A 115,343-nucleotide genomic window follows, 5' to 3' on the forward strand; every position below is an offset into this window, starting at 1 on the left:
ATTAGATAGTTTATTCAAGGATTGCTTTACAGCCTCAACTGAACCCTGTACATCTGCCTTTACAATAATGTTAAGTTCTTTAATTGACCCCTCTTGCATTTGGCTATATAATGCATCAAGAGATATCTTTTGGCTTGCCTTTAGCTGGTCTTCCTTAATCTTGTTGATACGTCCTTCAGCAATATTACGAGCAATCTTATCATCAGCCACTGCAACCATTTGATCTCCAGCCTTAGGTACATCATTTAAGCCAGTAATTTCTACTGCAGTAGATGGATTTGCAGATTTAACTCTTTTACCTTTATCGTTAACCATTGCACGTATTCTACCATAGGTATTACCTATTACAACGGAGTCACCAACATTTAATGTTCCATTTTGTACTAAAACAGTAGCAACAGAGCCTCTGCCTTTATCTAGCTGTGCTTCTATAACTACTCCAACCGCATTTCTATTAGGATTTGCTTTAAACTCTTCTACTTCAGCAACTAATAATATCATTTCCAATAATTCATCAATGTTAGTACCTTCAAGGGCAGAAACTGCTACTGAAATAATGTCTCCACCCCATTCTTCAATAAGAATGCCGTGGTCTGATAATTCCTGTTTAACACGGTCAGGATTTGATCCAGGCTTATCAATTTTATTGATTGCTACAATTATTGGTACATTAGCAGCCTTTGCATGATTTATTGCTTCTATGGTTTGTGGCATAACACCATCATCAGCAGCTACAACAAGAATTGCAATATCTGTAGCTTTAGCTCCCCTTGCCCTCATAGCTGTAAATGCTTCGTGCCCTGGAGTATCAAGGAAAACAATTTTCTTTCCATTAATCTTAACTTCAGATGCACCAATATGCTGTGTTATTCCACCGGCTTCCTTTGCAGTAACCTTTGTTTCTCTAATGGCATCTAGTAAAGATGTTTTACCATGATCAACATGGCCCATTACAGTAACAACTGGTGGCCTAGGCTTAAGGTCCTTAGGATCATCTTCTATAATAGCTATATCTTCTATATCTTCAACAACTACTGCTTCTTTTCTTTTTACCTCAAATCCAAATCCTTCTGCTACTTTTTCAGCAGTTTCAAAATCTATTTCTTGATTCATGGCAGCCATTACTCCAACCTGTATCAGCTTAGTAATAACTTCATTTATTGACTTTTTAACTAGCTCTGCAAAATCCTTTACTATTATCTTGTCATTAATCTCTATAGTCTTAACTTGAACATCACCATCTTCTTTTACAACTTCATTTTCTGTTGTATGTTGTTTTTGTTGCCTATGGTCATTCTTTCTAGGATTATTATTCTTACTGTTATTGCTATTCTTACTGTTATTGTTATTGTTATTGTTATTGTTATTCTTATTATTATGCTTGCTTTGATTCATAGGCTTCTTATTAGGATTTTTCGGTTCTTCTTTTTTAACTTCATTAGCTTTCTCAGAAGAATCCTTTGTTTTGTTAGATTCGCTGTTTTTTACATTATCTGTAAATATTTCCTTAATTAATTTAGCTTCTTCGTCTTCTAATGTACTCATATGATTGTTTACCTCTACTGCCAGCTCTGCTAGCTTTTCTATTAATTCTTTACTACTTATACCTAGTTCCTTTGCCAATTGATATACTCTTAACTTTGACAAGCTAATCACCCCCTATAGCCTTCCTGATCGATAACTTGTATTAGCTTTGCAGCAAAGCCTTTATCTAGAACTGCCACAACTGCTCTTGGAAGCTTTCCGATGGCTTTTCCAAGCTCTTCTTTACTTCCTATTATCCTTAAAGGAATGTTTCGAAAAGTTGTTTTATCCCCAAACAATTTTTTAGTGTTTTGGGAGGCATCTACTGCCAAAATTACCAGATAGGCTGACTTCTTTTTGACCTGACTCATACTTCCAACCTCACCTGATGAAATGGCTCCTGCTTTCATTGCAAATCCTAATATACTTTTAATCTTATCATTCACCTTTATCGATCTCCAATATTAATTTTTCATAAACCTCATCTGTAATGCTACACTCAAATGCTCTATTTAAAGCTTTGGCTTTTTTCGCCTTTTCGAAACATTCTTTTTTTAAACAGATGTAAGCACCTCTTCCATGGGCCTTACCAGTAAGGTCAACTTTTATTTCTCCCTCTTTATCCTTGACCACACGGATTAATTCTTTTTTGGGCTTCATTTCTGAGCATCCTACACATTTTCTCAAAGGGATTTTCCTAGTTTTCATATGATCACCCCTATTCTTCTTTTACCTGACTTTCACTTTTTATATCAATTTTCCAGCCAGTTAGCTTGGCTGCAAGTCTTGCATTTTGCCCTTCTTTACCAATTGCCAATGATAGTTGATAGTCAGGTACAACTACTTTGGCGGTTTTTTCATCTGGATTAACTACTGCAGAAAGAACCTTTGAAGGGCTTAAGGAGCTAGCTATAAACTCGCTTGGGTCTTTGCTATATTTTATAATGTCAATCTTTTCACCTTTTAATTCATCTACAATACTTTGTACCCTTGTACCCTTTGGTCCAACACACGCTCCAACAGGATCAACATTAGGATCCTTAGACTCAACAGCAATTTTTGTTCTTGAGCCTGCTTCTCTAGAGATGCTTTTAATTTCAACAACTCCTTCATGTATTTCTGGCACTTCCAATTCAAATAATCTTTTTATAAGTCCTGGATGAGTTCTAGAAACAACAATCTGTGGTCCCTTAGTAGTTTTTTTAACTTCAACAATATAGGTTTTAATTCTATCTCCATGATTGTAATCTTCATTGGGCATTTGTTCAGTTGGCCCTAATATTGCTTCGGTTTTGCCTAGGTTTATGTAAACCATTCCCTTTGCAACTCTAGCTACACTGCCTGTTATGATATCAGACTCACGGTTTATGAACTCTTCAAACACTACACCCCGTTCAGCCTCTCTAATTCTTTGAACAACAACCTGCTTTGCTGTTTGAGCAGCAATTCTACCAAAATTTCTTGGTGTAACCTCTCTCTCAATAACATCTCCAGCATCATAATTGGAATCAATTGCTTTTGCATCTTCTATTGAAATTTCCAATAAATCGTCTTCAACTTCTTCGACAACCTGTTTTTGTGAGTAGACCCTTACATCGCCAGTATCCCTTTCGATTTCTACCCGAACATTTTGTGAGGTGCCAAAATTTCTTTTGTAGCTGGAAATTAGTGCAGCTTCTATAGCATCTATTAATATTTCCTTAGAGATACCTTTATCTTTTTGAATCTGCTGCAGCGCCTCAATAAACTCCATATTCATTTTTTTTATCCTCCCTTAAAATTTAATAGATAATCTTACAATAGCTGCTTTTTCTTTGGGTATCTCTACCATGCCCACATTTTCTACACTAAGCTTGATAATGTCCTTCTCTAGGCCAAGTAATTCTCCTTCAAAACTTTTTTGACCATTCAAAGGTTCATAAAGCTTAACCTCAACTAATTCACCCTTAAATTTTTCAAAGTCACTATCTTTTTTTAAAGGTCTATCAATTCCAGGGGATGATACCTCAAGGTAATAGTTTTCTGGAATGGGATCCAGCGCATCTAATTTTTCGCTAAGCTCTTCACTTACTTTTTGACAGTCATCAAGAGTAATCCCACCCGGTTTGTCTATATATACCCTTAAAAAACGATGGGGTCCTTCTTTTTTAAATTCGATATCTACTAGTTCATAAGCTTCCTTTTCAATAATGGGTGAAATTAATTCCTCTGTTATTTTTTCTACCTTATTTTGACCCATTTTAAACCCTCCCATATTAAGTTTTTAAATTATATCTCTTATTTTCAGTCAATAAAGCGGTAATTATTCCATATTGACCTAATAACTTGAAAATGTACTACATATTTTATATTAATGTAAAAGTTTGTGTTTATAATATTCGTACATATTAACAAAGAGTGGGGATTTCCCACTCTCGCATAGTAATTTATGTGATTAATTTTAGTATAACACAACAAAAATCACCATGCAAGTTAAAAGAGGCTTAGTTGATTGGTTTTAGGCATGTCACCGATACAACCATGATTAACTAATGTTTCAATTGCCGTCTTTGTTATTTTAGTTCTTCCTCTTAAGTCCTCTAATGAAATAAACTCACCATTTTTTCTTGCTTCAACAATATTTTTTGCTGCATTTTGCCCTACTCCTTGCAATGCCATTAGTGGTGGTAGAAGCTTTCCTTGATCAATTTTAAAGCGTTCTGCTTCTGATTTATAGATATCAACAGGTAATAATATTATATTCCTTAGATACATCTCTAAAGCAACCTCTAATACTGTTAGTAGATTCTTTTCCTTTGCAGTGGTATCATTTCCCATGGCTTCGAATTCTTTAATCCTTCTTAATATAGCATCTTTACCCTTTACAATTAAATCAGCATCAAAGTCATCTGCCTTTGTAGTAAAGTAGGTGGCATAAAAAGCTTCTGGGTAATGAACTTTAAAATATGCTATTCTAAACGACATCATAACGTATGCCGCTGCATGGGCTTTTGGGAACATATACTTAATTTTATTACAGGAGTCTATGTACCATTGGGGAACATTATGCTCCTTCATTAACTCCACGTGTTCATCAGTAAGACCTTTACCCTTCCGTACATTTTCCATAATTTTAAATGCAGTTTTTTTAGGAAGGCCCATTAATATAAGGTAATTCATAATATCATCTCTTGTAGATATTACATCCTTTAATTCTGCAGCTTTATTTCTTACTAATTCCTGAGCATTATTCAACCAGACATCTGTGCCGTGGGATAATCCACTTATTCTTACCAATTCAGCAAAGGTTGTGGGCTTTGTATCAACCAGCATTTGACGTACGAATTTGGTACCAAACTCTGGTATTCCTAAGGTTCCTACATCGCATCCTAATTCTTCACTGCTTATTCCCAATGCCTCTGTGCCAGTAAATATACTTACTGTCTTTTTATCATCTAAGGGAATCAATTGTGCATTTACATTGGTGATATCCTCCAGCATTTTAATGATGGTTGGAACATCGTGACCTAATATATCTAGCTTTAAAAGTCGACCACTGATTGAATGATAGTCAAAGTGTGTGGTTATTACACCAGAACTAGAGTCATTGGCTGGATATTGTATAGGACAGAATTCATGTATGTCTCTATCCTGTGGTACTATCATAACTCCACCTGGATGCTGACCAGAAGTTCTTTTTACACCCGTACATCCCATAGTTAAGCGATTAACTTCTGCTTGAGAGTATTGTAGATTCTTCTCTTCAAGATACTTTTTTACAAAGCCATAGGCGGTTTTATCGGCAATTGTACCTATTGTACCAGCTCTATATACTTTACCTTTTCCAAATAACTCCTCTGTATATTTATGAGCCTCACTCTGATATTCTCCGGCAAAATTTAAGTCTATATCAGGCTCTTTATCTCCTTCAAAGCCTAGAAAAACCTCAAAGGGTATATCATGGCCTTCCTTTATCAGGTTACTGCCACAGGATGGACATTCCTTATCAGGTAAATCTGCCCCTGCTCCATACGAACCATCCAAAATGAATTCTGAGTATTTACAGTCTCCGCATATATAATGGGGTGGTAATGGATTTACCTCTGTAATATCACTCATGGTGGCAGCCAAGGATGAGCCTACAGAACCCCTCGAGCCAACAAGATAGCCATCTGACATAGATTTAGTAACAAGCTTTTGAGCAATTATATACATAACAGCATAGCCGTTACTTATGATGGAGTTTAACTCACGATCAAGTCTAGACTGAACTACTTCTGGTAATGGATTACCATAAATTCCCTCAGCCTTTTCATAGCAGGTTCTTCGTAATTCAACATCCGATCCCTCTATAACGGGTGGAAAGGTTCCACTAGGAATTGGTATAAGCTTTTCAATTTCATCAGCTATTCTGCTTGGATTATTGATTACAACTTCCTCAGCTTTTTCCTTGCCTAGATAACTAAATTCCTTCAACATTTCGGTAGTTGTCTTTAAATATAGTGGTGCTTGATTATCAGCATCACTATACCCCTGACCAGTCATAAGAATTTTTCTAAATATTTCATCTCTTTTCTCAAGAAAATGTACATCTCCAGTTGCGATAACAGGAATATCAAGTTTTTCACCAATACTAACTATTTTTCTATTTATATTTCTAATATCTTCTTCATTGCTTAAAATTCCCTTATCAACTAAAAATAAATTATTATCAATAGGTTGAATTTCTAAATAATCATAATACTTAGCAATGACTTCAATTTCTTCAGATGAAGGATTTGATAATATAGCTTGATAAAGTTCGCCTGCCTCGCAGGCACTTCCGATAATAAGTCCTTCGCGATATCGACTTAATAAGCTTTTAGGTAATCTTGGCTTTTTATAAAAATAATTTAAATGAGATTCTGAAACAAGTTGATATAGATTTTTTAGCCCAATATAATTCTTCACAAGGATAATAACATGAAAAGTATCCAGTTTTGAAATATCAGCTTGCTTTACCAATTGGTTATTCATTTCACCAAAGTTATTTATGCCCTTTGCCTTCATCATCTGTATAAATCTTATGAAGATTTCTGCTGTAGCGGTGGCATCATCCACAGCCCTATGATGATTTTCTAGCTTAATATTCAATTCCCTAGCAATTGTGTCAAGCTTATGTCTTTTCAATTTAGTTAAGAGTAATCTGGAAAGCTTTAATGTATCAATAACTGGGTTTTTAACCTCACACCCTAGTTTTTTTGCATTTTCTCTAATAAATCCAACATCAAAATTGGCATTATGAGCTACAATTGGAATATCCTCAATGAAGCTAAGAAAATTTGACAGTGCCTCATTAATCTTTGGTGAATCCTTAACCATATCATCAGTTATTCCTGTTAATTCAACTATTTTTTCTGGAATTGATGCTTCAGGATTTACTAAGGTTGAAAACCTATCAATAATCTTTTCATTACATATCTTCACAGCACCAATTTCTGTGATTCTATCTTTTTTATTGGAAAGGCCAGTTGTCTCAATATCAAAAATAACATAGGTGTCATCTAATCTATAGCAATCATTTCCCTCAACGAGCTTAGCCTCGTCATTAACTAAGTAGCCTTCCATACCATAAATTACGTCAATACCATGTTGTTTTCCTGCTTCCATTGCCTCTGGAAAAGCCTGTACAACACCATGGTCTGTTATGGCAATTGCTTTGTGGCCCCACTCTGCTGCCCTTTTTATTAAGCTGGAGGTGGTACTCAAGCCGTCCATTGACGACATTTGTGTATGCAAATGAAGCTCAACTCGTTTTTCGGGGTGTGTATCAATAGGCATATTCTTTTTAATTTTAATGATATCATTAGCCATTATAATATATTCTTTTACAAACTTATCAAAAACTACGTCACCCCTAATTTGAATCCAAACACCTTTTTTCAACTCATCTTCAATATTTTCTGTCTGCTTTTTTCTTTCAAATATTTTTACCATTATAGAATTGGTATAGTCAGTAACCTGTAAAATATACAGCTTTTTACCACTATTTAAATCCTTCACCTCAAAGGTTAGTATTTCACCCTCAATAATTACCTTAGCCATCTCCTCTTTTATTATAGAAAGTGGAGTCAACTCTCCACTAAAGCTTCTACCCATAACAATAGGAGAGTTTTCATTGCCTGCATCTCCTTTTTTACTAGTAGCTTTATTCTCATTTAAATTTTGTGGTGGAGATGTAGGGGTATTGCTTATTATCACATCCGCCAATAAATTATTTTCCTTTTCCTTAATCTCTGAATATTCATCCATACAAAAGTGGTTGTCTTCGTCTATATGGATCTTGCATATGATCTTTTTATCAAAGTCTCTGATAAAATATTCCTCGATTAGTTTATGAATTTTTCTTTCTACTGCTTTTTCATAAAGTAATAGAGTATGAATTTTTAAATTAAAAATGTTACCATCAAGTCTCCAATCCAAACCATCTTCAAAGCCTTTTGAAGCTGGAATTGCCTTATTAATAAAATAGACAATATTATTCCAGTTTAGTTCAATTAAATCCTTGAGGTCAGTAGCATTAATATTGTAATTAACCTTTATGATTATTTCCTCTTCCAGCTGTAATTCAGTTGATGCCTTCTTTAGTGGTAGCTCCAGTTGCCGCCAGTCAATAATATCCTCTGATTGGAGAATTATCTCCAGTTTTTTTAATTTCTTATTATATAAAATATTCTCTATTAAGTATTTTGAAAAAATGTTACTATCTTCAATTCCTAAGCTTTCAAAAAAACTACCTAAAGTTATTTTATTCTCAGGTTCCATAATATCCCACCTATTCTAGCTTAACCAGTACTTTACAATGTCCTTATACATTAGAAAACGCCAATGGGTTCCCTTTATTAAACCTAGTTTTTCTTCTTTTGTTACATGACTTATATTACTCAAAATGATTTTTTTTGTAGAAATGTTCTTTTCTCTAATAAGCTTAGTGAGTGCAACCTCCATACTATAACCAGAGGTGTCCATATTTAAAATGTCATTGATCAAGCTTCTGTTAAATGCCCTTTGACCAGAAAGGTTAGGAGCTATTTTTTGGGCCATATCTGTAATAACTCGTCCACCCTTAAATACCCCAATTGTCATTTCAGCCTCTGCAAAAGAAATAGGCATAACTAATTCTACAATATGATTAGCTGTTAAACCAATTAAATCTGCATCTAATAGTACTATAATTTCGCCCTTACACAAAGATAATCCTTTTTTAACAGCAGACGCCTTCCCATTATTTTGGGGTAATGTAATTAATTTTACAGAGTATTTCCTTACAACCTGTGAGGTTTTATCTGTTGAACCATCGTCAACTACAATGATTTCATCTATTATTGGGTTATTATATATAGGGTATAGTACTCCTTCAATACGCTGTTCTTCATTATAGGCTGGAACAACTACAGAAACTTTCAATCTTTTACACCTCATCCGTTACATTTTTTCTATTTCCTGTAATAAAACTTCTATCACTTCATTTTCTTTGATTTTGCTTATTATTTCACCTTTTTTGAATAGAAGGGCTGAATCTATTCCTCCCGCTATTCCAATATCCGCCTCTCTAGCCTCTCCAGGTCCATTAACTGCACAACCCATAATGGCTATCTTAATTGGCTTTTTAAGCTTTCCAACCTTATCTTCAACTTGGTTTGCCAGCTTAATTAAGTCAATTTGGCATCTGCCACAGGTTGGACAGGAAATAATTGTTACTTCATTTTGAATAATTCCTAAAGACTTTAATATTTGTCTACCTACTTTGATCTCCTCCACAGGATCCCCAGTTAAAGAGACTCTTATTGTATCACCAATCCCCTTTAGTAATAAAGCACCTATACCAATTGCTGATTTTATTGTTCCTGACCAAACTGTACCAGCCTCTGTAATACCAAGGTGAAGTGGATAATCGGTCTTTTCAGATATTAATTCATATGCCTTTATAGTCATATGTACATCACTAGCCTTTAAAGAAATTACAGTGTCATAAAAATCAAACTTTTCTAGAATAGCTACATGATTGAGGGCACTTTCTACCATTGCTTCAGCAGTAGGATGACCGTATTTATCCAACAGATGTTTTTCTAAAGAACCTCCATTGACACCAATACGAATAGGAATCTTATTCATGCTGGCTGCTTTAACTACTTCTTGAATTCTCTTCTCTTCCCCAATATTCCCAGGGTTAAGTCTTAATCCATCAATACCATTATATATTGCCTCTAATGCAATTCTATAGTCAAAATGAATATCCGCTACAATTGGAATATTTGTTTGACTCTTTATTTTATTTAAATGATAGGCACTATCCAAATTGGGTACTGCAACTCTTACTATATCGCAACCTGCCTTTTCCAGTTGAAGAATTTCATTAACTGTGTCTTCTACATTTTTAGGATCTGTAGTCGTCATAGATTGTACGGATATTGGATGGTGGCCACCAACAAAGACATTGCCACATTTTATTACTCTGGTTTTTTTTCGCATTTTATCACCCTTTATGAATTAGTCAACATAATATATTTATGTCAACTAGTTAGTGGATTTTTAATACAATTATAAATGCAAATCATAGACGTTGAATGCAAATGATAAATTTATGATGAAATTAACTATATTGATTTCATTTTGCGATTAATCATTTTTAGGCATGCATGGAAACCTACCCTACATTGTATATTTCTCTTAATACCTTATTTCTCTTTCATTCAACATTCAACATTTAACATTCAACATTTAACACTGTACATTCAATATGTTCTATCAGAACAGTCTCATATAATCTTGATAGGTTACAAATATCATTAGTGTTATTAGGATAGCAAAGCCTATCATGTGAATCATTCCTTCTTTTTCAGGATCCACCGGCTTTCCTCGAAGTAATTCAACAAATAAAAAGATGATTCTACTTCCATCTAGGGCTGGTATAGGCAATAGGTTCATAATTCCTAAATTCACACTTATTAATGCAGCTAAAAATACCACATTTAACCAACCTGCTCTTGCTGCCTCACCAACTAAACTAATAATTCCCACTGGCCCAACGACCTCTGCAGGAGTTGCCTGTCGCATTAATAACCCTCTTAAATAACCTAATATTTCCCTCATAATCATAGCAACATTTCTAAAGCTATTTGTAAATGCCTTTATGAATGATTTTTCAAAGCGTGGGGCAATACCTATCATAATCTGACCTGTTTCTTCATCTAGAAAAGGAGTTATGTTTTTTTCTATCATTTGACCATTTCTCATTACATCAACCTTTATTGTATCTCCTTGAGAATCATTAATAGCATCAACTAACTCTTGCCAGTTATTAATTTCTTTACCATCTATATAACGAACCTGATCGCCTGGTAGTAACCCAGCCATCTCAGCTGGTGTATTCTCTATAATTCCATTGATGGTTGTTGTTGGAGCTCCAACCGAATAGAATAGTATAGTGAAAAGAAGGATTCCCAAGACAAAATTCATAAAAGAACCTGCAAATAATACTGCCATACGCACTGGAATAGGCTTATTATTAAAGCTTCTTGCGTCATTAGATGCTTCATCCTCACCCTCCATTCTTACGTAACCTCCTATTGGAAGTACTCTTAAAGAGTAAGTAGTTTCATTTCTAGTATAATTTATAAGCTTTGGTCCCATCCCAATTGCAAATTCATGAACTTTTATTCCAGCTGCCTTTGCAACACAAAAATGCCCAAGCTCGTGAAATGCCACAAGTAAACCAAATACTGCTATTGCAGCAATAGCTGTCTGCATTATCTAACACCTACCTATCAAATTTCTGTCTTTAACCATTCTCTTACCCATTTATCAACCTCTAACACTTCTTCTATTGTATTATATTGAAAGCTCTTATGAGCCTTCATAGCTTTTTCAATATATTTTGGAATATCATAAAATTTTATTTCTTCAGCAAGGTATTTCTCAACCAGCACTTCATTGGCTCCATTAATAACACATGGCATTGTTCCGCCTATACGTAGGGCTTCATATGCCAATTGTAAGCATGGAAACTTTTCCGTATCAGGTTGCATGAAATCGAGTCTAGAAAGCTCCTTAAGATTTAGTTTAGTATTATCCCCAGTTATTCTTTCTGGATATGCTAACGAATATTGAATTGGTAATCTCATATCTGGCGCTCCAAGCTGTGCAATTATTGAACCATCCACAAATTCAACCATTGAATGAATTATACTCTGTGGGTGTATTATTACTTCTATTTTATCCAGATCTACATCAAATAACCACTTAGCTTCTATTACCTCTAGTCCTTTATTCATTAAAGTTGATGAATCAATTGAAATTTTTCTACCCATATCCCAGTTGGGATGCTTAAGAGCCTCATGAAATTTTGCGTTTATTAATGATTCTTTATCCCATTCACGAAAGGGTCCACCAGAAGCTGTTAAAATAATTTTTGATATATTTTTGCTGCTTTCTCCCTGTAAACATTGGAATATAGCTGAATGTTCGCTATCTACTGGGAGTATTTTGACATTATTCTTTCTTGCCTCCTCCATTATAAGACTTCCACCAACAACTAAGGTTTCCTTATTGGCAAGGGCTATTGTCTTGCCACATCTAATTGCGCTTAAAGTAGGTAATAGTCCAATGCTTCCAACTACAGAGTTCACTACTATTTCACATTCTTCCATAGTAGCAATCTCAATTAAGCCCTCCATGCCAGACAATACTCTAATATTGGATGGTATGCGACTTTTAAGTATGTCTGCTTTAACCTTATCATATACTACAACTACTTTAGGTTTATATATATTAATCTGCTCCTGAAGCTCTGCTATATTTCTCATTACAGCTAATCCAACTACCTCAAATGAATCTGATAGATTAGACACAACATCAAGTGCCTGTTTACCAATAGAGCCAGTGGAGCCCAAAATTACAATCTTCTTTTTCATAATTCTTCCTCCTCCAAGCTAGTAAAGTCCATCCATTACTAAAGCATAATAAGCATTGCTATTAGCCATGCTTATTTATAATTAATTGAGAAAAAGCTATTTATCTTTCCTATATTTATAATATGTACAATATGAAATAATAGATTACTGGGGCTGTAAAAAGAATACTATCAAACCGATCTAAAACTCCTCCATGACCAGGTATCAAAGCGCCAAAATCCTTAATTCCAACATATCTTTTTATAACTGAGGCTGTTAAGTCGCCGGTCTGGGAAAGAATGCTCCCAATAAATCCTATCATCATAACCAAAAATACGTTATTATTTAAAAAGAAATAGGCAAACAATCCACTAATTAACATACTGCCCGATATACCGCCTATAGCGCCAACTACTGTTTTTTTTGGACTAATACTGGGACATAGCTTCTTTTTACCGAAAAAAACACCAGTAAAATATGCAAATGTATCTGTTCCCCATGCAGTAATGAAAACTAACCATATTGCTATAGAATTTTCATGATTGCTTATTAAAATGATATGTCCTAAAAGGATGCTTACATAGAAAATACCATATAGAGTGGCTGATGCATCTAAAATATTATATTGGGGCTTTAGTAAAAGTATGATACTAATTAGAATAATTGCAATCACAAGAGAAAAAAGGGTAAATTGACTAATATTAATATCAAAGTAAAATTGGCTTAGTATAGCTATAGTTAGCACATAACCTATCCAACGTACTGGATTAATGCCTTTGTTTTCTACAGCTAAATAGAACTCGTATATTCCTATTAATGATATAGCCATCACTGATATATATATTAAAGGTCCACCATATAATATGATTCCAATTAAAAGTGGTATTCCAACGATGCCACTTACAACTCGTTTTAACATTTTAGCCCTCCTTATATACCACCAAATCGACGTGTTCGATTTTGATAATCTACTATAGCTCCTATAAGATCTTCTCCTCTAAAATCTGGCCAATAGGTTTCAGTAAACCATAATTCAGTATAAGCACTTTGCCAAAGAAGAAAATTACTAAATCGATATTCACCACTGGTACGAATCAATAAGTCTGGGTCTGGAATGTTGGTTGTATCAAGATAACCTGCAAATTCTTCAACCTGCAAATTTTCTATGCTTAACCCATCTTCTACATCTTTATAAAGCTTTTTAATCCCTCTAATTATTTCATCTCTTCCACCATAGTTAAGGGCAATATTAACACACAGGCCACTATTACTCTTGGTTAATGCCTTTGCATTCTTCACTTCGATTTTTGCAATTCTGGGTAAGCCTTCTATATCACCAATTGTATTAATTCTAACGTTATTAGAGTGGAGCTCTCCAACTTCTTTTTTTAGGTAATCAACCAATAATTGCATTAAAGCAGAAACTTCATCCTGTGGTCGGCTCCAGTTTTCTGTTGAAAAAGCATATAATGTTAAATACTTAACTCCAATATTTGAAGCAGTTTTTATAACATCCCTTAAGGCTTCAACACCAGCTTTATGCCCAAAGGTTCTTGGTAGCTGTCTTGCCTTAGCCCATCTTCCATTACCATCCATAATAATAGCAATATGAGATGGAATACGAGTATCATCTATTTTATTGATTTTTCTTTTTTTAGCTGGTTTCTTAAATAGATTTATCAATTTATTCACCTCAATCATTTTTAAACCCCCAATAAAGGGGGCTTAAAAAAATGATATAACAAACTCTACTTCATTTTTGGAATTCATCTTTTGCCGTATTACCCGTTTATGATTGGTTTTAATGGTATTCTTACCATAGCTTTCTAAAACTATGACTTTTATTCCCAAATTTTCAAGCTTTGTAACGGCATCTTCAGCTATAAAACCAGTTAAATCAGGAATTATCTTCAATAATTAAACCTCCAATATTTCCACTTCTTTTTTAGCAACTAACTCATCTATTTTTTTAATATAATTATCAGTAATTTTCTGTACCTCTTCCTGTGCTTTTTTTAAATCATCCTCTGTTAATTCTCCGTCTTTTTGTTGCTTTTTAAAGGCCTCATTTGCTTCGCGCCTTTCATTTCTAATTGCAACCTTTCCATCTTCTGCAGTTCGTTTAACTATTTTTAATAAATCTCTTCTTCGTTCTTCTGTTAACTGTGGTATATTCAATCGTATTACTTTTCCATCATTTGATGGATTTAGACCTAAATCAGATGTCATGATAGCCTTCTCTATACTTTGCATAGCAGATTTATCATAGGGCTGAATGATTATCATCCTTGGCTCTGGAGCAGTTACAGTGGCTATCTGCTTTAAAGGAGTTATGCTACCATAGTAGTCAAGTGATATTTTATCAAGCATAGCTGGGTTTGCTCTACCTGCACGAATGCTGTTTAGCTCATCCTTAATGACATTAATTGTTTTTTGCATTTTTCCTTCTATTTCTTTATGAGTTTCTAAGTACATATAATCTCCTCCTTTATAATAAAATACTATTTAGTAAAAAGCATAATTCAAAAATCAAATAATGAGAATTATGCAATTTCCTCATTTAACTATTTATGTAGGTTCCTATTGAGTCTCCTAAAACAACCCTTGTAATGTTTTGAGGTTCATCTATTCCAAAAACCTTTATTGGAATTCTGTTATCCATACAAAGAGATGTTGCAGTTGAATCCATAACCTTAAGCCCCAGCTTTAAAACATCTAAGTAAGTTAACTGGTTGAATTTTTTAGCTTCTGGATTTGTGTTGGGGTCGGAATCATAAACTCCATCAACTTTCTTAGCAAGCAATATAACCTCCGCCTCAATTTCTGCTGCTCTTAATGCTGCTGTAGTATCAGTTGAAAAATATGGATTTCCTGTTCCTGCTGCAAATATTATAACACGTCCCTTTTCTAAATGCCTTATTGCTCTTCTCCTAATATATGGTTCTGCTATTTGTCTCATTTCAATAGCAGTTTGAACCCTAGTCATTACATCTAGATTTTCTAAGGCATCCTGAAGTGCCAATCCATTAATAACAGTTGCAAGCATTCCCATATAATCTGCTGTTGTACGGTCCATTCCTTCACCACTTCTACCCCGCCAGAAATTTCCTCCACCTACTACCACAGCAACCTCTACCCCCATTGCTCTAACGTCTTTAATCTCTTTAGCAATGTTATTAATAGTATCAGTGTCTAATCCAAAACCCTGCTTTCCAGCTAATGCTTCACCACTTATTTTGAGTAACACTCTCTTATATATGGGCTTAGTCATATTGAAACCCTCCATTTTATTTATTTCTACACCTGAAATGAAAATCCTTTATTTTCCTTTATAATCAATTTATAAAATATCAAATAAATTTTACATTTATTTATTTTCACCCGTAATAATTAAATCGATTCCATTTATATATAAATTTAAAGCTATTTTTATTATAAAGGAGAACACTAAAGTGTTCTCCTCAGACTGTTAAAAATCCTACATCTTCTTCGTTACTGCAAAAACCCAGCACCCTTACGTATTACGTATACGCTGCAGCCGCTGGGTTTTCTTGCGCCTTGAATCTGCAGAATTTTAAACAGTCTGGTTATTGTTGACTTTTTCAACAACCTCGGGAACACAAAAATGTTCTCTTTATTATTGTCCTAGTTGCTTTGCAACTTCTTCTGCAAAATTCTCTTCCTTCTTTTCTAATCCTTCTCCAACTTCAAATCTTACAAATCTTCTTATAGAAATGTTCTCTCCAATTTTAGCTATTTTTTCAGTTAATAAATCACTAATTGAAAGATCAGGGTTCTTAACAAAAGGTTGCTCTAGTAAGCAGACTTCCTTATAGTATTTTTCAATACGTCCTTCAACCATCTTATCTACTATTTTTTCAGGCTTTCCTTCATTTAACGCCTGCTTTCTTAATATTTCTTTTTCCTTTTCTATGTTATCGGTAGGTACTTCTTCTCTTCTTACATATAACGGATTTGAAGCTGCGATTTGCATAGCAACATCCTTAACAAAATCCTTAAATTCTTGATTTTTAGCTACGAAGTCAGTCTCAGAGTTAACTTCAACTAAAACACCAATTCTTCCACCATGTATGTATGACTCTACTAAACCCTCTGCTGCAATTCTTCCAGCTTTTTTAGCAACTGCTGCTAACCCTTTTTCCCTTAAAACCTCCATAGCCTTTTCCATATTTCCATTTGTATCTGTTAAAGCCTTTTTACAGTCCATCATTCCTGCTCCGGTTTTTTCTCTAAGTTCCTTTACCATTCCTGCAGTTATACTCATATATTTTGCCTCCTCATTCAATATAATAAAGGTAAGGGAGCAAGGGACAACCCCTTTCAACCCTTACCTCGTATTTCTTTTATTCTTCAGTTTGCTCCCCTTGTTTACCTTCTAACACAGCATTAGCCATAGTAGCAGTAAGTAGCTTGACCGCTCGAATTGCATCATCATTTCCTGGGATGACATAGTCAACTTCATCGGGATCACAATTAGTATCTACAATTGAGATAACAGGTATACCAATTTTATGGGCTTCCTTGATAGCTATTCTTTCTTTTCTTGGATCTACAACGAAAAGGGCCTCTGGTAATTCTGTCATATTCTTAATTCCACCTAAGAATTTTTCAAGCCTTTCCATTTCATGTCTAAGCTTAATAACTTCCTTCTTTGGTAGGACTTCAAAAGTACCATCCTCTTCCATTTTCTCAAGCTCATGAAGACGATTAATTCTAATTTTGATGGTTTTGTAATTGGTTAGCATACCACCTAACCATCTTTGATTTACAAAGTACATACCGCATCTTTTAGCCTCTTCTTCAATTGCCTCTTGTGCTTGTTTTTTAGTACCAACAAAAAGAATGTTTTTTCCTTCTGCAGCTATTTCCTTCATAATACTGTAGGCTTCTTCTACCTTCTTCACAGTCTTTTGTAGGTCAATAATATAGATACCATTTCTTTCTGTAAAGATATACTCTGCCATTTTAGGATTCCATCTTCTTGTTTGATGTCCAAAATGAACACCTGCTTCTAAAAGTTGTTTCATTGAAATTACTGACATTAATCGACACCTCCTTTAGTTTTTCCTCCATCCTTTTCATTTCTACTCAGAACCATTGGCACTACCGAGTAAATCAAAGGATGTGTGTTTTAATCACCTCTAGTATTTTAACACAGAGTTATTTATGAAGCAACAATTTTTTTTAAAATTTCATAAATAATTGCATTTTAACATCTTTTATTCATCTCTACTAATAGTTGTTAATATGCTAATAATGTCATCATAAGAGCTTCCAACTGGAATTTTTTTATATCCTATTCGGAACTTAGTAGTAACCTTTTTCGTTATAGAATAGTCTATAAAAGCATTAATATCATCTACAGCTCCTGCTTCATTAAGAGACTTGGCAATCTGTTGTGTCGTCATTCCATTGGTGATATATACTTCATAAAAACCTTCATCATTTTCTAGATCCTTCTCATCAATATTATTATTCTCAACAAAATCTTCTTCATTAATACCTTCATCTTCAATTATTTTATTATCCTGTTTCTCAGTAAGCTCCACACTTTTAAGCTGACCAATGCCTTTTTCCATATCATTTTCATCCTGCTGATTTTTTAAAGTGATAGCTGTTTCATGCTGATTGCCTTGAAAAATAATATTAATGGAGGCCGTTATTATCATTCCTATTCCAATTCCAATTATTAAACTAAGTATGCAAAACCTTTTCAAGAGTATCCACCTCATTTCACCAGTTTGATTACCATTTCAACTTCACGAACACTTTTATTAAGCTTTCTGGCTATCACATCTGGTGTGTCTCCCTCTTGATACAGCTGAATAATGTTATTATTTCGTTGAATAAACATGTTATAATTCAACGTCTGATTAAAGGGCTCTTCTTCATCCACCACAATATTACCCAAAGTATTAGTTTTATTATTTTTATTGTAAAGCTCAAAGAGGTTAAGAATATCATTCTTAACCTGTAGAATATCGCTACGCATATTACTTATTTCGTGCATTATCCTTTCCTGATCAAGCGTTTCATGGTCTTGAATCTTATGAAGTCCCATAATAGGAGTATTATATGTAACCTCTGTTTGATCTCTACTACTGGACTTTATTATTGTAATTAAAGCAGCCAAAACTATAATACCACCTATTATTATAATGATTGTATTGTAATCCATAATGCACCTCTTATATCATAATATCTAGTTTTGTTCCAATACCAGTGTTCCTATTACATTCCTTTTCAATTTCTTCCTTTGAGCTCTTTCTTCTTTTTTTATTATCTTCATTTTTCTTACTAGAATTTTTATCTTTTTCTTTATTAGCAATTGCTTTATGCTTGGTTTCCTCTGTATTGGTAGTTCTTTGAAGATTTTTTTTAACTTCAGCTTGTATTTTGTTCTCGATATAATGGTTTGTATCCTTCGGTCGATGAACATCATTTTGCTTATCCTTTGATTCCCTTATGGTATTTGCATAAGTGAGATGAAAATCTATAGGTTTTACTGACATAGTAGTACCCCCTATCTTTCATATGGACCAATAACTACATCGCCTTCTTTTTTATATAAAGTACAATTTGAAAGCTCATCATTAAAGTGCCTTGTTACATTTAAAATTACTACCTTCACTCCAGGGTATAGCTTATCTGAAACATGTATCTTACCCCGGGTAGCGCTTTGAATTTTAGCCTCTAATAAATTATAATCTTCTGTTAATTTTTCATATTTATTTTTTAAGAACTCATAGGTTTTAATTGACTTAACATAAATCTCTTCCTTTGCCTTTGGAAGGGGAGATGTTTTTGCCATTCGTGCTAATAAATCTATGGTTTTTTTCAGATTAGACATGTTTTTTTCTATTTCGGCCATTTCTGTTTTCAGTGATTCAAGGGCAGCTCTTTCCTCTGGGTCGGCACCTACCTCAATTTTAGTAAAGGTGCCCATATGGGAGCCAATAATTTTAGCCCTAAGCTCTTCACCTGCTCTAATATCTCCCCCCACCACAAGGGATTTTTTACCCACCAATAATATCTTTCCTTTTGCTACAATTTCGCTATGTAAAATACAATCTGCTTGTAGATTGCCATAGCATTTTATTTTTGCATTTTCAATATATTTTGCTATAAGGTTACCTTTACTTTCCAAGTAACACTGATAATTTCCTTGTACTCCTCTATTTAGTAATATATCTCCCTTTGCCATAAGGGTTGCACCTTCAACAACACCATGAACTTCTATATTTCCTTCAGCTTTAATTATAAATCCAGATTTAACATTTCCTTTAACTACAACAGACCCATTAAAATCTATATTGCCTGTTGAATTATCCACATTTCCAATGATATTATAGACTTCACTGACAGTTACTTTTCCGTCCTCTATACTAACCTGTCCATCTGTTGAAGCATAAAGTTTTAAGCCATCTTCACCTTCAATAGTATTTTTTCCAGGCTTAAATCGAGCTTCTTTTCCTTTTTTGGGTTTAATCTCTTTTCCAAAAATATCAAAACCTAATACTCCCTCTGTAGGAGGAATCATCTCCGCCAATAAATCTCCCTTATTCACGTTCTTTATAAGGTTAAGATGCTTATGATCAACTGTACCATCTTCTAGAATAACTGGCTTGAATGCTTTACTTATATCGAATTTATATATAACTTTTCCATCAATTCCGTTGACTGCCTCTTTCCCTTTAGCAATAGGTACGAATATTTCCATTAGCTTCTTATCAATTAAGTAAACCAATTGTTCTTCATTTATTCCGTAATTTATGCCATATTCACTTAACTCCTGCTTTAAGGTATCAATAGTAAATAATTTTCCACCTAAAGGCTTAGTTAAAGCAATTCTGGCCTCCATTCGATCTTTGCTAATCTCATATTTTACAGTACTGTCTATTAATTCTTCATTCTGTGGAGGTGCTATTAGGACATTTATTCTTTCCTTTACTGCCATTGTAATTTTAAGCAGATCATGGTCTTTAATGTTCTTAGCTTTAACATAGGCTATAATGTCCTCCACAAGATGCTGTTCACTAGCCTCATTTTTATTAATAACATTAAGATAAACTCCATCTTCACGATATTCAATAAGGTAGGATGAATTACCATCAGAGTCATCTTCAATCACCTTTTTATCAAGTAAGGCTATAATATCATCATTTATAATAGTCTCTACTGTGGAAGCCATTTCATTTATTAAGTTATCTGGATTTTTAGGCGTAAGTTTAAGCTTTACAAATCCTTTTTTAAACAAAAACTGCTTCTTTTCTTCGATAATTTCAATATCAACTTCATCTTTAGTTAAGCTTAGCTGTATCAATCCCTTAGACAATGCATCGTTATAATCCGTGCCTTCTATAAAAATATGTTGATTTTCCACTCCCTTAACCCCCTTACATAACTAAATTAATCATTGTGTTCTTACTATATTAATTTACCTTTAAGCCTTGATATAGCCTTAGAATGTAGCTGTGAAACTCGAGATTCTGAAATATTTAAAACAACACCTATCTCCCTATAGGTTAATTCATCGTAATAATACAATGAAATTACTTGTCTTTCTCTCTCTGGTAGCTGCTCAATAGTGTCTTTTAAAATTTCTTTAATTTCATCTCCACACACAATGTTTTCCGGTAAATTTTCTACCTCATCAGATATACTTTTGAAGTTACCTTCTGATAGCTGCTCTTCTAGAGAAACAATGTTTAAGTTGCTAATTTGCTGAAGGATTGAGTGAAATTCTTTAATAGTCATTCCCAACTCTATGGATACTTCTCTATCAGTAGCACTTCTTCCTAGGGAATTTTCAAGCTTTCTATATGCTGCTTCAACAGCTTTAACTTTTTGTCTTATAGACCTTGGAATCCAATCCAAGTTTCTTAGGTGATCAACAATTGCGCCACGTATTCTTATTTGTGCATAGGTCTCGAACTTAACATTTTTTTCTAACTCAAACTTTTCAATCGCATCTAATAGACCAAAAATACCATAGCTAACTAAGTCTTCGTACTCAACAGTGTTTCCATATGTTGTAGAAAGACGACCAGCAACAATTTTCACTAGTTCGACGTACTCCTCTACTAGGCAATGTTTAGCATTTATATCATTATTTTTTTTATATTTTTGCCATAGGCTGAAGTTATCCATTGTTAACCTCCTGGCTGGTGATTCAACTAAATTGTCTTAACACCATATCCTATTGTTTTTACTAGTAAATCTCCTGTTTCAGAGTAAAACTCTATTGTTCTACCATGGTTTCCACCTGTATCTTCTGCTAAAATTGATATTCTATACTTCTCTAGTATTTCTTTTGTAGCAATGGTATTTCTATAACCAATTTTCATTAAATCGCCACCATTATTGCCAAATGAAAACATTTGGGCTCCTCCAGCTATTTTTGCTGTAAGTCTTCCCATTGATGCGCCTCTTTTTAACATGTCTTTAATCAATACTTCAATGGCTGTATCAGCAAATTTCGCTAGGTTTGAATTGTTTTTGATTTGAGTGCTTGAAGGAAGCATAATATGGGCTAAGCCAGCTATTTTTTTATGCCTATCATATAATGCTATTCCAACACAGGATCCTAAACCAAGGGTTGTTAAAATATCTGGTTCTTCTACTACTTGTAAATCTGCCATTCCAACTTTAATAACTTTTTGCATTTAGCCATACACTCCTAAACTCTGCAATAGTTTATCGAAGGAGTCACTATCAGGAATTAAGAAAAAATTACCCTTAACGTGATTACTGCCTTCCTTCAATATAGTTTCGATAAGCACTACTTTATCACTGGTTTGTGAAAACTGGATTGCAGGAACACTTAGAATAGCACCTGCCATATCAATACATAGTGAAGGAATCGATAACTTCATGGTTAAACCAGTTAGTGCAGACAGCGAAGAAATATACGAACCTGACAAAATATTTCCTACCTCCTGCAGAGCTGAGCGATCCATCTCATCCAATTCTCCTGAAAAATCCTCTCTACCCATGAGAATACTAGTTAATATTTTTGATGAAGCAATATCTAGCAGAAACATTATATTCCCTGATATATCTCCATCAACTTCAAAGTATATGCCTGCTACCACCATCTCTTCTCCACCGAGAATAGCTGCTACATCTTCAAAGGCTAGAATCTGAATAATAGGCACATCCATATCTATACGTTTATTTATCAATTTAGCAAGGGCAGATGCAGCATTTCCAGAGCCGATATTTCCTATTTCACGTAATACATCAAGATGAATATTATTTAAGTCTTCAATAGTAAATGTCATGGTTGGTATCACCTACCTATTCTGATAAATCTATACCTAAAATTTTAAGTATATCTACAATAATAATCATTCGCTCTTCTACCTTACCAATTCCACTAATGTAATCATCTTCAAAGGTATTTACAAAGTTTGATGTGTTATCAATTGTCTCATTTTCTATAGTCAAAACCTCTGATGAGCTGTCAACAAGGAGGCCCAGCATCATTTCTTCAACAGATAGAATGATTATTCTTGTCTCATTAGTAATCGGCTTTTCATTGAAATTAAACCTCTTTCCTAAGTCAACAACTGGTACAACATCACCCCTAAGGTTAATTACGCCATTTACATAGTGGGGTGCATTTGGCACTCTTGTTATTTCTGTTACCTTTTCTATGGTTTCTACATAAGAAATTGGTATACCATAATTTTCGTTTTCTAATTTAAAAATTACATATTGATTATTATTTTCTATATTATTACTCATGCTATCTCACCCCCTAAAAAAAGAATTAGTATCAACAATCAAAGCAACAGATCCATTTCCTAATATTGTTGCTCCTGCAATGGCTTTAACATTTGATAAGTATTTTCCAAGAGATTTTATAACAATCTCTTGCTGACCAATTAAGTGATCTACTATTATTCCTGCTGTCTTTTCACCCTTCTTAACTATAACAACTATATAATCATCTGAATCCTGATGGTTGGCATCAACCTGAAGCAGATTTGATAGTCGTAGAATAGGTAAGGTGTTATTCCTATATAAAACTACTTCATTGTTTTGTACCTTCCTTATAGTATCTGCTGATATAGTAGTTATTTCTTTAATAGTATTAAGAGGTATTGCATACTTCTCTGGGCCAACATTAATCAATAGAGCTTGAATGATTGCAAGGGTTAATGGTAATCTAATAATGAATTTAGTTCCTTCACCTTTTCTATTGTCAACCTCCACGACTCCCCCAAGGGATTCGATTTTGGTCTTAACTACATCCAAACCAACACCTCTCCCGGATATATCTGTAATTTTATTGACTGTACTAAATCCTGGATTGAATAGTAAATTAATTGCCTCAGAATCATCCATAATTTGACTTTGTTGAAGGGTGATTAATCCTCGTTCAATGCCCTTGGCCTTAACCTTCTCGATGTCTATTCCTTTACCGTCATCTTCTACCTCTATTACAACACTGTTACCATCTGGATAGGCAATTAGCTTTACAGTACCATTTTTAGGCTTTCCTGCCATTAACCTTACCTCTGGTTCTTCAACTCCATGATCTATTGAGTTCCTTATTAGATGGATTAGGGGGTCTCCAATTTCATCGATAACTGTACGATCTACCTCTGTTTCTTCCCCTGACATAATTAGTGAAATTTCTTTTCCTAAATCCTTAGCTAAATCACGGACCATTCTTGGGAATCTATTGAATACCCTTTCAATTGGTACCATTCTAACCTTCATAACTGCATCATGTAGACTAGTTGTTATTCTTTCAAGATACTCAATTGCCTCATGCATGCTTTGTCCATTTCCAGAGTCATCTATATCCTCTAGTCTTGTTTTGATAATAATTAGTTCACTTACTAGATTCATAAGGTTGTCCAGTCTATCGATATCGACTCTAACAGTTTTCCCTGTTTTAGCCTTCTTAGATTTACCCTCATCGCTTTTGCTGGCTATTACATTTTCAGTAACGCCATCATCCTCAAGACTGTCATTTATACTTATATCATTATTTTCTACATTTTTAATTGAATAGTTTTCTTCAAGACTTGTAATTTCAATGTTTTCTATTTCTGATATGCTTTTAAGCTCTCTCTCTAATATTTTATTATCTGATTTGGTAATAACAATAAGCTCAAAGCTTAAATCAAATCTTTCATCCTCAATATCCTCTATACTAGGGTTAGAGTGAACGATTTCAGTAAGCTTTTCAAGACTATTAATTATTATATATGCCCTAGCAGATTTCAGCATACACTTGCTATCTAAGGTTATTTTCACAAAATAGGCATTCAACTCTTGCTGTAAAGCCTTTTTTATTACGCTATGTACATATTCATTTAGTTCTATACCTAACTTATTATTCTCTATACTATATTTAGTTTCAACGGTTCTTTCATTAATTCCATTTAATCTTAAGTCTTCTAGCTTCTTAACTATTTCCTGCGATGTATTTTCGCCTTCTGTTCCACTACCTTCAATTTCTGTTATGTATTTATCCAATTCGTCAAAACATAGGAAGAGCAGGTCTATTATTCCTGAACTCATCTTCAACTCCCCACTTCTTACCAAATGAAGGGCGCTTTCCATTTCATGGGTCAATTGAGCAAGATTATTATAACCCATTGTGCTGGACATGCCCTTTAAAGTATGGGCAATTCTGAAAATTTCATTTAACTTGCTGATTTCTTCAGTATCATTTTCCATTTGTAATAATATTTGATTCATGCTTTGCAGGTGTTCCTTTGACTCTTCAATAAAAATATCCAAATACTGATTCATATCCATATTATAGCACCTCCAACCTATTTAATATTGCATTTGCAATTTTATTCAACGGTACAATTTCATCAACAACACCTATTTTAACTGCGCTCTTTGGCATACCATACACAACGCAGCTTTCTTCGTCTTGAGCAATTACAGGAGCATTCTTCCTATCCTTTAGTTCCTTTAAGCCCATTGCGCCGTCAGAGCCCATTCCAGTCATAATAACTGCCAATACCTTTTCCTGCTGTAATTCAGCAACTGAGTTAAACATTACATCAACCGACGGTCTATGACCAGATACAGGATCACTATTACTTAATCGTATATAACACTCATTTACTCTCTTTTCAATCTCTAAATGCTGGTCTCCAGGTGCTACATAGGCTACTCCTGGTAGAATTTTTTCGCCGTTTTCAGCTTCTTTAACTGTTATTTGAGAAATGGTATCTAATCTTTCAGCTAGGGAGCGAGTAAATCCTGGTGGCATATGCTGAACTATTAGTATTGACGCAGGTATATCTGCAGGTAATAACGGAATAACAGCCTGTAATGCTTTAGGTCCACCTGTTGAAGTTCCTATTGTAATAATCCTATTTTTTGATGAAGACTTACGTCTTGTACCTATTTTGTAAATGATGGATTCACTAATAATACCTTCATCTGTGAACTTCTTCAGAATCTTTGCTTTTGCTGCTGCTTTTATTTTATCTGTTAATTCCCACTTCATCTCCTCGGCATTAATATGAAAGACACTGGATGGTTTTTGAATAAAATCTACTGCTCCCAAATCTAAAGCAGTCATTGTGGCTTCCGCTCCATCAGCAGTTAAGCTACTCAACATCACTACTGGCAATGGATTATTCTTCATAATGAATTTTAAAGCCTCAATTCCATTCATGATGGGCATTTCTACATCCATTGTTATAATGTCTGGTTGTAAGCTCTTCCTCTTTTCTATTGCCTCATTTCCATTTCTTGCAAAGCCAACAACCATTAGGTTAGGATCACTATTTATTATGTCTGTCAATATTTTTCTCATAAAGGCTGAATCATCAACTATAAGGACTTTTATTAGGTCTTTACTATGGGTCATCTAAATCAATCCTTTTTTTCTAAGTATTCTCTGTTTTTCAAAAATAAATGATATTATATTATTCCTAACACTTTCGCTAATATCTTGAAATTTTATACCCAGCTCATATTCATTAGTAATTGGATTTTTAATAGACCGAATTACATCACCAACTGTAGTAACATATTCTCCATCCTTAAGATAAATATCACATTCAAGTAAAACCCCTTCAGTGTAACCTGCTTTACTAATTACCTTCATACCCCCACCACTAAGGTCCTTTGCAATACACTCAACCTTCTTATCTTCATCTAGATTACGTATAACCACCTTTAAAATAACATCCAGCCTGAAGAAAAATCTTCTTTGAGTTTTTACAGGTTCTGTGATAGGTTCGACGGCATATATTAAAATTCTACTTTGTTTCTTATGTTTAATTTCGGCAACAAAACTGAATATTCCTTTTTCTTCTCGATAAAAAATAATCTTTATTTGTTGACCCTCTAAAAGGGGATATGGTGTTCCTTTTCTAATAGGATTACTTATATAAATTTTTTTATCTTTAATATCAAGGATTTGACTTACTATAAAATGCTTATTCCTATTTTTAAAATTAGTTAGTTCAACTTCGATTTTTTCTCCTACCTTCAATTCTGTAATTAAATTCAAATCCATCACCCCTATCTAAAAAGACTTATTACCTTATGAAAGAAACCTTTAGTGGTAAATGAAACTTCTTCCTTAACATACTCATTAATTAGTTTAAGTGCAATTACTTCAACATTCTTACTAACCAAGCTATTAGGATACTGTAGTATAAAAGGTTTTTGCATTTTTACAGCTCTAGATACAACGATGTCATCAGCAAGAAACCCTAATTTTTCAATTTGTACATTTAAAAATTTTTCGCATGCATTTTTTAGCTTTTCAAATGCAACCTTTCCTTCATTAACACTTTCTACTCTGTTTATTAGTAGTTTTAGTTTTTTGCCTTCTTCTCTTTTTCCTATTGTTTTAATCATGGCATAAGCATCGGTTATTGCTGTAGGCTCAGGTGTGCAAACTACAACTACTTCTTCAGCTGCCAATGCAAAGGATAAAACACTTGTTGAAAGGCCTGCACCTGTATCAATTAAGATAATATCTGCATAATCGTTAATTCCTTGAAATTTTTCAATTAAATATTGAAGTTTCTCCTGAGTTAAATCTATAAGGGCAGTAATTCCTGAACCACCTGATATTATTTTTATACCATTAGGCCCCGGAATCATTACATCCATCAACTCTTTTTTACCATTAACGACATCAGCTAATGTATATTTAGGTACTGCTCCTAAAACAACATCTATATTGGCTAGTCCTAAATCAGCATCAAAGATAACAACTTTTTTATTCTGCATACTAAGGGCTATGGCTAAGTTAAGGGTAAAATTGGTTTTCCCTACTCCACCCTTTCCACTTGTTATGCATATTATTCGAGCCTGTTTTTCAGCCTGTTTTTCAGCCTCTTTTTCAATTATAGGTTTGCTTTTGTTTTGATAAATCAGTTCTCTTAATCTCGCAGCTTGATCCTTCATTTTATGCCTCCTTAATCAAGAGACTGACAATTTTATCAACACTAATTAGTTCTATATCGTCAGGCACACTTTGTCCTGTGGTAATATAGGAAATAGGTTTTTGAGTCTCAATAGCTGTATTAATAATTGTTCCATATGAAGTTGCTTCGTCTATTTTAGTGAATATAATCCTGTAATTTTCTATAAAATTATAAGTATTTATTATTTCTTTAACATCTTTATTTTTAGAAGTACAGCTAATAACAAGATATGTTTCTTTATCATTTATTTGCTCTAACAGCTTCTTTAATTCATCAACCTGCTTCTCATTCTTATGACTTCTTCCTGCTGTATCAACCATAATAATATCGTAAAACTTTAATTTTTCTATAGCACCATGAATTTCATCTGCTTCATAAATTACTTCAACTGGAATACTCAATATGTCACTATAGGTTTTCAATTGCTCGACAGCAGCAATTCTATAGGTGTCTGCACTTATGAAGGCTACCTTTTTCCCTTCATTCATTGAATAGTGTGCCGCAAGCTTTGCAATCGTTGTTGTTTTACCAACTCCAGTTGGACCAACAAAGAAAATAAACTTAGAAAGCTTACTATTCTTATTGTCTATAATATATTGATCAATTATTTCTTTAAATCTTTCTATTAAAAGCTCTTTACTGCTGGACTCATCCGATTTAATCAAGCTGCCATTCAATTCATTAAGTATTTTTTCCAATATGTGTTCTTCTATTTCATGCTCCTTTAATTGCTGGTATATATCAATAAGGTTCTGATTATCAGTATTCTTAATTATGTCGTTTACATCCTCTTGATTAACCTTTTTCATAACATTGAATAGCATATCTTTAATTTCTGATATTTCTTTATTAATTACCGGCTCATCCTTTATTTGAGGTTGTTTTTGTACTAGTCTCTCCCTTAAAATCTCTTCTGGTCTGATTATTGGGAGCTTTTGCGTTTTCGGCGCTTTATACTCAACCTCTTCAATTGCAGCCACCACTTCTATCATAGGCTTCTTAAAATAGCCAAATAATCCTTTTTGCTTTATTTTTCTCTGGTGAAGTATAACAGCATCTGGTCCTAAGTCAGCTCTTATTTTCATCATAGCCTCATGATTATCAAATGCACAAAATTTCTTTACCTTCATTATATATTCACCATCCCTATTGACTCAATTTCCACCGAAGGATCTATTTCGTTATAGGATAAGACTACTAAGTCAGAGGTCAATTGCTCAGTTAACCTTTTAAAGTATAGTCTTACTATTGGAGCCGTTATCACAATTGGTTGCTCACCCAAGGACATAAGTCTTTGAACTTGATGGGATAGATTTTTTAAGATTAATTGAACCACATCCGGGTCAATTGATACATAATTTCCTCTTTCAGTTTGTTGAATTGAGTCAATTATTTTTTGCTCTAATCCTTGATCCAATGTAATTACCTTAGTAGGCTGACTCATTATAAATTGTTTTGTTATAACTCTTGAAAGGGATTGTCTTACATATTCAGTAAGCATATCTGTATCTCTTGTAATACCAGAATAATCGGCAAGTGTTTCTAAAATAGTAACCATATTCCGTATTGAAACACCTTCCTTTAACAAGTTTTTTAATACTTTTTGTATTTCACCTAAACCTAATTGATTTGGTACTAATTCGTCAACTAAGGCAGGATAAGTTTCACGTACATTATCAATAAGCTTCTTTACCTCTTGTCGCCCCAATAACTCGTGGGAATGTCTCTTAATAATTTCTGTTAAGTGAGTTGCGATTATTGATGGAGGATCTACCACTGTAAAACCTAACATTTCAGCCTTTTCCCTTTCCTGTTCGTCAATCCATTTTGCAGGCAATCCAAAGGCTGGCTCAATAGTGTCAATCCCTTCAACTTCACCTTCAGCTGATCCAGGGTTCATTGCTAAGTAATGATCAAAGATAATTTCGCCACCGCTTATTTCAACCCCTTTTATCTTGATTATATATTGATTAGGCTCAAGCTGAATGTTATCACGAAGTCTAATCATAGGTACAATTATTCCAAGCTCCATGGCACACTGTCTTCTTATCATTACAAAACGATCGAATAAATCTCCCCCTTGATTTGTGTCAGCTAAAGGGATAATACCGTATCCGAATTCCAATTCTATTGGATCAATATTTAATAATGGCAATACATTTTCTGGCCTTCGCTTTTCTTCTGCATCATCTTGAACCTCAACACCCACTTCGTTGAATTCTGCAGCTTTTATTGCTCTACTCAGCTGGAAGCCTAGGAAAAGAAACACAGCTGTTAGTAAGAAAAATGGAAATGTAGGTAATGGTGTAAGTCCAAGGAAAAATAATACTCCAGAAATAATGAACATAACCTTAGGTTGATTAAATAATTGATTAATTAAGTCGCTACCAAGGTTGCCTTCAGATGCTGCTCTAGTAACAACAATACCTGTGGCTGTTGAAATTAACAGGGCAGGAATTTGACTGGCAAGACCATCTCCAACAGTTAATAATGTGTATTTTTGTATGGCTGTTCCAAAATCTAAGCCGCCCATCCAAACACCTATTATTAAACCGGCAATAATATTAATTATAGTTATTACTATTCCAGCTATAGCATCTCCTTTAACGAATTTACTAGCACCATCCATCGAACCATAAAAATCAGATTCCCTTTGAATTTTTATCCTTCGTTCCCTAGCTTCACGTTCATCAATTAAGCCAGCATTTAAATCTGCATCAATAGCCATTTGCTTGCCGGGCATTGCATCTAGAGTAAAACGAGCTGCTACTTCAGCTACACGTTCAGACCCCTTTGTAATTACAAGAAACTGAATAACAATAATAATTAAAAATACAATAAATCCTACAACAGCATTGCCTTGCATTACAAAGTCTCCAAATGTTTCGATAACACTACCTGCATTGCCTTCTGATAGAATATATCTTGTTGTAGTAATATTTAATGCTAGTCGGAACAAGGTTGTTAAAAGCAGCATTGATGGAAAAATAGAAAACTGTAGTGCTTCTTGATTGTACATGGCAATAATAAGAATTAACAACGCCAATGATATATTAAAGCTTAATAAAACATCAAGTGCTCCTAAAGGGATTGGAATAATTATAATAATAACTAACGCAATAACTGCAAGAACAACAATTACATCACCAAATTTCATTAACGGCCCCCCTTAGATTCTGTTATTAATTTGATATACATATGCTAGTACCTCTGCAACAGCTTGGTATAAATCTGGTGGAATAAAAGCTCCTATCTCCACCTGATCATACAGACTGCGTGCTAGAGGTTTATTTTCTACAATTGGAATTTCATGCTCATTTGCAAGCTCTCTAATTCTATGTGCTATTAAATCCTGTCCCTTTGCTAAAACCTTTGGCGCTTCGTCTACAAGGTTATTATATTGAACTGCAATAGCAAAATGTGTTGGGTTTGTAATGATTACATCTGCTTTTGGTATATCCTGCATCATACGACGCATGGACATTTGCCTTTGTTTTTCTTTGATTTTAGATTTGATTTGTGGATTTCCTTCTGTTTGCTTATATTCCTCTTTAAGCTCCTGCTTAGTCATTTTTTGGTTCTTTTCATAATCATATTTTTGATATAGATAATCAAGAATCGCCAAAAAAACAAGAACAATACCAGCTCTGATACCTATATGGAAAGTGGTTGTCACTAGAGTTGCTACAATAGTTTTAATATCCATTGCAATAGTATTAAAAATAATATCTAAATTGTTTCTAGCATATATAAAAACCACATATCCGATAAAAATAATTTTTATAATTGATTTGACTAATTCCACAAGGGACTTTAAGGAAAAAATTCTTTTAAAGCCCTCTATAGGATTCAACTTGCTGAACTTTACTTCTAATGTCTTAGTTGTAAATAAATATCCTACCTGCATATAAGTGGCTATTAAACCTATTAAGAAGCAAACTCCAGCAACCGGTAGGATGATAAGAAGTATATTATACAAAGATAATATTATTAATCTATAAACATTGCTAACTGAAAATGCATAATCAATGTTCAAGTAATTCTCATAAGTGAATACTGTCAGTTTTCCAATGGTGCCACCTATATAATTTGACATCAAACCTATCATAATAAAAGCAGCAATAAGTAAAAATGCTGAATTAACTTCTTTACTATGAAGCACCTGACCCTTTTCTCTTGATTCCTTCATTTTCTTAGGGGTTGGTTTTTCGGTTTTTTCCTCTGAAAAAAGCTGTAAATCAATTAGTATGATATATTCCATAAAATCAACCTCTTGCTAATATTTGCATCATCTCATAGATAGCAGTTATCATTCTATCAAACAACCTATCAGAGAAAGGAATAAAGTATTGTAAAGTAATAATTACTGTTAGCATTCCGATTACTATTTTCAAAGGAAGACCTACTATAAATACATTCATCTGAGGCATTGTTCTAGCCAAAATACCTAAAACCACATTACCTAAAAAGATGGTCAATAAAACTGGTGCACTAAACTTAAATGCCAACATGAAAACCTCACTCATTATGGCGGTTGCTAAATCAATTGCATATATATTTACATTGAATGTAACACCAACTGGCAGTATATTATAGCTATGTACTAATGCTCTTATAAGTAGGTGATGTCCATTAACTATAATAAAAAGTAGAGAAAGCAAGTTATTATAAAAGTTCCCCATTACTGGAATTTGAGTATTTGTTTGGGGATCAAATACATTCACCATACCAAAGCCCATTTGAGTATCAATAATTGTACCTGCTAAGTATAGTACGGAAAAAAATACAAATGCTATAAACCCTATTATTAAACCAATCATAAACTCTGTAATTGTATACACCGATAAGGATAGAATACCATCTATCTCAATGGTGTAATGATCCATCAATATAGGTAATAGTATAAAGGATATGGTAGCAGAAAGACCTATTTTAAGCAGCATTGGAATATTCCCACGGGCAAAAATAGGTGCAGCTACAAAAATACCAGATACTCTTACAGTTATTAAAACAAACAAAATAAAGTTACTTGATATAAAATCCATTAGTTCATTCATTATGATTCACTCATTTACTGTACATAAATACTCAGGTTAGAAAAGAGCATTGTTGTAAAATTTATTATAATTGATAGTAACCATGGACTGAAGATAACAACTGCGGCAAAAATTGCAACTATTTTAGGAATGAAGGCTAATGTAGCCTCCTGTATTTGGGTTGTTGCTTGAAATACACTTACAGCTAGTCCTACCAATAGACCAATCCCCAGCATAGGAGCTGACATAATTAAAATGGTATACATAGTCTGTTGTCCTAATTCGATTACCATTGCTTCATTCATACTATCACCTCTAGTTAAATCCTGTAATTAAAGATCTAATAATTATATTCCATCCATCCACCATAATGAAAAGTAAAAGCTTGAAGGGGAGAGAAATCATAGCCGGCGGAAGCATCATCATCCCCATAGACATTAGTGTACTTGCAACAACCATATCAATAACAATGAATGGTACGAACAATATAAAGCCCAATTGAAATGCTGTTTTTAATTCACTAATAATAAAAGCAGGAATAAGTGTAGAGGTTGGTATGTCATCTAGAGACTCTGGCACATCATTATTGGCTATTTCCATAAAAAGTGCTAAATCCTTTTCTCTAGTCTGCCTAAACATAAATTCTCTTAATGGTTTTAATGCGTTTTCTATTGCCTCACTATCTGAAATTTCTTCTGCAATATATGGTTGAATTGCATTTTCATTTATTTCTGCTGCAATAGGTGCCATTATAAAAAAAGTTAAAAACAATGCCAGTCCAATCAAAACTTGCGTGGGAGGCGTTTGTTGTGTTGCTATAGCGTTTCTCAAAAATGAAAGTACAATAATAATTCTAGTAAATCCTGTCATCATTATAAGAATTGCTGGCGCCAATGATAAAATTGTAAGAAGAAATAGAATTTGAATAGAAGTTGCCACCTGCTGTGGTGTTTGAGCTTCTTCAATATTCAAACCAATTCTTGGAATTGGTATTCCTGGCTGAGCATTTACCTGCCAGCTGGTTGATAAAAATATAGTAGCAACCAATAATACAAGGACTATATTCTTCAAATTTTTATGTTTTATTTTATTTATGTTTATCATTTTCATTGTAGTTATGCTCATCACCTTTTTTGAAGATAGGATTCATTATTAATGACTTTATTTTTTCTGAGTATATATTAGTTAAACCCGTCTTATCTGCATCATCGTTTACTAAAATTGATTTATTGGAGTGCCATTCTTCAGCATCCAACACATCAATAACTTCTACATTTTTGCTCTGCATTGATAAAATATATACTTTTTTTTGGATCTGTATAATCGTTATATTTGCCTGTTGTCCTATAGGAACCCTTTCCAAAACTTTAACTGAAGAACTTTGAAAAAAAGCTCCTGACTTCTTACCGATTAGTACAGTAGTGCCATAGGCCAGCAAAACTACAAATCCTACTGCCGAGATTAATACAAGCATCGTATATATTTGTTTAATCATTATAGCACCATTATCCTATAACCTTTTTCACAGCTTCAATAACACGATCAGCTTGGAATGGCTTTACTATAAAATCCTTTGCCCCAGCTTGAATTGCTTCTATAACCATTGCTTGCTGTCCCATTGCTGAACACATTATTACTTTCGCGTTAGGGTCAATTTTCTTAATTTCTTTAACAGCCTGTATACCATCAACTTCAGGCATGGTAATATCCATTATTGTTAATAGTGGGTCTAATTCTTTAAACTTTTCTATTGCTTTTGCTCCATTTTCTGCTTCTCCAACAACATCAAAGCCATTTTTAGTAAGTACATCCTTAATCATCATTCTCATGAATGCAGCATCATCAACTATTAAAATTCCGTTTGCCATTTATTATTCCTCCCTTAAAAATTGCTTTTTAACATTTTTAGTGGTAATTTGTTAACACCAAAAGACAAAATTAGATACAATCCTCTTAATGGTATTATATAATTACTAAATAGTCAATTCAATGTACTTAAATTGACAAATTTCAAGAAGATTTAGCTAGTATTCTATATTTTGGCAAATCTTTTGGCCGAACTAACAATATCAGTTATTCTAATACCATAGTTTTCATCAATTACAACAACTTCACCCTTTGCCACATATTGACCATTTACCAATATATCTAGAGGCTCACCTACCAGCTTATCTAGCTCTATAATGGTTCCTGGACCAAATTCAAGAATTTCACTTATTCTTTTTACTGTTCTTCCCAGCTCAACAGTTACATTTAATGGTACATCTTGGATCAAGTCGATATTTTCTGGCATCCCTTTAGTAGTAGCTTGATCAAAGGATTGAAACTGCACTGGTTGAACGTTAACTGGCTGCTCACCTCTCGGTTGACTTTGAGGAGCTGTTCTATATGCTGCTTCATTAGTTGTCTGGTTAGGTCTTTCATATATCTTCTCCTCAACCTGAGAAATATTTATTGATATTTCATTAACATCTTCTATTTGATCATCAGCATAGTTATACATCAATTTATTCACCATTTCCTTCGCAAAGTCTAGTGGTATTAACTGCATAATTTCACTGTCAATTAAATCTCCAATTACCATACTAAAGGATATACGTACAAACTTCATTGTAAATTCTGGGAATAGATCAATAAATTTGTCTGTAGACAAATCCATAGGAAATACTCTAGGAGGATATATATCTATTTTTTTAGAAAACATTTCAGATAATGATGTTGATGATGATCCTACCATTTGATTCATTGCTTCTCCAATTGCACTTAAGTGTATATCAGAAAGTGGTTCTTCAGAAGCTTGTCCACTACCGCCCATCATTAAATCTGTTATTATTTTTACATCGCTATCCTTCATAACTAAAACATTTAAACCCTCTAAACCCTCTTTATATTGTACATCGACTGCAACAAAAGGAATAGGATACTCCTCCATCAAATCCTCCAGAGCTAACAATGATACTTTTGGTGTTGTTATATTTACCCGATTACCAAGTAAGGTAGACAGGGTAGTGGCAGCTGTACCCATGCTAATATTGCCTATCTCTCCAATTGTATCTTTTTCATCATCAGTAAAGTCAAATTCATCCTCTTGGAAGCTAACATCGTCACTAGCACCTCTAAGTAGAGCATCAATTTCTTCCTGAGATAGCATATCACTCATCTAGTTCATCTCCTTTCCTGTCAATTCGGGTAACTCGAACTGATAGTTTATTTTTCACAGTTCCAGGTATCCCATAATATTTTTGCTTGTTACTAACACAAATCTCCAATTCATCATTCACTAATGAATCCAGCATTATTACATCGCCTCTTTGAAGCTCAAGGAAGTCCTTTACAGTTATACGTGTTTTTCCTAATAGAACATTAATACCAATTTTACTCTTTTCTACACGTTTCTTTAGGGTTTCCTTATCTTCACCAGTAACAGTTTTACTTATATTTGAAAACCAAAACTTGGTGCTAAGCTTTTCAATTATAGGTTCTATAACAATATGAGGAATACATATGTTCATCATACCTTCAATTTCACCTATTTTAAGGCTTAAGGTAACTAATGCTACAGTTTCATTCGGCGAAACGATTTGAACAAATTGGGAATTATTTTCTATTTTTTCAAGCTTTGGTTCTAGCTCTATTACGTTTTCCCAAGGGTCCACCATTAAATCAAGTATTTGCTTTTGTAATTTTCTAACCAAAGTCATTTCAATTTCTGTGAAATTACGTTTTTCTTCCATTTCTTTACCATTTCCGCCTAAAATTCTATCTATAAAGGTAAAGACTATAGAAGGTGATATCTCCAGTACTATTTGTCCTGAAAGTGGTGCAAAATTAACCACAGAAAGAACAGCAGGATTAACAATAGAGTTGCTAAATTCATAGTATGACAGCTCTTCAACCGACAATACTTCTGCGTGAATATAACTTCTTAAATACCCCGATAAAAAAGTGTTTAATATTCTAGAAAAATTATCGTGTATTATATGCAGAGTCCTTAATTGATCTTTTGCTAGCTTTTTAGGACTTTTAAAATCATAAGGCCTTATCTTTTTTTCCTGTTTTTCTTCCCTGATTTCATCTGCATCAACTTCCCCACTATTTAGTGCTTTTAGAAGGGCATCTATTTCGTTTTGGGACATTACATCTGACACGACTTCACCCCCTATTGGATTATGTAGTCGATAAAATATATGTTAGTTATTTCATCTGCTTCAACTATTTTAGATATAATTACTTTTATCTCAGTACGAAGATTTTCTTGTCCTTCTGCTGTTAATAACTCATCTGGTTTTTTTGTAATTAAGTTTTTAATTATTTGGTCTCTTATTTCGGCATTTTTTTCTTGGAATGTATCTATCAGCTTCTTGTTTGTTGTCTCAACTACAATTGAGCTCTTGAAATATGTTCTGACATTACTTAAATTTGCAGTGAAATCGCCTAATGGATATTCATAGGTCTTAACGCTTTGAACTGCATTTGTATTATTTCTCATAACTAAAAAGTAGAATGCAGAACCAAAAAACACACCGGATAAAAGAAAACCAATAATCCCATATAAAATAATCTTTTTTGTATTCATCTTAGTCCTCCATCATCGATTCTTGTGGTAATGATATTGCCAATTCCGATTTCAAAATAACAATATCTACACGTCGATTCTTAGCTTTATTTTCTAAGGTATCATTAGGTGCAACAGGATGAAATTCGCCATAGCCTGAGGCTGAAAATCGTCTAGGCTCCAAGTCAACTTCTTCTATCAAGTATCTTACGACATTGGCGGCTCTTGCAACGGATAATTCCCAGTTGGTCTCATATCTTGAGCTGGATCTTAGTGGGTCTGTATCTGTATGTCCTTCTACCCTTACATACTTTGTAATCAACTCTGGCTCCACTAAGAAGGTGGCCAAATAATTGAGAATTTCCTTTGAAGTACCCTTTAATTCTGCACTACCAGAATCAAACAACACATTATCTTGGAAGCGTAATACTAAGCCCCTTACCTCCAGAGTAACCAGAACATCTGCCTCCAGATTATTTTCCACTAAAAAGTCCTCTAGCTTTTCCTTAAGCTTTCTGAAATCCTCCAGCTCTTCCTTCTGATCAGTTGTTAAATCATCCTGCAATGCCTCAGAAATATATTCACTTAATTCTATTGTATTCCCATCATCCAGAATGCCTATTGAGCCTTGGAATGATCGAATCATTGCTTCAAACTTTTTAGCATCAATTTCTGAAAAGGAAAACAATAATACAAAGAAGCAAAGTAAAAGTGTTACCATGTCTCCATATGTGGTCATCCACTCGGGAGCACCTTTTTTTCCTCTTCACTTATTCGCCTTCTAGCCATTTGCTTCCACGCCTTCCTCTTTAACTTGGGCTACTTCTCTACTCTTAGGCGGTAAGAATGCTTTTAACTTTTCTTCAATGATCCTTGGATTTTCTCCGGCTTGAATCGAAAGAAGTCCTTCAACCATTATTTCTTTACGCATTATTTCTTCACGGCTTCTTAGCTTTAGCTTATTGGCAATCGGTAAAAATATTAGGTTTGCCAGCAATGACCCGTAAAAGGTTGTAATTAAAGCAACTGCCATACTTGGTCCAATGGTTGATGGGTCATCTAGGCGCTTTAGCATATTTATTAGACCTATTAATGTTCCTATCATCCCAAAGGCTGGAGAAAAGCTTCCCATTGATTCAAATATACTCTGTCCATTTTTATGTCTTTCTTCCACAAAGGCTAGTTCAGTTTCAAGAAGGTTTCTAACCAGATCTGGATCAGTACCATCAACAATTAGCATTATTCCTTTTTGAAGGAAATGGTCATCTATTGCTTCAGATGCTTCTTCAAGGGCAAGCAACCCTTCTTTTCTGGCAACATTAGCTAGTCCTATTATTTTTTGAATTATTTCACTCGGTTCAATTTCTTTATTAGAAAATGCCTTTGAAACAATTCTCATTGCTTCCGTAACCTTAGCAAGTGGATATGCTACAAAGGTTGCTGCTATGGTACCACCAAGTACAATAAAGATAGATGCTAGGTTATAATAAGTAATCAAATCTCCATCCACCAAAATCCCCATAATGATAAAGGCCATACCGATTAAAATACCAATAATAGTTGCTATATCCAAGTCGTCACCTCATTTCTGCGTTCTTTAAATATTTTTTTGAAGACCTAAATAAATTTTTTGTTTATACTCAATAACTAAATCGATAACTTCATCAGCGCTATTTTGAACCACCATCTTTGTTCCATTGGTTAACTTTATAATAGTATCTGGTGTTTCCTCCACCATTTCTATTAGCTCTGCATTAATAACAATTGTTGCCGACTGATTTAATCTTTTTAATTTAATCATATCAATCTTCCTTTTTATTCCCCGGGTACATAAATGCACCCGGGGTAATATTTACTTTTTACTACCTCTTCATATTAACAACTTCTTGAAGCATTTCATCACTTGTTGTTATAATTCTAGAGTTGGCCTGGAATCCACGTTGTGTGGTAATCATATTGGTGAACTCTCTAGAAAGGTCTACATTGGACATTTCTAATGCACCTGCATTTAGACTTCCAAAACCACCTGCCCCTGCAACTCCTACAATGGCTTGTCCTGAGTTGGAGGTTGTTCTGTATAGGTTAGATCCAGTCTTCTCCAAGCCGGCAGGATTTTTAAAATTAGCCAGGGCAAGTTGTCCTAAAGTTCTTCTTTGTCCATTATCGAAAATTCCATAGATTTCGCCTGAATCGGAAATCGTGAAGTCCTCCAGGGTTCCCTGTTTGTAGCCGTCTTGCTTGTTTAAAGATACTGTAGACTTATTGGCGAACATAGTTAGCTTGTTTAAATCAACCTCAAAAGTAAAGCTACCGGCACCATTGGTTATTGTTTGGTCAACTGTTAAATCAATTGTAGAAGGTGAAGTTGATGCTAATTTACCATTAGTATTAAATTCTAATACTGGTGAAGTTCCTCCAAGCTCAGTTGAACCTACAGGGTACATGCTTCCATTTTTGTTAACATAAAAAGATTCAACTTGATACTTATTATCATCTGTTTTAATAAATGCTAGCTTTATGTTATGAATTCCACCCAAATTATCATAAACCTCAAATGTAGTTTCTCTAGCTATTGCCTCTTCAAAGTCTGGATTAACTTCATAAACAACACCTGTTCCACTTGAGTGAGTTTTTTGTATGTAAACGAAATCACTATTATCTCCAGGGGCAGGATTATTATAAATGCCAGTTGCAACTGTACCACCTGCAGTATTTACTTTTGTCTCACTATTTAAATTTCCTTCAAACCAAGAATTCTCTGTTACCTTTGCATCAAAGGTGTTAGCCTTAGAAATTTGAAGTCCCTCAAGGCTAGATTTTAATACTCCATTTTCATCCGCCATATATCCTAATATTCTTAAACCATCGGCTGTAACAAGGTTGCCGGCTTCATCCAGTGCAAACATACCAGCTCTTGTATAGCTTCTATTAAGAAAGTTAGCATCATCTGATACAATAAAGAATCCATCGCCATTTACCATTAAGTCGGTATTATAGTCTGTTCTTTCAACTGCTCCTTGAACATGGAAGGTATCCATAGAAGCAACATTAATACCCAAGCCTATTTGCTGAGGATTTGTACCTCCTCTTCCTCCCTGTGGTGAGCCTGCTCCCCTAACAGTTTGGCTGAAAACCTCCTGAAAGGTTACCCTTGAACCCTTAAAGCCAACTGTATTTACATTGGCTATGTTATTACCGATAACGTCCATACGGGTCTGATGTGCCCTTAAACCCGATACAGCCGAAAACATTGATCTCATCATAACTTATTCGACCTCCTATAATTTTGTGGTACTCCGCCTCATCAATCGGTCAGAAGCGGTAAGCCTCCATAGTTGGTCCGGCTTAGACTATTACAGCACCATCAATATTTGTAAAAACACTTTCCTTTAACTGCTCATCAACTGCTGCAGTAATGACGGTTTTATTTGTTACACTTGCTACAAATACTCTATTATCCATCATTATAAGGGTTTCCTTAATACCTTTTTCAGAAGCTATATCCAAAGCTTGATTAAGCCTTGTCATATCATTTCCACTTAATTGAATATTTCTCTTTTCCAGCCTATCCATTGCATGCTTTGAAAATTTCAATTCCTTACTTTGATGTATTTGCTTCTGCAAAATTGTATCAAAGCTGTGGTTCTTTTGAATTTGATTATTAAGCTGTTGAACTCTTGGTTGCTGCAAGGAGCTTTGTTTAATCTTCATATTGTCATACATTCTACAACACCTCCTATGACAATCCTCAATTGAAACTAGAAATTATTCTTCAGAATTATCCCCATCTACTGGATCACTGCCTTTTTTTTCTTCTTCTTTTTCCTTTTCCCTTTCAGGCACTCCAAAATGCTTTCCTATCCTTTCGATTTCGTCTAAAAGAGCGGTTTGGCTCTTAACCAGATTATTGTTCATCTGTCTAATATGCTCAACAAGAGCGGTTTGTGTGACTGTCATGGTTTCATTTAGGTTCTGCATTTGCTCCAGAGCTGAAAACTGAGCCATTTGAGCTATAAAATCTCTGTCCTCCATTGGATTCAATGGATCTTGATTTTGCATTTGGGTAATTAATATCTTTAAAAAGGTATCTTTACTTAAATCACTGTTTTTATTTTTAGTTGCCTCAGGGTCATATGTACGATAATTATGGTTTACTTCTGAAACATTACTCATTTGAATTCCTCCTTTCCTACACTACTCCATCAAATTTTGATGGAGTTAAATATGGATTTACTGCTACATTGCCTTCAGCATAGGTTATATTTGCTAATCCACCAGCTTGAGGAGTATTCTTCCTAAGCTTCTGTCTTTGATAGAAGGCTGCATTTCCTCTAGCAAATTCTTGTTGGTTTTGTCCCACAGATACCTCTAAGCTACTAACAGAAATCCCCTTTTCACCTAAATTAATTTTTAATTGGTTTAGGTTGTTTTCAATTAGTTCCTTTACTTGAGGATTCTCAGCAAAAACCTTTCCAGTAAGTACCCCTTCTTCTACAGTTATCTTTATTGTTAAACTTCCAAGGTTCTCTGGGCTCAACTGTAGCTTCATTTCACTTTTGTGATTTAATACAAGCACTTCCATCTTATTAACTACCTGGTGAATAATATCTTCTGGATCAACAAAGGCTGTTGATTGTTGAATAGTACTAGTGATTTTTGCTGCAATGGCCTCTTTAGATTGATGAATATCAAAGTTTAATTGATCTGTCTTATCTTCCTCTGAAGAAACTACTTTAATATTTATCTTTCCTTCCTCTGCAATTGGTTTTTGGACTACAGTTTCTTGGAATGCTTCCTTAACAGGTAGATCTGGATCTAATGACCTCATCTCTTCCAGTTGGCTAAATTGTAGCTCTTTGTCTAGGTTTACAGTGTTTACAGGTGTCTCACCAACAACCTCATTAAGTAAAGGTATACTTGTACTAAGGTTATCTTTAAACTCTTCTAAATTAACTATTGCTTTTTCTAAGGGAACTTTTTTCGCATTCTTTTCGTCAAATGAATCAATGCTGATGGTTATTAACTCATCTATTGATTTTATCTCTTCATTTAGTTGATTAACCTTATTTTCCAGCGTGCTAATAATGGTTTCTAGCTGACCATTATCATTATTTAGGGCTAAAATAGCTTCCTTAATGTGGGTTGCATCTTCTTCATTAAGAATCCCTTCTGAAACTAACTCTTCAAGTTGGTTTATTAGTTGAAGTATAACCACATTGTCTGGCAGAATTATTTCGTCCTTTTCTGTTTCAGTATCACATACAGGTGTTTCTTTGTTGGTTTTATTAGTTTCGCCTTTTACCTTTACTTCCTTAGGATCATTTTCAATTGCTTGGGTTTCTTTTGCTGGTGCTTCTTTTGCTGGTGCTTCTTTTGAATCCTTTACCTCTGACTTATAGTTCTTTGCCTCACTTGTACTTTTAACCCTACTTAGTACATTTACAAAGCTGTCCCCTGAATCATTTTTTGTTGATGATTTTGGTTGTTGAGGGACTTCCTTTGAGAAAAGTAAACTTTCTATTTGCATCATCTTTTTCACCTCCCTTCACTAATTTAATATTTTAACGGGTCATAATTTTTTGTGCTAACTCAATAGCCCGTTGTGTACTAAAGTTTTGAATAAGATTTGCAGTTAATGATGGCTTAAATTCCTTCATAACATCTAAAATCAATTGCTGATTAGTAAATACTAGTTGCTCTTGCGGCGTCAACTGATGTCTTAGATATACCTGATTGCTATTTAGCATTTGTTCTGCTATTTTTGCCAGCTCCGCAACAGGCATTTTTTGATATATTTCTACTAGCTCTATTATTTTTTCATCATAATCCCTATATGCTTGTACCGATGCTGCAAGGGCTGTAGACAAACCATCATCGGTTCCATTTAGTTTCTCTAGCTCATTTAGATTCGCATATAGCTCATATATAAGTTCGTTATTACTAATTTTAGAAAGAACCCTGCCACCCTTTTCTAATGATAGCTTAGAGTATATAACTGATAAGTCTTGAATATTATATTTTTCATTATTACCTATAATAGTTATAAGTTCATCAACACTTTTCTTTTCATATATCATAGTGGCTTCTAATAATTGTCCTACCCTCTGCTCAGTAGCTTCTATTTGTCTGTCTATTTCTGCCTTTTTTGCAGATGTTAGGCGAAATCTAATCTTTTGCTGAAGATCAGTGTTAAGATAATAAAGAAAGCTTGCTGCTTCTTCAGTTGTAAATTTATTAAATAGTAATGGTAGCATATCAAGGGTAAGTTCACCGCTTTCAAAGCTTCTTTCAATTTCCATGACCCCGTCGCTTAGCTTTAATGCAGTAAAATAATCTGCAAGGAAATTAACCTTTTCCAACTCATCTGCCTGAATCTCTTCAAATATTCTAGTTAATTGATTGCCTCCTAAATCTATTAATCTGATTCGATCACTAACTCTGCTCATTTTGACAGAATTTTCTCTATTTAATAGCAATAATAAATCTTGATATAGCTTCTTATCTTCACCTCTAACAATTAATAGCTTATCGGTTAATCGATCCTCATCAAGGGTAATATAATACTTAGCTATCTGTTTTTTTATTTGCTCCTGCTCATCCTTTGTAGGAAGATTTTCAAAATATCCACCTAAGCTACCAGGTAAGGTTGATAAAACTTCATTTGTCTTATAGCGAAAGCCTTCATTAGCATAATATGTAATGGCTGCAGTCATAGTAGGTACTAATAAAAAAGCTATTGAAATAATTGCTACTGCCTTTAATGCTCCCTTTTTGCTTTTCTCTTGGCTCATTTTATCCTCCTTATTTAACGGCGGTCTTATAAGAAACCAACTGGTCTAAAAGAGCTTCCTCATTTTTCATCAACTGGTACTGAAACACATCTGAATCCTTTTCCTTTAACTTATTAAATATTTTAGTTTGCTTTGTAGCCTCAATTAATTGTATACGACAGTTATTTACAGTGCTTTCACAGTTTAAAACCTTTTTGCTTTGATTAATTATTACCTCATCTATATATTTCAGCTTAGAAGCATGAATCTGAACTTCTTTAATGGTTATTGCTTCCTTTGTTCGTTCCTTCCATTGATATGACAAGTTATTCTTCTTATTTAAAAGCTGAAATAAATTTTCCTCTTCCTTTTTTAGCTTTTGAGTTGCATTACCCAATTGAGACTTCTTATTATCCTCTTGCATTTCCTTTAAATTCAGTATCGTATCAAAACGAAAAGAAAAATTCTTACCCATATCTTACCTCCCTATTCATTAAGGATTTTAATCATCACTTCAGATGTTTCAATAAAATTAGTTTTATCGTGGGTACCTTGAGTTAAGAACTGATTTATATCTTCTATCTTCTTAATAGCATAGTCAATTTTCTTGTTTGTTCCTTTTACATATGCCCCAATATTAATGAGGTCTTCTGCCTCACTATAGGTGGCTAATATCTCCTTAATTTTTGAAGCAGTAGAAATATGATTTTCGTTGACTATACTTGGCATAACCCTACTTATACTTGACAAAATATCGATTGCAGGATAATGGTTTTTATTTGCCAGCTTTCTTGATAAAACTATATGGCCATCTAAAATACCTCTTACTGCATCAGCAATTGGTTCATTCATGTCATCTCCATCTACTAATACTGTATAAAGTCCAGTAATTGATCCTTTTTCAGAGGTTCCTGATCGTTCTAGTAATCGTGGTAGAACAGCAAATACAGAAGGAGTATATCCTTTTGTTACTGGAGGCTCTCCTATAGCTAGCCCTATTTCTCTTTGAGCCATTGAAAACCTCGTTAGAGAATCCATTAATAGCATTACATTACTTCCTTGGTCTCTAAAATATTCTGCTATTGATGTTGCCAGAAGTGCACCCTTCATCCTAATAAGGGGAGCCTGATCTGAGGTTGCAACAATAACTACAGATCTTTTTAAGCCTTCTTCCTGTAGGTCATTGTCAATAAACTCCTTTACCTCACGACCTCTTTCACCAATTAATGCAATAACATTTACATCAGCCTGTGTATTCCTTGCAATCATACCAAGCATTGTACTTTTTCCAACACCACTTCCCGAAAAAATACCAATACGTTGTCCATTTCCACAGGTTAACATACCATCAATTGCTCGTATTCCAACAGATAAAGGCTCCATAATCCGTTTTCTATCTAATGGATTAGGTGGTATCCCCATTACAGGGTAGGTTTTTGATATAGCAATTGGACCTTTACCATCAATAGGTTCACCAAGCCCATCTAAAACTCTTCCAAGTAATGCATTGCCAACCTTCACCTCTAAAGTTGTTCCGGTAGCTTCAACCTTGCTTCCGGGCCCAATACCCTCCATCTCACCAAGGGGCATTAGTAAGACCTTTTTTTCTCTAAAACCAACAGCCTCTGCCAAAACAGGTTTTTTCCCTTTTAGAGTATGTATTAAACAAACCTCTCCTATTTTAACAGCTGGTCCTATGGACTCTATAGTTAACCCTATAACCTGGGAAACTCGACCTATATATTTTATTGGATCAAAGGAATGTATACCTTCAATATATTTACTGAAATTAAGAACACTCATATTATCACTCACTTATAATGATGTCGGAAAAAAGTTTTTCTATTGCTTTAATTTGAGTATCTACACTTGAATCAACAGTACCAGATAGAGTTTCAATAATGACACTCCCCGATGGGAGGGATGCATCACATTTTATATCCATCCTTTCGATACCTTCTGTCATCATGAAAATCTTGTTCTTTTCAGTATTAACTAAATCATAATCAGACTCAGAAACACGAATTACAATGGATTCTGTAAAGGTACACTTTTCTAAGCCTTCTCTAATAACCTCCATTAGCTTAGAATTATCCTCTTCCAGCTCATGGTTAATGATCTTTTTTACACATTCCATAGTTAAACTAATTAATTCCTTCTCTGCTTCCTTAATAACCTTCTTTTTTTCTTCCATCATATTAGTTTTAATTTCCTTAGCCTCTTCAATAAATGCTTCTACTTCTTTATAACCTTTTTCTTCACCTTGAATTTGTCCATCAGCATAGCCTTCCATTCTTGCATTTTCTCGAATTTGATTACTTTCTCGATGGGCATCTTCAATAATGCAGGCTGCTTCTTTTTTAGCTTCCTCAATTATTTTTTGTGCTTCTTCATTTGCTTCATTCATTATAGCTTCAATCTGCCGACTAGCTTCATCAAATTCCGAATCAAATGAAGAGTCATTTTCAATGTCATCATTTTTATCGTTATGAAGCTTAATAACGTTATTTATTTTAATTTGACTGAAATCAATTTGTTTTTTATCACCTAAAACTACCTCAGCAGATTTAAATACCTTAATCTTAGACAATTATTTCATCTCCTCCACCTCTGGCTATGATGATTTCACCTGCTTCTTCAAGTTTTCTAATGATATTTACAATCTTTTGCTGTGCTTCTTCTACATCTCTTAATCTAACAGGACCCATAAACTCCATATCCTCTTTAATCATTTCAGCCATACGCTTTGACATATTGGCGTAGATAACATCTGAAACTTCTTCTGTTGCTCCCTTTAATGCAATAGCAAGATCTTTATTTTCAATTTCACGAATAAATCGCTGAATTGATGTACTATCAAGATTAATGATATCTTCGAATACAAACATTCTTTTGCGAATCTCTTCAGCAAGCTCTGCATCTTGAATTTCAAGGGTATCCATAATATTTTTCTCTGTACCTCTGTCAACTGAGTTTAGAATATCAACTATTGATTGAATTCCTCCAGCCGATGTATAGTCCTGACTCACCAGTGAAGATAGCTTTCTCTCAAGAACAGACTCAACTTCCTTTATTATTTCAGGAGATGTTCTATCCATAATAGCTATTCTCTGGGCAATTTCAGATTGTTTTGCCTGTGGTAGGGCTGAAAGAATCTGTGCCGATTGATTTGAAGGTAAATATGCTAAAATAAGAGCAATAGTTTGAGGATGCTCATTTTGAATGAAGTTTAATAATTGGGCAGGATCTGCCTTTCTAGCAAAGTCAAAGGGCTTTACTTGTAATGAAGCTGTCAGCTTATTTATTATATCCATTGCTTTTTGTGAGCCTAATGCCTTTTCCAGTACATCCTTGGCATAATTAATACCGCCTTCAGAAATATACTCTTGAGCAACGCATATTTCATAAAATTCTTCTAGAATCTTTTCCTTTTCATCTGGCGGTACTTTTCTCATATTGGCGATTTCTAGAGTAAGCTCTTCAATTTCTTCATCGTTTAAGTGTTTAAATATTTGTGCAGAAAATTCTGGTCCTAAGCTAATTAGTAAAACAGCAGCCTTTTCACGACCAGTCATTTCCCCCTTTCCAGCTTTTCTCATCCCTCAATCACCCCTAATCTTCGCTTAACCAGTTTCTCAGAAGCTGTGCTACTGCATCGGGCTTCTTTGAAACCATTTTTTCTATTTGCTGCTTTGCCATTGATCCAGCTAATTGTAAATCAATTTCTTCTAGCTCTTCTTGAGGAATAATCTCTCTAATAGAATCTATTGGCTCCACTTTCTTCTTTCTAAGCTTAGTTGAAGCGAAATATGCTGACCCTAAGATTAGCGCTGCTACAATTCCCCATAACCATATTGGAATATTTCCCAAACCAGTTTGAACATTTGAACCCTCTAAAGCTGATCTCAATTGATCCTCAAGGGATGAGCTGAATTGTTGAACTCCTACTTGCACAACCCTAGTATCCAGCCCTGCAGCGGCAGAAATTATATTTTGAAGCTCGCGTCTTTCTTCATCCGTTAGCCTACCGCCATTAAGAGAGTTACTATTTATGTATACTGCAATAGTAATATCCTGTACTTGTCCCTGTGCTTTGACAATTTTTTGTCTTAATTCATTAATTTCGTAATTAATAGTCCGGCTTGCTTCGCTATAACGAGAAACATTAGGATCATATTCTGCATATTGGGTAATATCATCTGTATTTGAATCTGTACCGGGAATACCTCCTATAGCTTCGTTTACTACATTTTGTTGAAGCTCCTGCATACTTCTAATAATGCCTGTAGTTTCTCCATCTATTGGTGGTGAAAACTCCATTATTTCCGTTATCTCACTATCAAAATCAAGTTTCACATTGGCCATTACAGCTACATTGCCATAGCCATATACTGTAGATAAGAAATCAGTAATACTATTTTCAAGATCATTCTTTACTGCATGCTGAAGGTTAATTTGATCATTAACACTAAAGGCGGCGTCTCCTGATTCATTTCTTTGATTTAACACTCTACCGTCGGTTCCATGGACTGTTACATTTTCAGGGGAAAGTCCCTGTACTGCGTTAGATACCAATAATACTATTCCACTAATACTATTGTTATCTAAGTTTGCTCTCGTCTCTAAATCAAGAAAAACCGATGCCTTTGACATTCTGTCATCGTTTGCATAAATAAATCCACTTTTTTCTGGGACAGTTAAATGAACTACTGCCTTTCTTATACCAGGTATCTCCTCTATAGTGCTTGCCAGATAATTCTGTTGAGCATATTGAAATCGTTGTGTCCTCTCTTCGCTGGTCATCATAAAGGAATTAGTAAATGCATCTTCGAATGAAAATCTAGCAGTTGGCAATCCTTGAGTTGCAACAACAACCTGTGCTCTTTTCTCGTCCTGCTTTGCTACAAGAATTGTTCCGCTTGAGTCTCCAAATCTTGCCTTAATATTATTTGACTCCAAAGTGTTAAGTACTTCCCCAGCTTGTTTGGCATCTAAATCATAATAGAGTACAACGTATTCAGTTCTAGTAAATAAAAGTATCATAGCAGTTAATGCCAGTAGAATGAAAATGGCAGCTAGAGCAAGCTTTATCATCTGTCTTTTTTCCATTCCCTGGAAATATTCACTTAGCTGGTTCCGCATCGTTTCGACTGCTTCCGTCATTGGTTCACCTCATCTCAGCTATAATTATATCTGCATTCTTGTAATTTCTCGATAAGCGTCCAGCACCTTGTTTCTAATCTGCATTACTAGTTGAAAAGAAATATCTGCTTTTTGTGCAGCTATAGTAGCTTCATGTATATTCTCGATATCTCCTGAAGCTATTTTCACGGAATATTCATCACTTTTCTTAACTAATTGATCTGTGTTTTTTACAGCCTCCATAAATAAAGTAGAAAAGGAGGTTCCGTTATTCTGATCTTTAGCTTCTAATAAACCTAAACTAGTGTTCTTAAGTTGGTTAATTTGCTGAATATTCATTGTCTACTCTCCTTTTCTATCTTCCAATTTGCAATGCCTTCATTGCCATAGACTTTGATGCATTTAGTGCAGTTACATTGGCTTCATATCCCCTTGATGCAGAAATCATATTTGCCATCTCTGTTATAATATCTACGTTGGGCATTGAAACATATCCCTCCTGGTCGGAATCCGGATGCCCAGGATCATAGACCTTTTTAAGTGGTGATTGGTCATCCTTTATGCCAACAACCTCAACCCCATTTTGTTTAATATTGTTTCTTGCGGAGGTTGATAGAAATTGTGAGAATGGCATATTGGAATCTTTAGTTTTAAAAACTACTACTTGTCTTCTATAAGGACTGCCATTAGCAGTACGTGTTGTATTGGCGTTTGCAATGTTTTTGGATATGGTGTCCATTCGAAGTCTTTCAGCTGTAAGGCCAGTAGCACTGACGTTTATTGAATTAAAGAAACTCATTTCTATCACTTCCCTTCATTTATAGCTGACTTTAGTCTGCCGAGATACTGATTTAGTTGAGTAGATAATGTATCGTATAATATCGAATTTTTAGCTAGCTCTGCCATCTCTACATCGATATCAACGTTATTTCCGTCTCTTCGCGTACTATAGTGACCCTCTGTTTGTATTTTATACTCCTGTTGATGAACTGGCTTTAATCCAATTTGATAATGCTTCTTGTGGGTTAAAGTTCCCTGAATCCCTCTACCCCTTAATGATTCTGCCAACATATCTTCAAATAACACCTTTGATTTTTTAAAGTTTGGTGTGTTGGCATTTGCAATATTATTAGAAATTACTTCATTTCGCTTCCATGATGCATTTAAAGCATTATTAAGTAAATTAACATCCTTAAACATGTTCCTGCTCCCTTCACAATAATTTAAGAAAGATATACAATCATTTTAAATTTATATAGTATATCCCTAATTTTTCTACATGTTTCGTATAATATATGTTTCTTTCACTAAATTATAATTAGCCAAATATTTAGTTTTTCCTTCTTTTTTTTTCATATTTCTACATAACAGGACTCAAGGACTATGCCATTTTTTTCTAATAATTCCAGCTACTATTTTTTTATTATAGTAAAAAAAATGGCTAAAGAATATAGGCTCAAAGCCTTATAAAACAGATAACATTTAATTATATAATCCGATTTAGTTACTATATAACATAAAATAAATGCAAAATAATTTCGACAATTTCAGCGTTTCTATGTCCCTATACTTTTTAATATGTATTATGTATTAATTCATTTTTCCTTATAAGTTTTCATTTCTCTTTATTATAATACAAATTTCGATAAATCACCATTAAATTATATTTTTATCAGCAGTCAAATATACCCTTTTTTTATTGAATAAATTCCCAAATGAAGTCCAATAAAAAAACTCCATTTTTTTCAAAATGGAGTGAGATTGTTTATAAACTTATCTTTTAATTTTCCTTAGCTCTTCCAGTAATCGATCATTTAAAATCTTAATATGAGTACCCTTCATACCTAATGATCTCGATTCAATTACACCTGCACTTTCAAATTTTCTTAGTGCATTCACTATTACTGAACGGGTGATACCAACTCTGTCTGCAATTTTACTTGCAACTAGAAGTCCTTCGGTACCATTCAACTCATTAAATATGTGCTCTACAGCTTCTAGCTCAGAATAGGATAGTGTCCCAATTGCCATTTGAACTACTGCTTTCTTTCTAGCTTCTTCTTCAATCTCTTCCGTTTTAGCCCTTAATATTTCTAAGCCTACAACAGTGGAGCTGTACTCAACCATTACTAAATCTTCGTCGACAAACTCATTGTCATGTCTGGCTAACACCAAGGTTCCTAACCGATTACCGCTACCATTAATAGGAACAATAGTAACTAGCTTATTATAGCTTTGAACATCATATTTAAAAATCTTTAATAACTCATCCTTGGTGATATTAGACTTTGTTTCAACAATTCTCAATAGTTGTTCGTTATATTCTTCTGGAAATTTCTTTTCACTGGTTTTTTCATCAACTATAATTGGACAATCTGATGTATCCGTTAAGCTTACACCCAAAACTTTACCCTTTGAGCTTGAAACATAAACATTGGCATCTAATATTTCACTTAGAATTCTACAAAGCTCATTAAATGAAATAGCATGATCGCCACTCTGTTGTAATATTTTATTTATTCTTCTTGTTTTTTCTAATAATGCACTTGCCATCTTATTTCCTCCTTTGTTCTTTAAATAATAAATTTATCTTCACTAATAACTTTTATTGTATGCTTTAATTTTGACTGTACATAAGTAATATCAATAAGAATTTCCTTTTCTTCCATATCTGGTGCCTCAAAAGAGATTTCTTCTAAAAGCTTTTCAACTACATTATGTAGTCTCCTTGCTCCTATGTTGTCACTTTGCTCATTCATCATAAAAGAAACCCTTGCAATCTCATCTATAGCTTCTTCTGCAAATTGGATTTTTATACCTTCTGTTTCTAGCAGTAGCTGGTATTGCATTAATATAGCATTCTTAGGCTGGGTTAGTATAGCTTTAAAATCTTCTACTGTCAAGTTACTTAAGTTTACTCGTATAGGGAATCTACCCTGGAGCTCTGGAATTAGGTCAGATACTTTAGAAATGTGAAATGCCCCCGCAGCTATAAAAAGAATATGATCAGTTTTTACTGGTCCATATTTGGTCATAACTGTACTACCCTCTACTATAGGAAGTATATCTCTTTGCACACCTTCTCTAGAAACGTCTGGCCCCGATGCACCTTCTCTACCTGCTATTTTATCTATTTCATCTATGAAAATTATTCCGCTTTCTTCTACGTTGGTTACAGCTTTATTAATTACATCATCCATATCCACTAGCTTTTGAGCCTCTTGATCAGTCAAAATTTTGCGAGCTTCTGCAATTGTAACCTTCTTCCTTTTAGTTTTCTGAGGTACTATTTCTCCTAAAATATCCTGTATATTAATGTTCATTTCTTCATTTCCCATACCTGTAAAAACACCTAACGAGGAGGGAGTTTGATCGGTTACCTCTACTTCGACTATTTCTTTTTCTAGTAATCCATCTTCTAATTGCCTTTGAATTTGATCTCGCTTTAATCTTTTTTCAGTTTCTAAGTCTTCATCTATGTTATTATCCTCATTGTCTGATTTATTTTTAAACAGCATTTCTAAAGGATTCTTATAGGAAGAATCTTTTTTGGGAGATGGATCAAGGAGTTCTACAAGGCGTTTACTGGCAAGTATTTTTGCCTTCTGGTAATTTTTTTGTATGTATGTATTTTTAGTCATACGGATTGATGCCTCAACTAAATCTCTAATCATAGATTCTACATCCCGGCCTACATAGCCTACCTCTGTAAATTTAGTTGCTTCTATTTTTACAAAGGGTGCATCTACTAGCCTTGCAAGTCTTCTAGCAATTTCAGTCTTTCCTACACCAGTAGGACCAATCATAAGTATATTTTTAGGCTTGATTTCCTCCCTTACCTCTGAAGAAAGTTGGCTCCTTCTATACCTGTTCCTAAGGGCTATTGCAACAGCCTTTTTTGCAAGATTTTGCCCTATAATATACTTATCTAACTCATGTACAATTTCACGTGGTGTATAATCACTCATTTTTTCACCTCACTTAGAAAGCTATTGGCTACAATGTTTCAACACTAATATTACTATTTGTGTAAACACAAATATCTGCTGCAATTTCTAAAGACTTCATAACAATTTCTCTTGCTGGTAAATCAGTATTTCGACTCAAAGCTATTGCTGCAGATAAAGCAAAGGCTCCACCAGAACCAATTGCAATTACATCTTCATCTGGTTCTATGACCTCACCAGTTCCACTTATTACAAGCATTCCATCTTTGTTTAATGCGATAAGCATTGCTTCAAGTTTTGTAAGCATTTTATCTCTACGCCAGCTCTGGGCAAGCTCCATAGCTGCTCTTTTTAAATTACCTCCATGCTTTTCCAGGTAATTTTCGAATCTTTCTGCTAATGTAAAGGCATCTGCTACAGAGCCAGCAAACCCAATTAGCACTTCGTCGTTATATATTTTTCTAACTTTTTTTGCATGATTCTTTATAACAACTTTTTCTCCCAGGGTTACTTGGCCATCTCCTGCAATTGCACAGTCTTGACCGTTTTTTCTTGCGGCGACAATCGTTGTCCCTTTTATCATTACCTCACCCCCCGGTTTATACTATAGACTCAAATGAAATATTACCACATCTTTATACTTAGTTCAACTAATATCTGTGTAAATGAGTAAATATTTCTAATTTTCAATTTTTTCTTGATATCCACAATCTTTATTACTACACTCTATTTTTTCGCTTTTTTTATTTTTCTTGTGTACCATTAATTGATTACATCGAGGACATTTTTTTTCTATTGGCCTATACCATGATACAAATCTACACTTGGGAAAGCTACTACAACCATAGAATAGTCTACCTTTTTTTGATCGTCTTTCTATGACCTCTCCTTCATCACAGGCAGGACACTTAATACCGATTTTATTAACAAAGGGTTCAGTGTAGGTGCATTCTGGATAGCCAGAGCAAGCAAGGAATTTACCATAACGTCCATGCTTAATAAGCATTGTTTTCCCACATTTTTTACATTCCTCATCACTTTCTTCTACTAAATCTATCTCTTCCATGTCCTTTTCTGCAATCTCCAGCATTTTTCCAAATGAATCATAGAAGTTTTTTATTAAAATCTTCCAATCCTGATTTCCATCTTCAATTTTATCTAAGCTTTTTTCTAGTTCTGCAGTAAAATGGACTTCTAGTACTTCAGAAAAATAGTTTACAAGTATATCTGTTACTATAGTACCCAATTCTGTAGGCTTTAAATATCTTCCTTCTTTCTCCACATAGCCTCGAGAAAGTATAGTAGTAATCGTAGGAGAATAGGTACTTGGTCTTCCTATACCAAGCTCTTCCATTGTTTTTACCAATGATGCCTCTGTATACCTGGCTGGCGGTTGTGTAAAGTGCTGTTTAGGGTCTTCTTTAATAACCTTTACCTTTTCACCTTCCTTTATAATAGGAAGATATGTGTCTTCTGATGTAGTAGCAAAAGAGTATACCTTTAAGAATCCATCGAATTTCAACCTTGATCCAGAAGCTCTAAACTGTATCTGCTCCACCTCTAACTCAATGGTAAGAGTCACAAAAACTGCTGGAGCCATCTGACTTGCTACTAATCTTTCCCAAATTAGTTTATATAAATTGAATTGATCTTTTGTTAAAGACGATTTAATCTTACTTGGTGTACGGTCTATGTCTGTTGGTCGGATGGCTTCATGGGCATCCTGTATATCTTTCTTTTCTGATTTTTTTTCTTCTGCTTTATTTAAATATTCCTTTCCAAAGGCTTCGCTAATATATTCATTTGTGCTATCTATAGCTTCCTTTGATATACGAGTTGAATCAGTACGCATATAGGTTATTAACCCAACAGTGCCCTCTTTTTCTATATCAATACCTTCATAAAGCTGTTGTGCTATTGACATGGTTTTTTTTGTAGAGTATCCCAGCTTATTAGATGCCTCCTGCTGTAGTGTACTGGTGATAAATGGCATATATGGGTTACGTTTCTTTTCTCCTTCTTTAACTGATGAAACTGAAAGGGTTTTTCCCTTTATTTTATCAAGTATACGGTTAATTTCTTCACTATTCTTTAAATCCTTATTACCATTTTCATCGCTGAAAAATTTTGCCTCAAATGTTTCACCATTTTTATTTTGCAAATCAAGCCTTAGGCTCCAATACTCTTCCGGTTTAAAATTTTGAATTTCTTCTTCTCTATCCTTTATTATTTTTGTAGCTACCGATTGCACCCTACCTGCACTTAAACCTTTTCTAATGTTACGCCATAATAAAGGACTTATTTTATATCCAACCAATCGATCTAATACTCTTCTAGCCTGCTGTGCATCAACTAATGCTTTATCTATAACCCTCGGCTTCTTTATTGCATTCTTTATTGCATTTTTTGTGATTTCATTAAATTCTATCCTACAGGCTGTTTTCTCATCAATATTAAGGGCATTAGCCAAGTGCCATGAAATTGCTTCACCTTCTCGGTCAGGGTCAGTAGCCAATAGGATGTTTTTTGCTTTTTTGGCTTCCTGTCGAATTTCCTTTAAAACTGGTCCTTTACCTCGGATGGTAATATAGTCTGGTTCAAAGTTATTATCTATATCAACACCTAGCTTACTTTTAGGTAAATCGATAATATGCCCTATAGAAGCTTTAACCACATAATTTCTTCCTAAAAACTTTTTTATTGTTTTTGCCTTTGCAGGCGACTCTACAATTACTAAGGATTTTGTCAATTACCACACCTCCAATGGGATCATTTGTTTTGGAAAAATTAGACAAAATGCAATTCTAAAAATCATAATTATATTACTGTAAATGTTTTACCCCGTAACTGACAAATGAAACCCTTCAATTCCAACACAGTTAAAATGGGATTTAATTCGCTTATTTTCATACCACTACTATGAACTATTAAGTCTATATGGATTGGTTCTTTCTTTATTATATTATATATTTTAGCTTCTTTATCACTAAGTGATACATTTACTCTTATGTTTTCTTTTCGATTCAATAAGCTATAATCTTTCTTTAGCTCATCAAGTAGATCATCAACTTCTAATACAATTTTAGCTCCATCCTTTATTAGACTATTAGTACCTTTACTTTGACTATTGTTTATGTTTCCTGGTAAGGCAAATACTTCCTTCCCTTGTTCCAGGGCAAAATCTACTGTTATTATAGCACCACTTTTTTCTGCAGCCTCAACAATAAAAACTCCGTCGGATAACCCACTAATAATTCTATTCCTAGCGGGGAAATGATGTTTCATTGGTGGTGTCCCTGGTGGATATTCCGATAGGATGCAGCCATTATTGTTTAATATTTCAAGCATTAATTGGCTATTAGAGGCAGGATAACACAGGTCTACACCACAGCCTAATACGGCAATTGTATTCATTTTTTCTGCAAGAGACCCTTTATGAGCTTCAGTGTCAACCCCTAAAGCCATGCCACTTACTGTACCAACACCCCACAAGGCAAGTTCACGAGCAAAATGAAAAGCAGCCCATCTACCATAAGTGCTTGCTTTTCTTGCACCTACTATAGCAATCTTTGGATTATCTAAAATTAATCTACCTTTTATGTATATTACATATGGTGGATCGTATATGCACTTAAGTTTATCTGGGTACTCATGATCATAAATAGTAACAGCCCTAATATCCTTTTCTGTAATCTTATGTATTAACTCATTAAGATAGTTCTTGTTTCTATTTTTAATCAAGCTCTCAGCAATTATTCTATTATTATTCAAAGCCTTTTTGATATGTAATTCATCAGCCTTCCATAATTCCTGTAGGGAACCAAAATATTCTGTTAAATTATTCAATCGCTTTGAACTTATTCCCCCTACATGATTTAACCAAATAAGCAAGTCTCTATCCTTAAGAACCATCGATTCTCCCCCTTTAGAAGATAACCTACTTGACATACAGATTATTGCTAAAATTTTGAATTCGCGCCTACACATTATATAACAAAACTCAAGAATAATAAACAATATTTTCTAACAATACTGTAATATAAATTTATTTATGCAGATTAATGACTTTATTCCTATAGGAAAAACCCAGCATCCTTACGCATTCTGAATACGCGGCGATTACTGAGTTTTAATATTCCTTAATCTAAATAGTTTTAAGTAATCTGGATAAAATTAATATAAATAATTTATATAGCATTCCAATCCTTTAAATTATTTGTTATGAAGTTTACAATTTCTTTATGCTCTTCTCTGCCATTTCCATGAACTTCAAGAGGTTCTCCAAATGCAATATGTATTGGTATATCTCTACATATAGGGCCCAAATCCTTTACTAGGCTACCATTTTGCCAAAAATCAGTTCTGATTGCGATGGGGACTATTTTAACATTAGCCTTTTTTGCTAGCTTAACTCCTAGACTATTAAACTCCTCTGGAACAAAGGATACTGTTCTCGTACTTTGAGGAAATATTATTACTGAAATTCCCTTCTCTAATCTAGCCTGCCCCTCACTCATTACTGTTTTTAAGTCTTCCCGAGGATTATCTCTAAAAACAACTATTGGATTTCTAGATCTCATTATTGACCCTACAACCTTATGCCTTGCCAGACTTTCTTTAATAACGAAGGTTGCCTCCACAAAAGGAGCTATTAAGCAAGGAAAAATCATTGTTTCTAATGTACTCATATGGTTACTTACAAAAACCACTTCTTGGTCTAACTCTGCTAAATGATTAAGTCCTGTTATATGAAAGCGTCCTCCACAACCTTCTATATGCTTAAAGATATCATAGGAGGCTTGAGCCCATGCTTGTGTATCAAACTCACCCCTTGACACTACTTTTCTTGCTTCAAACAATATATTAACATGTCTAGCAACAAAATAAAGTCTACTGTTTAATGAAAGTCTATCTAATAAATGTCGTGGTGTATTAATATCAGTATGATATTCAGGTGGTGTAAAAAATTGAACCAAGGTATTCACATCCTTTAGAAATATATAAGGAAATTATAACAGTATATTACCCTTCATACAATAAAATTAACATAAATACATTATACAATACCTATTGCTCTTATAGGAGACCCATCTGCATCTTTATATTTTAATGGTAAACAATAGATCATAAACTCCATTTCTTTTATCATATTTAAATTGTTAAGATTTTCTATTATAATCATATTCTTTGATAGGAATATGTTATGTATAGGGAAATCCACTGAATTCATATGATCAATGGAGATTGTATCCACTCCTATTCCTTTTAAGTTAAAGTCCTTAAGCCAATTTGCAGCCTCATTACTTAGTACTGGGAAATTATCGAAGTATTTTTGTGTCCCCCAATAATTGCTCCAGCCTGTATATAAAATGAAGAAATCCGATGTTTTAATAAGCTCTCTATACTGCTTAATGTCATCCAGCTGAATAATTGCCGAACCAAGCATAGAAACATCCATTAAAAATGCTTTACCCACAAACTTATTTATATCAAAATCATCCAAAGAAGGACCATTACATATCATATGGGATGGAGCATCTATATGAGTACCTGTATGGGAATAAAAAGTAATCTGATTTTCAGAAAATCCATCCTTTTCGAATGTATTAACTAATTTAAAAATAGGTGGTTCTGTCCCAGGAAATACTGGCATATTAATTTCCAGATTATGTGTTAGATCAACTGTCTTCATAATATCCCTCCAAATTTGATTAGTAAAAAGATATTATAACATAAAAAATCAATAAAAAAAGACCCTTATAAAACTAAGGATCTTCCAACTTTTCTCTTTAAGCTTTAAATTCTTTATAGGCTTCTTTTTTGGCTCCACAAATTGGACATTGATCTGGTAAATGATCTGTTTCTGTATGACCACAAATATTACATACATAGATTGAACCTACATCCATATCCTTTCCATCCCGTGCTACATTCTGAGCCTCTTTAAATAGTTTTGCATGAACTTTTTCAGCTTCTAAAGCATAATGAAAGGCTTTTTCTGCTGCCTTTTCATTTTGAAAGCGTGCTGTTTCTAAATATACTGGGTACATTTGATCTATTTCATGAAGCTCACCATCAATCCCTCCCTGTAGATTATCTACAGTTTTTCCTATTCCGAAAACCGCTCCTGCAGGAACCGTAAAATCTCCCACCTGTCCCTTCAACACTCTAAAATGATTATCTGCATGGGCATATTCTGCATATGCTATTGCTCTAAATAGCCTTCCGATATTAGGCATCTTTTCTGCATCTGCCACATCTGCCCAAATTAGATAACGCATATGTGCCATGCTTTCTCCACCATATGCTGAACGTAAAAAGTCAGCTGTCATAGCATTTACTACTGACATCTTAATAACCTCCTCAAAAATAAGCAAAATAAAATTCCTTTAAATTATTACCCCTATCCCCTTATTTATACATATTTAATATTTCTAATTTTTTTAATAACTAGGTAGAGAAATTTATAATTAGTGACAAATCCTACTATAATATCTCTAGCTCTTGGTGTATAATAATAAGAAAAAGTAGGCATATAATAATGATATTATAATCAAATATAAAAGAGGTGGAAGAATGTTATTAGTAAATAAGTACACTGTAAAGGAAGAGATTTTCAATAGTATAAGTCATGGTATAGGGGCCCTCTTTAGCATTGTTGCTCTTGTTGTTCTTGTTGCTTTTGCAAGTATTCATGGAGATGTTTGGCAAATTGTTAGCTTTAGTATATATGGCTTCACATTATTTTTTCTATATTTATCATCTACACTGTATCACAGTATTTTTCATGAAAAAAGCAAGCAAATACTCAGAGTCTTAGACCACGTTTCGATATATTTACTTATAGCTGGGAGCTATACTCCTATAACCTTGGTTGCTATGCGTGGAGCATGGGGTTGGGCTATTTTTATTACTATTTGGGCTTTAGCTTTAGTAGGTATTCTACTTAAGATTATTAGCTTAAATAAAACAAAGATAATATCAACCTGCCTATATGTTCTTATGGGATGGCTGATTATAGTTGCGATAAAGCCTATGCTGACAATGCTACCTCCGGGGTTATTCATTTGGCTTATAGCTGGTGGTTTGTTTTATACCTTTGGCTTAATCTTTTATATATGTAAAAAAATTCCCTATAACCACGGGATATGGCATTTATTTGTATTAAGCGGAAGTATCCTTCATTATTTTGGTTTTTTACTCCACCTGGCAAGATAGCAACTTTATAAAAGTATATAAATTTAAAAAAAATCCTCATATCGTGAGGATTTTTTTACTTTAATTAAAAATATTTTTTTAATATTGTTGTAATTTTCACTGCTTAAAATTGTTATATTTTTCATAATTTTTACAAATACTGCTTGCATAATTTTACCTATATGATATACTTAATTAAGCTCGATAGTGCCTTTGGATAATAAACCTTCTCTATAGCTTATAGCTTGGAAGCTTTAAAATTTCCTTTGCCACGGGCAAAAAAATAGTTGGAGGGTTTATTATGTATAAAGATAAAAATTTAAATTGTAAGGATTGTGGAGTTGAGTTTGCTTTTACAGCATCAGAGCAAGAGTTCTTTGCTGAAAAAGGATTCACTAACGAGCCAGGTCGATGTCCAAGTTGTAGAGCTGCTAAAAAAGCACAGGGTCGAAATAATAGCGGTAGACAAAATCGTACCCAAAGACAAATGTTTTCTGCAACCTGTGTAACATGTGGTGGTACGGCATCAGTTCCTTTTCAACCTAGTGGTGATAAGCCAATTTACTGTAAAGACTGTTACCAACCTCGTAATAAGAACTGGTAAGATTATATAAACCTTCTCGCTACCCTAGAGAAGGTTTTTTTATTGGAAGCTATTCTCTTCTAACTATTTTAATTGATGATTTTTTTTCAATTTCTTTTATGAAATCTTCTTTATTAATGGGAGAAATTAATGAATAACCAAATTTGCGATATTTTATTTGTATTCTATCCAATGACAGTGCATATGACGATAAAGCATTTCTTGTTTCCTTCATGGATTTAATATCAGCAAACTCAATTCTTTCTCTAAATGGGCCGCATCTAACAATTATATATGTTTCCTTCAAAACATAATAGGTACCAAACCAAATCCAAGCGATAAACGATAAAATTACTGTAAAAACTATAAATGGTGTAATAGCTTCTTTAGTTATAAAAGCAGAGTATACTGACATAAGAAACCCTGAGGTAATAGGAAGCCAAATCAATAGACCCAGCCATAAATCCCGTTTAGAATTATATCTCATTTAATTTACAACCTCCTCAATAAAACAATTCTTGAAAACCATTAAGTTACCTATTAGTTTTATGTAGGGCTATTTTCTCGCTTTACCAGTAATATTTTGAATTTCTATCTTTATTACCTTTGTTTTATCACCAGCATTTTTTATATATGCTTCGCCTTTTTCTAAGTAATCCTTTGAATATTTTTTAAGAAGTTCACGTAGAACTTTAATCTTTTCATCTTCAAAAACCTCAAGGGCTTTGCCGAAGGCAATAACACTTTCATATTTTGTACTGAAATCTTGAGGTAAGATTTCTGTATTGCCAATAACACAGAATGATACCTTATCATTATTTTTTAAGTTATCGAGCTTATAGCCATTAGTAGCACAATGAAAATATATATGGCTATTTAAATATACATAGCTTAATGGAACCCCATAAGGGAATCCATTTTCACCAATTGTCGAAAACACTCCATAGTGTCCATTCATTAGTATTTCAACAATCCTACCGTTATCTATTCTTCTATCTGTTCTTCTCATTTCTCTAAACATTTAATATACCTCCTTTAATATAGAATACTATAAACATCTCAGTTATTATACTAATTTTATAACTATATTAAATTAATTATAGTGTTAATAAATGAAAAAATAAATAAATATCTATTTATAAATAATGAATTAGTTGACATTTTTATAAAAAAGTAGTAAAATTAATTTTGTTGTATAATAAGTGTTTATAATTCACATATTAAATATAATCAATATAGATTGATACTTAATATCTTGGATTTTTGTTCTTGTTATATAACAAAAATCAGAAAAATATTTGGAGGTCTCAAAGAATGAAAACAGGTAAAGTGAAATGGTTTAATGCAGAAAAAGGTTTTGGATTTATTGAAGTAGAAGGTGGAGATGACGTATTCGTTCATTTCTCTGCAATAGGTGGCGAAGGCTTCAAGACTTTAGAAGAAGGACAAATGGTTGAATTTAACGTAGTTCAAGGAAACCGTGGACCTCAAGCTGAGAACGTAGTAAAATTATAAGTAAAATTAACTGCCCTAAAGGGCAGTTTTTTTGTTTATTTTTTAATAGTATCTTCCTACCCATTGTATATTAAACATGGCTGAAACCCTACCACTCTATAAAACATCTTCCACCTATTACATGTTAATACTTACTCCACAACTGTAATTGTTTTGTGCATATTAAACTTATCATTTTTATATACTCTATTGTGTAAATGGGGTTGTATATTTGGATATGTTAGGTTTTGTGGAAGCTTATCAAATAACTTAACCTCAGTTATTTCTAAGCCTGGTAATTGGCCCATTTCTAAAATAACACCCACGTATAATCTTCCATATGTCGTTGACTGTCCTTTTGCTACAGAGTACTCAGAAATAGGTTTTATATCAAATTTTTTAGCTCCTGTCTCTTCAAATAATTCTCTTGCTGCAGTAGTATTTATACTTTCTCCTTCTTCCCTATGACCACCTGGTATTTCCCACGTATCTCTATCCTTATGTTTAACCAGCACTAATTTATCCTGATATGTCACATTTATTACAGCAAATTCTAACTTTGCATCATCTATTTCTCCTAAATCGTAAAATTCTATCTCCATATAATATCCTCCTAACCTCTATTTACTATTTTAGAAACTAAAAATTGCTTTAGGTTGATTCTTTAACACAAATATTGAGTTCTATGAAAATACAGACTGGTCGTTTGCAACACTTCACTGCTGGGCAATGGATCCAGGTTGTGTATAAAGAATATATTTTTGTCACAACAAATTTCTCCAGCAATTCAACATTTAACATTTAACATTCACCACTTTATTTGTTTCAGTATTTAAATAAGTGACTTGCATTCCTATATTGCAGTGCTTCTGAAATATGCTGTTGATTTATTGTTTCACAACCTTCTAAATCTGCTATTGTCCTTGATACCTTAATTATACGATTGTAGCCCCGAGCACTTAGCTTCATTTTATTAAAAGCAGCTTCGAGTATTGCTTGTGCATTTATTTCTATTTTACAATATTTCTTAATGGCTGAGGGTGTAAGCTGAGAATTATTAAATATTTCTGTTCCTAAATATCTCTTCCTCTGTAGCTCTCTTGCCTTTTCAACCCTCTTTCTTATTGTCTTGGAATCTTCAACCTTTCTTCTATTTACAAGATCACTATAGGCTACTGCTGCTGTTTCTACTACAATATCAATTCGATCTAAAAGTGGGCCAGAAATTTTCCCCATGTAGCGTTTGACCTGCTGTGGTGCACAAATACATTGCTGCTCCGTTTTCGTGCCATAAAAGCCGCAGGGACATGGATTCATTGATGCAACAAGCATAAACTTAGATGGAAAGCTATAGGATGCATTGACTCTAGAAATACTTATTTCTCCATCCTCTAAAGGTTGTCTGAGGACCTCAAGAGCAACCTTATTGAATTCTGGCAGCTCATCTAAGAAAAGAACCCCGTAATGACTTAATGAAACTTCACCAGGTCTTGGTATGCGTCCTCCACCTGTAAGTGCGATATTAGAAATGGTATGATGTGGCGACCGAAAAGGTCTCTGCTTAATTAAACCTTCTTTTGTATTTAATAATCCTGCTACACTATAGATTTTGGAAACCTCTATTGCTTCCTTAAAGGTCATCTTTGGTAAAATAGAGGGTAGCCTCCTTGCTGCCATTGTCTTTCCAGAGCCAGGAGGCCCTATCATCAGTAGATTGTGGTTCCCAGCAGCAGTAATTTCCATTGCCCTCTTTAGATTTTCTTGACCACTAATGTCTCTGAAGTCTAAATCTACTATATTATCTTCTTCAATATTTGATTCTTCACCTATTTGAGAATCAATAAAAATACTACCATTAATAAACTCAACTAATTCATGCAGATACTGTACTCCGATGCACTCCATGCCAATTGCATACTTGGATTCAGGAAGATTATCCTTAGGTAAAATTACTTTTTTAGCACCCCTATTATACATTTCTATCAACATAGGTAAAACACCGTTTACTTTGTTTATTTTTCCATCAAGGGATAATTCTCCCAATAATATATACTTCGAAGGGTCAAAATTCTCCTTAAGTTGCCCAGATGCCGCCAATATTCCTAGTGCGATTGGTAAATCGTAATGGGTACCCTCTTTTTTTGTATCAGCTGGAGCAAGATTAACAGTTATTCTCTTTAAAGGAAAGTCGAGATTACTATTATTAATAGCTGCACGTACTCTTTCCTTAGACTCCTTTACCTCAACATCTGCTAGGCCAACAATATTTATAGCTGGCAGTCCATTCGCAAGGTCTACTTCCACTTCAATAGAGCTGGCCTGTAATCCATTTATGGAGCATGATTTTATTTTTGAAAGCATTTAAGTTCACATCCCGTCCTTAATTAAAATCAAATTACTAATTTCGCTAAACTGTATTAAATTTCCTTTTATTATTTTGAAATAATTTGAAATTAATGTCAAAAATAGTTTATTTGTGTATAAAATTTTATAATTTTTTGATTGTTATATTCTTGTCCAATTTGACATAAAAATGAAAATATGATATATTTTATGACTACAGATTCATTTATTATTAGTAATAATTACCCATGTCCTTATCAAATCAATGCTTCCATTTTTCCAAATATATTGTCATAATATTCTGTTGATTAATATTCTAATAATCTAAGTATTTATTTAGCCTTTTCATCAAAAAATAGCTATATTAATAATACTGCTATTGTAAATACAAATTTATAAGGAGGAGATACGAATGGATTGTACAAAATTTGACAGCATCGATAATAGAGAAATATCCATTAATAGAGCAACTGAGTTAAAATCTAGGATTCAAGATTACCTTGACATAAAGGATAAAATTCCAAGGGGACTCTCTCCTGAACAAATAGAAAAAACAGAAGCACAGAAGAAAAAAATTCTTAATTTACTTAATGCTGCGGATGAAGATTGGGACAATTGGAAATGGCAGCTTAAAAATAGGATAAGTGATGTTGACTTTTTAACTAAAGTTATTGATTTAACTGAAAAAGAAATAAAAGCTATAAAACAGGTTCAAAAGAAATATAGATGGTCCATTTCACCATACTATCTATCTTTAATAGATAACAATAACAAGTACTGTCCCATAAAGCTAATGTCGATTCCATCAAATATAGAGATAGAGAAAAAAGCTGGAAAAATAGACCCTATGGGAGAAGAATTTACTAACCCTGCTGGATCAATAACAAGAAGATATCCAGACCGTTTAATTATTAATGTTACTAATGAATGTGCTATGTATTGTAGGCACTGTCAACGACGCAGAAATATTGGTACTGAGGACTTACATCAGTCAAGGGAGGTTTTACAGGAATCCATTGACTACATCAGGGCTAATCCTGAAATTAGAGATGTATTAATTACAGGTGGTGACCCCTTAACCCTTTCAGATGAAATGCTGGATTGGTTGTTGGGTGAGGTCCATGCAATACCATCGGTAGAGTATATTCGTCTAGGTACACGAACCATAGTTACTATGCCCCAAAGAATAAGTGATAATCTGCTTAATATACTAAAGAAGTATCCCCCTCTCTATATCAATACACATTTCAATCATCCTATGGAAATTACTAAGGAATCAAAGGAGGCCTGCGATAAATTAGCTAATATCGGTATTCCTCTAGGTAACCAGGCTGTTTTATTAAATGGAATTAATAACGACAAATTTGTAATGAGATTGATGAATCACGAAATGCTAAAATGTCGAGTTCGCCCATATTATATTTTCCATGCAAAAAAAGTCGTGGGTACTATCCACTTTAACACCTCTGTTGCAGAAGGAATAGAGATAATGGAATATTTAAGGGGATATACTTCTGGAATGGCAATACCGACTTATATTATTAACGCTCCTGGAGGAAAGGGAAAAACCCCTATTTTGCCCCAGTACATTATTTCCCATGGTAAAAATTATGTAAAGATTAGAACCTGGGAGGGTGAAATTATTGACTATCCTAGCTTCCCATCAAAGCCAATAGAGGATATTTTCAAATAAGTAATTAATAGTAATTAAAAACCACCAGCATTGCTGGTGGTTTAAATTTTAGTTATTATAGTACAGCTTCCTTAGCATAAACACTAACTTGCTTCTTGTCTTTGCCTTTTCTTTCAAACTTAACAACTCCGTCTACCAATGCGAAAAGAGTATCATCAGAGCCTTTTCCTACATTGTTTCCTGGATGAATTTTAGTTCCTCTTTGTCTAACTAGAATGTTACCAGAGCTAACAAATTGACCATCTGCTCTTTTAACTCCTAGTCTTTTAGCAATACTATCACGACCGTTTTTGGAGCTACCTACTCCCTTTTTACTAGCAAATAACTGAAGATCCATTACGAATAACATGACTTACACCTCCTTGTCATGAATATCTATATACTCAGAATATCCTAATTTTATATTTTTTAGTCCCATAACCATTGTCTCCAATAGTATATTGGCTTCTTGACGCTGCTTTACTGTTATGTTTTTAGGTATTTTACATTGAAGAAATCCGTTATTTATCTTAAATTCAATGTCTATTTTTAGAATTTCATGTAATCCAATTATAGTAGTTTGACCAAGAACAGAAACAGCAGCACACACAATATCTTCTCCATGGGCAGCAGCCTGTGCATGTCCCGAGATATTAAACTGACAAATTTCATTAATTTCGTTTCTATAAATCGAAATTGAAATCATAATGTCAAATCCTATGCATTGATTTTTTCAATGATTAGCTTTGTGTAAGGTTGTCTGTGTCCTTGCTTTTTTCTAAAGTCTTTTTTACGCTTAAACTTGAATATAACAATCTTTTTAGCTTTACCTTGAGTATCAACCTTAGCTTCAACACTTGCACCTTCTACAACTGGTGAACCGAAAGTTAACTTTCCATCCTTAGAAACTGCTAATACTGTGTCCAGAGTAACTACATCGCCTTCAGCAGCATTTACCTTTTCAACAAAAATAGCATCGCCTTCTTGCACTCTGTATTGCTTTCCACCTGTTTCAACAATTGCGTACATAAATACACCTCCTCATCCCAGTCTCGCCGAATACTAGGTAACATATGTTTTATAACCCGATCCGTGCGGCTACCTACAGAAATATATATTATCATAGTAGTAAGATTCTGTCAACCCTTTACTATTACTTTTCTTCAATGGCTTTCTCAACAATTTCCCGACTTCCCATTAGTTTAAGTTTGATATCGCCGTAGGGGACAAAATCACTTTCAGTGAAATAGGTAGTAATTTGGGTAATAGCTTCCATTTCCTTCAGCAACTCATTTTGTTCTTTTATATCATGTAATGAAAAAGGATGAACTTGAAAAAGCACTGCATTACAGCTGGTATGATGCATCATTCGCTTCAATTGCTTTTCTATTTTTCTAAACAAATGATACTCTGATAATATTTGTCCTGTTCCATTACAATATTTACATTCCTTTTGTAGATGAAAATCCAACCTCTGTCTCACCTTTTTACGTGTTATTTCCACTAGTCCAAGGTTAGTCATCCCTAAAATCTTAGTTTTAGTACGATCCTTTGCTAAAGCCTTCTCAAGAGCCTTTAAGACCTTTTCATCATGGGCTTCATTGGTCATATCTATAAAATCAACAATAATTATACCACCTATGTCTCGAAGCCTTAATTGCTTTGCTATCACTTCTGTTGCTTCTATATTAGTATTATACACAGTATCATCTAAATCTACACTTCCTACATATTTTCCAGTATTGACATCTATAACAGTCAATGCTTCTGTTGTATCTAATACAATATAGCCACCACTTTTCAGCCATATCTTTCTCGCCATACTTTTTTCAATCTGATTCTCTAGGTTATACTGAAGAAAAATATCTTCATCTTCATCCATCAAAACAAGTCTATCCTTCAATGTGGGTGAAATTAGATCAACAAGCTCCTTTGCACCTTTATATACCTCTTGATCATTGATAATAAAACGTTGTATTTCTTTACTAAATATATCTCGAATGGTTCGATTAACTAAATCAAAATCCCTATGAATAAGCCGTGGAGCAAACCCTAATTTTTTTTCCTTTTCAATTCTTTGCCATAGCTTAAGTAAAAATTTGATGTCATCTTTAAAATCTTCCTTGCTTTTTCCTTCAGCTACTGTTCTAATTATTACCCCCATGTTTTTAGGTCTTACTTCATCAATTTCTAACTTTAATCTTTCCCTTTCCTCTTCATTACCAATTCTTCTGGAAATACCAATATAGTCAGTTGACGGCATTAATACCAGGTATCTACCAGGAAGTGTAATATGGGTTGTTACTCTGGCCCCCTTAGTGCCTATAGGCTCCTTAATAACCTGTACCAATATCTCTTGTCCTGCTTTAAGTACTTCTTTAATAGAAAGGTCTTTATAGGCTTCTGTTTCGATATTTAAAATATCTTGTGGAATAGCATCCTTAACATACAAAAAACTGTTTTTCTCCAAGCCAATATCCACAAAAGCTGCCTGCATCCCCGGTAATACATTGGCAACCCTACCTTTATAAATATTACCTGCAATACGCTTATCGTTTTTCCTCTCTATGTACAGTTCAACCAATTCTTTATTCTCAATAAAAGCCATTCTGGTTTCTGTAATCCCTGCATCTACAATAATTTCATTCACTTTCCCAACTCCCAACCTAATTATATGCTCTTTAAATCCTCTAAAGGTGTAACAAAGGTTCCCTCCACCTCTTTAAAAAGCTCTAGTCTATGAATCCTCATTGATTCCAAATTAATTTGCAATTGAGTAAGCTCCATAAGCTTTTCGATTACAATTTCAGGCTTTAGATTACCTACACTTCCAGCAGCCAGATTCATTTTAAAAATAGCTTGCTCTTCCTCCAGCGAAAGGAGTTCTATAGAATAAATATTGGGTCTTATATCTACATGTTGAACAGTTTTTTGGTTTTTCCTGCCCTTTTTCTTTTTTTCCTTTATTAATACAATTTCCTCCAGTCCAGTAAATCTTTCTAGCTCAGTAGTTAATTCTTCTTTACTTATTGGAGTCTGAAGGCTGACCTTAACAAGATATACGGATCTTTTAATTACTGCCATTAAGGATTCTTCCTTTGATGATATATAGGTACATTGAATTATTTTCAGACCATTTGGAAGCACATTATTAAGCCTATCTACGAAGCTTTCTGTTTGTATTTCTTCATCCAGCTGAATATCAATATACTCTGCAGCGCTGCTTATTCCCAAGCCTAGAGCGGTGGCAAAGGCCATAATTGGGTGAGGATTAAAGCCTTGAGTATGAGATATGGGTATGTTGGCTCTTCTCATTGCTCTTTCAAAAACCCTCATTAAGTCAAGATGGGATATAAAAATCAGATCTTCATTCTTCGAAAATCTAGCACGTAGTCTAAACATTAGCATATACCCCCTATAAATCCTTGATTTATTCCACAGCCGGAACAATTGGTACGACAATCCACTGTTAGTTCTCCAGACTTTGCTTTTTCATTCTCTCTTACTAAAAAATCCTTACTAACTCCAACATCTATATGATCCCATGGAAGAATTTCATCGTAGCTACGTCTTCTATTTGCATAAAAGGCTGGATCAATCTCACATTCATCGAATACCTTCATCCATCTGTCAAAATCGAAATGCTCCATCCAACCGTCAAATTTACATCCTACTTCTAATCCTCGTGCCAATACTTTAGACAGTCTCCTATCACCTCTAGCAAATACAGCCTCCAAAAAGCTTGTTTTAGCATCATGATAATTAAAGGTTATTTTTTTACTTCTTAATCCATCAACAAGAAATTTCTGTTTTTCATATATTGCTTCTAATGTATCCAGTGGCTCCCATTGAAATGGTGTAAAGGGTTTTGGTACAAAGGTTGAAGCACTTACAGTAACATTTAAACCCTTACCACGCTTTTCTTTTTCTGTATGATAATAGCTGTCTACAACCTTCAAGGCCAAGTCACGTATACCATCAAGGTCCTCAAAGGATTCCGTCGGAAGACCTATCATAAAATAAAGCTTTACACTACTCCAACCAAGACTAAAGGCCTTTTCAACTGCATTCGTTAGGTCATCTTCTGTTAGTCCTTTATTGATTACATCCCTTAGTCGTTGACTTCCTGCTTCAGGTGCAAATGTAAGTCCAGTTTTTCTAATTTTTTGTATTTCTTGTATAAGCTCAAAGGTAAAATTATCTAACCTTAAGGATGGTAAAGAAATACCTACTTTATCCTTCTCGTATTCATCAATTAAATGTCTTACCAGCTTGTCCAATTTGGAATAGTCACTTGTACTAAGTGATGCTAAAGATATCTCTTCATATCCGGTATTTGCAAGTAATTTCTCTGTTAAATCCTTTAATCGATCAAATCCCTTTTCTCGTACTGGACGATAAATCATGCCGGCTTGACAAAATCGACAACCCCGGGTACATCCTCTAAATACCTCCAGCATAATACGATCGTGCACTGTATTTATGTAGGGTACAATTATTTCTTCTGGGTAGAAAACCTCATCTAAGTTTTCAATTATTCTTTTTGTTATTTTCTCAGGTACCGAATTATTTACTGGACTTACAGCTTTTATAGGTCCCTCCTGATGGTACTCAACATTATATAAACTAGGTATATATACTCCTTGTATAGGTGCAATTTTAAGTAAAAAATCGCTTCTTTTAAAATCATCCTTCTTTTTCATGTTTTCGTAATCCTTTATCACTTCCAGCGTAACTTCTTCTGCTTCCCCAAGAATTACTATATCAACAAAATCTGCAAGAGGCTCTGGGTTATAGGCGCAGGGTCCACCCACCATTATAAGTGGATCTTCTTCTCCTCTTTCACTGGCAAACAATGGTATGCCTGCCAAATTCAGCATGTTCAATATATTAGTATAGCTTAGTTCGTATTGCAGGGTGAAGCCTAAAAAATCAAAATGTTTAATTGGCTGTCTACTCTCAAGACCAAATAAAGGAATCTTATTTTTTCGCATCTCTTCTTCCATATCTATAGCGGGAGAAAAAACCCTTTCACAAAAAATATTATCTTCTTTATTTAATAGGTGGTAAAGTATCTGCATACCAAGGTGACTCATCCCAATTTCATAGATATCTGGAAAGCAAAATCCAAAGCGTATTGTTTCGGTATCTATATTCTTATGATAACTATTTAACTCGTTTCCTAAATATCGGGCAGGTTTCTCTACCCGAAAAAGTATATCATGTATATCTAGCCTATTCATCTATGTACCTCCAATCAGTATTAAAAAACTTACCTTATAAGTATATGATAACATAAAGAGTTTGAAAATATGTTATTGTATACTTTCTTTTCGTTTTATTATTTTTATGTACGCAATCAGCGTAATTTGACCACCATATTTAGATATACCATCAATAATTTGACTTTCCGTAAGTGTTCCAATCAGCATGCCTTCCCTGTCAATTACGGTAACAAAATGGTACTTTCCAGATTTGAAGGAACTAAATATCATGTTCAAATTCACTGCATCTAAAACAGTTAAGTGTTCAGTATTCATGATTCCCTTATTTAATAATGTTTCTTTTTTTCTGATGATCTCCTTCATAAGAAGAAAAACAGCCATCTTTTTTTCTGCATTAGCTTGATAATATAGATACATGGCTAATGGAATTAAGTAGATGTTATCTAATGATAAGTAGGACAAATATATACCTAATACTAGTATCATTATTGAAAATACTTTCCCTATAGCTATAGACAAAAGCGTAGATTTCTGAATGCCATAAAATATAGATATAATAGCTCGTAATACCCTCCCGCCATCCAACGGGAAAATAGGCAATAGGTTAAATGCTCCTATTGCCACATTTGAAAGTTGAAAAAAATATATATACGGGCTTCCTACTATATTATAAAAAATAAGCAATTCAGCAAGAAATAATAATAATAAATTTGAAAATGGACCTGCTGCTGCTATCAAAACTTCATGGGATGGTTTAATTACATAATCATGATCCATCTTGGCTACTCCACCAAAGGGAAACAATTCTATTTTTTCTATTTTAACATTTACCTTTTTGGCTACAAGATAATGGGATATTTCGTGAATAAAAACAACAAGGAAGATAATTAGCATCTCCCTTAAATATCCAAAAACAAAGCTTATTAGAAAAATAGGTAATAAAAGCCTATTAATTTTTAATTTTAAATCTCCCACCTGAAAGGTTTTCATGTCATGCCCACCTTAATTATTATATTTTAATATCATCTTTGAGTACATCTATATACTCAAGTGGGTTTATAGCTTCTTTTCTATACCACATTTCAAACAGTAACTTATCAGAGCTTATTCCAATTAACTCTCCCTTTACAATTCTTTGATTAATTTCTACATTTGTTGACTGAAGATGTTTATATATTGATATAAGTTCACCTCGATGTTTAACAACTAAATAATGCCCTAATGCCTGACTAGAGCTTGCCTCTATAACTACTCCGTCGCCTGTTGCCACCACCTTCTGACCGTCTGATTCCTTAAGCAGTATTCCATTTAATGTCTTGTTGGTATCTGGATCTACTTCATTAAAACTTAGGACAATTTGTCCATCCATAGGAAGTATGAATTCACTTCCTACATCAGTATTAAGATTTAATACTGCCAATAGTTTATCACTCGTGCCTATCATACCCTTGCTCCAATTTAACGCTGTATAGTAAGATTCCTTTAAATCAAACTCCTTATTTACCTGTAGTTGTATACTATCTATTACTTTATAATTAAATCTATTGTCAATTACCTTGATAGTATAAAGAATAGCTATTAATGAAACACAAATAATACTCCTAATCACTGTTTTTTTTACCCATCCATGGAAGTCTATTTTAAAGGATCCATTATCGTCACTAGTAAAGCTATTTTGAAATATTCTTAATGGCTGTTGATTTCTTCTCATTAAGCTCATCTGTAATTCTCACTCCCTTTGCATAGATTACTATAATATATTGTTTAAGTGAGTATTTTATTACAATGGCTAGGTGGATTTTAACCGCAATAAAAAAAGACTATTTTGAAAATAGTCTCTAACAATAATTTTAAATTTAAATAATACCTATTAAATTCTCTATTTTCTTCGTCTCTATTAGCATTACTTATTTAGAGTTTGGGTTCTTCTATGTTTCCGCCACTCCATATCTCCACGTTCAAGTCCACGTATTAACAATTCACCAGTTGCAATATTTGTGGCAACTGGAATCATATGTACATCGCATAAGCGAATAAGGGCTTGAATATCTGGTTCGTGGGGCTGCGATGTCATGGGGTCCCTTAAAAATATCACCATATCCATCCTATTTTCAGCTATTTCAGCACCAATTTGCTGATCGCCTCCCAATGGACCAGATTCAAATCTATGTACATTTAAGCTGGTGGCTTCCATTATTCGCTTTCCAGTGGTGCCTGTAGCAAATAATACATGGGGCTTAAGAATATTCTCATAAGCTGTAACAAAGCTTATCATTAAATCCTTTTTTTTATCATGTGCAATAAGTGCAATATTCATAAATAACCTCCAGAGTTAATCACGATATCTATCCTTCATTTTTCGGATAGGAATGTTTGCTACCAAAGCAGGAATTGAAGTCTCGTCGAATTCTCTCTTGGTTTTTATAATCTTAATTTCCAAGCCTTCTTCATCAATTTCCATGTAATCAGAAATAACTTTAATGATATCCCCCTTCACCATTTCAAGAAAGTGAGGAGAGCAATTGGTTCTGTCATGTACCAGCACCAGTTTCAGCCTTTCCTTTGCAACGTTTTTACTTGTTCCACTATCTCTACTAAAAAATTTAAATAGATCCATCATATCTCCCCCTCCCAATTCTTATTTAAATCCGAAGATTTTTCTTAGTTTAGAAACAAACCCGTCATCAGTCTCCATATTTACAAAAGGTACTTCTTCTCCAATAATTCTCCTTGTGATATTTCTATAGGCTTGACCTGCTAGTGAGTTATTATCCGTTACTACTGGTTCACCCTTGTTAGTGGAAATTACAATTGATTCATCATCTGGTACTACACCAAGTAAATCAATAGCCAAGATATCAATCATGTCTTCGATATTCATCATATCGCCTTTTTTTACCATCTCTATTCTAATTCTATTAATAATTAAGGAAGGATTTCTTAATTCAGCAGCTTCTAATAGGCCAATAATCCTATCAGCATCTCTTACAGCAGATATCTCCGGTGTTGTCACAACAATTGCTCTATCGGCACCAGCTATAGCATTTCTAAAACCCTGCTCAATTCCTGCAGGACAATCGATAATAATATAATCATACATTTCTTTTAACTCTGCAGTTAATTTCTGCATTTGCTCAGGAGTAATCGCATTCTTATCTCTTGTTTGAGCTGCCGGAAGTAGAAATAAGCCTTCATATCGTTTATCTTTAATTAATGCCTGCTTCAAACGACAAACGCCTTCGACAACATCAACAATATCATAAACAATGCGATTCTCAAGACCCATTACAACATCTAAATTTCTTAAGCCAATATCGGCATCTACAACAACAGTTTTATACCCTAATTTTGCAAGTCCTGTCCCTAAATTTGCGGTAGTAGTAGTCTTTCCTACACCGCCTTTTCCCGATGTTACTACGATAACTTGTGACATTTATTTACCCCCTATTCATTTCCTTGATTTTGCTTTTTAATTACAAAAGGCTCTATACAAACCATATTATCCTTGATATATGCTTGCTCTGGTCTTAATGGCTTTTCATATTCTCCATCAGGTGCACGAGTAATTACATCTGCTATTCTGAGCTGTGTTGGATCTAAATAAATAGCTGCTACACGCGCCTCCTTATTTCCGTTACTGCCAGCATGAGCAATCCCCCTTAGGCTACCCATAACAATAATATTACCCAGTGCAATAATCTCTGCTCCAGGGTTAACATCACCTAATATAACCAAATTTCCATCATAATTAATTTTTTGGCCAGAACGAATAGTTCCATGGTGAAACTTAGTTTTGCCTTCATGAATACCTTCAAAGACTTTAGATTCATTGAGGACATCAGCATCTTCTTCCATGTGTATATGCATCTGATATTGATTAGACATTAGATGCTTCAATTCTTCTTTTTCTTCAGTAGTCAGTGACTCACATTGTATGTCAAGAATTTTTGCTCCCGTAAAAAAAGACTTTGTTTCTTCTAATTTATCAGCAAGCTGTTTTTTGATGGCTTGGAACTCAATATCAGGCTTTATTTGTACATATATTCCTTTTTTAGTTCCTTTAAATTCAATTGTATTGTCCTGATGCATTCATTCCTACCTCCATCAAAAGTTATATTAATCTCATACCTTAAATAAATTCTCCATTTACGATTTAAATCCTGCAAGCTTCTCAAAAAAACTTAGGTACTATGGTCCTTAATACAATATGAGTTAAAAATTGAAAATTGAAAATTTAAAATTGAGAATTGAAAGTTGAAAGATAAAAGAAAGAACTGAAAATTGAAAATTGAAAGATAAAAAATAAAAATCAAGAATTAAAAGTTGAAAATTAAAAATTAAGAGTTAAGAGTTAAGAGTTAGGAAAAACATATGACCAAATCTTTGATTTGAGTCAGTCACTTTGCTAGGGATTTGGTATAAAACTTCATTAGCATAATTTAGAGTTTTATGGCAAATTAACTAGCTACCTATGTATTGTTAAATGTTGAATGTTGAATGAAAAACAAATCAAAATAAAGAGTTTAGAGGAGAAAAGAAAACTTAGTCATAACCAAAAAAGATTAGGGGCGACAGAGTCGTCACCCCCTACATATAATCCCATTCATTTGCCGGCATACAGCTTACCCCAAATTTTTAGTTGATTTTTTCATTACTCATTTCACATTACTAATTACTTATTGCTTTTTCCCTCATTTCATTACTCATTACTCATTGCTTTATAGTTATCTCGTCATATAGTTCCCCATAACATTGGTCTTCTCATCACCCTCTAAGTTTAAACCCATATACTCTGCAACAATTTCTCTAAATACTGGAGCTCCGTACCCACCAGAGCCTCCCTGGAAAATAAGAACTGAAATTGCTATTTCTGGGTTTTCATATGGAGCAAAACCAGTAAACCATGCGTAATTTCCATAATCCTCTTTGAATTTGTCTAAGTCAACGTTTTTGATTCGAGGATTTAGCTTTTTAATAGCTTCCCTCATCACAAAGATATCATCCTTATACATAACATCGTTAGGATTTTCTTCCTTCATTTCTTGCATTTTAGCCTCAACAGCAGCTTCATTTACTCCAAAATTGCCAAAGTGCTTTCTAAGATATTCCACCTCATCTAATGGAGGTATTTTTCCTGAACGTTGAGCTGTACCTGTTTTAACAGCTACATCTATAGGAAATCGATTGAAATAGTTTCTAGCAGTTCCAATTCCAGTTGAAACCTCATACATACCTCTATTAATATGTTCTAAGTTTTTATAATCATTCAAGGGTATCCGTTCAATTAATTCAGGTGGAGACTCTAAAATAACTTCTCCATCATTGCTTTGAATTTTATTAAGCAGACTGGTTTGGTAACGATAACCACCATTTGCTAGAATCATCATATAGCTGGTCATTTGTATCGGTGTATAGGAATGCTCCCCTTGTCCGATCGAGAAATTCATTGTATCAGCTGTACTCCATTCGGCTTGAATGAAATAATTGTATTTTACTATATCAGTGTATAAATTTGCTTTATCAGATTTAATCCCTAAGTCTACTATTCTATTATAGAGTACACCCCTAGATGGGTTTTCCTCTGTCCAACCGACAATTTCCTCAATAATTCCATCGATTGTTTCGTTGTTTACCTCCACCTTAGTTTCATCTAGATCATCTAATGTAATAAGTCGCGTCAAATGCCTTCTTAGTAGGGCTTTAATAGTAGTAGTTTTACTCTCAAGGCTCGGCACTCCTCCCGAACGCTCTCGTGGTACATCTATCTCAATACCTGTTCTTTCATCTAACCCAAATCGCAATGTGTAGTCTATCATTTTATCTACATTCATTGGCACTGGTAGATTTCTGTTGGCTCCATAGTCACGGCCTGTCCCTAGAGAATAAAAATAAAAATTATTTGAATCAGCGATGGCCTCATACATATTTTGATATCCAGATGTGGTCCTATACATATTCCATCTCCAGTTTCCAAAGGAGTGTCCACCAATTTGAATAAATCCACGGTCTAATATTCTATAATTGGGGCTTAATCCTTGCTCTAATGCTGCCAAGCCTACAATCATTTTATAGGTGGATCCCGGTTGTATTGCAGTACTTAAGGCAATATTAGTTAAGGGTCTTGGTGCAAGAAGGTCCCTTTCGTTTTCTGGGATTAAGCTTTGCCAGTCGGTCATACTAATTCCTGTTGCAAACAAATTTGGATCGTACGATGGGTAATTAGCTAAAGCTAAAAGCTCACCTGTATGAACATCTGTAACAACAGTTGATGCAGATGTAGCATTTTTCATCGGTCCACTTGTGCCCACCAATCTATTACTTCCCCATTGGGTTTCATATACACCGCCTACTTGAACTGTTTCCAAAACATCCTTCATTGATTCTTCGGTTTTTTTCTGCAAATTAAGGTCAATTGTAAGATACAGAGTATTCCCTGGTATTGGATCTACCTTTTCTAGTACTTCTATAAGCCTTCCCTTAGAATCGACTATTACCTTCTGATAACCATCCTTACCCTTTAAGTACTCCTCAAATTTATGCTCTACTCCAGTTTTTCCAATAATATCTCCAGGTGCATATCCTAGCTCATTAATAAATCTATCAATTTCAGATTGTTGAGAAATTTTACCTAAAGTACCCAGTATATGGGCAGCAGTTTGTCCTTCAGGATAGTATCGAATTGGTTCTACATCAACCCTTATCCCAGGCAGATCCATAATATTCTCTTCAATTTGAACAACCGATTCACGGGAAATATCATATGCTATTCTTACGGGCTGGTATTGAAGATATCCCTGTTTTCTCAATTGTTCTCTAATAACCATTATTTTTCTAGCATCAGCTAATGAATGATCAGCAGGTACTTTATAAATATTATCTCTTACATCAAAAAATGCATCCTCTGCACTTATGTCTAACTCAGTTATTCTGTGGCTTTCTAACCAATTTTCTTTTTTCATTTGTTCAGTAAACTTCCAAGTTCGTATTGAAATTGGAATAGATAAGTGTTGAATTAACTGTTGTTGAACATCATACCCTAAAGTATTTACCTCATCTTGATGATTTTCATCATGTACCCACAGGGCAAAGACTTTTGCCGCCTGCCCTACATCTTGAAGACCATGCAAAATCATCCAATCTTCAATCTCTTTTAATTTGTAGGCCTCTGCTATTATAAAAAACGCTTCAGCTGCTGTTTCTACATCCTGTAATTCATTTGCTCTTTTCCACGCCTCTACTTCTTCATCAAAAATAAATACATATTCCCCTTCTTCATTAATGACAATTGGGAATTCATCATTGTACCTATCTTCATTTAACTCTAAAATATGAATTATATTTAATGCAACCTCATTAATCTTTTCATCTACAATTTCATTTTTCATAATTTGTATAGTATAGCTGGGCCTATTGCCTGCCAGCAATCTACCATATCTATCACGAATTTCTCCCCTAGGAGCACTCAGAGGAATGCTTTTAAAAATTCTATTTTCCGCCAACTCACGATATGTTTCACCTTCAACTATCATTATAGACGCTAATCTAAAAATGATAATAGCAATTATCAAGAAAAAGGTGATTATCGTAATTGTATAGCGATCATTCAATTTTTTCAATAACATAGGCATCATCATTCCTATACTAATATCTTTTTTTCATTACTCTTGATCTAAACAATTTTGATACATAAATGTATATAATTACGGAAAAAATAGAATTATATAGTACTCCTATAAATAACATCTTTTTAAAAACATTAAAGAGTTCAATACGATACCCCAGTAAAAATATTAAAAGCATGTTTATAACTTCGTAAAACCCCGTGGCTAATGCAGTTAAAGTAAAGGGTACAATTAGATTGTCTTTAAATAGATTTCGATTTATAGACCCTACTGTGTAGCCTGTAACCATAAAAATCATAGCATTTAATCCAATAATTCTTCCAAAAATTATGTCCTGTAAAATACCTACAAAAAATCCAATTATTGCACCTTTATTTTTACCACTATATATAGCCAATGATATTACTAAAATTAGGGCTGTATTAGGTAGTACATCATATATTTTAAAATATTGAAGTAAGGTAGATTGGAATATTAAATTTATGACAATAATAACCCCGATTATTAATGCTTTCACTTTTTTTTCCCCTTTTATTCAGCTAAACTATTAGCCCGCATCACTAATACCTTTGTTAATCGTCTAAAATTAACAGCAGGCTCTACTTCAATTGTTTTTAATAGTTGATTGCCAGATTTTTCTACTGCCTTTACCTCTCCTATTAAAATACCTTCAGGATATATACCAATGCCTGTAGTAACCAATTTGTCACCTACCATTACCTCCGACATCGGATCAAACACATAACCTGAAAGTTCATTGGTAATGCTTCCAGATATGATCCCTTGTGTTTTGTTGTCTCTTAATACCTGAAAGCTTACAGAGCTGTCGTTATCAACTATAGCTACTACCTTTGCCCAATTACCACCAACTTCAAATACTCTACCTACTAGTCCATTTGAAGCTAGTACAATGCTATCTTTAGTAATGCCATGCTTTTCTCCTACACTAATTGTAAAGGTGTTAAACCAATTTCCTGGAGTTTTACCAATGATGTTAGCAGTTATTGGTTCATATTTAGCTTCGTCATCTATATATCCTAATGCATATTTTAAGCCCCTTAATTCCTCTAATTCATCCCTATTTAATCTTAGAGAAATCACTTCTTTTTCAAGAGCCTCTGCCTTTATTCGCAATTCATCATTCTCTCTACTAATTTTGCCTATATTAATTATCCGACTAAAATTCTCTCCAACTGCAGTTACTCCACTATTAAACACACCTTGTACAGGTGATATAATGTTCCCTACCCATTTTTCAACAAAAGTAATGTCATCTCTTTGTCCAGTAGTAACACCCATAACAATAATGAGAATGATAGCGCTAATTGCCACTATCATTGCAGTTCTATCCTTTTTAGCTCTTTTGGACATATTTATTCACCAACTTTATCCTAGTTTCTTTGGTGTTATTAATACCCGTTTAAGTGTATCAAGCTCTTCTATTGTCTTACCAGTTCCTAAAACAACACAATCCAAAGGCTCCTCTGCAATACGTACAGGCATTCCAGTTTCTTTTCTAACCAAGTTGTCTAATCCATCAAGTAAAGCGCCACCACCTGTAAGCATAATACCCATTTCCATTATATCCGCCGCCAGTTCAGGAGGTGTTTTTTCTAATGTAAACTTAATAGCATCAATAATTTGACTAACTGGCTCCTTTAATGCCTCCATAATTTCATGAGAGGTTATTTCTAAGGTTTTAGGTAATCCAGTTACTAAGTCTCTACCTCTAATAGGCATTTTTTCTTCCTTTGTTTTTGGAAAGGCTGATCCGATTGTAATTTTTACATCCTCAGCTGTTCGTTCCCCAATCATTAGGTTATATTCTCTTTTTATATAGTGCATGATGGACTCATCTAACTCATCTCCACCTACACGAATAGATTTAGCTGTTACAATACCGCCTAATGAAATAATTGCAACCTCTGTAGTACCCCCACCGATATCAACTACCATACTGCCTGTTGGCTCCTCTACAGGTAAACCTGCACCAATTGCTGCTGCCATTGGTTCTTCTATTAAATAGGCTTCTCGGGCACCAGCTTGATAAGCCGCCTCTTCTACAGCTCTTTTTTCAACCTCTGTTACACCAGAAGGAACACATACTACCACCCTTGGTTGAACCAATGTTTTACGAGCATATGCCTTCCTTATAAAATATTTTAACATACTTTGAGTTACATCAAAATCAGCAATGACTCCATCCTTCATTGGCCTTACTGCAATAATGTTTCCTGGTGTTCTACCTATCATTTTCTTTGCTTCTTCACCAACTGCAAGTACAGTTTTAGTATCGTTTTGTATTGCTACAACTGAAGGCTCCCTCAGTACAATTCCTTTACCATTTACATATACCAGTGTATTAGCTGTTCCTAAGTCTATCCCCATATCTTTAGAGAAAAAATTGAATATTCCCATGTTTATTGCTCCTTCCTATATTCTGCAATTACATCAATGATTTTTCCTTTAAACTAGTAAAAACACCATCACCTATTATTATATGATCTAATACTTTAATACCTAAAATATCGCCAGCATCTATTAATCTTTTAGTAATGCTTATATCCTCACTACTGGGAGAAGGATCTCCACTTGGATGATTGTGTACCAGTATAATTGCTGATGAGCTTCTTTTAATGGCTCTAATAAAAACCTCTCTTGGATGAACAATAGAAGCATTCAAGCTGCCAACCGAAATATTTTCTTCTGCGATTAATTCATTTTTAGTATTAAGAAGTAAAATATTGAAATGCTCCTTTTTGTTATAACGCATTTCCTCCATCAGCAAATCAACGACATCTTCTGGACTCTTTATTTTATAATTATTAACTTTTGTTGCTAATGCTATACGCTTTCCAAGTTCTACTGCTGCAATTAATTGTGACGATTTTGCCAGTCCAATTCCTTTAATAGAGCTAAGTTCTTCAACAGTACAGTCGGTAAGAAATCTCATGCCCTCCTTATTATAGGACAATATGGCTTCTGCAAGTGAAATAGCAGATTGTTCTTTAGATCCCTTTGCCAAAAGAATAGCTAAAAGTTCTGCATTTGATAATTTTCTAGGCCCGTATGCTAAGAGCTTTTCTCTTGGTCGTTCATCAGGTGGCAAGTTTTTTATTGTTGCTTTATATCCATATGAACTCATAAGTATCTCCTATGTTACTTTAATAGGCTAAAATTGAAATTTTTATTCATAGCCTGATTTAGCTTATATAAAGGTAATCCAACTACATTAAAATAATCCCCTTCAATTCTGCTTACAAATAAAGCAGCCTTTCCTTGTATTCCATAGGCACCTGCCTTATCCATAAATTCACCTGTGGAAATATAGGACCAGATTTCTTCATCGGATAACTCTTTAAAGTATACCTTTGTTATTTCATGTTCAACAATCTCAATATTTGAGCTGCTACATAATAATGAGAAGGCTGTTATTACTTTGTGGCATTTGCCTGATAGTTCCCTTAGCATATTATAGGCATCTTTTTCGCTAATTGGTTTTCCCATAAGCTTATCATGAAAAACAATTGTATCTGCCGCAATAATTATAGCATCATCTAAAACATTCCTTCTAACACTTAATGCCTTCTGATAAGCAATTTTTTCTGCCAACTCTATTGGATTGGCACAGTTAATTAAAGACTCATCAAAATTACTGACAACTACTTGGAATTCTAACCCTAGATTTAACAATAGTTCTTTTCTTCTTGGAGAATTGGAGGCTAAAATAATTTTTTTCATTCATTCACCTACAATCTATTAAATATTAAAACAGCCAATAACAATCCAATTAAACTGGCTACATTAATATGAACTAATAGAGTTACATGAAAATATATGATATTCAAATTCACTTCAAGATTTTTCAATCCCATTGGTTCTGGCCCATAAGATAATAGTGGTATTGTTTTACCTAATGCATTTCCAATTAAGGTTCCAAGCACCACACCAGTAATTATCAGTAGAATTAGAATCCATGGATTTTTATAATTTTTCATTTACAATCCTCCAAATCAAACAAATGTTATGTGCCTATACTATCTTTAAAATGAATTAATGCTTTATTTATTGTGAAGTTTGCAGTAATTCCTATAAAAATACCTGTAGCTATACTTACAAGCATCATAACCGGTAAATAACTAAAAATGCGAATATTATTAATTATAAGTGCTGCAACTGTTAGTTGAGCAATATTATGACCTAATGCACCAAATACACTAACCCCTATTAAGCTAAAGTATTTTTTCATATATTTATATACTAGCCACATTAAGAAGGTGCTAACAAGAGCACCTGCCATACTATACATCATGGAAGTAATAGCCCCTGTGGCTAATCCACCAAGCAAGCTTCGCAAAAGATTAATCGATAGTGCATATTTAAACCCAAATAGTACTAGTGTAATTAGTCCAATGATATTTGCAAGTCCAAGCTTTGCCCCAGGTGCAATCCCCATAAAGGGATTTGGTATGAATGTTTCAAGAATATGAAGAGCTAACCCTAAAGCAGTTAACATTGCAAGTTGCACTAGTTTTTTAGTATTCATTTTTATCACGCTTTCTATTTTATATGAATTTTATTGTTGTCATTTTTAAGTAACATTCTACAAAATTTGCTCTAAGAAATATTCTCATACCCTAACAACTTATTTTATCATATTTTCTAGCAAACTTTACTATAAAAATTTATTATTTTCGATATTCATAGTTTCAATCATTAAAAGTTTAACATTAAATATTTCATCTTACAAGTAGTAAATCTTAGCTATTTATATAAACTGAAACCTATTTCGAGTATAATTAAGAGGGCTCCAAGAGCCCTCCATTTAAATTGATTATTACTGCTCTCTTCGCTTTTCTCTTCTTTCAAAGTTCCCTTCTATTGCATTAGTAGGGCACTTTTCTACACAAACAAAGCAATTAGTGCACTTCTCATAGTCTATAAAGGCAAGGTTATTTTCAAAGTCTATAGCATCATATGGACAGGCTTTAACACAAATTTTACAAGCAATACAGCCTACGCTACATTTCTGTCTTACAACCTTACCTGTCTCTTTATTATTACATGCTATTACTACATCCTGCTGATAAGGTACCATATCTATAACGCTTTTAGGACAAACCTCTATACATTTGCCACAGGCTGTACATTTCTCCGGTATAATTCTTACTAAGCGACCATCAATTATTTCAATAGCATCGAATGGACAAGCCCTTACACAGGTACCTAACCCTAAACATCCATATTGGCAGGATTTGCTGCCTCCAGCAATCATAGATGCTGCAACACAATCTTCTATTCCTTCGTACTCAAATTTTTCTTTACATTTAACTGTGTCACCATTACAGATTACTTTAGCAACCTTTTTAACACCTTCTGTTGCTTCGACACCCATAATTTCTGCCACAGCCATTGCACATTCATTTCCACCAACAGGGCAACCTGTAACAGGCGCCTCTCCCTTAGCTACAGCCTTAGCAAAGCTGTCGCATCCTGGATATGCACAACCACCGCAGTTGGCTCCAGGTAAAACATCTCTTATTGCAATAGCCTTAGGATCAACCTCAACAGAAAACTTTTGCGAGGCATAAGCCAGTCCTGCTCCGAAAAGCAGTCCCATACCACCTAAGCCTAATATTGGATAAACAACCGCTTGTATATTCATAATAATCCCTCCTTTACACTAATCCAGCAAATCCCATGAAAGCCAATGACATTAAGCTCGCCGTAATTAATGCTATCGGAAAGCCTTTAAAAACCTCCGGTACATTGTAAAGCTCAAGTCTTTCACGAATGGCTGCAAATAGAACTATTGCCAAAGAGAAACCTATAGCTGCGCCAATTCCGTGAATAACTGCCCCTAGTAGATTTAACTCCATCTGAATGTTTAATATAGCTAACCCCAGCACAGCACAGTTTGTTGTAATCAGTGGTAAAAACACACCCAAAGACTGATATAAGGTAGGACTGATTTTTTCAATAACCATTTCAACAAATTGCACTAATGATGCAATAACCAAAATAAAGGCAATGGTTTGAAGATATTCTAATTCTAATGGAATAAGAATAGCAACTTGAACAATATATGTTATTAATGCTGCCATTGCCATAACAAAAGTTACAGCCATTCCCATTCCAATGGAAGTTTCTACTTGTTTTGAAACACCTAAAAAGGGACATATCCCTAAGAATCTAGATAATACAAAGTTATTAACTAATATCGAACTAACAAGCAATAGAAAAATAGATGTTACTGACAAATCCTACACCTCCTTAAAGTTCATTTAATTCTTTAGACGTAATTCTATTATATAGTGCCGCAAGTAAACCTAACGCCAAAAAGGCACCAGGAGGCATTGTCATTATCCTAGCTGGATGAAAGAATTCGCCCATAACAGCAAAGCCAAAAATAGATCCTGCTCCTGAAAACTCCCTTACTATACCCAAAATAGTTAGAGCAACAGTAAAGCCTAAACCCATACCAATTCCATCAACAATAGAGTTAACTGGTGATGATTTAGAAGCAAAGGATTCTGCTCTAGCTAGAATTAAACAGTTAACAACTATTAGTGGTATAAACAGTCCCAATGATTCGTATATGCCCGGAAAATAAGCATTTAATATCATCCCAACCATCGTAACAAAGGTTGCAATTACAACTATAAAAGCAGGAATTCTTATTTTTGAAGGTATAAAACCCTTTATCAATGAAATTACAAGGTTTGAACCCAATAATACGGCTGTAGTTGCCAGTCCCATAGCCATTCCATTTTCAGCAGAATTAGTTACAGCTAGGGTTGGACACATTCCTAATAATTGTACAAATACAGGATTATCGAAAACTAAACCTCTTGTAAAAATTCTTCCCAATTTCACATCTTTCACCTCCACCAAATTACCGGTTTACTAAGACTTCTTCGAAGAGAGCACCGGCAGCATTTACTCCATCTACAACAGCATCACTTGAAACTGTTGCACCTGTAACCACTTGAATATCACCATCTGTTGTTGGTACATCCTTAGTTGATCCAAACCCTACACTAACAATTTTGTTGAAAAATTGTCCAATATAGGCTGCATCAGCAATTTTCGAACCTAATCCAGGTGTCTCAGCATGCTGACCAATTTTAGCTCCTACTATCTCACCATCTACTGTAATACCAACCAGTACTTCAACTCGTCCATTGTACCCATTGGGGTTAGTTTTTACTGTATAACCAACGACTTCACCATTTTTAATCCCCATATAAGCCTCAACAATTAAGCTTCTGTTGGTTACATTTTCATCCTCAATTAATTCAAATTCTTCGGCTTCTGGCAATAACGCCTTTATCGCTTCAACATTTTGGAGATGTAATCGTTGATCAATAATAGGTTGTGTCACCTCATTGGTGATCCCTAAAACAAAAGCAGCTATTGATGTGATAACTAATAGAATAAGTCCTAACTTAATGACTTCACGCATTTTGTTTTTTCACCTCCCCAAAAACTCTTGGGCTTGTATACTTCTCTATTAAAGGAGCAGCAACATTCATTAGTAGAATGGCAAAGCCCACCCCCTCATTATATGCACCAAATATTCTAATAAGAGCAGTAATGAGACCACATCCAAATGCAAAGTACATTCTTCCTTTTTTCGTTACAGGAGATGAAGCGTAATCAGTAGCCATATAAATAGCACCAATCATAAGACCTCCTGAAAAAATATGAAACAGCATAAATTGAAAATCAAATTGTCCATATAATAGTGTTAATATTGCAACAGTACCAATATATATACCTGGTATCGTTATTGATATAACACCTCTATAAACTAAATATAATCCACCTAAAATCAACAGAATTGCAGAAGTTTCCCCCATGGATCCAGCAACATTACCTATAAAGGTATCTATCAATGCAGGAGCATTTGCTGGTACTGCTGTGGCATCCTTCACATAGCTTAATGGGGTTGCAGATGTAACCAAATCAATAGGTCTTCTCCAGTCTGTCATTTTATCAGTATAGGAAATAGTTAAGAATATTCTTGCTGCTAAAGCTGGATTCATGAAGTTTTGACCTATTCCACCGAAAAGTTGCTTCACAATTCCGATTGCAAAAGCAGAACCTATAACTGGAATCCACCATGGAGCCGAAGCAGGAATATTTAACGCAAGTAGCAAACCTGTTACCACAGCACTAAAATCTGTAATTGAAACCGACTGATTTCTAATTTTTTGAATTCCCCACTCAGTAACTACAGCTGTAACAATAGCTAAAGCAATGAGTACAGCAGCATTCATTCTAAAGAAATAAATTGCACCAACAGTTGCCGGTAGCAATGCTATAACAACATCCAGCATAATTTTAGAGGTTTTATTTTCTGATAAAATATGCGGAGAAGAAGATACTGTTAATCTTTCTACCATTGTTTTCTTTCCCTCCTATCTACTTACCTTGTTTTCTTTTTTTAGCTACAATAAATCTCTTTGAGAGTCTAATAGCATGTAGCAATGGTATTTTTGATGGACATATAAATGAGCATGATCCACATTCTATACAATCTAATGCTCTATACTTTTCTGCATGTTCCATCATGTCTTTTCTTGCGAAATTACTAATATGCAATGGTTGAAGGTATGCTGGGCAAATTTCTACACACTTACCACAACGGATACATGGCATTTCATCTGGTAATTTTGCTTCACCATCAGTAAAAATCAAAAGCCCTGAAGACCCTTTAGTAATGGTTACCTCATCATTATATTGTGCCAAACCCATCATAGGTCCACCCATAATAATTTTACTAGGCTCTTCATTATAGCCACCACACTGCTCTATTACGTCTTTAATTGGCACTCCAATTTTTATTAGCAGATTTTTAGGGTCTTTAATACCCTTTCCAGAAACAGTTGTTATTCTTTCAATTAATGGCATGCCTGTCTTTATTGTTTTAGCGATTTGTGCTGCGGTACCAACATTATTAACAATTACTCCAACTTCCATTGGTAGTCCACCTGAAGGTACTTCCCTTTGTGTACAGGCCCAAATTAATTGTTTTTCAGCACCTTGTGGGTATTTAGTGTATAGCCCTACAACTTCGATATTGGCGTAATCTGCAGCCGCCTTCTTCATTACTTCCAGAGCGTCCGGCTTATTATTCTCTATACCAATAAATGCCTTGTCCACTCCAACAGCCTTCATCATAGCCCTTAGTCCATATACAACATCCTCTGGTGATTCCAGCATCAAGCGATGATCAGCTGTTAAATAAGGTTCACACTCAGCGCCATTAAGTATAATAGTATCTATTTTTTTCTCTGGCGGCGGTGATAGCTTTACATGAGTTGGAAAAGTTGCTCCTCCCATGCCTACAATACCAGCCTCTTTAATTATTTCCATAATCTCTGCTGCTGATAAATTATCTATCGATCCCTTTGGTGCAATAGATGGATCTACTTCATTATGTCCATCCGATTCAATAATTACAGAGAGAACATCCCCTCCACCTGCTGCTGGTTTCTGCTCAATACCCTTCACTTCACCAGACACGCTGGAGTGTACATTTGCAGAAACAAAGCCTTTTGCTTCACCAATCTTTTGTCCTACAGTAACATGATCTCCTACTTTTACAATTGCTTCACAAGGAGCACCAATGTGTTGCTGTAAAGGGATTACAACAATCTTTGGCTCTGTAGCTTTTTCGATTGGTAGATGTGCTGTTGGCTCTTTAAACTCAGGAGGATGAACTCCTCCTTTAAAGGTTAAAAACTTCATATTATATTTTTCACCCCTTACATAATATTTGTAGAAAAGCAATCATAATCTTTTCTACATAAAAATGCATTTTCCTTTATAAAAATTATTATTTAACAATAAAAAAATATTGTATACTGTATAGTTATTAATAGCAATAATAGTATACCATATATCTTTTACTATTCAACATACTTCTAGCGTAAATTAATTACACATTAGTATTAGAAAATAATAATTCTACATTATCACTATAATATTATAAAATTTAATATTTAACAAGCTCTTTTAACCCTTCTTTAAGGTGTTCTTTTATCCATGAAATCACCTCGACATTTGTAATTGGCAACCCTTGTAGGATTTTTTTAATTTCTGTAGTGTCAAAACAAAATTTATTGTTATTATAAATATGTTGATATTTTATATCAATCTTTTCATCTGCCAGTATTAAAGCAATAATAGTATCAGTAATATTTCCCAAGGGAACTCGATCTATATGCATATGCTGGAAAATGGCTCTTACTTTTGTACCTTCCCCCTTTTTAGAGTTTATAGTTAAATCGCCACCACATTGTTGGGCAGCTGCTTTAAATAAGGACAGACCTAATCCAACCTTGCGGGTAGTACGGGTTGTTACGAAGGGATCTAATACCTTGTCCAAAAATTCTCTATCCATACCAATACCATTATCCTCTATGATAATTTCTAGTATATCCACAACAGTGTCTTCTATTATACTAATTTTAATTTCAGTAGCTTCTGCCCTTACTGAGTTTTCTGCAACATCAAGAATATGTAATGCAAGTTCCTTCATATCAACCACCTCTTTGTTATTTTTATGCAAAATTCATGCCATTTCAAACTTAAATATAAAATAAAACTTTGTCAAGTGACAAAGTTTTTATTTCTTAATACATTAATAATCTCTTCACATGATAATTCCTTTACATCTAAAAAAGATTGTCGTTCAAGAATAGCTTCTAAGTTATGGGCATCTGAATTTGCTATTTTTCTATACTTATTAAGATATTTATGTTTAGCTTCAATTGAATTAATATCACATCCTGATGTTATCTCTACAGTTGTCAAGCCTAAAGCAGGGGAGATAAAACCAAGATTTGACAGAATACTAAAGCTATTACGGTCTATATGGGCAGGTATAACTATACCTTTTAATCTATTAACCTCATCTACAACATCTTCTACAGTTAATGATATAGCATTAAATAGTAATCTATCATATTCTCCTATGACTTCATCTTTTTCATTATATAATAGTTGATTACCAAAAACCTTTGCATTATTCTTAGTTTTAGGCAATGCTTGGTCAATTATTCCTTGAAAGACCTTAGCTTCATCTAAGGATCTGAAAAGGCCGATAAGGTGTACTTCTTCCTTTGTTGATACTTCAATACCAGGAATGATAATGAGCTTTTTATCTGAAGCTACCTTAGTAAAAGCTTCTACATTTAAAGTTGAGTTATGGTCAGTTATGGCTATTGCATCTAAGCCTTTTAAAATGGCCATATTAACTACATTATTTGGAGTCATATCATCTTCACTACAGGGAGATAATCCACTATGGATATGAAAATCATATGCAACTTTCATTATATTTTACTCACTTCTTTTATCTTTAGTGCTAGCTCGTAAGCTGTTAATTGACTTCTTAGAAGTGGAATCTTTTCTTCATTTGCTTTTGCAATTGTATTTTCATCTATGTCTGCTCCTTCAGGAATAATCATGCAAGAAGCTTCCCCCAGCAGAGCGACAGCTACTACATTTACATGGGTTTGGATGGTTATCCAGACATTACCTGCCTGTAGCTTTGCCATTACCCAGCTTAATAAATCGCTTATATATACACCTGTAATCTTATTTTCAGTTCCTTCTTCACCAGCTATTAATTCAAGATTTAAGGCTTCAATTAGTTCTTTAACTAACATGAGTTCACCCCTTTTCCTATATTAGCAGTTTAATATTTAATTAATGTAATTATATTTCATATACTTAGAGATATATTACAATTGTTATTATAGTTGGATTACCTACAGATGACTCAATTTTAAACTCATCTGCATACCTCTTCATATTAGGTAACCCCATTCCAGCACCAAATCCTAACTCTCTTATTTCTGGTGTTGCTGTTGAATAACCTTCCTTCATAGCCATATCTATATCTTCAATACCAGGTCCAGTATCTTTTGCATCAATTCTTATCTTATCAACATCAACGGTTACACCTATTATACCGCCTTCAGAGTGGATAATAATATTCATTTCAGCTTCATAGGTTGCTACAGCAACTCTTCTGATTGTACCAGAGTTTATTCCCAATTGTCTTAAGGCCTTCTTAATATTACTTGAAGCTTCGCCGGCCTTTGAAAAATCCTGTCGTTCGATATTGTAACATAATTGTATATTACTCAACCTATCACCTTCCTACCTATGAACAATGTTAGCTCCACATAGTCCATTACTATAAAGAATTCCGCAGCTATTATATAGAATATGCCTAGTTGTTAATATCACTACACCAGTTTCTCTTGCCAGCTTTAATGTTTCTTCATCTGGAGTTTTTCCACGAACAAAAACCACTGCATTTATATCCATCATTTCTGCAGTTCTAATGGTATGGGGGTTTACTAAACCAGTTAATAAAATTGTCTTGTCTTCTACAAAGGCCAGTACATCACTCATTAAGTCACAGGCGAATACAGTTTTGACTTCTCTATCTAATGAATCCTCTCCCACCAATACTTCTGCATCAAGTAACTGTTTTACCTCTTTTAAATTCATTAAATAATCCCCTCCATAAGTACTTATCATTTGATAACTTCAACAATCCTAAAAAGACTATCTAAATAAAGGCTGTGTAACCTATATAGATTTTCCTGATCATCTTCCTCAATAATCTCAAGTGAACGATTTATATTGCTTCTCTGATAGTGAATCATTTTCTCAACATTATTTTTACTTGGAAATGATTGTGGTAGCAGATTTTCATTAATATCTGTCGAAAGGTTATCAAGGGTAGATTGTTGTTTTTTTAACAATTCTACATATATATCCATATCTCCTTCTTTTTCATAATTATTATACCATGCTTCAGATTGTTTTTCCATAATATCAATTAGATCATTAAGATTTTCAATTGTTCCTTTATACAATTTTTCATAATTATTTTTTTCAAACTTAATCTCTTTAATCGGAAAATGAATTTCATTAATATATGCATCCTCAAAAACTTCTCTTACTTCCGAAAGCTTCTCCTCTACATATGGCCTTCTAGTAAAACCATGGGTGTATACTTTAAAGCTATCTTCAATTTGATAAACCAGGTATGATAGTCTTTGCTGGTTAAGGTTGTTTATTAAATTTTCAATATTATCCTTATCAGAAAGACTTGCTACTTGAATAGTAAATATAGACATAGAATTAATTTCACCGACTAACATTTCTACATCCTCTACATCATCATTATCAACGTTTTTTACTTCATCCTCGTCGTTATCATCCACTAAAATGTCCTCTAAATCTATAGAATAGTCATCATCCTCAAATTCCATATTTAATGCTGGCGAAACCCATTTTTCAGTTACTCTTAACCCAATATAAATAGCCATTATTGGTAATATAATACAGAATATAAATACCAAGACAATATTGCTTTTGCGACGCCTTCTATTCATCTTCAAACGACTCTTTTTCATTACCACACCTCCATAAAATATAAAACCCATAACATCGAAATATAATACTTTTATCCCATTTTGTTATCTTTCTATTGAAGACTTGTCTTATTATATATATAATAGTTATTAATAAAATTATTCCTTATAGGAGTGTTTACTTTGATAAAAAATATGGTTAATCAAATTTTTTATGAAAAGGTCCAATCCATAGAAAATAGAATTCCTGTAAAATTAAACATACCTGATCCAAGTAAAATGGATTTCAACCAAATTTTAAGTGAGAAAATTGATGCCCAAGGGTTTAATATTAGAAATTTGGATAGTATGATTAAAAATGCTGCCCAGAGATACCAAATACCTGCTGATTTGATTAAATCTGTAATGAGAGCGGAATCTAATTTCAACCCAACTGCCCTATCACGTGCAGGTGCTCAGGGTCTTATGCAATTAATGCCAGCCACTGCTACCGCCTTAGGAGTTCATAATCCTTGGGACCCCCAAGAAAACATTAATGGTGGTGCTCGCTATTTAAGAGAAATGCTTAATCGTTATGATGGTGATTTAGATCTAGCTCTTGCCGCCTACAATGCTGGCCCGGGAAACGTTGATAAATATGAAGGGATTCCACCATTTCAAGAAACACAAAATTACATAAAAAAGGTCATTTCCTTTTACCAGCAATATTCAAAATCAGAGTAACATATGACAATGCCCTATAACTAACAAAAAAATTAGAAGCCTGTCTCAATCGACAGGCTTTATTATTTTCCATTTTGTATCTCAATTTTAATCACTATGTCCTTCCATAGCTTTGTAACCTTTATATTTTCAAATCCGCTTTTTTGTGCATTTAAGTGGGTATTTCTATTTATATTAGCTCCCATTAAAGACACAACTGCTGGATTCATTAAGTCCATCACTAATCCCAAGATTTTACCTTCACTCCTCACGTGTTCTATCATTATCATCTTCCCTGATGGCTTTAAAACCCTTTTAACCTCTGAAAACCCCTTAATAGGGTCAGGAATAGAGCAAAAAACACAGGTTGTAATTATATAGTCAAAGGTATTATCATTAAACTTCATGTCCTCTGCATCCATTACTAAAAGCTCAACATTCCTATTTAAAATACTAGCTTTTCTTCGCGCTTTATTGAGCATTTTTTCGCTAAAATCTATTGCAGTTACTTCTGCATTCTCCGGATAAAATTCTATATTTTTACCAGTTCCAACCCCTACCTCCAATACTTTACCTGATACTTCTTTAAAAATCTCTTCTCTCAACTTTCCTACCGCCATATTCTCCATTGGCTTCTCTAAAATATCATATATAGATGCTATTCTATTATAACGCTTCATTATTTTTTTTGTGTTATTTACTTCCATAGAATTCACCATTTTCTTTTATAGTATTTTCTCTTTTATTATTACATCGTATGATGCATCCTGTTTTGCAATCTTATCAAATCTGCTTATACCTAAATACACCATTGTTAAAAGAAATAATCCAAATACAATTCCTACCAGTTCTTCATATGGTTCAAATTCAAACTTTACTCCAGCCCACATTCCTACAATAATTCCAATAATTAAGCCTATTAAGGGTAAGATATAAATCAGAAAAGCTGCCTTTAATACTCTTTTTTTCTCCATTTCTAGTATAACAATTTGCCCTACATCTGCTTTTACTTCATTGCGGGCAGTTACTTTTATACCAGTTGGAGTACATCCACTTTTACAAGAACTACACTTTTCTCCACAGCTATTGGCTCGCCCAATTTCTACAACGGCATATTCATTTTTGAGCTCCAACACAGTTCCTATTTTATCCATTCCAATCACACCTTCATAATTTAAACAAATTATTCAACCTTCTTTATTGCTGTCTTTAGTTATCCACATCAATAGATTTTTTAGGTAGAAAACCAATCTCATGTGGCTTTTCTCCTACTGAAATTGTATTTATAGTTTCAAATGTTGAAATGTCAATTACTGTAATGTCTCCCGATTCATAATTAGATACATACATTTTATTACTGTTAGGAACTTGAATTACATAATTCGGTACATTGCCAGCCTTTAGTGTCTTTATTACCTGTTTATTTTCAGTATTAATTATTGTTACATCAGATGAAAAGCGATTTGTTGTCCATACCATTTGATTATCTTCTGTCACTGCTATTCCATGGGTACCTTCTCCTGCTGGTATTTTTTCTATAACTTTATTTGTTTCTAGGTCTACAACTACAACGTTGTTATCCAATAAGGTTGCAACATATAGCTTTTTGTCGTCCATTGCTGGTTTTGTATTATTTGGGACTCGCCCAACAGGAATTGTCCTAATAGTTCTTCCTAAGGCAGTATCAAAAATTGAAACATCACTTGAAACAACATTAGATATAAAGGCGAACCTTCCATCATTACTAAAGCTAATATGGGTTGGACTCTTAGCTGCCGATTCATACTCAACTACCAATTGGTTTTCTTCTGTGTCAAATATCATAATATAGTTATTCTCATGGCCTTCCTCCAGTGATCCACTAGTCAAATATAAGTATCGATCATCTGATGAAATGTCAATCCCATGAATATTTCTTTCTAAATCAATTGAATATAAAAACTCATACCTATACCCATCAAATACCAATAAGCTATCCTGTGAAGCGTTGGTGGTATATATTTTACCTAGCTTTCTATTAGTCGCTAAACCATCGGAAATTTCAATTCCTGCATGAATCTCATTTATTACGGTATCAGTAACTGTATCAATTACAGTAATAGTTCCTTTTCCTGTGTTAACCACATATGCATAATATACAACTGTTTCTTCATCATTAGGAGTTCTATAATCATTGAAAACCGCTAAACTAAAGATAAATAGAATAACAAATACCAGAGATCCAATAAAAAAAGCTTTTATCATCATCATACTAGCTGTCCCCTTTATTATTACCTAAAATGTATTTATAAATATTTAGCAGTTATTCAATAGTCATATTTAACTTTAAGTATTCAAGACTCTTCTTTTCGCTTCTATTTCCTTTTTTACTTCTACTATCCTATTGAGTAGCATCTGTACTAACCACCTTAACCCTTTTTAACACTCCATCAACCGTAGTCAGATTTAAGTATACACCACCATTTGTTTTTCTTACAATTTCCACTAAACAGTTACGACAAAAATATTTAGATTTTCTTAATACCCCCAAATCCTTCGATTGACAATATGGACAAGCTTCTATCTCTTTTCTAGAATTACTATGGACCTTACCATAAATAACTTTACTTAAATTAGGATACATTGCATTTTTCAAAATAACTCCCCCTTATATTTTGTTGATTATCCTACACCATTTGTAGGAAATGCTACAGGCTTAAAGAAACAATATAAACATTTAATTATAATATGTATTCTTAAATAATTGAAATTTCTTTATTTTCCATTCCTTTAAGCTTGTTTTATATACTATGTAATTTATGGTTGCAAATTTAATGCCAAATACGTAAAAAACAAGTGCCTATTTAGGCACTTAGGTTGATGACACTCCAGCTCTACTCCTTATTCCTGTTTCTTATAATATTGTTTAGATATATTGCAAATACTGAAAAGCCTGCAATAATTGCAACTGCGCTAAAAAGCATTATTATATAACTGGTCACATAAACACCTCATATCTATTTTCATGTTATTAAAGTATTTATTATAATTCTTCCCCTTTAAACAAAAAAAAACCGGCATAGGCCGGAATCAAATTAATTATGCATTATTATCATATTATTTATGATTTAACAAACCAAAAATATCCTTGCTTAAATATCGGTCTGCTTGATCGGGGAAAACAACAATAATGTTTCCATTGTACATATTTTCTGGAAGCTTTAATGCTCCATAAAAGGTAGCTCCTGATGCAAAGGCATCAATATTTCCATCTAACTGGTCAACGATTTCTTTACAATGTCTTTACCCACTGTAATTATTTATATATTTCTTCAAGCTTTGCTAAAACTTCCTTTGCATATTCTTTTCCACCAAATAAAGACATATCTCTATAATTTCCACATTGCACAGGGTTTAATGCAGGAATCTCATCCGATACTATTACCTTTTTCAATGTAGCAATTAATCCCTTCGCTATTTCTTCTTCTGTTGACTCTCCAATTTTTATTAAATAGAAGCCTGTTCTACACCCCATAGGTGAGATATCAACTATATCTTCAATTTCTTCCCTTAAATAGCCTGCCATAAGGTGTTCTAATGCATGCACAGCACCCGTTGGCATTGCATCTACATTAGGCTGGGTAAATCTTAAGTCATATTTAGTAATTACATCACCCCTTGGGGTCTGAATATTTCCACACTTCCTAACAAATGGAGCTTTAACCTTTGTATGATCCATGGTAAAGCTTTCAACAATAACCTTCATTATTAATCCCTCCATATCATATTATTAAATTCATACCGTTTTACTTGGTATTAATATATCATTGATTTTATTGTCAGTCAATATGCTTATTTCTATATTTTGATTATAACCTATAAATAAATTTACCCGTAATTATTTTATTAATAATACTATTAGTTATTCTTTTATTTACTTCCATTATATTTGCATAGTTCTATATTAAAAATCATCCTACCATTTAGTAAGGTGATTCAACAACTATTTAAAACCCATCTAAGTAATTTAGATTTTTGGCTTAAATTACTAAATTTTAAATAAGATAGCATAGCTTATTCATGCTAAAGTATGATAAGCACAACATAATACCATGTAATCTTTATCAACTATTTATAAGGAAGTTTTATATACTGTGAATGTAATAATAAAAAACTATCGAAATTATAATCATAGCGATTATAATACCAACGCTTCTCCACTCAATATCCTCTTTTGCTATCGTGTTATTTGCCTCACTTATTAGTGGGGTTTGGTGCACTTTTTTGAAAATAATCATTAAACCAATTGAAGCTATTACTAAAATTACACTGAAAATATGGGCTATTGATATAGGACCAAATATTAAAGGATTAGTTCTAAAAAACTCAACTATAAACCTGTTTATTGAGAATCCAATTAAATAAATAACAAATAATTGACCATCATAGGCTGTGTTCTTTCTTTTCATCCATAGCACACCAAAAAGTAAATAGTTTAGAACTGCTTCGTATATTTGGGCTGGATGTAAAAGCTGTCCTCCTATATTTACACCCCAAAACCATTCCTTTGACATGGCAATCCCAAATACATCACAGCCTACTCTACCAATGGCTTGTCCAATAATTATTGCAGGTGCATATATATCGGCTACCTTACCAACATTCATTCTGTTTTTTCTAATATACCAAAGAGCAAAAATGATTCCTGCAATTAGCCCTCCTTGTATTGAAAGCCCACCATTTTGCAGCATAAATATTTCATGTGGATTTCTCAAAAAATACTGCAAATTGAAAGAAATTATATAATTCAATCTTGCTCCTACAACACCGATAATGAAGCAATATATAGCTAAATTCAACAGCTTATCTTCATCCATCTTTTTTCTTCTAGCTTCTCGAATTACAATATAGAAACCAGCCAGTGCGCCAAGTCCTATCATAAGTCCAAAAAGATGTACATAAAATCCACCTATTGTAAATAAAATTTTCATAGTTATCTCCCTTCGATGTTTAAAATTTTACTCTCCGCTATAACGTTGCAAGTTTAGTGCCAATATTTCGAGTGGTGAGTTTTTTGAAAAGTGTTAGTCAACACAAGAAAAAAGCATTTCTTGCTTTAGAATGTCTTGATTGTTTCCGCACAAATAAAAAAAGCCAGATAGATTCTGGCTTCAGACCGATGACAAAGTATGTTTTTAATGACAAACCTGATTTTTAATAATTAAGTAAATTGTAAGTACATTCGCCCCTGAGAGATAGACCACAGCATAATGCATTGGAGGTTAGAATAAAAAACAACGCAAATATAATCAGATTATCTATATTTCCTTCTGTATTTGATGCTTTTCCATTCTATATATTAGAGTGTGCCTTGTTATTCCAAGTAATTTGGCTGCCTTGGTCTGGTTATGTTCAGTACGTTCTAATGCTTGTATAATCATGTTTTTTTCTATTTCATCCAACTCAATACCATCCTCTGGTAAAGTAAATTGTACATCCTTTAGTTCATCAAATAATATTTCTCTTGGTAAATGCTTACTTGTAATTACATTATTATCAGATAATATAACCATTCTTTCAATAACATTTTCCAGCTCTCTTATATTTCCCTTCCATTGATAGTTAATCATTTTGTTTTTAACTTCTTCATCTAGTTTCATAGACGTTCTACCTAATTCTTTTGTATATTTATCTATAAAATAATCTATTAAAACTGAAATGTCTTCCTTTCTTTCTCTAAGTGGTGGTAGGTGTATGGGTATAACGTTCAGTCTATAGAATAAATCTTCTCTAAAGCTACCTTCCTTTACCATTAAGCTTAAATCTCTATTGGTGGCAGCAATTACACGAAGATCAACTTTAATAGGCTGACCTCCACCAATTCTATCAACCTCTTTTTCCTGTAAAACCCTTAATAGCTTCACCTGAACTGTTTGACTTAGCTCTCCTATTTCATCTAGAAAAACAGTCCCTTTGTCTGCCATTTCAAACTTCCCAATTTTTCTTGCTGCAGCACCCGTAAAAGCTCCCCTCTCATAACCAAAGAGCTCACTTTCAATTAAATTATCAGGTATTGCACCGCAATTAATTTTTACATAGGGTTTTTCCTTTCTATTACTGGAATAATGTATTGCACTGGCGATAAGCTCTTTCCCAGTACCACTTTCACCCATTATTAAAACTGTAGCATTGGTTTCTGCAACCTTTTCAACCAGTTCTAGTACGTGTTTTAGCTCTGAGCTTTTACCTATGATTGGTTTTCCAATACTCTGCTCCAGCTCTTTTCTAAAATAATTTAGTTCATCCTTTAGCTCACCTATTCCTATAGCCTTTGTGATAATTACCTTTAATTCTTCAATATCGAAGGGTTTAGATATATAGTCTAATGCACCTATTTTCATTGCTTCCACAGCCGACTCCATTGTACCATGGGCTGTAATCATAATAATGGGGGTTTCAACAGCTTGTTCCTTTAAATACTTTAGGGTTTCCATACCATCCATTATTGGCATTTTTAGATCTAATAGTACCAAATGGGGGTCAATGTTTTTAAAGCATTCTAATCCTTCTAGGCCATTAGATGCTTCATAAATTGAATAATCTTCCTTTTCTAAAGCTTTTTTTATAGCCCATCTCATATTTTTCTCATCATCAATAATTAAAATTCTTTTACCCAATTTGGTTAACCTCCTTTGCAGTAGGTAAATAAACGGCTACATTTGTTCCATGATCTTTTCGACTGTATATATTAATTTTACCGTGATGCTCTTCAATAATTCGATGAGTAATAGCTAGCCCTAAGCCAGTTCCAGTATCCTTTGTAGTAAAAAAGGGATTGAAAATTTTCTCTTTAATTTCATCTGATATTCCTTCACCCTCATCAAAAAAATGTACTATTGCCCATTCATCATCTCTTGAAGCAATGATTTCCAAAACTCCACCTGTCGGCATTGCTTGTATAGCATTAAAAATAATATTTATAAATCCTTGCTTTAGCTTATCTAGATCTCCTTTAATTTCTGCTGTTCTCTTAATTTGCAATCGAATATTTACACCTTTTTGCTCTCCGTATTTTTTTGTTAAAACCATTAGCTCCTCTAATAATATAGGTAACTGAATAACCTCCAATTTATAGGTATAAGGCTTTGCAAAGTCCAACAACTCCTTAATTACCTTGTTTGCTCTATCTATTTCTTGAGAAATTATGTCCATTGCTTCTTTATTATCACTGTCCATTAACTCGGGCTTAAGGGTTTGACTAATTGTTTTAATGATACCTAGTGGATTTCTTATTTCATGGGCGATTCCAGAAGCCAGCTGTCCAATAGCCGATAGTCGTTCACTTCTTCTCACTTGTTGCTCTAGCTCTTTAAATGAGGTAATATCTTGAATCACAACTACAACACCTTCAATTAAATTAGAAATATTTTTCAACGGGTATACGGATATATATAAGTTCAAATCCTTGTCTTGTCGATTACAATAGATAATCTCCTTATGAAATTCCACTTTCACTCCACTTATAACACCTTCTAATTCTTCTATAAGTTTTTCTTTGTATAAAAGCTTTAATAGCTGATTTTTATCACTAAATAAATCATAGGCCTTATTATTCATTGATGAAACCTGTTGTTTTCTGTCTATAGCAATAACAGAGCTATCTAAACTGTCTAGAATATTTTGTGTATAGTTTTCTAGGTTTGCCATTCTTAAAAGTTGGTTTTCTAGCAATATACGTTTTTTATGGTCTTTTTCTACTAAGTATCCTGTAATCATACCTACCACCATAAACATACCAGCTTCTAAAAACTGATTTATGACCTCAATATTTATTTCACCATAGTAAAAGATTAAATGGGGAGCATATAATAATACAACAGCAAGGGAGGCTAAAAAGCCACCCTTTAATCTAAACTTAAAGGAGGCTAAAATTATCGGAAGATAATATAGCCTTCTATAAAAGTCATGGACTGGCCAGTAAACAGACATAGTAAAGTAGTGAAATCCTGTAATGGCAAGTATTAAAATGATAATAAGTGCTTCTGATCTATATTTGGTTTTCAAATAAATCACCCAATTTCTCTTATACTCCCGCAAAATGGACAATATCTAAAGGTTTTTTTAAAGCTTTTATTACAATTTTCACATTTAATCGATAAGCTTTCCTCTTCATTAAATAGGTCAACTTTCATTAGATCTATATCCTTACTTTGATTCATACTATAAACCAGTAATGCATATATAATTATTGATATAGCAACACATGCTAAAATAGGCATTTTCTTCACCCTTCTATTGTAGCATAAGCTACAGGTTATTATTGCAGTTTTATTTTAATAGCTTACACATTATAATTCATTTTGATCCTTTTCGTTGCAACAATTGCTATTTTCTTTGGTTTTCCTAGAGCTACCACAGCAACCCCCACCTCGTATCATCCTAAAAAGAATAAACACTACAAGAGCAGCAATTATATAATTATCCACAATTATCATCCTTTCTTCATATATTAAATAATATTATCCATTTGAATTTTATCAAATTTACCTTGTTTTTTTAGAAGTATTAAAGAAGAAAATTGAGACATATACCACTTCCTTTGTAGTATATGCTACAATTAGTTTTAAAAAACAAGAGAACCAACCGGCTCTCTCATATTTCTATTTTATCCATTTAACTATTTACTTTGAGGATTCTCCTGATGGCAATCACCTTTTTTGCCTTTAAACATGAAGAACATCATTCCAATATGCATAAGTGGACATATTAAAATCATTGCGAAGGGTGCTAATCTAGTCAAAGGCCCCAGCTCGATTCCAAACCTCGGTATTGCTAATATAAGCAGTAAGGGTATTAAACAACATAAAATCATTAAAATTCCGTGTTTTTTTCCATGTTCATTATGATTCATATCAAAACAGCTCCTTTTTATTTATTTTTTTTGTTTTTACTTTTATTTAGATCACAGCAATCCATCTTTTGATCCCCAAAATTACTCTTATTCGCATTTCCAATTGATTTCAACAGTTTCATAAACCACTTTTTCATACAAACACTCCTTACATCTACTAGTTTTTGATATTATTTAATAACCTCCCTCTTTTCATAACTAAATATTAATGCAAACCTTATGCCAACTTTTATAAAGCTCTGTATTTCTTAAAAATTTAAATTACTAGTAAATAATATGATCCACCAGCTAAGCTGGTGGATCATATTATTGCAATACATTTTTTTTCAATATAACTGAATATCTTATTTTGTTCTTCCTCTGTAAAATCATATCCATGAACAGCCATGCCATTATCGATTAGCTCCATATAGTCTAATTGATTATTTCCATCTTTTCTATAAACAGCCTGCACAACTGGGTCTGTTAACTCCCACCTATTGGCATCGTTACTGTTAATTCGTACCTTTAACAATACGTCAACAAAGCCTGCATCATATCTCACATTCTTAATTCCTTCAATATCCAAAATTATCACCTCAATAATATTGTTGCTTAGTTTTCATATTTTATTTCATGTATTTTGCTATTTTCATTATTAAAGGCTTTTAGAACTTTAGATGTGTAAATTGAATCATTTAGAGCTTTATGAAACTTATTATCCACGTCGATATTAAACATTTCAACCGCTTTTTTTAACCCTATCTGCATTCCTTTTGGTAATTCAAGATATTCCATACACATTCTTTGTATGTCGCAATATCTCTTAATCCAATTCATTTCTATTTTGAAAAATTCACAATTCCTTTTAAGTTCCTTTATATCATCCTGTCCCCAAGAACACAGTATAAAGTCATCATCCTCTATCCATCCTTTAAAGGATTCAATAGCATCCTCCAATGATATCCCATCTAATAAATCTTCTTTAGTAATACCTGTCTTTTGCTTTACTTTAGGATGAACCTTTATATATAATTGTGGTTTAACAAACATTTTGAAGGTATCAATAACATCAAACTCTGAATTTACTTTTACTGCGCCAATTTCAATTATTTCTTGAGGACATAGTGGATTTGTATTTCCTCTCATCAGCTTCTTTGTTCTTCGGTCAATTTTAAATGCTGAATTAAACTCCAAATCAAAAATAATATATTTCATATAATATCACCTGCTCATTCTACGGTTTTTAAAAATAGTTTTTCTTCAAATCCTCCTCTTTTCCCTTTTTTATCTAATCTAATCTTTTCAAAGTCAGAATAACTAACATTCTTATGCTTTAATATAGCATGAATCACCTCTACTAAATCTGCCAACTCATCAACACTGTTGTCTTCTAGGTATTCATTTAATTCTTCCTGTAGCTTTAAATTTAAGCATTTCAAATACTCCTCATCATTTAACTTCTCTATGGTAAATTTTTTCCCACTTTTCTCTATTATCTCAGGTATTCTATCCCTTATTAATTTATTATAAATTATCATAAGAAAAATATCCTCCCAATTTAAATTGTCTACTATATTTTACTATAATATTAAACTATTGCAAAACTTCTTTACTAACAATGGTTAATCATCTGTAATCTTATGAAAGCAATATTTCATCCCAAAACTGTTTGCTTTTATAGGTTTCATGTGTCCTCACCATCATCAACTAATAAAGCGAAAAGCAGCTATTATGTAATAAAATGAAACTAATCTAATAAAGAAAACACCTTCTTATGGAATATTGATAATAAACATTCTCTTAAGAAGGTGTTTAACATTGGTTTTAACAGTTCGGTTCAATGGTTTTGTATATTATTTCGTTTTTACTCCACTTCATTCCAATTATGATGAACCTCTTGAACATCATCATTGTCCTCAAGCATATCTATTAGCTTATTCATTTTTTTAATGTCGTCACCCTGTAGTGCTACCTCTGTTTGAGGGATGTATGCTATGTCGGCACTGAAAAAGCTAAAGCCTTCTGCTTGCAATGTATTTTTTACAGTAATGAAATCCTCTGGAGTTGTTATTATTTCGTATGCTTCTTCAGCAGGAATAAAATCTTCAGCCCCTGCTTCGATTGCCATCATCATTAATGTCTCTTCATCAATAGAATCATCCTTTTCTATAATGATCTGACCTTTTTGATCAAATAGAAATGCTACACATCCTGATGTTCCTAAATTACCTCCATTTTTGTCAAAGGCATGTCTAATTTCTCCAGCTGTTCTATTTCGATTGTCTGTTAATATTTCCAGTATAACGGCCACACCACTAGGTCCATAGCCTTCATATGTTATATGCTCAAAGCTGTCTCCTCCAAGGTCACCAATTCCCTTTTTGATTGCTCTATCTATATTATCGTTTGGCATATTTGAAGCTTTAGCCTTATCAATTGCAGTTTTTAGTTTAGCATTATACTCAGGATCTCCTCCGCCTTCTCTAGCTGCTACAGTGATTAACCTTGCCATTTTTGTATAGATTTTTGCTTTTTTTGAATCTTGTTTATTTTTTCTGTCTACTATATTGCCGATCCGTCCCATGAAATATCCTCTCCTTATCTACCTCTTACTCTGTTATATATATATCATGTATTAATTCTTTAAATAACCTTATAGAATCAACAAAGGCAAATCTATTTTAGCATAATTTATAATCATATGCAATTTTTTCGTTATATCTCTGGAAAGGGAGGCATCACTCTTTTATGCTCTGATATTCTATGTAACCTTTCAATGATTTCAAGATCTTTTTTAGGTATTTCTTTGCCTTCAAGGTGTGCGTCTATTAGTGAATAGGTGGTTCCCATTTCTTCTTCATCTGTTTGACCTTCCCACAAACCTGCAGAAGGCTCACGATCAAGCACCTCCTTAGGTACACCTAGAGCTTTCGCCCATTCATAAACTTCATATTTTTTTAAAGTGGCTATGGGTAGTATATCTACTCCTCCATCACCATATTTTGTAAAATAGCCCGTATATACTTCAGCAGCATTATCAGTACCTGCAACTAAATAATTCAATTGATTTGCTATACCATATAGTGTGGTCATTCTTAATCTAGCTCTAAGATTTGCATCTGTTATTCTTCGATTTTTTTCTTCAAATAAGTTTTGTTGCAATAGAGAATCAAATATTTTAGATAACATTTCAGAATGCTCCTGAGTAAGGTCAATAGTCATGTTTTTGATTCCCGCTTTCTCTGCTACCAACCTTCCATCAATAACATCCTTAGGACTGCTTTTTATAGGTAATATTACACCTAAAGAATTTTCTGGGAAGGCTTTTTTTATTAAATTTGCTACTACAGCAGAATCAATACCTCCAGAAATTCCCACAACAATACCCTTTGTACCAGATTCTTCTACCTTTTGCTGCAGCCAAGCAACAACCTTTTCTATTTTTCTTTCTATACTCATTTATGTAAGCAGCTCCTTTCCGTACATTTAACCAACCCTCTCTACACAAAAGATTGGTGGAATATTTAATAATATATTATACCATAAAAATAAGCCCCTTTTAAGGAGCTTATTCTTAATTAATCTTCAAAGTTAAACAAGGCTGTGGTTAAATATCTTTCTCCATTGGATGGTATAACAACAACTACATTTTTCCCTTTACCTAAGTCCTTTGCAACCTTTAATCCTCCTAAGATTGCAGCACCAGATGATATCCCTACTAAAATCCCTTCAGTTGAAGCAACCTTTCTTGCCATTTCCATAGCAGAATCATCATCAATTGTCATAATTTCATCAATTACATCAGTATTTAATATTGACGGAATAAAGCCTGCGCCAATACCTTGTATTTTGTGGGGTCCTGGTTGGCCTCCTGATAATACTGGGGATTTGTCAGGTTCTATTGCTACAATTTTTATATCCTTATTCTTCTTCTTTAATACCTCTCCCACACCTGTTATGGTACCACCAGTACCTACACCTGCTACAAAGGCATCAATCTTCCCATCCATCTGTTTCCATATTTCTTCTACTGTTGTTTCTCTATGAGTTTGAGGATTAGCGAGATTTTCAAACTGCTGAGGCATAAAGTAATTGTTTTCCTTAGATAGTTCTTCAGCCTTCTCGATAGCTCCCTTCATTCCTTTTTCACCAGGAGTTAAAATAAGCTGTGCACCATATGCCTTTAGAAGCTTTCTTCTCTCTATACTCATTGTATCAGGCATTACTAATATAATTTTATATCCTTTTGAAGCTGCTATCATTGCTAAACCAATACCTGTATTACCACTGGTGGGCTCAACAATTACTGAGCCTTCCTTTAATTGACCCTCTTCTTCAGCCTTTTCTATCATACTGAGTGCTATACGATCCTTAACGCTAGAGCCAGGATTGTAAAATTCAAGCTTTAAATATATGTCAGCCATATCCTTTTCAATAATCCTATTTAGCTTAACTATAGGTGTTTCACCAATTAATTCATAAATGAAATTCACTTTTTTCATTATTATCACTCCATTTCCGACTATTTTGATATGTATTTAAGACTATTATATGTAACACTTCAATAAATGTCAATTAAATGATCATGAATATTTATTTTTTTTGTGGATAAATTAATTTTAAAGTTTTCAATGAGGTGACCTCCATATGCGTACATCCTATTGGTTTAAAATTGCAGCTGTTGGTATGGTTGCCGGAATAATTAATGGACTTTTTGGTGCTGGTGGTGGCACCATCATTGTGCCTGCATTGTATTTTGTTTTCGGTGTGTCTCAGCACAAATCTCATGCAACAGCCATATCTATAATCCTTCCCTTTGCTTTGGTTAGCAGTTATATATATTATAAAAGCGGATTTGCTGCCCTTGACGTAACTTTAAAGATTATTTTAGGTGGCGTAGTAGGTAGTTATATAGGATCTAAATGCCTCTGTCTGTTTTCTGCCAACTACTTGAGAAAAATTTTTGGGTTATTTATGATTCTAGCAGCCTTAAGGATGGTGTTTTCGTGATTTTAATATTATTAGGTTTAATATCTGGTTTCATAGGTGGCATGGGTATTGGGGGAGGTACCATCTTGATACCAGGTCTTATATTTATCACTGATCTTAAGCAGCAAACAATTCAAAGCATTAACCTTATTTCCTTTATCCCAGTCGCTATTATTGCCCTTTTTGTCCATACTAAAAACAAGAATGTTGATTATAAGGTTGGAGTACCCATTATAATATTTGGTTTACTGGGGGCGTGGTTTGGTTCTAGTATTGCCTTGAAAATCCCCTCTGATACTTTGAAAAAACTCTTTGGTGTTTTTCTATTGATTATGGGAATATATGAGTTCTTTTATAAGGTAAAAGAAAAAAAGAACAGCTAAAAAAGCTGTTCTCAGATCGCTGAAAAAATTTCATCTTTTTATGATTCTTTACTATCTAGAGCAACAAGTACACAGTCATAATATACATAATTAAAGCCATATTCTTCTGCCTTATCAATTACAGCTTCATCGAAGGTTCCGGGTTGAAACCAAACATATTTTATTCCCAAGCTATGTATTTCGTCTAGCATAGATAGGGTTACCTTAGGATTTACTACCATGTTAACACATTCAGGTATTAGAGGTAGCTCCTTTAAGCTTTTGTATAGCCTTTCACCTTCAACCTCATCATATTTAGGATTAACACCATATACTTCATAATTATGACTCTTTAGCTTATTAAATATTTTGTAGCCAAATTTTTCTGGTACTGGTGTTACACCAACCACTGCCCATGTTTTTTTAGCAAGCATTTCTAATTTATTTTTTTCTACATTATCCATTCTACCGCCTCCTAAGTCTATATTTATATACCCTAAAATCTATAGCATTACTCTTCAAATATTATCTTCCCATTAAGCTCAGTTAAGTATTCCATTTGACCTTCCCTTATCTCACATCTATTATTGGTCCAATCAATAGCTTTTCCTTTAAAGCTCTCAACTTCGCTATTCTTAACATATATATGTAAGGCTACATCCTCTTGATAAACAATTTCCTTTATTATAAACTCATTTTGCATAATATCATTTTGAATTTTTCCCAAAAGGGTATAGTCAACATTAAGTATAATAAGCCTATACATTATTTTAGTTACAATTTTCCCAGCATCCAAGGCAATTTTAGCACCTTTGGTATAGGCTCTAACAAGACCTCCGGCTCCCAACTTAATGCCTCCAAAATATCTTGTTACTACAACTACTACATTTCGTAGGTCTTCCTTCCTTATTACTTCTAATACTGGTATCCCAGCGGTTCCTGAGGGTTCTCCATCATCACTATATCTTTGAATTTCATTATTAAAGCCTATTACGTAACCATAAACATTATGATTTGCATCTCTGTGCTTTAATTTAATATTTTTTATAAACTCAAGTGCTGCCTCTTCAGAATTAACTGGAGAAGCATATCCAATAAATCTTGATCTTTCTATTGTTATTTCATCAATATGTGAATTAAGAATAGTTTTATAAACTTCTGCCACATTATCACTGCCTTTTATTTTTGGAATTATTATACCATAAACTACATAAAGACATCAAAACTCTTCATTATTTATCCACTTATATCGCACGCTCCAAAGCAATAAAAAAGAAGCAGCAAAAGCTGCTCCCATTTTAAAAAAATCATCTTAAATAGCTACTACTGACTTTTCCTTCATTAATTCTTTGTACTTTTTATAGGACAGACTGACTAATGACTTATCTTGACTGTAGGTAATCAGCTTAAGAGCCTTATCTACAGGATAAAAACCACCATCCTTAAATCTAAGGTTTTTATCAATTTCAACTTCCTTTGAGCTTGCTTGCATAATGTACCAAATGATTCTATTATTTACGGGCTTTTGTCTTGAAATAGAAAAAAATTCGTAACTGGTTTCTCCGGCTGTCGATAGTATTTCAGCATCAACTCCTGTTTCTGCTTTAACACGCTTTAACGCTACATCCGACGAAAGATCACCATTACGAATTAATCCTTTAGGTAGTACCCACTCGTTCTTTTCATTTTTAATCACCAAAACCTGATTTGCATAAAACACTACACCACCAGCACAATTTCTAAAAAGCATAGGGCAGTCCTCCTTCCATTGTTCTTATTACTATTTTACACCAAGATATGGATTTTTACAACTTCTTTTCTGAAAATTTACACAAATAATATTGATTTTAATTTTAATATCTTAATTTTATTTATTATATCTTATAATTCTTATTATTATTAGAAATCATAATATAATAAATACAATAAGAAAGGTGAATTCCAATATGCATATTATTTATCATTGTGTAGGTGGTGCCCATTCTTCAGTTGTTGCTGCTACAATACATTTAAATAGATTGCCCCTTGATAAGAAACCTACAGTTTCAGATTTACTTAATATACCCTACTACGATACCATTACAGTAAGGGATAGAGGTAAAATTATTTACAGAGGTACTGATGAAAGGGGTCATAAAATTTATACCATGGGACGTCAGTTTGTCCCCCATTTGGTGGTACCAGTAGTTGAAGACACTTGGAAAATGTTAAAGGGTAATATTGATGACTTAGTTATTGTTTCTACCCTATCAACGGTTAATTTTTTGATGAGATTAGGCGGCATGACCTCTAGGCGGTTTAATTGGGTCAGCTTTGGTAGGCCAATAGTAGCACGAGGTACCATTCAAACCTATTTCAATATAGTGAAAATAGTAGAAGAGACAAAAAAAAGCTTGGATACTTTAGATAAATAAATCAAAATAAAGAGAATCCTTTAAACTTGGATTCTCTTGAGATTTAATATTTTTAGTAGCCGTTGCTATTACAAAATACTACTAGCTTTTTGGCAGCTGAATTTTTGGATTTTTAGTAGACTTGCGATAAATTACAAATTTATTGCCTATTGCTTGAACAAACTCCGCATCTAATTGCTCAGCCACCTCATTTGCAGTGTCCTTTGCATCTAGTAAGCTACTTTCCAAAATACTAATCTTTACTATTTCTCTTGCCTCTAATGCTAAATCTAATTGTTCTAGAAAGCTATCTGTTACCCCAGACTTACCTATTTGGGTAATTGGTTTCTCGCTATTAGCTATTCCTTTTAAATAGCTTCTTTGTTTTCCAGTTAACATTGATCTACTCCTTCTCTCTATGCCTCTACTTCTTTTCTGATTTTTCTTCTATGGGATTCATATTCTTTAACGCCCTTTTTCCAGCCGGTTCTTACTTTTTCAATAGTCGAAGTCTGCTCATTAATAACAAAATCATTTTTTGCTAGACAAAAATATGTTTTTGTGTCTAGTTTACAATTTTCACAATTAATACAGTCCATAACTACAACTTAACCCCCGTCTCTAATCATAGTACTCAAATTCAATGCTATCAATTTTAACCATATCACCGTCTTTGATACCCATCTCCTTTAATTCATCAATGATTCCCCTCTTTCGTAGAACTTTTTGGAAATAAGCCAATGAATCCATATCATCAAAGTTTGTAGAATTAACTAATCTTTCTACAAATTTACCCTCTACTATATAAGTATCATTATCTCTGGTGATTGTAAATAGTTTTTCTTCCTCTGGATTAAAACGGTAAATTTTTTCTTCTTCCGGCGCTTCTGTCACTATAGGCCGACTTTCTTCAATTTCCTTTAATCTTTTGGCAGCATAAACCATTAAATCGTCTATACCCTTTCTGGTGGCTGCAGAAATTGGGAATACTTCTATAGCTTTTTCCTTAAGCACACTTTTGAGTTTTTCCAAATTTTCTTCAGCACCGGGAATATCCATTTTATTAGCTGCAACAATTTGAGGCTTATCAGTTAAATTTAAGTTATAAAGCCTAAGCTCTTCATTAATTTTATCAAAATCCTCGATAGGATTTCTATCTTCAACACCGGCAACATCAATAACATGAATTAATAGCTTAGTACGTTCAACATGCCTTAAGAAAGCATGACCCAAGCCTGTACCTTCATGGGCACCCTCTATAAGACCGGGAATATCTGCCAGAACAAAATTATCTCCATACTTAGTTGTAACTACCCCTAGATTTGGTGCTAATGTGGTGAAATGATAATTTGCTATTTTGGGAGTAGCACTTGTAACAACAGATAACAGAGTTGATTTACCAACATTGGGGAATCCAACTAAACCTACATCAGCTATTAACTTCAATTCTAATATAACTGTTTTTTCTTCGCCAACTTCTCCAGCTATGGCGAAATTGGGTGCTTGCCGAGTGGCTGTAGCAAAATGAGAATTACCCTTACCACCATTTCCTCCTCTAGCGATGATAACTCTCTTATTCTTATCTGTTAAATCCGCAAGAATTTGCCCAGTTTTTTCATCCTTAATTAAAGTACCAGGCGGTACCTTTAATACCATATCCTCGCCATCTTTACCAAACATGTTTTTATTTTTACCATCTCCACCATGCTCAGCTTTGTAGTTTCTTTTATATCGAAAGTCCATTAATGTCTTCATACCCTCATCCACAACAAATACTATATTACCACCTTTACCACCATCTCCACCAGCTGGACCGCCTGCTGGAACATATTTTTCACGTCTGAAGGCAACAGCACCATCGCCGCCTTTACCTGCCTTCAAATTTATAACTGCCTTATCTATAAACATCACATCACCCTTAATCTTCTAGTTTAATATGTAAATAAAACCATATTTTAGTTAACTTTCATAATTTCAATAACTTTATTATATCAAGTAAATTACTGCTGTCAACTATATTTATTATATCCAGCTATTAAGAGATAATTAATAAAATTTTATACATTAGCTAAAAAAATATTCTGGATTAACTAAAATATAATAAAACGCAGCTCTGTTATTAATTCTAAAGAAAGATATTGAAATACTACATAAAGAGGGCTTATTAGCCCTCTGAGGTTGTTGAAAAAGTCAACAATATCCAGACTGTTCAAAATTCTTCAGATTCGAGGCACAAGAAAACCCAGCCAACGCTGCGTATACATAATACGTGAGGGTGCTGGGTTTTTGCAGCAACGAAGAAGATGGAGGATTTTCATTTTCTATCTAATCCCCGTATGATCATCCTCGTACATGGTTCCTTGAATAGTTATGGTTTGACTAGCATCACTGCACAAGGTGCCTCCTGGAGTATTGGCATTATCAGCAAATATATTAATTTTATAGTTTCCATCAGGCCATTCTATAGGTATATAATGTCGTCGTTGTGCAAATACCGAAGCGTGATTTTGTGGAAGTATCCACTTCAAATTATCTATGCTTGAGGTACTGCCCTGTGGTATCATAGCTACAGAAGTTCCGTCAGAAAAATAAGCATATACATTTTGCATATTGGATAATATCCAGGGTCTATCATAATTGGTGATAACCCATGTTTCTGCCTCTACTTCTATACCATAGCCTGTTTTAATTGTAGTGGGAGACACTGACATTGAAGCTCCCGATGATGCGTAGAATTGTACATCCCAGCCAATCAGCTTTGGAACATATACGGGGGTTCTCCTGGTTCTATAAATTGGTTCTCCATCTGCATCTGTTCCTACTTCTTCCTCTTCTTCATCGTAGTGGGAAAATACCTGTGTCCAATGTTCTTTAACCTTTGAGCCTGATGAATATCCTTCAACACTTCGATATTCAATCCACTCTGTATAATCAGTTACACATCCAGTTGAGGGTGTAACTCCTATAATACTGGCCACTTTACTCTTTGTGTTGTTGGTATAATCGGTTTCTACATATACCCTTGTATGATTTATCTCTCCTATGATTGTAAAGTCTCTTTCTTCATTTGGTACTTGTAATCTAAAGCTTACAGTTCCAGCAGCCTTTGGTGGTAAATTAATATGTTGGACAAATTCTGCAGTTGTTCCAGCAATTCTCATTCTTACAGGTGCCGATGGGTTATATATTGTTTGGTCTGAATTATTTCTAACGTGTACATTAACTGTTCCATATTGTCCCTTATAGAATCTACTATGGGTTATATGGGTGACCTCAAGGTCTAATTCCTCCTGCTGTAATACCTCCATAGTAATGGCAGCTATGTTATCATCATAGGTGGTTTCCTCTAATGTTCTAGGGGTTTTCATATTGAGCTTTGCCTCTATTGTTATAGAGTCTTCATCAAAGTCGATGGGTACTGTGTATTGGAAGTATACTGTTATTCCATCAGCTCCAAAGCTAAGTCTATCTTCATGTACCCTTGTACCATTTATCCAATACTCAATAGGAATATTATCTTGATTTTCTCCTGTATAGTTTACAACATCCACTATTGCTTGATAGGTTTCTCCCTTCTCCAGTAAATCAGCTGTATTCTCAAAATTAACTAATGCTAAATTGTTCTCTTTTATTGCTGTATATGCATTTAGCTTTCCAAGTCCATCTATAAATACTAAATAGCCTTCTCCGTAGGAGATTTGAGAAAACACTCCACCTTCTATATGGAGTCCATCAACTGTTTTATATACCCCTTCACTCTCCATTATTTGAAAAGCATATGGTACTGATATAGGTTTCTTAGTTGAAGCATTATATTGGTCTAAATAGAACATATTTAAGTTTTTTTGTGGTGATTTAGTTCCCCTATGGGCAGTTAAAAACACTTCCCTATATATTGTCTCTTTAATATTTCCTATACTATCAAATTCCTGCTCTGCTACAGATAGTGCTATTGCACTTGAATAAGTATTTGAAGCAAAGGTATTTTCAAATAAAGTAGAGTAATTGGCCCTTTTATCTTCATCATATTGGGCTTCTTCTATAGCCTTTTCATAGTTAATACATACTGTTTTTGCTCTACCGTTAATATCTTCAGCAAAGGTTAATAATAGATACTTTCCTGCTATCGATATACCATTCATGGTTTTATTACCTTCAAAATGGTCTATTATAAAGAGGAGTTTGTCATTTGTGGTGTCATAGCCTATGATTCTTCCCAGTTTATCTTGAGCTACTAACATCCCATTTGTACCGCCTGAGAAGTAGTTGTCTATTACTGCATATGCCATAGGTCCAATGATACCATCAACATGAATATCATCCTTGACCTTTAAATTAGGTGTTAAAACTCCATTAGATACACTGGCTCCTACAAAGCCTCCAGTGTCTCCTTTATTGGCAGAAAAAATTATATGGTCAAAGTTTCTATAGGTTATTCCACTACCACTTCCTAGAACACTATCCACTAAAACTCGGCCCTTAGTTAAGGGAGTACCACTACTGGAGTCCAGTACCACCATATGTCCTGTATCTGTACCAAACCCTACATAGACCTTATTTAAAGAAGAATTGGAATCCACCAATATAGTAGCATTTTGAGTTAATATTTTTGATGTGATTTCTAATTCTTCTCTATTTAGCTGAGTTACACTAAAGGACCAATGGGGCAGGAAGTTAACACCTGTTGGATTACCCTCTGTATCTCTAACTATATTGGCGGTAAAGCTTATGACTCTACCATCCTTAGATGGAGATATTAATTGATACTGGTTATTTGAATGCTTTAGGGCAAAGAGTGAACCCGAACTGTAGTGAGGGTATATTGATTGTAGATTAACTTGATTTAAAATTTCCCCTGTGTCTTTCCTCACTGCAACCGCAGAAGTTCCTCCCAGTGTAAATATTAAATTATCAATTATTAGTGGTTGTCCATCATTTAACCCTACATCAACAGGCTCCCATGCTTTAGCCAACGGGAATATTGCCGTACCTTTAGAGTAGTTATCGTTCCATAGGTTTCCTCCGAAGGAAACAACCTTTCCCTGAGTATTGATATAGTCTAATCCTCCAAATTCAAAATTGGCATGGGATATGGTTATGCTTAACAGGAGGATAGCTATTAAAACTGATATGGTGATTTTGTTATT

132 protein-coding genes (2 of these 132 cut by a window edge) are annotated in these 115,343 nt (G+C 33.8%); 8 read left to right on the forward strand and 124 right to left on the reverse strand.

The window, feature by feature from the left end; translation table 11 throughout:
- From infB to BLP68_RS04470, 64 genes are all read right to left on the reverse strand, one after another.
- A protein-coding gene (infB, locus tag BLP68_RS04155) for a translation initiation factor IF-2 (protein ID WP_091540377.1) crosses the window boundary here: on the reverse strand, positions 1-1,647 show its 5' portion. Its footprint begins 525 nt before the window's first position; only the first 1,647 of its 2,172 coding nucleotides appear in the window; its start codon is at positions 1,645-1,647; the stop codon falls past the left edge of the window.
- A 5-nt stretch (positions 1,648-1,652) separates the two neighbouring features.
- The gene (locus BLP68_RS04160; protein WP_242876898.1) at positions 1,653-1,970 is read right to left on the reverse strand and encodes a L7Ae/L30e/S12e/Gadd45 family ribosomal protein; all 318 of its coding nucleotides are present in this window, start codon (positions 1,968-1,970) and stop codon (positions 1,653-1,655) included.
- Entirely contained in the window at positions 1,963-2,232 is a 270-nt protein-coding gene (gene rnpM / locus BLP68_RS04165) for an RNase P modulator RnpM (protein ID WP_091540381.1), read from the reverse strand. Before rnpM ends, BLP68_RS04160 begins: the two co-directional genes overlap by 8 nt.
- A gap of 10 nt (positions 2,233-2,242) precedes the next feature.
- On the reverse strand, positions 2,243-3,283 hold the full coding sequence (gene nusA / locus BLP68_RS04170; RefSeq protein ID WP_091540383.1) for a transcription termination factor NusA: 1,041 nt from the start codon (positions 3,281-3,283) through the stop codon (positions 2,243-2,245).
- A 15-nt stretch (positions 3,284-3,298) separates the two neighbouring features.
- A complete protein-coding gene (rimP, locus tag BLP68_RS04175) occupies positions 3,299-3,763 on the reverse strand; it encodes a ribosome maturation factor RimP (RefSeq protein WP_091540386.1) in 465 nt (154 codons plus the stop codon).
- A gap of 233 nt (positions 3,764-3,996) precedes the next feature.
- Positions 3,997-8,307 (reverse strand): PolC-type DNA polymerase III, encoded by a 4,311-nt coding sequence (locus BLP68_RS04180; RefSeq protein ID WP_091540387.1) that lies wholly within the window; start codon positions 8,305-8,307, stop codon positions 3,997-3,999.
- Positions 8,308-8,322: 15 nt separating this feature from the next.
- Positions 8,323-8,949, reverse strand: a complete 627-nt coding sequence (locus BLP68_RS04185; protein ID WP_207647868.1) for a glycosyltransferase family 2 protein — start codon at positions 8,947-8,949, stop codon at positions 8,323-8,325.
- Positions 8,950-8,967: 18 nt separating this feature from the next.
- The gene (gene ispG, locus BLP68_RS04190) at positions 8,968-10,014 is read right to left on the reverse strand and encodes a flavodoxin-dependent (E)-4-hydroxy-3-methylbut-2-enyl-diphosphate synthase (protein WP_091540391.1); all 1,047 of its coding nucleotides are present in this window, start codon (positions 10,012-10,014) and stop codon (positions 8,968-8,970) included.
- Between the two features lie 276 nt (positions 10,015-10,290).
- A complete protein-coding gene (gene rseP, locus BLP68_RS04195; protein WP_091540394.1) occupies positions 10,291-11,292 on the reverse strand; it encodes an RIP metalloprotease RseP in 1,002 nt (333 codons plus the stop codon).
- Positions 11,293-11,309: 17 nt separating this feature from the next.
- Complete coding sequence (locus BLP68_RS04200) at positions 11,310-12,455, reverse strand: 1-deoxy-D-xylulose-5-phosphate reductoisomerase (RefSeq protein ID WP_091540396.1); 1,146 nt, start codon at positions 12,453-12,455, stop codon at positions 11,310-11,312.
- 115 nt (positions 12,456-12,570) lie between these two features.
- The gene (locus tag BLP68_RS04205; protein WP_091540399.1) at positions 12,571-13,353 is read right to left on the reverse strand and encodes a phosphatidate cytidylyltransferase; all 783 of its coding nucleotides are present in this window, start codon (positions 13,351-13,353) and stop codon (positions 12,571-12,573) included.
- A gap of 11 nt (positions 13,354-13,364) precedes the next feature.
- Positions 13,365-14,135, reverse strand: a complete 771-nt coding sequence (locus BLP68_RS04210) for an isoprenyl transferase (RefSeq protein WP_091540401.1) — start codon at positions 14,133-14,135, stop codon at positions 13,365-13,367.
- Between the two features lie 24 nt (positions 14,136-14,159).
- Complete coding sequence (locus BLP68_RS04215) at positions 14,160-14,348, reverse strand: hypothetical protein (RefSeq protein WP_091540404.1); 189 nt, start codon at positions 14,346-14,348, stop codon at positions 14,160-14,162.
- Positions 14,349-14,351: 3 nt separating this feature from the next.
- Positions 14,352-14,909 carry a ribosome recycling factor gene (gene frr, locus BLP68_RS04220; protein WP_091540406.1) on the reverse strand — a complete coding sequence of 186 codons (558 nt, stop codon included), beginning with the start codon at positions 14,907-14,909 and terminating at the stop codon, positions 14,352-14,354.
- Positions 14,910-14,994: 85 nt separating this feature from the next.
- Positions 14,995-15,705 (reverse strand): UMP kinase, encoded by a 711-nt coding sequence (gene pyrH, locus BLP68_RS04225; protein ID WP_091540409.1) that lies wholly within the window; start codon positions 15,703-15,705, stop codon positions 14,995-14,997.
- A 366-nt stretch (positions 15,706-16,071) separates the two neighbouring features.
- Positions 16,072-16,719 carry a translation elongation factor Ts gene (gene tsf, locus BLP68_RS04230; protein ID WP_091540411.1) on the reverse strand — a complete coding sequence of 216 codons (648 nt, stop codon included), beginning with the start codon at positions 16,717-16,719 and terminating at the stop codon, positions 16,072-16,074.
- Between the two features lie 79 nt (positions 16,720-16,798).
- Positions 16,799-17,497 carry a 30S ribosomal protein S2 gene (rpsB, locus tag BLP68_RS04235; protein WP_091540413.1) on the reverse strand — a complete coding sequence of 233 codons (699 nt, stop codon included), beginning with the start codon at positions 17,495-17,497 and terminating at the stop codon, positions 16,799-16,801.
- 177 nt (positions 17,498-17,674) lie between these two features.
- Positions 17,675-18,172, reverse strand: coding sequence for a hypothetical protein (locus BLP68_RS04240; protein WP_091540416.1), 498 nt, complete (start codon positions 18,170-18,172; stop codon positions 17,675-17,677).
- An 11-nt stretch (positions 18,173-18,183) separates the two neighbouring features.
- Positions 18,184-18,633, reverse strand: a complete 450-nt coding sequence (locus tag BLP68_RS04245; RefSeq protein WP_091540419.1) for a TraB/GumN family protein — start codon at positions 18,631-18,633, stop codon at positions 18,184-18,186.
- 10 nt (positions 18,634-18,643) lie between these two features.
- Positions 18,644-18,967: a hypothetical protein gene (locus tag BLP68_RS04250; protein ID WP_091540420.1), complete on the reverse strand. Its 324-nt coding sequence runs from the start codon at positions 18,965-18,967 to the stop codon at positions 18,644-18,646.
- Positions 18,968-18,978: 11 nt separating this feature from the next.
- A complete protein-coding gene (locus BLP68_RS04255; RefSeq protein ID WP_091540423.1) occupies positions 18,979-20,838 on the reverse strand; it encodes a FapA family protein in 1,860 nt (619 codons plus the stop codon).
- 44 nt (positions 20,839-20,882) lie between these two features.
- Complete coding sequence (locus BLP68_RS04260) at positions 20,883-21,605, reverse strand: FliA/WhiG family RNA polymerase sigma factor (RefSeq protein WP_091540426.1); 723 nt, start codon at positions 21,603-21,605, stop codon at positions 20,883-20,885.
- A gap of 26 nt (positions 21,606-21,631) precedes the next feature.
- The gene (locus BLP68_RS04265) at positions 21,632-22,120 is read right to left on the reverse strand and encodes a chemotaxis protein CheD (protein ID WP_091540428.1); all 489 of its coding nucleotides are present in this window, start codon (positions 22,118-22,120) and stop codon (positions 21,632-21,634) included.
- Complete coding sequence (locus tag BLP68_RS04270; RefSeq protein ID WP_091540430.1) at positions 22,121-22,738, reverse strand: chemotaxis protein CheC; 618 nt, start codon at positions 22,736-22,738, stop codon at positions 22,121-22,123.
- A gap of 16 nt (positions 22,739-22,754) precedes the next feature.
- Positions 22,755-23,204, reverse strand: a complete 450-nt coding sequence (locus tag BLP68_RS04275) for a chemotaxis protein CheW (RefSeq protein ID WP_091540432.1) — start codon at positions 23,202-23,204, stop codon at positions 22,755-22,757.
- A 6-nt stretch (positions 23,205-23,210) separates the two neighbouring features.
- On the reverse strand, positions 23,211-25,235 hold the full coding sequence (locus tag BLP68_RS04280) for a chemotaxis protein CheA (protein WP_091540434.1): 2,025 nt from the start codon (positions 25,233-25,235) through the stop codon (positions 23,211-23,213).
- 1 nt (position 25,236) lies between these two features.
- Entirely contained in the window at positions 25,237-26,310 is a 1,074-nt protein-coding gene (locus tag BLP68_RS04285; RefSeq protein ID WP_091540436.1) for a protein-glutamate methylesterase/protein-glutamine glutaminase, read from the reverse strand.
- On the reverse strand, positions 26,311-26,958 hold the full coding sequence (locus BLP68_RS04290; protein ID WP_176758864.1) for a flagellar brake protein: 648 nt from the start codon (positions 26,956-26,958) through the stop codon (positions 26,311-26,313).
- Between the two features lie 11 nt (positions 26,959-26,969).
- Entirely contained in the window at positions 26,970-27,866 is an 897-nt protein-coding gene (locus tag BLP68_RS04295) for a MinD/ParA family protein (RefSeq protein WP_091540440.1), read from the reverse strand.
- A gap of 1 nt (position 27,867) precedes the next feature.
- Entirely contained in the window at positions 27,868-29,016 is a 1,149-nt protein-coding gene (gene flhF / locus BLP68_RS04300) for a flagellar biosynthesis GTPase FlhF (RefSeq protein WP_091540443.1), read from the reverse strand.
- Positions 29,016-31,043: a flagellar biosynthesis protein FlhA gene (gene flhA / locus BLP68_RS04305; protein ID WP_091540447.1), complete on the reverse strand. Its 2,028-nt coding sequence runs from the start codon at positions 31,041-31,043 to the stop codon at positions 29,016-29,018. The genes flhF and flhA overlap by 1 nt, the downstream gene beginning before the upstream one ends.
- Positions 31,044-31,055: 12 nt before the next feature.
- Positions 31,056-32,147, reverse strand: a complete 1,092-nt coding sequence (flhB, locus tag BLP68_RS04310; protein WP_091540450.1) for a flagellar biosynthesis protein FlhB — start codon at positions 32,145-32,147, stop codon at positions 31,056-31,058.
- 4 nt (positions 32,148-32,151) lie between these two features.
- On the reverse strand, positions 32,152-32,943 hold the full coding sequence (gene fliR, locus BLP68_RS04315) for a flagellar biosynthetic protein FliR (RefSeq protein WP_091540452.1): 792 nt from the start codon (positions 32,941-32,943) through the stop codon (positions 32,152-32,154).
- A 14-nt stretch (positions 32,944-32,957) separates the two neighbouring features.
- Positions 32,958-33,227 carry a flagellar biosynthesis protein FliQ gene (gene fliQ / locus BLP68_RS04320; protein WP_091540454.1) on the reverse strand — a complete coding sequence of 90 codons (270 nt, stop codon included), beginning with the start codon at positions 33,225-33,227 and terminating at the stop codon, positions 32,958-32,960.
- A 10-nt stretch (positions 33,228-33,237) separates the two neighbouring features.
- Complete coding sequence (fliP, locus tag BLP68_RS04325) at positions 33,238-34,032, reverse strand: flagellar type III secretion system pore protein FliP (RefSeq protein WP_242876899.1); 795 nt, start codon at positions 34,030-34,032, stop codon at positions 33,238-33,240.
- Entirely contained in the window at positions 34,010-34,417 is a 408-nt protein-coding gene (locus tag BLP68_RS04330; protein WP_091540457.1) for a flagellar biosynthetic protein FliO, read from the reverse strand. Before BLP68_RS04330 ends, fliP begins: the two co-directional genes overlap by 23 nt.
- A 10-nt stretch (positions 34,418-34,427) precedes the next feature.
- The gene (locus BLP68_RS04335; RefSeq protein ID WP_091540460.1) at positions 34,428-34,790 is read right to left on the reverse strand and encodes a response regulator; all 363 of its coding nucleotides are present in this window, start codon (positions 34,788-34,790) and stop codon (positions 34,428-34,430) included.
- A gap of 164 nt (positions 34,791-34,954) precedes the next feature.
- Positions 34,955-36,082 carry a flagellar motor switch phosphatase FliY gene (gene fliY / locus BLP68_RS04340; protein ID WP_091540461.1) on the reverse strand — a complete coding sequence of 376 codons (1,128 nt, stop codon included), beginning with the start codon at positions 36,080-36,082 and terminating at the stop codon, positions 34,955-34,957.
- On the reverse strand, positions 36,075-37,070 hold the full coding sequence (gene fliM, locus BLP68_RS04345) for a flagellar motor switch protein FliM (RefSeq protein WP_091540464.1): 996 nt from the start codon (positions 37,068-37,070) through the stop codon (positions 36,075-36,077). Before fliM ends, fliY begins: the two co-directional genes overlap by 8 nt.
- 11 nt (positions 37,071-37,081) lie before the next feature.
- Entirely contained in the window at positions 37,082-37,498 is a 417-nt protein-coding gene (locus tag BLP68_RS04350) for a flagellar basal body-associated FliL family protein (RefSeq protein ID WP_091540467.1), read from the reverse strand.
- Between the two features lies 1 nt (position 37,499).
- Positions 37,500-38,216: an OmpA/MotB family protein gene (locus BLP68_RS04355; protein ID WP_091540469.1), complete on the reverse strand. Its 717-nt coding sequence runs from the start codon at positions 38,214-38,216 to the stop codon at positions 37,500-37,502.
- Positions 38,217-38,258: 42 nt separating this feature from the next.
- Positions 38,259-39,050, reverse strand: coding sequence for a flagellar motor protein (locus BLP68_RS04360; protein WP_091540472.1), 792 nt, complete (start codon positions 39,048-39,050; stop codon positions 38,259-38,261).
- Positions 39,051-39,074: 24 nt separating this feature from the next.
- Complete coding sequence (locus tag BLP68_RS04365) at positions 39,075-39,278, reverse strand: flagellar FlbD family protein (protein ID WP_091540474.1); 204 nt, start codon at positions 39,276-39,278, stop codon at positions 39,075-39,077.
- Positions 39,279-39,339: 61 nt separating this feature from the next.
- Complete coding sequence (locus BLP68_RS04370; protein ID WP_091540477.1) at positions 39,340-40,740, reverse strand: flagellar hook protein FlgE; 1,401 nt, start codon at positions 40,738-40,740, stop codon at positions 39,340-39,342.
- Between the two features lie 82 nt (positions 40,741-40,822).
- Entirely contained in the window at positions 40,823-41,200 is a 378-nt protein-coding gene (locus tag BLP68_RS04375) for a TIGR02530 family flagellar biosynthesis protein (protein ID WP_091540478.1), read from the reverse strand.
- 42 nt (positions 41,201-41,242) lie between these two features.
- Entirely contained in the window at positions 41,243-41,650 is a 408-nt protein-coding gene (locus BLP68_RS04380) for a flagellar hook capping FlgD N-terminal domain-containing protein (RefSeq protein WP_091540481.1), read from the reverse strand.
- A 16-nt stretch (positions 41,651-41,666) separates the two neighbouring features.
- Positions 41,667-43,007 (reverse strand): flagellar hook-length control protein FliK, encoded by a 1,341-nt coding sequence (locus BLP68_RS04385; protein WP_091540482.1) that lies wholly within the window; start codon positions 43,005-43,007, stop codon positions 41,667-41,669.
- Between the two features lie 31 nt (positions 43,008-43,038).
- Positions 43,039-44,268, reverse strand: coding sequence for a hypothetical protein (locus tag BLP68_RS04390; protein WP_091540485.1), 1,230 nt, complete (start codon positions 44,266-44,268; stop codon positions 43,039-43,041).
- A 10-nt stretch (positions 44,269-44,278) separates the two neighbouring features.
- Positions 44,279-44,722 (reverse strand): flagellar export protein FliJ, encoded by a 444-nt coding sequence (gene fliJ, locus BLP68_RS04395; protein ID WP_091540487.1) that lies wholly within the window; start codon positions 44,720-44,722, stop codon positions 44,279-44,281.
- 11 nt (positions 44,723-44,733) lie between these two features.
- Positions 44,734-46,050 carry a flagellar protein export ATPase FliI gene (gene fliI, locus BLP68_RS04400; protein WP_091540490.1) on the reverse strand — a complete coding sequence of 439 codons (1,317 nt, stop codon included), beginning with the start codon at positions 46,048-46,050 and terminating at the stop codon, positions 44,734-44,736.
- A 4-nt stretch (positions 46,051-46,054) separates the two neighbouring features.
- A complete protein-coding gene (locus BLP68_RS04405; RefSeq protein ID WP_091540492.1) occupies positions 46,055-46,837 on the reverse strand; it encodes a FliH/SctL family protein in 783 nt (260 codons plus the stop codon).
- Positions 46,830-47,846 (reverse strand): flagellar motor switch protein FliG, encoded by a 1,017-nt coding sequence (gene fliG, locus BLP68_RS04410; RefSeq protein WP_091540495.1) that lies wholly within the window; start codon positions 47,844-47,846, stop codon positions 46,830-46,832. The genes BLP68_RS04405 and fliG overlap by 8 nt, the downstream gene beginning before the upstream one ends.
- A gap of 13 nt (positions 47,847-47,859) precedes the next feature.
- Positions 47,860-49,410: a flagellar basal-body MS-ring/collar protein FliF gene (gene fliF / locus BLP68_RS04415; RefSeq protein WP_091540496.1), complete on the reverse strand. Its 1,551-nt coding sequence runs from the start codon at positions 49,408-49,410 to the stop codon at positions 47,860-47,862.
- Positions 49,411-49,434: 24 nt separating this feature from the next.
- The gene (gene fliE / locus BLP68_RS04420; RefSeq protein ID WP_091540499.1) at positions 49,435-49,728 is read right to left on the reverse strand and encodes a flagellar hook-basal body complex protein FliE; all 294 of its coding nucleotides are present in this window, start codon (positions 49,726-49,728) and stop codon (positions 49,435-49,437) included.
- Positions 49,729-49,744: 16 nt separating this feature from the next.
- Positions 49,745-50,188: a flagellar basal body rod protein FlgC gene (gene flgC / locus BLP68_RS04425; protein WP_091540502.1), complete on the reverse strand. Its 444-nt coding sequence runs from the start codon at positions 50,186-50,188 to the stop codon at positions 49,745-49,747.
- Between the two features lie 5 nt (positions 50,189-50,193).
- A complete protein-coding gene (flgB, locus tag BLP68_RS04430; RefSeq protein WP_091540505.1) occupies positions 50,194-50,589 on the reverse strand; it encodes a flagellar basal body rod protein FlgB in 396 nt (131 codons plus the stop codon).
- A gap of 573 nt (positions 50,590-51,162) precedes the next feature.
- Complete coding sequence (gene codY / locus BLP68_RS04435; protein ID WP_091540508.1) at positions 51,163-51,942, reverse strand: GTP-sensing pleiotropic transcriptional regulator CodY; 780 nt, start codon at positions 51,940-51,942, stop codon at positions 51,163-51,165.
- Positions 51,943-51,962: 20 nt separating this feature from the next.
- Positions 51,963-53,357 carry an ATP-dependent protease ATPase subunit HslU gene (hslU, locus tag BLP68_RS04440; RefSeq protein ID WP_091540511.1) on the reverse strand — a complete coding sequence of 465 codons (1,395 nt, stop codon included), beginning with the start codon at positions 53,355-53,357 and terminating at the stop codon, positions 51,963-51,965.
- Positions 53,358-53,385: 28 nt separating this feature from the next.
- Positions 53,386-53,919 (reverse strand): ATP-dependent protease subunit HslV, encoded by a 534-nt coding sequence (hslV, locus tag BLP68_RS04445; protein WP_091540514.1) that lies wholly within the window; start codon positions 53,917-53,919, stop codon positions 53,386-53,388.
- Positions 53,920-54,015: 96 nt separating this feature from the next.
- Entirely contained in the window at positions 54,016-56,085 is a 2,070-nt protein-coding gene (topA, locus tag BLP68_RS04450) for a type I DNA topoisomerase (RefSeq protein ID WP_091540516.1), read from the reverse strand.
- A gap of 68 nt (positions 56,086-56,153) precedes the next feature.
- Positions 56,154-57,248, reverse strand: coding sequence for a DNA-processing protein DprA (gene dprA, locus BLP68_RS04455; protein ID WP_091540518.1), 1,095 nt, complete (start codon positions 57,246-57,248; stop codon positions 56,154-56,156).
- A 275-nt stretch (positions 57,249-57,523) separates the two neighbouring features.
- Complete coding sequence (locus BLP68_RS04460) at positions 57,524-58,312, reverse strand: lysophospholipid acyltransferase family protein (protein WP_091540520.1); 789 nt, start codon at positions 58,310-58,312, stop codon at positions 57,524-57,526.
- Positions 58,313-58,392: 80 nt separating this feature from the next.
- Positions 58,393-59,028 (reverse strand): cyclase family protein, encoded by a 636-nt coding sequence (locus tag BLP68_RS04465; RefSeq protein WP_091540523.1) that lies wholly within the window; start codon positions 59,026-59,028, stop codon positions 58,393-58,395.
- Positions 59,029-59,125: 97 nt separating this feature from the next.
- Complete coding sequence (locus BLP68_RS04470; protein WP_091540524.1) at positions 59,126-59,686, reverse strand: rubrerythrin family protein; 561 nt, start codon at positions 59,684-59,686, stop codon at positions 59,126-59,128.
- Between the two features lie 226 nt (positions 59,687-59,912).
- Here BLP68_RS04470 and trhA point away from each other — a divergent pair, with 226 nt between their 5' ends.
- Positions 59,913-60,554 carry a PAQR family membrane homeostasis protein TrhA gene (gene trhA / locus BLP68_RS04475; RefSeq protein WP_091540527.1) on the forward strand — a complete coding sequence of 214 codons (642 nt, stop codon included), beginning with the start codon at positions 59,913-59,915 and terminating at the stop codon, positions 60,552-60,554.
- A 280-nt stretch (positions 60,555-60,834) separates the two neighbouring features.
- Positions 60,835-61,137 (forward strand): zinc-ribbon domain containing protein, encoded by a 303-nt coding sequence (locus BLP68_RS04480; protein WP_091540529.1) that lies wholly within the window; start codon positions 60,835-60,837, stop codon positions 61,135-61,137.
- A 49-nt stretch (positions 61,138-61,186) separates the two neighbouring features.
- Here the strand turns inward: BLP68_RS04480 and BLP68_RS04485 are convergent, their stop codons facing one another.
- Positions 61,187-61,603, reverse strand: coding sequence for a PH domain-containing protein (locus BLP68_RS04485; RefSeq protein ID WP_091540532.1), 417 nt, complete (start codon positions 61,601-61,603; stop codon positions 61,187-61,189).
- A 69-nt stretch (positions 61,604-61,672) separates the two neighbouring features.
- Positions 61,673-62,137 carry a pyridoxamine 5'-phosphate oxidase family protein gene (locus tag BLP68_RS04490; RefSeq protein WP_091540535.1) on the reverse strand — a complete coding sequence of 155 codons (465 nt, stop codon included), beginning with the start codon at positions 62,135-62,137 and terminating at the stop codon, positions 61,673-61,675.
- A 293-nt stretch (positions 62,138-62,430) separates the two neighbouring features.
- Here BLP68_RS04490 and BLP68_RS04495 point away from each other — a divergent pair, with 293 nt between their 5' ends.
- The gene (locus BLP68_RS04495) at positions 62,431-62,631 is read left to right on the forward strand and encodes a cold-shock protein (protein WP_091540538.1); all 201 of its coding nucleotides are present in this window, start codon (positions 62,431-62,433) and stop codon (positions 62,629-62,631) included.
- Positions 62,632-62,762: 131 nt separating this feature from the next.
- Here the strand turns inward: BLP68_RS04495 and BLP68_RS04500 are convergent, their stop codons facing one another.
- Positions 62,763-63,212 carry an NUDIX hydrolase gene (locus BLP68_RS04500; protein ID WP_091540540.1) on the reverse strand — a complete coding sequence of 150 codons (450 nt, stop codon included), beginning with the start codon at positions 63,210-63,212 and terminating at the stop codon, positions 62,763-62,765.
- A 223-nt stretch (positions 63,213-63,435) separates the two neighbouring features.
- Positions 63,436-64,971, reverse strand: a complete 1,536-nt coding sequence (locus tag BLP68_RS04505; protein ID WP_091540543.1) for a YifB family Mg chelatase-like AAA ATPase — start codon at positions 64,969-64,971, stop codon at positions 63,436-63,438.
- A gap of 394 nt (positions 64,972-65,365) precedes the next feature.
- On the opposite strand from BLP68_RS04505, the gene eam reads away from it, so the two are divergent.
- Complete coding sequence (gene eam, locus BLP68_RS04510) at positions 65,366-66,646, forward strand: glutamate 2,3-aminomutase (RefSeq protein ID WP_091540545.1); 1,281 nt, start codon at positions 65,366-65,368, stop codon at positions 66,644-66,646.
- A gap of 55 nt (positions 66,647-66,701) precedes the next feature.
- Here the strand turns inward: eam and rpmA are convergent, their stop codons facing one another.
- The 32 genes from rpmA to BLP68_RS04670 form a co-directional block, all read right to left on the reverse strand.
- On the reverse strand, positions 66,702-66,995 hold the full coding sequence (gene rpmA, locus BLP68_RS04515) for a 50S ribosomal protein L27 (protein ID WP_091540548.1): 294 nt from the start codon (positions 66,993-66,995) through the stop codon (positions 66,702-66,704).
- A 3-nt stretch (positions 66,996-66,998) separates the two neighbouring features.
- A complete protein-coding gene (locus BLP68_RS04520; RefSeq protein WP_091540551.1) occupies positions 66,999-67,331 on the reverse strand; it encodes a ribosomal-processing cysteine protease Prp in 333 nt (110 codons plus the stop codon).
- 11 nt (positions 67,332-67,342) lie between these two features.
- Entirely contained in the window at positions 67,343-67,654 is a 312-nt protein-coding gene (gene rplU, locus BLP68_RS04525) for a 50S ribosomal protein L21 (RefSeq protein WP_091540554.1), read from the reverse strand.
- A 124-nt stretch (positions 67,655-67,778) separates the two neighbouring features.
- Positions 67,779-69,275 carry an Rne/Rng family ribonuclease gene (locus BLP68_RS04530; RefSeq protein ID WP_091540556.1) on the reverse strand — a complete coding sequence of 499 codons (1,497 nt, stop codon included), beginning with the start codon at positions 69,273-69,275 and terminating at the stop codon, positions 67,779-67,781.
- 20 nt (positions 69,276-69,295) lie between these two features.
- Positions 69,296-70,027, reverse strand: a complete 732-nt coding sequence (locus BLP68_RS04535; RefSeq protein WP_176758865.1) for a TIGR03936 family radical SAM-associated protein — start codon at positions 70,025-70,027, stop codon at positions 69,296-69,298.
- Positions 70,027-71,868, reverse strand: coding sequence for a TIGR03960 family B12-binding radical SAM protein (locus BLP68_RS04540; protein WP_091540561.1), 1,842 nt, complete (start codon positions 71,866-71,868; stop codon positions 70,027-70,029). Before BLP68_RS04540 ends, BLP68_RS04535 begins: the two co-directional genes overlap by 1 nt.
- Positions 71,869-71,940: 72 nt before the next feature.
- Positions 71,941-72,840: a M50 family metallopeptidase gene (locus BLP68_RS04545; RefSeq protein WP_091540564.1), complete on the reverse strand. Its 900-nt coding sequence runs from the start codon at positions 72,838-72,840 to the stop codon at positions 71,941-71,943.
- Positions 72,841-72,859: 19 nt separating this feature from the next.
- On the reverse strand, positions 72,860-73,570 hold the full coding sequence (locus BLP68_RS04550) for a murein hydrolase activator EnvC family protein (protein ID WP_091540566.1): 711 nt from the start codon (positions 73,568-73,570) through the stop codon (positions 72,860-72,862).
- Positions 73,571-73,753: 183 nt separating this feature from the next.
- Entirely contained in the window at positions 73,754-74,167 is a 414-nt protein-coding gene (gene mgsA, locus BLP68_RS04555) for a methylglyoxal synthase (RefSeq protein WP_091540569.1), read from the reverse strand.
- 15 nt (positions 74,168-74,182) lie between these two features.
- Entirely contained in the window at positions 74,183-74,470 is a 288-nt protein-coding gene (minE, locus tag BLP68_RS04560; RefSeq protein ID WP_091540571.1) for a cell division topological specificity factor MinE, read from the reverse strand.
- Positions 74,471-74,488: 18 nt separating this feature from the next.
- The gene (gene minD / locus BLP68_RS04565; RefSeq protein WP_091540574.1) at positions 74,489-75,283 is read right to left on the reverse strand and encodes a septum site-determining protein MinD; all 795 of its coding nucleotides are present in this window, start codon (positions 75,281-75,283) and stop codon (positions 74,489-74,491) included.
- A gap of 11 nt (positions 75,284-75,294) precedes the next feature.
- Positions 75,295-75,939 (reverse strand): septum site-determining protein MinC, encoded by a 645-nt coding sequence (minC, locus tag BLP68_RS04570; protein ID WP_091540576.1) that lies wholly within the window; start codon positions 75,937-75,939, stop codon positions 75,295-75,297.
- Positions 75,940-76,574: 635 nt separating this feature from the next.
- Positions 76,575-79,472: a penicillin-binding transpeptidase domain-containing protein gene (locus BLP68_RS04575; RefSeq protein WP_091540579.1), complete on the reverse strand. Its 2,898-nt coding sequence runs from the start codon at positions 79,470-79,472 to the stop codon at positions 76,575-76,577.
- Between the two features lie 19 nt (positions 79,473-79,491).
- On the reverse strand, positions 79,492-79,989 hold the full coding sequence (gene mreD / locus BLP68_RS04580) for a rod shape-determining protein MreD (RefSeq protein ID WP_091540582.1): 498 nt from the start codon (positions 79,987-79,989) through the stop codon (positions 79,492-79,494).
- 14 nt (positions 79,990-80,003) lie between these two features.
- Positions 80,004-80,843, reverse strand: a complete 840-nt coding sequence (gene mreC, locus BLP68_RS04585) for a rod shape-determining protein MreC (protein ID WP_091540585.1) — start codon at positions 80,841-80,843, stop codon at positions 80,004-80,006.
- Between the two features lie 15 nt (positions 80,844-80,858).
- Entirely contained in the window at positions 80,859-81,890 is a 1,032-nt protein-coding gene (locus tag BLP68_RS04590) for a rod shape-determining protein (protein WP_091540587.1), read from the reverse strand.
- 28 nt (positions 81,891-81,918) lie between these two features.
- Positions 81,919-82,617, reverse strand: a complete 699-nt coding sequence (gene radC / locus BLP68_RS04595) for a RadC family protein (RefSeq protein ID WP_091540590.1) — start codon at positions 82,615-82,617, stop codon at positions 81,919-81,921.
- Between the two features lie 14 nt (positions 82,618-82,631).
- On the reverse strand, positions 82,632-83,213 hold the full coding sequence (locus BLP68_RS04600; protein WP_091540592.1) for a Maf family protein: 582 nt from the start codon (positions 83,211-83,213) through the stop codon (positions 82,632-82,634).
- 8 nt (positions 83,214-83,221) lie between these two features.
- The gene (locus BLP68_RS04605) at positions 83,222-83,470 is read right to left on the reverse strand and encodes a DUF4321 domain-containing protein (RefSeq protein WP_091540594.1); all 249 of its coding nucleotides are present in this window, start codon (positions 83,468-83,470) and stop codon (positions 83,222-83,224) included.
- A 26-nt stretch (positions 83,471-83,496) separates the two neighbouring features.
- Positions 83,497-84,018, reverse strand: a complete 522-nt coding sequence (locus BLP68_RS04610) for a Gx transporter family protein (RefSeq protein ID WP_091540597.1) — start codon at positions 84,016-84,018, stop codon at positions 83,497-83,499.
- A 291-nt stretch (positions 84,019-84,309) separates the two neighbouring features.
- On the reverse strand, positions 84,310-85,137 hold the full coding sequence (locus BLP68_RS04615) for an RnfABCDGE type electron transport complex subunit B (protein ID WP_207647869.1): 828 nt from the start codon (positions 85,135-85,137) through the stop codon (positions 84,310-84,312).
- A 13-nt stretch (positions 85,138-85,150) separates the two neighbouring features.
- Complete coding sequence (gene rsxA, locus BLP68_RS04620; protein ID WP_091540600.1) at positions 85,151-85,732, reverse strand: electron transport complex subunit RsxA; 582 nt, start codon at positions 85,730-85,732, stop codon at positions 85,151-85,153.
- Positions 85,733-85,745: 13 nt separating this feature from the next.
- A complete protein-coding gene (gene rsxE / locus BLP68_RS04625; RefSeq protein ID WP_091540603.1) occupies positions 85,746-86,348 on the reverse strand; it encodes an electron transport complex subunit RsxE in 603 nt (200 codons plus the stop codon).
- A gap of 19 nt (positions 86,349-86,367) precedes the next feature.
- On the reverse strand, positions 86,368-86,937 hold the full coding sequence (locus tag BLP68_RS04630; protein ID WP_091540605.1) for an RnfABCDGE type electron transport complex subunit G: 570 nt from the start codon (positions 86,935-86,937) through the stop codon (positions 86,368-86,370).
- Positions 86,930-87,880, reverse strand: coding sequence for an RnfABCDGE type electron transport complex subunit D (locus BLP68_RS04635; RefSeq protein WP_091540608.1), 951 nt, complete (start codon positions 87,878-87,880; stop codon positions 86,930-86,932). Before BLP68_RS04635 ends, BLP68_RS04630 begins: the two co-directional genes overlap by 8 nt.
- A 19-nt stretch (positions 87,881-87,899) precedes the next feature.
- Positions 87,900-89,228 carry an electron transport complex subunit RsxC gene (gene rsxC, locus BLP68_RS04640; RefSeq protein WP_091540609.1) on the reverse strand — a complete coding sequence of 443 codons (1,329 nt, stop codon included), beginning with the start codon at positions 89,226-89,228 and terminating at the stop codon, positions 87,900-87,902.
- 247 nt (positions 89,229-89,475) lie between these two features.
- A complete protein-coding gene (locus BLP68_RS04645; RefSeq protein WP_091540612.1) occupies positions 89,476-90,021 on the reverse strand; it encodes an ATP-binding protein in 546 nt (181 codons plus the stop codon).
- Between the two features lie 71 nt (positions 90,022-90,092).
- Positions 90,093-90,818 carry a PHP domain-containing protein gene (locus BLP68_RS04650; RefSeq protein WP_091540615.1) on the reverse strand — a complete coding sequence of 242 codons (726 nt, stop codon included), beginning with the start codon at positions 90,816-90,818 and terminating at the stop codon, positions 90,093-90,095.
- Positions 90,818-91,153, reverse strand: a complete 336-nt coding sequence (locus BLP68_RS04655; protein ID WP_091540617.1) for a DRTGG domain-containing protein — start codon at positions 91,151-91,153, stop codon at positions 90,818-90,820. Before BLP68_RS04655 ends, BLP68_RS04650 begins: the two co-directional genes overlap by 1 nt.
- 64 nt (positions 91,154-91,217) lie before the next feature.
- Complete coding sequence (locus BLP68_RS04660) at positions 91,218-91,637, reverse strand: ATP-binding protein (protein ID WP_242876900.1); 420 nt, start codon at positions 91,635-91,637, stop codon at positions 91,218-91,220.
- Positions 91,638-91,649: 12 nt separating this feature from the next.
- Positions 91,650-92,006: a DRTGG domain-containing protein gene (locus tag BLP68_RS04665; RefSeq protein ID WP_091540619.1), complete on the reverse strand. Its 357-nt coding sequence runs from the start codon at positions 92,004-92,006 to the stop codon at positions 91,650-91,652.
- Positions 92,007-92,032: 26 nt separating this feature from the next.
- Positions 92,033-92,920, reverse strand: coding sequence for a hypothetical protein (locus BLP68_RS04670; protein ID WP_091540621.1), 888 nt, complete (start codon positions 92,918-92,920; stop codon positions 92,033-92,035).
- 141 nt (positions 92,921-93,061) lie between these two features.
- Between BLP68_RS04670 and BLP68_RS04675 the strand changes: the two genes are divergently transcribed.
- A complete protein-coding gene (locus BLP68_RS04675; protein WP_278278194.1) occupies positions 93,062-93,601 on the forward strand; it encodes a lytic transglycosylase domain-containing protein in 540 nt (179 codons plus the stop codon).
- A 62-nt stretch (positions 93,602-93,663) separates the two neighbouring features.
- Here BLP68_RS04675 and BLP68_RS04680 read toward each other — a convergent pair whose 3' ends face one another.
- The 17 genes from BLP68_RS04680 to cysK all read right to left on the reverse strand — a co-directional run bounded on the left by BLP68_RS04680 (position 93,664) and on the right by cysK (position 106,954).
- Positions 93,664-94,287, reverse strand: coding sequence for a class I SAM-dependent methyltransferase (locus BLP68_RS04680; protein ID WP_091540624.1), 624 nt, complete (start codon positions 94,285-94,287; stop codon positions 93,664-93,666).
- 18 nt (positions 94,288-94,305) lie between these two features.
- Entirely contained in the window at positions 94,306-94,734 is a 429-nt protein-coding gene (locus BLP68_RS04685; protein WP_091540626.1) for a SoxR reducing system RseC family protein, read from the reverse strand.
- A gap of 55 nt (positions 94,735-94,789) precedes the next feature.
- Positions 94,790-95,830 carry a YncE family protein gene (locus tag BLP68_RS04690; RefSeq protein ID WP_091540628.1) on the reverse strand — a complete coding sequence of 347 codons (1,041 nt, stop codon included), beginning with the start codon at positions 95,828-95,830 and terminating at the stop codon, positions 94,790-94,792.
- Positions 95,831-95,960: 130 nt separating this feature from the next.
- Entirely contained in the window at positions 95,961-96,215 is a 255-nt protein-coding gene (locus BLP68_RS04695) for a hypothetical protein (protein ID WP_091540630.1), read from the reverse strand.
- Positions 96,216-96,875: 660 nt separating this feature from the next.
- Positions 96,876-97,325, reverse strand: a complete 450-nt coding sequence (locus BLP68_RS04700; protein ID WP_091540632.1) for an S-ribosylhomocysteine lyase — start codon at positions 97,323-97,325, stop codon at positions 96,876-96,878.
- 379 nt (positions 97,326-97,704) lie between these two features.
- Positions 97,705-98,550, reverse strand: coding sequence for a prolipoprotein diacylglyceryl transferase (gene lgt, locus BLP68_RS04705; protein WP_091540634.1), 846 nt, complete (start codon positions 98,548-98,550; stop codon positions 97,705-97,707).
- A 327-nt stretch (positions 98,551-98,877) separates the two neighbouring features.
- Positions 98,878-100,236, reverse strand: coding sequence for a sigma-54-dependent transcriptional regulator (locus BLP68_RS04710; protein WP_091540637.1), 1,359 nt, complete (start codon positions 100,234-100,236; stop codon positions 98,878-98,880).
- Positions 100,229-101,623 carry a two-component system sensor histidine kinase NtrB gene (locus BLP68_RS04715; RefSeq protein ID WP_242876901.1) on the reverse strand — a complete coding sequence of 465 codons (1,395 nt, stop codon included), beginning with the start codon at positions 101,621-101,623 and terminating at the stop codon, positions 100,229-100,231. The genes BLP68_RS04710 and BLP68_RS04715 overlap by 8 nt, the downstream gene beginning before the upstream one ends.
- Positions 101,624-101,628: 5 nt before the next feature.
- A complete protein-coding gene (locus BLP68_RS04720; RefSeq protein ID WP_091540640.1) occupies positions 101,629-101,838 on the reverse strand; it encodes a hypothetical protein in 210 nt (69 codons plus the stop codon).
- Between the two features lie 398 nt (positions 101,839-102,236).
- Positions 102,237-102,470 carry a DUF2933 domain-containing protein gene (locus BLP68_RS04725; protein ID WP_091540641.1) on the reverse strand — a complete coding sequence of 78 codons (234 nt, stop codon included), beginning with the start codon at positions 102,468-102,470 and terminating at the stop codon, positions 102,237-102,239.
- Positions 102,471-102,487: 17 nt separating this feature from the next.
- Entirely contained in the window at positions 102,488-102,607 is a 120-nt protein-coding gene (locus BLP68_RS22420; RefSeq protein WP_408606022.1) for an LDCC motif putative metal-binding protein, read from the reverse strand.
- A gap of 164 nt (positions 102,608-102,771) precedes the next feature.
- The gene (locus tag BLP68_RS04730) at positions 102,772-103,038 is read right to left on the reverse strand and encodes a hypothetical protein (RefSeq protein ID WP_091540644.1); all 267 of its coding nucleotides are present in this window, start codon (positions 103,036-103,038) and stop codon (positions 102,772-102,774) included.
- Between the two features lie 26 nt (positions 103,039-103,064).
- Entirely contained in the window at positions 103,065-103,667 is a 603-nt protein-coding gene (locus BLP68_RS04735; protein WP_091540646.1) for a 3'-5' exonuclease, read from the reverse strand.
- A 14-nt stretch (positions 103,668-103,681) separates the two neighbouring features.
- Entirely contained in the window at positions 103,682-103,990 is a 309-nt protein-coding gene (locus BLP68_RS04740) for a nucleoside triphosphate pyrophosphohydrolase (protein WP_091540649.1), read from the reverse strand.
- Positions 103,991-104,316: 326 nt separating this feature from the next.
- On the reverse strand, positions 104,317-105,036 hold the full coding sequence (locus tag BLP68_RS04745; protein WP_091540651.1) for a YebC/PmpR family DNA-binding transcriptional regulator: 720 nt from the start codon (positions 105,034-105,036) through the stop codon (positions 104,317-104,319).
- A 131-nt stretch (positions 105,037-105,167) separates the two neighbouring features.
- The gene (gene nadE / locus BLP68_RS04750) at positions 105,168-105,911 is read right to left on the reverse strand and encodes an NAD(+) synthase (RefSeq protein ID WP_091540654.1); all 744 of its coding nucleotides are present in this window, start codon (positions 105,909-105,911) and stop codon (positions 105,168-105,170) included.
- 119 nt (positions 105,912-106,030) lie between these two features.
- On the reverse strand, positions 106,031-106,954 hold the full coding sequence (gene cysK / locus BLP68_RS04755; protein ID WP_091540655.1) for a cysteine synthase A: 924 nt from the start codon (positions 106,952-106,954) through the stop codon (positions 106,031-106,033).
- A gap of 145 nt (positions 106,955-107,099) precedes the next feature.
- On the opposite strand from cysK, the gene BLP68_RS04760 reads away from it, so the two are divergent.
- Both BLP68_RS04760 and BLP68_RS04765 read left to right on the forward strand, forming a co-directional pair.
- Positions 107,100-107,462 (forward strand): sulfite exporter TauE/SafE family protein, encoded by a 363-nt coding sequence (locus tag BLP68_RS04760; RefSeq protein ID WP_091540657.1) that lies wholly within the window; start codon positions 107,100-107,102, stop codon positions 107,460-107,462.
- Positions 107,459-107,824 carry a sulfite exporter TauE/SafE family protein gene (locus BLP68_RS04765; RefSeq protein WP_091540661.1) on the forward strand — a complete coding sequence of 122 codons (366 nt, stop codon included), beginning with the start codon at positions 107,459-107,461 and terminating at the stop codon, positions 107,822-107,824. The genes BLP68_RS04760 and BLP68_RS04765 overlap by 4 nt, the downstream gene beginning before the upstream one ends.
- Before the next feature lie 38 nt (positions 107,825-107,862).
- Here BLP68_RS04765 and BLP68_RS04770 read toward each other — a convergent pair whose 3' ends face one another.
- The 3 genes from BLP68_RS04770 to BLP68_RS04780 form a co-directional block, all read right to left on the reverse strand.
- Positions 107,863-108,267 (reverse strand): CoA-binding protein, encoded by a 405-nt coding sequence (locus BLP68_RS04770; protein WP_091540663.1) that lies wholly within the window; start codon positions 108,265-108,267, stop codon positions 107,863-107,865.
- 47 nt (positions 108,268-108,314) lie between these two features.
- Positions 108,315-108,968: a YigZ family protein gene (locus BLP68_RS04775; RefSeq protein WP_091540666.1), complete on the reverse strand. Its 654-nt coding sequence runs from the start codon at positions 108,966-108,968 to the stop codon at positions 108,315-108,317.
- A gap of 147 nt (positions 108,969-109,115) precedes the next feature.
- The gene (locus BLP68_RS04780) at positions 109,116-109,553 is read right to left on the reverse strand and encodes an NUDIX hydrolase (RefSeq protein WP_091540669.1); all 438 of its coding nucleotides are present in this window, start codon (positions 109,551-109,553) and stop codon (positions 109,116-109,118) included.
- Positions 109,554-109,749: 196 nt separating this feature from the next.
- Here BLP68_RS04780 and BLP68_RS04785 point away from each other — a divergent pair, with 196 nt between their 5' ends.
- A complete protein-coding gene (locus tag BLP68_RS04785; RefSeq protein ID WP_091540671.1) occupies positions 109,750-110,217 on the forward strand; it encodes a DUF3189 family protein in 468 nt (155 codons plus the stop codon).
- A gap of 81 nt (positions 110,218-110,298) precedes the next feature.
- On the opposite strand, the gene BLP68_RS04790 is transcribed toward BLP68_RS04785, so the two are convergent.
- The 4 genes from BLP68_RS04790 to BLP68_RS04805 all read right to left on the reverse strand — a co-directional run.
- Entirely contained in the window at positions 110,299-110,595 is a 297-nt protein-coding gene (locus BLP68_RS04790; RefSeq protein WP_091540673.1) for a YhbY family RNA-binding protein, read from the reverse strand.
- A 17-nt stretch (positions 110,596-110,612) separates the two neighbouring features.
- Entirely contained in the window at positions 110,613-110,795 is a 183-nt protein-coding gene (locus BLP68_RS04795; protein ID WP_091540675.1) for a hypothetical protein, read from the reverse strand.
- A 22-nt stretch (positions 110,796-110,817) separates the two neighbouring features.
- A complete protein-coding gene (gene obgE / locus BLP68_RS04800) occupies positions 110,818-112,104 on the reverse strand; it encodes a GTPase ObgE (RefSeq protein WP_091540678.1) in 1,287 nt (428 codons plus the stop codon).
- Positions 112,105-112,517: 413 nt separating this feature from the next.
- Positions 112,518-115,343: the 3' portion of a DUF8195 domain-containing protein gene (locus BLP68_RS04805; protein ID WP_091540680.1), read on the reverse strand. It continues 9 nt past the right edge of the window; the window shows 2,826 of its 2,835 coding nt (coding positions 10-2,835); its start codon lies off the right edge, out of view; the stop codon is at positions 112,518-112,520.

The sequence above is a fragment of the Alkaliphilus peptidifermentans DSM 18978 genome, from assembly GCF_900101495.1.
GTDB lineage: Bacteria > Bacillota > Clostridia > Peptostreptococcales > Natronincolaceae > Alkaliphilus_C > Alkaliphilus_C peptidifermentans.

Coding starts and splice junctions, on each gene's coding strand:
- BLP68_RS04180 (WP_091540387.1), bottom strand. CDS start 8,307: ATGGAACCTGAGAATAAAATAACTTTAGGTAGTTTTTTTGAAAGCTTA.
- rplU (WP_091540554.1), bottom strand. CDS start 67,654: ATGTACGCAATTGTTGAAACAGGTGGAAAGCAATACAGAGTGCAAGAA.
- BLP68_RS04760 (WP_091540657.1), top strand. CDS start 107,100: ATGCGTACATCCTATTGGTTTAAAATTGCAGCTGTTGGTATGGTTGCC.
- BLP68_RS04590 (WP_091540587.1), bottom strand. CDS start 81,890: ATGGGAATATTCAATTTTTTCTCTAAAGATATGGGGATAGACTTAGGA.
- minD (WP_091540574.1), bottom strand. CDS start 75,283: ATGTCACAAGTTATCGTAGTAACATCGGGAAAAGGCGGTGTAGGAAAG.
- mgsA (WP_091540569.1), bottom strand. CDS start 74,167: ATGAATATTGCACTTATTGCACATGATAAAAAAAAGGATTTAATGATA.
- BLP68_RS04745 (WP_091540651.1), bottom strand. CDS start 105,036: ATGGGACGGATCGGCAATATAGTAGACAGAAAAAATAAACAAGATTCA.
- fliJ (WP_091540487.1), bottom strand. CDS start 44,722: ATGGGTAAGAATTTTTCTTTTCGTTTTGATACGATACTGAATTTAAAG.
- BLP68_RS04655 (WP_091540617.1), bottom strand. CDS start 91,153: ATGTTAGTTAAAGAACTAATTGAAGCCTTAAATCTTGAATTAATAGCT.
- BLP68_RS04725 (WP_091540641.1), bottom strand. CDS start 102,470: ATGAATCATAATGAACATGGAAAAAAACACGGAATTTTAATGATTTTA.
- flgB (WP_091540505.1), bottom strand. CDS start 50,589: ATGTTTAAGGATGTTAATTTACTTAATAATGCTTTAAATGCATCATGG.
- rimP (WP_091540386.1), bottom strand. CDS start 3,763: ATGGGTCAAAATAAGGTAGAAAAAATAACAGAGGAATTAATTTCACCC.
- BLP68_RS04770 (WP_091540663.1), bottom strand. CDS start 108,267: ATGGATAATGTAGAAAAAAATAAATTAGAAATGCTTGCTAAAAAAACA.
- BLP68_RS04650 (WP_091540615.1), bottom strand. CDS start 90,818: ATGAAAGTTGCATATGATTTTCATATCCATAGTGGATTATCTCCCTGT.
- fliI (WP_091540490.1), bottom strand. CDS start 46,050: ATGAGTGTTCTTAATTTCAGTAAATATATTGAAGGTATACATTCCTTT.
- BLP68_RS04610 (WP_091540597.1), bottom strand. CDS start 84,018: ATGAATACTAAAAAACTAGTGCAACTTGCAATGTTAACTGCTTTAGGG.
- BLP68_RS04285 (WP_091540436.1), bottom strand. CDS start 26,310: ATGACCCATAGTAAAGACCTAATAAAAGTCCTTATAGTTGATGATTCA.
- BLP68_RS04250 (WP_091540420.1), bottom strand. CDS start 18,967: ATGTCAGTAAAACCTATAGATTTTCATCTCACTTATGCAAATACCATA.
- BLP68_RS04380 (WP_091540481.1), bottom strand. CDS start 41,650: ATGAGTAATGTTTCAGAAGTAAACCATAATTATCGTACATATGACCCT.
- BLP68_RS04550 (WP_091540566.1), bottom strand. CDS start 73,570: ATGAGCTTAATGAGAAGAAATCAACAGCCATTAAGAATATTTCAAAAT.
- minE (WP_091540571.1), bottom strand. CDS start 74,470: ATGATGGATCTATTTAAATTTTTTAGTAGAGATAGTGGAACAAGTAAA.
- fliF (WP_091540496.1), bottom strand. CDS start 49,410: ATGACGGAAGCAGTCGAAACGATGCGGAACCAGCTAAGTGAATATTTC.
- lgt (WP_091540634.1), bottom strand. CDS start 98,550: ATGAAAATTTTATTTACAATAGGTGGATTTTATGTACATCTTTTTGGA.
- flhB (WP_091540450.1), bottom strand. CDS start 32,147: ATGGAATATATCATACTAATTGATTTACAGCTTTTTTCAGAGGAAAAA.
- rsxC (WP_091540609.1), bottom strand. CDS start 89,228: ATGAAGTTTTTAACCTTTAAAGGAGGAGTTCATCCTCCTGAGTTTAAA.
- fliY (WP_091540461.1), bottom strand. CDS start 36,082: ATGAGTGATATGCTATCTCAGGAAGAAATTGATGCTCTACTTAGAGGT.
- BLP68_RS04375 (WP_091540478.1), bottom strand. CDS start 41,200: ATGTATGACAATATGAAGATTAAACAAAGCTCCTTGCAGCAACCAAGA.
- BLP68_RS04665 (WP_091540619.1), bottom strand. CDS start 92,006: ATGAATTTAAAAGAGGTAAAACAGTTACTTGATGCAGAAGTATTGGTG.
- BLP68_RS04575 (WP_091540579.1), bottom strand. CDS start 79,472: ATGTTATTGAAAAAATTGAATGATCGCTATACAATTACGATAATCACC.
- BLP68_RS04265 (WP_091540428.1), bottom strand. CDS start 22,120: ATGCAAAAAGTTATTAAAGTTGGAATGGCAGATTTACAAGTAGTAGAA.
- BLP68_RS04295 (WP_091540440.1), bottom strand. CDS start 27,866: ATGAAGGATCAAGCTGCGAGATTAAGAGAACTGATTTATCAAAACAAA.
- BLP68_RS04600 (WP_091540592.1), bottom strand. CDS start 83,213: ATGAAAAAAATTATTTTAGCCTCCAATTCTCCAAGAAGAAAAGAACTA.
- dprA (WP_091540518.1), bottom strand. CDS start 57,248: ATGGTTCTTAAGGATAGAGACTTGCTTATTTGGTTAAATCATGTAGGG.
- mreC (WP_091540585.1), bottom strand. CDS start 80,843: ATGTCCAAAAGAGCTAAAAAGGATAGAACTGCAATGATAGTGGCAATT.
- BLP68_RS04385 (WP_091540482.1), bottom strand. CDS start 43,007: ATGATGCAAATAGAAAGTTTACTTTTCTCAAAGGAAGTCCCTCAACAA.
- BLP68_RS04605 (WP_091540594.1), bottom strand. CDS start 83,470: ATGAAAAATTATAAAAATCCATGGATTCTAATTCTACTGATAATTACT.
- fliQ (WP_091540454.1), bottom strand. CDS start 33,227: ATGAATGAAGCAATGGTAATCGAATTAGGACAACAGACTATGTATACC.
- BLP68_RS04520 (WP_091540551.1), bottom strand. CDS start 67,331: ATGATTTCAATTTCGATTTATAGAAACGAAATTAATGAAATTTGTCAG.
- BLP68_RS04630 (WP_091540605.1), bottom strand. CDS start 86,937: ATGCGTGAAGTCATTAAGTTAGGACTTATTCTATTAGTTATCACATCA.
- BLP68_RS04275 (WP_091540432.1), bottom strand. CDS start 23,204: ATGAGTAATAATATAGAAAATAATAATCAATATGTAATTTTTAAATTA.
- BLP68_RS04735 (WP_091540646.1), bottom strand. CDS start 103,667: ATGAAATATATTATTTTTGATTTGGAGTTTAATTCAGCATTTAAAATT.
- BLP68_RS04390 (WP_091540485.1), bottom strand. CDS start 44,268: ATGAGCCAAGAGAAAAGCAAAAAGGGAGCATTAAAGGCAGTAGCAATT.
- BLP68_RS04670 (WP_091540621.1), bottom strand. CDS start 92,920: ATGAAAAAGAGTCGTTTGAAGATGAATAGAAGGCGTCGCAAAAGCAAT.
- BLP68_RS04500 (WP_091540540.1), bottom strand. CDS start 63,212: ATGGAGATAGAATTTTACGATTTAGGAGAAATAGATGATGCAAAGTTA.
- nadE (WP_091540654.1), bottom strand. CDS start 105,911: ATGAGTATAGAAAGAAAAATAGAAAAGGTTGTTGCTTGGCTGCAGCAA.
- pyrH (WP_091540409.1), bottom strand. CDS start 15,705: ATGACTAAGCCCATATATAAGAGAGTGTTACTCAAAATAAGTGGTGAA.
- rpmA (WP_091540548.1), bottom strand. CDS start 66,995: ATGTTATTCGTAATGGATCTTCAGTTATTTGCTAGTAAAAAGGGAGTA.
- codY (WP_091540508.1), bottom strand. CDS start 51,942: ATGGCAAGTGCATTATTAGAAAAAACAAGAAGAATAAATAAAATATTA.
- rpsB (WP_091540413.1), bottom strand. CDS start 17,497: ATGTCAGTAATTTCAATGAAACAACTTTTAGAAGCAGGTGTTCATTTT.
- BLP68_RS04785 (WP_091540671.1), top strand. CDS start 109,750: ATGCATATTATTTATCATTGTGTAGGTGGTGCCCATTCTTCAGTTGTT.
- fliR (WP_091540452.1), bottom strand. CDS start 32,943: ATGAATGAACTAATGGATTTTATATCAAGTAACTTTATTTTGTTTGTT.
- fliE (WP_091540499.1), bottom strand. CDS start 49,728: ATGAATATTCAGCAAATTAACCAACTTAAGAACACTAGTTTAGGTTTA.
- BLP68_RS04495 (WP_091540538.1), top strand. CDS start 62,431: ATGAAAACAGGTAAAGTGAAATGGTTTAATGCAGAAAAAGGTTTTGGA.
- hslU (WP_091540511.1), bottom strand. CDS start 53,357: ATGAGTGATTATACACCACGTGAAATTGTACATGAGTTAGATAAGTAT.
- eam (WP_091540545.1), top strand. CDS start 65,366: ATGGATTGTACAAAATTTGACAGCATCGATAATAGAGAAATATCCATT.
- BLP68_RS04720 (WP_091540640.1), bottom strand. CDS start 101,838: ATGCCTATTTTAGCATGTGTTGCTATATCAATAATTATATATGCATTA.
- rseP (WP_091540394.1), bottom strand. CDS start 11,292: ATGCAGACAGCTATTGCTGCAATAGCAGTATTTGGTTTACTTGTGGCA.
- BLP68_RS04260 (WP_091540426.1), bottom strand. CDS start 21,605: ATGGATAACTTCAGCCTATGGCAAAAATATAAAAAAAATAATGATATA.
- BLP68_RS04335 (WP_091540460.1), bottom strand. CDS start 34,790: ATGGCAAACGGAATTTTAATAGTTGATGATGCTGCATTCATGAGAATG.
- BLP68_RS04615 (WP_207647869.1), bottom strand. CDS start 85,137: ATGAATATACAAGCGGTTGTTTATCCAATATTAGGCTTAGGTGGTATG.
- flhF (WP_091540443.1), bottom strand. CDS start 29,016: ATGAAGGTAAAGAAATTTTGTGCATTTGATAATCATGAGGCTATGATG.
- flhA (WP_091540447.1), bottom strand. CDS start 31,043: ATGAAATTTGGTGATGTAATTGTTGTTCTTGCAGTTATTGCGTTAGTT.
- minC (WP_091540576.1), bottom strand. CDS start 75,939: ATGCATCAGGACAATACAATTGAATTTAAAGGAACTAAAAAAGGAATA.
- tsf (WP_091540411.1), bottom strand. CDS start 16,719: ATGAGTATAACTGCAGGAATGGTAAAGGAACTTAGAGAAAAAACCGGA.
- hslV (WP_091540514.1), bottom strand. CDS start 53,919: ATGATAAAAGGGACAACGATTGTCGCCGCAAGAAAAAACGGTCAAGAC.
- BLP68_RS04480 (WP_091540529.1), top strand. CDS start 60,835: ATGTATAAAGATAAAAATTTAAATTGTAAGGATTGTGGAGTTGAGTTT.
- BLP68_RS04485 (WP_091540532.1), bottom strand. CDS start 61,603: ATGAGATATAATTCTAAACGGGATTTATGGCTGGGTCTATTGATTTGG.
- BLP68_RS04210 (WP_091540401.1), bottom strand. CDS start 14,135: ATGATTGAGGTGAATAAATTGATAAATCTATTTAAGAAACCAGCTAAA.
- BLP68_RS04355 (WP_091540469.1), bottom strand. CDS start 38,216: ATGACCACATATGGAGACATGGTAACACTTTTACTTTGCTTCTTTGTA.
- BLP68_RS04370 (WP_091540477.1), bottom strand. CDS start 40,740: ATGATGAGATCAATGTTTTCGGCTGTATCGGGTTTAAGGGCACATCAG.
- BLP68_RS04645 (WP_091540612.1), bottom strand. CDS start 90,021: ATGAAGGAACTTGCATTACATATTCTTGATGTTGCAGAAAACTCAGTA.
- BLP68_RS04740 (WP_091540649.1), bottom strand. CDS start 103,990: ATGATAATTTATAATAAATTAATAAGGGATAGAATACCTGAGATAATA.
- fliP (WP_242876899.1), bottom strand. CDS start 34,032: ATGAAAATGATAAACATAAATAAAATAAAACATAAAAATTTGAAGAAT.
- BLP68_RS04690 (WP_091540628.1), bottom strand. CDS start 95,830: ATGATGATGATAAAAGCTTTTTTTATTGGATCTCTGGTATTTGTTATT.
- rnpM (WP_091540381.1), bottom strand. CDS start 2,232: ATGAAAACTAGGAAAATCCCTTTGAGAAAATGTGTAGGATGCTCAGAA.
- BLP68_RS04700 (WP_091540632.1), bottom strand. CDS start 97,325: ATGAAGGTTATTGTTGAAAGCTTTACCATGGATCATACAAAGGTTAAA.
- BLP68_RS04545 (WP_091540564.1), bottom strand. CDS start 72,840: ATGAAAACCTTTCAGGTGGGAGATTTAAAATTAAAAATTAATAGGCTT.
- BLP68_RS04465 (WP_091540523.1), bottom strand. CDS start 59,028: ATGAAGACAGTTGATCTAACACATAATCTGGAAATTAATATGCCAGTA.
- BLP68_RS04330 (WP_091540457.1), bottom strand. CDS start 34,417: ATGATTAAACAAATATATACGATGCTTGTATTAATCTCGGCAGTAGGA.
- radC (WP_091540590.1), bottom strand. CDS start 82,617: ATGAGTTCATATGGATATAAAGCAACAATAAAAAACTTGCCACCTGAT.
- BLP68_RS04365 (WP_091540474.1), bottom strand. CDS start 39,278: ATGATTAAATTAAAAAGATTAAATCAGTCGGCAACAATTGTTATTAAT.
- BLP68_RS04205 (WP_091540399.1), bottom strand. CDS start 13,353: ATGTTAAAACGAGTTGTAAGTGGCATCGTTGGAATACCACTTTTAATT.
- trhA (WP_091540527.1), top strand. CDS start 59,913: ATGTTATTAGTAAATAAGTACACTGTAAAGGAAGAGATTTTCAATAGT.
- BLP68_RS04350 (WP_091540467.1), bottom strand. CDS start 37,498: ATGAATACAAAAAAGATTATTTTATATGGGATTATTGGTTTTCTTTTA.
- ispG (WP_091540391.1), bottom strand. CDS start 10,014: ATGCGAAAAAAAACCAGAGTAATAAAATGTGGCAATGTCTTTGTTGGT.
- BLP68_RS04535 (WP_176758865.1), bottom strand. CDS start 70,027: ATGTTTAGACTACGTGCTAGATTTTCGAAGAATGAAGATCTGATTTTT.
- BLP68_RS04470 (WP_091540524.1), bottom strand. CDS start 59,686: ATGTCAGTAGTAAATGCTATGACAGCTGACTTTTTACGTTCAGCATAT.
- BLP68_RS04505 (WP_091540543.1), bottom strand. CDS start 64,971: ATGCTTTCAAAAATAAAATCATGCTCCATAAATGGATTACAGGCCAGC.
- BLP68_RS04280 (WP_091540434.1), bottom strand. CDS start 25,235: ATGGATATGAATCAGTATTTGGATATTTTTATTGAAGAGTCAAAGGAA.
- cysK (WP_091540655.1), bottom strand. CDS start 106,954: ATGAAAAAAGTGAATTTCATTTATGAATTAATTGGTGAAACACCTATA.
- BLP68_RS22420 (WP_408606022.1), bottom strand. CDS start 102,607: ATGAAAAAGTGGTTTATGAAACTGTTGAAATCAATTGGAAATGCGAAT.
- BLP68_RS04540 (WP_091540561.1), bottom strand. CDS start 71,868: ATGAATAGGCTAGATATACATGATATACTTTTTCGGGTAGAGAAACCT.
- obgE (WP_091540678.1), bottom strand. CDS start 112,104: ATGTTTATAGATAAGGCAGTTATAAATTTGAAGGCAGGTAAAGGCGGC.
- BLP68_RS04490 (WP_091540535.1), bottom strand. CDS start 62,137: ATGTTTAGAGAAATGAGAAGAACAGATAGAAGAATAGATAACGGTAGG.
- BLP68_RS04680 (WP_091540624.1), bottom strand. CDS start 94,287: ATGGAAGTAAATAACACAAAAAAAATAATGAAGCGTTATAATAGAATA.
- BLP68_RS04685 (WP_091540626.1), bottom strand. CDS start 94,734: ATGGATAAAATAGGAACTGTGTTGGAGCTCAAAAATGAATATGCCGTT.
- BLP68_RS04780 (WP_091540669.1), bottom strand. CDS start 109,553: ATGCTTTTTAGAAATTGTGCTGGTGGTGTAGTGTTTTATGCAAATCAG.
- BLP68_RS04795 (WP_091540675.1), bottom strand. CDS start 110,795: ATGGACTGTATTAATTGTGAAAATTGTAAACTAGACACAAAAACATAT.
- fliG (WP_091540495.1), bottom strand. CDS start 47,846: ATGAGAAAAGCTGGAAAGGGGGAAATGACTGGTCGTGAAAAGGCTGCT.
- nusA (WP_091540383.1), bottom strand. CDS start 3,283: ATGAATATGGAGTTTATTGAGGCGCTGCAGCAGATTCAAAAAGATAAA.
- BLP68_RS04245 (WP_091540419.1), bottom strand. CDS start 18,633: ATGGATTACAATACAATCATTATAATAATAGGTGGTATTATAGTTTTG.
- frr (WP_091540406.1), bottom strand. CDS start 14,909: ATGTACTTAGAAACTCATAAAGAAATAGAAGGAAAAATGCAAAAAACA.
- BLP68_RS04200 (WP_091540396.1), bottom strand. CDS start 12,455: ATGAAAAAGAAGATTGTAATTTTGGGCTCCACTGGCTCTATTGGTAAA.
- BLP68_RS04270 (WP_091540430.1), bottom strand. CDS start 22,738: ATGACATTTACTATTGAAGACTTAAATAATATTCATCTTGATGTATTA.
- BLP68_RS04635 (WP_091540608.1), bottom strand. CDS start 87,880: ATGGTAGAAAGATTAACAGTATCTTCTTCTCCGCATATTTTATCAGAA.
- BLP68_RS04790 (WP_091540673.1), bottom strand. CDS start 110,595: ATGTTAACTGGAAAACAAAGAAGCTATTTAAAAGGAATAGCTAATAGC.
- flgC (WP_091540502.1), bottom strand. CDS start 50,188: ATGAGTTTCTTTAATTCAATAAACGTCAGTGCTACTGGCCTTACAGCT.